Source organism: Curtobacterium sp. MCSS17_006 (assembly GCF_003234215.1).
Classification (GTDB): domain Bacteria; phylum Actinomycetota; class Actinomycetes; order Actinomycetales; family Microbacteriaceae; genus Curtobacterium; species Curtobacterium flaccumfaciens.
Genome location: NZ_QKSO01000016.1, coordinates 1 through 111117, shown reverse-complemented (window position 1 = coordinate 111117; position 111117 = coordinate 1). Strand labels below are relative to the sequence as shown.

General features: G+C 71.2%; 103 protein-coding genes, 2 tRNA genes and 1 pseudogene. 64 read left to right on the top strand and 42 right to left on the bottom strand.

What is annotated here, in order from left to right:
* The 4 genes from DEJ21_RS18365 to DEJ21_RS15070 form a co-directional block, all read left to right on the top strand.
* The coding region (locus DEJ21_RS18365) for a hypothetical protein (protein WP_181435924.1) at positions 1 to 253 on the top strand (253 nt) is incomplete at its 5' end.
* Entirely contained in the window at positions 240 to 941 is a 702-nt protein-coding gene (locus DEJ21_RS15080) for a response regulator transcription factor (RefSeq protein ID WP_035808846.1), read from the top strand. The genes DEJ21_RS18365 and DEJ21_RS15080, both read left to right, overlap by 14 nt.
* Complete coding sequence (locus DEJ21_RS15075) at positions 941 to 1567, top strand: thymidine kinase (RefSeq protein WP_111225138.1); 627 nt, start codon at positions 941 to 943, stop codon at positions 1565 to 1567. The genes DEJ21_RS15080 and DEJ21_RS15075 overlap by 1 nt, the downstream gene beginning before the upstream one ends.
* A 129-nt stretch (positions 1568 to 1696) precedes the next feature.
* A complete protein-coding gene (locus DEJ21_RS15070) occupies positions 1697 to 2740 on the top strand; it encodes an LLM class flavin-dependent oxidoreductase (protein WP_111225137.1) in 1044 nt (347 codons plus the stop codon).
* 75 nt (positions 2741 to 2815) lie between these two features.
* Here DEJ21_RS15070 and DEJ21_RS15065 read toward each other — a convergent pair whose 3' ends face one another.
* From DEJ21_RS15065 to DEJ21_RS15045, 5 genes are all read right to left on the bottom strand, one after another.
* Positions 2816 to 3433, bottom strand: a complete 618-nt coding sequence (locus DEJ21_RS15065) for a response regulator (RefSeq protein ID WP_111225136.1) — start codon at positions 3431 to 3433, stop codon at positions 2816 to 2818.
* On the bottom strand, positions 3430 to 4464 hold the full coding sequence (locus DEJ21_RS15060; protein WP_111225135.1) for a sensor histidine kinase: 1035 nt from the start codon (positions 4462 to 4464) through the stop codon (positions 3430 to 3432). The genes DEJ21_RS15065 and DEJ21_RS15060 overlap by 4 nt, the downstream gene beginning before the upstream one ends.
* A gap of 157 nt (positions 4465 to 4621) precedes the next feature.
* Positions 4622 to 4695 (bottom strand) — tRNA-Pro (locus DEJ21_RS15055).
* A gap of 93 nt (positions 4696 to 4788) precedes the next feature.
* Complete coding sequence (locus DEJ21_RS15050; RefSeq protein ID WP_071405008.1) at positions 4789 to 5745, bottom strand: metallophosphoesterase; 957 nt, start codon at positions 5743 to 5745, stop codon at positions 4789 to 4791.
* The gene (locus DEJ21_RS15045) at positions 5742 to 8309 is read right to left on the bottom strand and encodes a transglycosylase domain-containing protein (protein WP_111225134.1); all 2568 of its coding nucleotides are present in this window, start codon (positions 8307 to 8309) and stop codon (positions 5742 to 5744) included. The genes DEJ21_RS15050 and DEJ21_RS15045 overlap by 4 nt, the downstream gene beginning before the upstream one ends.
* A 50-nt stretch (positions 8310 to 8359) precedes the next feature.
* Between DEJ21_RS15045 and DEJ21_RS15040 the strand changes: the two genes are divergently transcribed.
* Positions 8360 to 8518 (top strand): DUF4177 domain-containing protein, encoded by a 159-nt coding sequence (locus DEJ21_RS15040; RefSeq protein ID WP_017888699.1) that lies wholly within the window; start codon positions 8360 to 8362, stop codon positions 8516 to 8518.
* Positions 8515 to 8976: a RidA family protein gene (locus DEJ21_RS15035; protein ID WP_071405006.1), complete on the top strand. Its 462-nt coding sequence runs from the start codon at positions 8515 to 8517 to the stop codon at positions 8974 to 8976. Before DEJ21_RS15040 ends, DEJ21_RS15035 begins: the two co-directional genes overlap by 4 nt.
* A gap of 79 nt (positions 8977 to 9055) precedes the next feature.
* On the opposite strand, the gene acs is transcribed toward DEJ21_RS15035, so the two are convergent.
* Positions 9056 to 11008, bottom strand: coding sequence for an acetate--CoA ligase (acs, locus tag DEJ21_RS15030; protein ID WP_111225133.1), 1953 nt, complete (start codon positions 11006 to 11008; stop codon positions 9056 to 9058).
* Between the two features lie 829 nt (positions 11009 to 11837).
* On the opposite strand from acs, the gene DEJ21_RS15025 reads away from it, so the two are divergent.
* The 16 genes from DEJ21_RS15025 to DEJ21_RS14950 all read left to right on the top strand — a co-directional run bounded on the left by DEJ21_RS15025 (position 11838) and on the right by DEJ21_RS14950 (position 26521).
* Positions 11838 to 12767 (top strand): CpaF family protein, encoded by a 930-nt coding sequence (locus DEJ21_RS15025; RefSeq protein ID WP_111225132.1) that lies wholly within the window; start codon positions 11838 to 11840, stop codon positions 12765 to 12767.
* Entirely contained in the window at positions 12764 to 13597 is an 834-nt protein-coding gene (locus DEJ21_RS15020) for a type II secretion system F family protein (protein ID WP_181435923.1), read from the top strand. Before DEJ21_RS15025 ends, DEJ21_RS15020 begins: the two co-directional genes overlap by 4 nt.
* A gap of 84 nt (positions 13598 to 13681) precedes the next feature.
* Positions 13682 to 13921, top strand: a complete 240-nt coding sequence (locus DEJ21_RS15015; RefSeq protein ID WP_111225130.1) for a DUF4244 domain-containing protein — start codon at positions 13682 to 13684, stop codon at positions 13919 to 13921.
* Positions 13922 to 13931: 10 nt separating this feature from the next.
* Complete coding sequence (locus tag DEJ21_RS15010; protein ID WP_258375093.1) at positions 13932 to 14237, top strand: TadE family type IV pilus minor pilin; 306 nt, start codon at positions 13932 to 13934, stop codon at positions 14235 to 14237.
* A 1-nt stretch (position 14238) separates the two neighbouring features.
* Positions 14239 to 14718 (top strand): hypothetical protein, encoded by a 480-nt coding sequence (locus tag DEJ21_RS15005; RefSeq protein ID WP_111225128.1) that lies wholly within the window; start codon positions 14239 to 14241, stop codon positions 14716 to 14718.
* Complete coding sequence (topA, locus tag DEJ21_RS15000) at positions 14694 to 17513, top strand: type I DNA topoisomerase (protein WP_111225127.1); 2820 nt, start codon at positions 14694 to 14696, stop codon at positions 17511 to 17513. The genes DEJ21_RS15005 and topA overlap by 25 nt, the downstream gene beginning before the upstream one ends.
* Complete coding sequence (gene tmk / locus DEJ21_RS14995) at positions 17510 to 18145, top strand: dTMP kinase (protein WP_111225126.1); 636 nt, start codon at positions 17510 to 17512, stop codon at positions 18143 to 18145. The genes topA and tmk overlap by 4 nt, the downstream gene beginning before the upstream one ends.
* Positions 18146 to 18170: 25 nt before the next feature.
* Complete coding sequence (locus tag DEJ21_RS14990; RefSeq protein WP_071404998.1) at positions 18171 to 19313, top strand: DNA polymerase III subunit delta'; 1143 nt, start codon at positions 18171 to 18173, stop codon at positions 19311 to 19313.
* A 24-nt stretch (positions 19314 to 19337) separates the two neighbouring features.
* Complete coding sequence (locus DEJ21_RS14985; RefSeq protein ID WP_111038055.1) at positions 19338 to 19973, top strand: TetR/AcrR family transcriptional regulator; 636 nt, start codon at positions 19338 to 19340, stop codon at positions 19971 to 19973.
* Between the two features lie 44 nt (positions 19974 to 20017).
* Positions 20018 to 20090: transfer RNA gene (locus DEJ21_RS14980), tRNA-Thr, on the top strand.
* A 181-nt stretch (positions 20091 to 20271) separates the two neighbouring features.
* Positions 20272 to 21069, top strand: a complete 798-nt coding sequence (locus DEJ21_RS14975) for a glycoside hydrolase family 16 protein (RefSeq protein ID WP_111225125.1) — start codon at positions 20272 to 20274, stop codon at positions 21067 to 21069.
* Between the two features lie 189 nt (positions 21070 to 21258).
* Positions 21259 to 21699: a BLUF domain-containing protein gene (locus DEJ21_RS14970; RefSeq protein WP_111225124.1), complete on the top strand. Its 441-nt coding sequence runs from the start codon at positions 21259 to 21261 to the stop codon at positions 21697 to 21699.
* A gap of 95 nt (positions 21700 to 21794) precedes the next feature.
* Entirely contained in the window at positions 21795 to 22790 is a 996-nt protein-coding gene (locus DEJ21_RS14965; protein ID WP_111225123.1) for a Gfo/Idh/MocA family protein, read from the top strand.
* 73 nt (positions 22791 to 22863) lie between these two features.
* Positions 22864 to 24375: a D-alanyl-D-alanine carboxypeptidase/D-alanyl-D-alanine-endopeptidase gene (locus tag DEJ21_RS14960; protein WP_111225122.1), complete on the top strand. Its 1512-nt coding sequence runs from the start codon at positions 22864 to 22866 to the stop codon at positions 24373 to 24375.
* Positions 24376 to 24398: 23 nt separating this feature from the next.
* Entirely contained in the window at positions 24399 to 25019 is a 621-nt protein-coding gene (locus DEJ21_RS14955; RefSeq protein WP_181435922.1) for an isochorismatase family protein, read from the top strand.
* Positions 25016 to 26521: an NAD-dependent succinate-semialdehyde dehydrogenase gene (locus tag DEJ21_RS14950; RefSeq protein WP_111225120.1), complete on the top strand. Its 1506-nt coding sequence runs from the start codon at positions 25016 to 25018 to the stop codon at positions 26519 to 26521. Before DEJ21_RS14955 ends, DEJ21_RS14950 begins: the two co-directional genes overlap by 4 nt.
* A 70-nt stretch (positions 26522 to 26591) precedes the next feature.
* On the opposite strand, the gene DEJ21_RS14945 is transcribed toward DEJ21_RS14950, so the two are convergent.
* From DEJ21_RS14945 to DEJ21_RS14900, 10 genes and pseudogenes are all read right to left on the bottom strand, one after another.
* Entirely contained in the window at positions 26592 to 28445 is a 1854-nt protein-coding gene (locus DEJ21_RS14945; protein ID WP_111225119.1) for an ABC transporter ATP-binding protein, read from the bottom strand.
* Between the two features lie 7 nt (positions 28446 to 28452).
* The gene (locus tag DEJ21_RS14940; protein WP_111225118.1) at positions 28453 to 28668 is read right to left on the bottom strand and encodes a hypothetical protein; all 216 of its coding nucleotides are present in this window, start codon (positions 28666 to 28668) and stop codon (positions 28453 to 28455) included.
* A 199-nt stretch (positions 28669 to 28867) separates the two neighbouring features.
* Entirely contained in the window at positions 28868 to 30247 is a 1380-nt protein-coding gene (locus tag DEJ21_RS14935; RefSeq protein ID WP_111225117.1) for an MFS transporter, read from the bottom strand.
* Positions 30248 to 30468: 221 nt separating this feature from the next.
* Positions 30469 to 31098 (bottom strand): annotated as a pseudogene (ribA, locus tag DEJ21_RS14930) (GTP cyclohydrolase II); the annotation flags it as partial.
* Positions 31099 to 31127: 29 nt separating this feature from the next.
* A complete protein-coding gene (gene ribD / locus DEJ21_RS14925) occupies positions 31128 to 32216 on the bottom strand; it encodes a bifunctional diaminohydroxyphosphoribosylaminopyrimidine deaminase/5-amino-6-(5-phosphoribosylamino)uracil reductase RibD (RefSeq protein ID WP_250897008.1) in 1089 nt (362 codons plus the stop codon).
* A 91-nt stretch (positions 32217 to 32307) separates the two neighbouring features.
* Positions 32308 to 32862, bottom strand: coding sequence for a GNAT family N-acetyltransferase (locus tag DEJ21_RS14920; RefSeq protein WP_181435921.1), 555 nt, complete (start codon positions 32860 to 32862; stop codon positions 32308 to 32310).
* A gap of 2 nt (positions 32863 to 32864) precedes the next feature.
* A complete protein-coding gene (gene trpS / locus DEJ21_RS14915; RefSeq protein WP_071244338.1) occupies positions 32865 to 33875 on the bottom strand; it encodes a tryptophan--tRNA ligase in 1011 nt (336 codons plus the stop codon).
* A 41-nt stretch (positions 33876 to 33916) separates the two neighbouring features.
* Complete coding sequence (locus DEJ21_RS14910; RefSeq protein WP_110863349.1) at positions 33917 to 34759, bottom strand: exodeoxyribonuclease III; 843 nt, start codon at positions 34757 to 34759, stop codon at positions 33917 to 33919.
* A gap of 127 nt (positions 34760 to 34886) precedes the next feature.
* Positions 34887 to 35159: an HPr family phosphocarrier protein gene (locus DEJ21_RS14905; protein WP_022905912.1), complete on the bottom strand. Its 273-nt coding sequence runs from the start codon at positions 35157 to 35159 to the stop codon at positions 34887 to 34889.
* Positions 35160 to 35228: 69 nt separating this feature from the next.
* Complete coding sequence (locus tag DEJ21_RS14900; RefSeq protein ID WP_111225114.1) at positions 35229 to 35999, bottom strand: DeoR/GlpR family DNA-binding transcription regulator; 771 nt, start codon at positions 35997 to 35999, stop codon at positions 35229 to 35231.
* Between the two features lie 251 nt (positions 36000 to 36250).
* Between DEJ21_RS14900 and ptsP the strand changes: the two genes are divergently transcribed.
* From ptsP to DEJ21_RS14860, 8 genes are all read left to right on the top strand, one after another.
* The gene (ptsP, locus tag DEJ21_RS14895; RefSeq protein WP_071406395.1) at positions 36251 to 37909 is read left to right on the top strand and encodes a phosphoenolpyruvate--protein phosphotransferase; all 1659 of its coding nucleotides are present in this window, start codon (positions 36251 to 36253) and stop codon (positions 37907 to 37909) included.
* Between the two features lie 68 nt (positions 37910 to 37977).
* Positions 37978 to 39537 carry a PTS mannitol transporter subunit IICB gene (locus DEJ21_RS14890; RefSeq protein WP_181435920.1) on the top strand — a complete coding sequence of 520 codons (1560 nt, stop codon included), beginning with the start codon at positions 37978 to 37980 and terminating at the stop codon, positions 39535 to 39537.
* 88 nt (positions 39538 to 39625) lie between these two features.
* The gene (locus tag DEJ21_RS14885) at positions 39626 to 40063 is read left to right on the top strand and encodes a PTS sugar transporter subunit IIA (RefSeq protein ID WP_071244331.1); all 438 of its coding nucleotides are present in this window, start codon (positions 39626 to 39628) and stop codon (positions 40061 to 40063) included.
* The gene (locus DEJ21_RS14880; RefSeq protein WP_111225112.1) at positions 40060 to 41217 is read left to right on the top strand and encodes a mannitol-1-phosphate 5-dehydrogenase; all 1158 of its coding nucleotides are present in this window, start codon (positions 40060 to 40062) and stop codon (positions 41215 to 41217) included. The genes DEJ21_RS14885 and DEJ21_RS14880 overlap by 4 nt, the downstream gene beginning before the upstream one ends.
* Positions 41218 to 41330: 113 nt before the next feature.
* A complete protein-coding gene (locus DEJ21_RS14875; protein ID WP_111225111.1) occupies positions 41331 to 42263 on the top strand; it encodes an NADP-dependent oxidoreductase in 933 nt (310 codons plus the stop codon).
* Between the two features lie 120 nt (positions 42264 to 42383).
* Entirely contained in the window at positions 42384 to 42920 is a 537-nt protein-coding gene (locus DEJ21_RS14870) for a DUF805 domain-containing protein (protein ID WP_111225110.1), read from the top strand.
* An 80-nt stretch (positions 42921 to 43000) separates the two neighbouring features.
* Positions 43001 to 43585: a DUF805 domain-containing protein gene (locus DEJ21_RS14865; protein WP_111225109.1), complete on the top strand. Its 585-nt coding sequence runs from the start codon at positions 43001 to 43003 to the stop codon at positions 43583 to 43585.
* Positions 43582 to 44286, top strand: coding sequence for a DUF805 domain-containing protein (locus tag DEJ21_RS14860; RefSeq protein WP_111225108.1), 705 nt, complete (start codon positions 43582 to 43584; stop codon positions 44284 to 44286). Before DEJ21_RS14865 ends, DEJ21_RS14860 begins: the two co-directional genes overlap by 4 nt.
* A 67-nt stretch (positions 44287 to 44353) precedes the next feature.
* Here DEJ21_RS14860 and DEJ21_RS14855 read toward each other — a convergent pair whose 3' ends face one another.
* The 6 genes from DEJ21_RS14855 to DEJ21_RS14830 all read right to left on the bottom strand — a co-directional run bounded on the left by DEJ21_RS14855 (position 44354) and on the right by DEJ21_RS14830 (position 49886).
* The gene (locus DEJ21_RS14855) at positions 44354 to 44995 is read right to left on the bottom strand and encodes a TNT domain-containing protein (protein ID WP_111225107.1); all 642 of its coding nucleotides are present in this window, start codon (positions 44993 to 44995) and stop codon (positions 44354 to 44356) included.
* 51 nt (positions 44996 to 45046) lie between these two features.
* Positions 45047 to 45820, bottom strand: coding sequence for a succinate dehydrogenase iron-sulfur subunit (locus DEJ21_RS14850; RefSeq protein ID WP_017888736.1), 774 nt, complete (start codon positions 45818 to 45820; stop codon positions 45047 to 45049).
* Between the two features lies 1 nt (position 45821).
* A complete protein-coding gene (gene sdhA, locus DEJ21_RS14845; RefSeq protein ID WP_111225106.1) occupies positions 45822 to 47615 on the bottom strand; it encodes a succinate dehydrogenase flavoprotein subunit in 1794 nt (597 codons plus the stop codon).
* A 49-nt stretch (positions 47616 to 47664) separates the two neighbouring features.
* Entirely contained in the window at positions 47665 to 48111 is a 447-nt protein-coding gene (sdhD, locus tag DEJ21_RS14840; RefSeq protein ID WP_027466446.1) for a succinate dehydrogenase, hydrophobic membrane anchor protein, read from the bottom strand.
* Between the two features lie 11 nt (positions 48112 to 48122).
* Positions 48123 to 48572: a succinate dehydrogenase, cytochrome b556 subunit gene (gene sdhC, locus DEJ21_RS14835; RefSeq protein WP_017888739.1), complete on the bottom strand. Its 450-nt coding sequence runs from the start codon at positions 48570 to 48572 to the stop codon at positions 48123 to 48125.
* Between the two features lie 78 nt (positions 48573 to 48650).
* Positions 48651 to 49886 (bottom strand): glycosyltransferase family 1 protein, encoded by a 1236-nt coding sequence (locus tag DEJ21_RS14830; RefSeq protein ID WP_228513213.1) that lies wholly within the window; start codon positions 49884 to 49886, stop codon positions 48651 to 48653.
* A 187-nt stretch (positions 49887 to 50073) separates the two neighbouring features.
* On the opposite strand from DEJ21_RS14830, the gene DEJ21_RS14825 reads away from it, so the two are divergent.
* The 13 genes from DEJ21_RS14825 to DEJ21_RS14765 all read left to right on the top strand — a co-directional run bounded on the left by DEJ21_RS14825 (position 50074) and on the right by DEJ21_RS14765 (position 64306).
* The gene (locus DEJ21_RS14825; RefSeq protein WP_027466449.1) at positions 50074 to 51189 is read left to right on the top strand and encodes a mannose-1-phosphate guanylyltransferase; all 1116 of its coding nucleotides are present in this window, start codon (positions 50074 to 50076) and stop codon (positions 51187 to 51189) included.
* Positions 51190 to 51387: 198 nt separating this feature from the next.
* Positions 51388 to 52452 (top strand): BMP family protein, encoded by a 1065-nt coding sequence (locus tag DEJ21_RS14820; protein ID WP_111022309.1) that lies wholly within the window; start codon positions 51388 to 51390, stop codon positions 52450 to 52452.
* Between the two features lie 167 nt (positions 52453 to 52619).
* A complete protein-coding gene (locus DEJ21_RS14815) occupies positions 52620 to 54140 on the top strand; it encodes an ABC transporter ATP-binding protein (protein ID WP_071406403.1) in 1521 nt (506 codons plus the stop codon).
* Between the two features lie 55 nt (positions 54141 to 54195).
* Entirely contained in the window at positions 54196 to 55563 is a 1368-nt protein-coding gene (locus DEJ21_RS14810) for an ABC transporter permease (RefSeq protein WP_181435919.1), read from the top strand.
* Positions 55560 to 56852, top strand: a complete 1293-nt coding sequence (locus DEJ21_RS14805) for an ABC transporter permease (protein WP_084741425.1) — start codon at positions 55560 to 55562, stop codon at positions 56850 to 56852. Before DEJ21_RS14810 ends, DEJ21_RS14805 begins: the two co-directional genes overlap by 4 nt.
* Before the next feature lie 19 nt (positions 56853 to 56871).
* Positions 56872 to 57354, top strand: coding sequence for a cytidine deaminase (locus tag DEJ21_RS14800; RefSeq protein WP_071244268.1), 483 nt, complete (start codon positions 56872 to 56874; stop codon positions 57352 to 57354).
* A gap of 5 nt (positions 57355 to 57359) precedes the next feature.
* Positions 57360 to 58658, top strand: a complete 1299-nt coding sequence (locus DEJ21_RS14795; RefSeq protein WP_111225105.1) for a thymidine phosphorylase — start codon at positions 57360 to 57362, stop codon at positions 58656 to 58658.
* A gap of 120 nt (positions 58659 to 58778) precedes the next feature.
* Positions 58779 to 59891: an adenosine deaminase gene (locus DEJ21_RS14790; RefSeq protein ID WP_111225104.1), complete on the top strand. Its 1113-nt coding sequence runs from the start codon at positions 58779 to 58781 to the stop codon at positions 59889 to 59891.
* 3 nt (positions 59892 to 59894) lie between these two features.
* Positions 59895 to 60341 (top strand): PTS sugar transporter subunit IIA, encoded by a 447-nt coding sequence (locus tag DEJ21_RS14785; RefSeq protein WP_111029446.1) that lies wholly within the window; start codon positions 59895 to 59897, stop codon positions 60339 to 60341.
* Positions 60338 to 60616 (top strand): PTS sugar transporter subunit IIB, encoded by a 279-nt coding sequence (locus DEJ21_RS14780; RefSeq protein WP_027466460.1) that lies wholly within the window; start codon positions 60338 to 60340, stop codon positions 60614 to 60616. Before DEJ21_RS14785 ends, DEJ21_RS14780 begins: the two co-directional genes overlap by 4 nt.
* A 76-nt stretch (positions 60617 to 60692) precedes the next feature.
* Positions 60693 to 61535 (top strand): purine-nucleoside phosphorylase, encoded by an 843-nt coding sequence (locus DEJ21_RS14775; protein ID WP_071244261.1) that lies wholly within the window; start codon positions 60693 to 60695, stop codon positions 61533 to 61535.
* Positions 61532 to 63208, top strand: a complete 1677-nt coding sequence (locus DEJ21_RS14770) for a phospho-sugar mutase (protein ID WP_111225103.1) — start codon at positions 61532 to 61534, stop codon at positions 63206 to 63208. Before DEJ21_RS14775 ends, DEJ21_RS14770 begins: the two co-directional genes overlap by 4 nt.
* A gap of 171 nt (positions 63209 to 63379) precedes the next feature.
* A complete protein-coding gene (locus tag DEJ21_RS14765; protein ID WP_111225102.1) occupies positions 63380 to 64306 on the top strand; it encodes a hypothetical protein in 927 nt (308 codons plus the stop codon).
* Between the two features lie 88 nt (positions 64307 to 64394).
* Here the strand turns inward: DEJ21_RS14765 and DEJ21_RS14760 are convergent, their stop codons facing one another.
* The gene (locus tag DEJ21_RS14760; RefSeq protein ID WP_111225101.1) at positions 64395 to 66179 is read right to left on the bottom strand and encodes a biotin carboxylase N-terminal domain-containing protein; all 1785 of its coding nucleotides are present in this window, start codon (positions 66177 to 66179) and stop codon (positions 64395 to 64397) included.
* A 95-nt stretch (positions 66180 to 66274) separates the two neighbouring features.
* Positions 66275 to 67069 (bottom strand): nucleoside triphosphate pyrophosphatase, encoded by a 795-nt coding sequence (locus DEJ21_RS14755; protein ID WP_111225100.1) that lies wholly within the window; start codon positions 67067 to 67069, stop codon positions 66275 to 66277.
* Between the two features lie 14 nt (positions 67070 to 67083).
* Between DEJ21_RS14755 and DEJ21_RS14750 the strand changes: the two genes are divergently transcribed.
* The 4 genes from DEJ21_RS14750 to DEJ21_RS14735 all read left to right on the top strand — a co-directional run bounded on the left by DEJ21_RS14750 (position 67084) and on the right by DEJ21_RS14735 (position 71544).
* Positions 67084 to 68343, top strand: a complete 1260-nt coding sequence (locus tag DEJ21_RS14750; RefSeq protein WP_111038027.1) for a class I SAM-dependent RNA methyltransferase — start codon at positions 67084 to 67086, stop codon at positions 68341 to 68343.
* Between the two features lie 176 nt (positions 68344 to 68519).
* Positions 68520 to 69239: a response regulator transcription factor gene (locus DEJ21_RS14745; RefSeq protein ID WP_017888757.1), complete on the top strand. Its 720-nt coding sequence runs from the start codon at positions 68520 to 68522 to the stop codon at positions 69237 to 69239.
* A gap of 5 nt (positions 69240 to 69244) precedes the next feature.
* Positions 69245 to 70498 (top strand): sensor histidine kinase, encoded by a 1254-nt coding sequence (locus DEJ21_RS14740; RefSeq protein WP_111225099.1) that lies wholly within the window; start codon positions 69245 to 69247, stop codon positions 70496 to 70498.
* On the top strand, positions 70468 to 71544 hold the full coding sequence (locus tag DEJ21_RS14735) for a hypothetical protein (RefSeq protein ID WP_258375088.1): 1077 nt from the start codon (positions 70468 to 70470) through the stop codon (positions 71542 to 71544). Before DEJ21_RS14740 ends, DEJ21_RS14735 begins: the two co-directional genes overlap by 31 nt.
* Before the next feature lie 658 nt (positions 71545 to 72202).
* Here DEJ21_RS14735 and DEJ21_RS14730 read toward each other — a convergent pair.
* On the bottom strand, positions 72203 to 72457 hold the full coding sequence (locus DEJ21_RS14730) for an acyl-CoA carboxylase subunit epsilon (RefSeq protein WP_051596908.1): 255 nt from the start codon (positions 72455 to 72457) through the stop codon (positions 72203 to 72205).
* Entirely contained in the window at positions 72457 to 74052 is a 1596-nt protein-coding gene (locus DEJ21_RS14725) for an acyl-CoA carboxylase subunit beta (RefSeq protein ID WP_071406413.1), read from the bottom strand. Before DEJ21_RS14725 ends, DEJ21_RS14730 begins: the two co-directional genes overlap by 1 nt.
* Before the next feature lie 74 nt (positions 74053 to 74126).
* Between DEJ21_RS14725 and DEJ21_RS14720 the strand changes: the two genes are divergently transcribed.
* From DEJ21_RS14720 to DEJ21_RS14710, 3 genes are all read left to right on the top strand, one after another.
* Positions 74127 to 74927, top strand: coding sequence for a biotin--[acetyl-CoA-carboxylase] ligase (locus tag DEJ21_RS14720; RefSeq protein ID WP_111225098.1), 801 nt, complete (start codon positions 74127 to 74129; stop codon positions 74925 to 74927).
* Positions 74928 to 74931: 4 nt separating this feature from the next.
* The gene (locus DEJ21_RS14715; protein WP_071244247.1) at positions 74932 to 75480 is read left to right on the top strand and encodes a PH domain-containing protein; all 549 of its coding nucleotides are present in this window, start codon (positions 74932 to 74934) and stop codon (positions 75478 to 75480) included.
* A 70-nt stretch (positions 75481 to 75550) separates the two neighbouring features.
* Positions 75551 to 76858: a UDP-glucose/GDP-mannose dehydrogenase family protein gene (locus tag DEJ21_RS14710; protein ID WP_111225097.1), complete on the top strand. Its 1308-nt coding sequence runs from the start codon at positions 75551 to 75553 to the stop codon at positions 76856 to 76858.
* Between the two features lie 70 nt (positions 76859 to 76928).
* On the opposite strand, the gene DEJ21_RS14705 is transcribed toward DEJ21_RS14710, so the two are convergent.
* Entirely contained in the window at positions 76929 to 78131 is a 1203-nt protein-coding gene (locus tag DEJ21_RS14705) for a glycosyltransferase (protein ID WP_146247810.1), read from the bottom strand.
* 48 nt (positions 78132 to 78179) lie between these two features.
* Here DEJ21_RS14705 and DEJ21_RS14700 point away from each other — a divergent pair, with 48 nt between their 5' ends.
* Positions 78180 to 79403: a polysaccharide pyruvyl transferase family protein gene (locus DEJ21_RS14700; RefSeq protein ID WP_181433030.1), complete on the top strand. Its 1224-nt coding sequence runs from the start codon at positions 78180 to 78182 to the stop codon at positions 79401 to 79403.
* Between the two features lie 118 nt (positions 79404 to 79521).
* Positions 79522 to 79749: a hypothetical protein gene (locus DEJ21_RS14695; RefSeq protein ID WP_111225094.1), complete on the top strand. Its 228-nt coding sequence runs from the start codon at positions 79522 to 79524 to the stop codon at positions 79747 to 79749.
* Between the two features lie 6 nt (positions 79750 to 79755).
* Here DEJ21_RS14695 and DEJ21_RS14690 read toward each other — a convergent pair whose 3' ends face one another.
* The gene (locus tag DEJ21_RS14690; RefSeq protein WP_111225093.1) at positions 79756 to 80706 is read right to left on the bottom strand and encodes a GH25 family lysozyme; all 951 of its coding nucleotides are present in this window, start codon (positions 80704 to 80706) and stop codon (positions 79756 to 79758) included.
* Positions 80707 to 80842: 136 nt separating this feature from the next.
* Positions 80843 to 82120 carry an acyltransferase gene (locus DEJ21_RS14685; RefSeq protein ID WP_181435918.1) on the bottom strand — a complete coding sequence of 426 codons (1278 nt, stop codon included), beginning with the start codon at positions 82118 to 82120 and terminating at the stop codon, positions 80843 to 80845.
* A gap of 106 nt (positions 82121 to 82226) precedes the next feature.
* Between DEJ21_RS14685 and DEJ21_RS14680 the strand changes: the two genes are divergently transcribed.
* Positions 82227 to 84098: a glycosyltransferase family 39 protein gene (locus tag DEJ21_RS14680; protein ID WP_111233383.1), complete on the top strand. Its 1872-nt coding sequence runs from the start codon at positions 82227 to 82229 to the stop codon at positions 84096 to 84098.
* Positions 84099 to 84208: 110 nt separating this feature from the next.
* Positions 84209 to 85240: a lysylphosphatidylglycerol synthase domain-containing protein gene (locus DEJ21_RS14675; RefSeq protein WP_111029461.1), complete on the top strand. Its 1032-nt coding sequence runs from the start codon at positions 84209 to 84211 to the stop codon at positions 85238 to 85240.
* Positions 85241 to 85533: 293 nt separating this feature from the next.
* Here the strand turns inward: DEJ21_RS14675 and DEJ21_RS14670 are convergent, their stop codons facing one another.
* A complete protein-coding gene (locus DEJ21_RS14670; protein WP_111225091.1) occupies positions 85534 to 87090 on the bottom strand; it encodes a DUF2142 domain-containing protein in 1557 nt (518 codons plus the stop codon).
* Between the two features lie 15 nt (positions 87091 to 87105).
* Entirely contained in the window at positions 87106 to 87594 is a 489-nt protein-coding gene (locus DEJ21_RS14665) for a GtrA family protein (RefSeq protein ID WP_111225090.1), read from the bottom strand.
* 113 nt (positions 87595 to 87707) lie between these two features.
* Here DEJ21_RS14665 and DEJ21_RS14660 point away from each other — a divergent pair, with 113 nt between their 5' ends.
* The 6 genes from DEJ21_RS14660 (at position 87708) to DEJ21_RS14635 (ending at position 93838) form a co-directional block, all read left to right on the top strand.
* On the top strand, positions 87708 to 88844 hold the full coding sequence (locus DEJ21_RS14660) for a 5-(carboxyamino)imidazole ribonucleotide synthase (RefSeq protein WP_111022330.1): 1137 nt from the start codon (positions 87708 to 87710) through the stop codon (positions 88842 to 88844).
* A gap of 222 nt (positions 88845 to 89066) precedes the next feature.
* Positions 89067 to 90722, top strand: a complete 1656-nt coding sequence (locus DEJ21_RS14655; protein WP_111225089.1) for a glycoside hydrolase family 6 protein — start codon at positions 89067 to 89069, stop codon at positions 90720 to 90722.
* A 178-nt stretch (positions 90723 to 90900) separates the two neighbouring features.
* On the top strand, positions 90901 to 91998 hold the full coding sequence (locus DEJ21_RS14650; protein ID WP_111225088.1) for a glycosyltransferase: 1098 nt from the start codon (positions 90901 to 90903) through the stop codon (positions 91996 to 91998).
* 9 nt (positions 91999 to 92007) lie between these two features.
* The gene (gene purE, locus DEJ21_RS14645; protein WP_206647624.1) at positions 92008 to 92520 is read left to right on the top strand and encodes a 5-(carboxyamino)imidazole ribonucleotide mutase; all 513 of its coding nucleotides are present in this window, start codon (positions 92008 to 92010) and stop codon (positions 92518 to 92520) included.
* Between the two features lie 40 nt (positions 92521 to 92560).
* Positions 92561 to 92833 (top strand): hypothetical protein, encoded by a 273-nt coding sequence (locus DEJ21_RS18360; RefSeq protein ID WP_181435917.1) that lies wholly within the window; start codon positions 92561 to 92563, stop codon positions 92831 to 92833.
* Between the two features lie 237 nt (positions 92834 to 93070).
* Positions 93071 to 93838: a family 16 glycosylhydrolase gene (locus DEJ21_RS14635; RefSeq protein ID WP_111029466.1), complete on the top strand. Its 768-nt coding sequence runs from the start codon at positions 93071 to 93073 to the stop codon at positions 93836 to 93838.
* Between the two features lie 13 nt (positions 93839 to 93851).
* On the opposite strand, the gene DEJ21_RS14630 is transcribed toward DEJ21_RS14635, so the two are convergent.
* The 6 genes from DEJ21_RS14630 to DEJ21_RS14605 all read right to left on the bottom strand — a co-directional run bounded on the left by DEJ21_RS14630 (position 93852) and on the right by DEJ21_RS14605 (position 101110).
* Positions 93852 to 94994, bottom strand: a complete 1143-nt coding sequence (locus tag DEJ21_RS14630; protein ID WP_111225086.1) for a glycosyltransferase family 1 protein — start codon at positions 94992 to 94994, stop codon at positions 93852 to 93854.
* Between the two features lie 190 nt (positions 94995 to 95184).
* Positions 95185 to 96036 (bottom strand): dTDP-4-dehydrorhamnose reductase, encoded by an 852-nt coding sequence (gene rfbD / locus DEJ21_RS14625; protein ID WP_111225085.1) that lies wholly within the window; start codon positions 96034 to 96036, stop codon positions 95185 to 95187.
* Between the two features lie 11 nt (positions 96037 to 96047).
* Positions 96048 to 97034, bottom strand: a complete 987-nt coding sequence (gene rfbB / locus DEJ21_RS14620) for a dTDP-glucose 4,6-dehydratase (protein ID WP_071406432.1) — start codon at positions 97032 to 97034, stop codon at positions 96048 to 96050.
* Positions 97031 to 98623: a glycosyltransferase family 39 protein gene (locus DEJ21_RS14615; protein ID WP_111225084.1), complete on the bottom strand. Its 1593-nt coding sequence runs from the start codon at positions 98621 to 98623 to the stop codon at positions 97031 to 97033. Before DEJ21_RS14615 ends, rfbB begins: the two co-directional genes overlap by 4 nt.
* Positions 98620 to 100179 carry a glycosyltransferase family 39 protein gene (locus DEJ21_RS14610; protein ID WP_111225083.1) on the bottom strand — a complete coding sequence of 520 codons (1560 nt, stop codon included), beginning with the start codon at positions 100177 to 100179 and terminating at the stop codon, positions 98620 to 98622. Before DEJ21_RS14610 ends, DEJ21_RS14615 begins: the two co-directional genes overlap by 4 nt.
* Positions 100169 to 101110, bottom strand: coding sequence for a glycosyltransferase family 2 protein (locus DEJ21_RS14605; RefSeq protein WP_071406435.1), 942 nt, complete (start codon positions 101108 to 101110; stop codon positions 100169 to 100171). Before DEJ21_RS14605 ends, DEJ21_RS14610 begins: the two co-directional genes overlap by 11 nt.
* 85 nt (positions 101111 to 101195) lie before the next feature.
* Here DEJ21_RS14605 and DEJ21_RS14600 point away from each other — a divergent pair, with 85 nt between their 5' ends.
* The 3 genes from DEJ21_RS14600 (at position 101196) to DEJ21_RS14590 (ending at position 104517) form a co-directional block, all read left to right on the top strand.
* On the top strand, positions 101196 to 101804 hold the full coding sequence (locus DEJ21_RS14600; RefSeq protein ID WP_071406436.1) for a dTDP-4-dehydrorhamnose 3,5-epimerase family protein: 609 nt from the start codon (positions 101196 to 101198) through the stop codon (positions 101802 to 101804).
* Positions 101805 to 101818: 14 nt separating this feature from the next.
* The gene (gene rfbA / locus DEJ21_RS14595) at positions 101819 to 102682 is read left to right on the top strand and encodes a glucose-1-phosphate thymidylyltransferase RfbA (protein ID WP_110863310.1); all 864 of its coding nucleotides are present in this window, start codon (positions 101819 to 101821) and stop codon (positions 102680 to 102682) included.
* Positions 102683 to 102804: 122 nt separating this feature from the next.
* On the top strand, positions 102805 to 104517 hold the full coding sequence (locus DEJ21_RS14590; RefSeq protein WP_146247809.1) for a glycosyltransferase: 1713 nt from the start codon (positions 102805 to 102807) through the stop codon (positions 104515 to 104517).
* Between the two features lie 462 nt (positions 104518 to 104979).
* Here DEJ21_RS14590 and DEJ21_RS14585 read toward each other — a convergent pair whose 3' ends face one another.
* The 5 genes from DEJ21_RS14585 to DEJ21_RS14565 all read right to left on the bottom strand — a co-directional run bounded on the left by DEJ21_RS14585 (position 104980) and on the right by DEJ21_RS14565 (position 110304).
* The gene (locus DEJ21_RS14585) at positions 104980 to 105834 is read right to left on the bottom strand and encodes a glycosyltransferase family 2 protein (RefSeq protein ID WP_071406439.1); all 855 of its coding nucleotides are present in this window, start codon (positions 105832 to 105834) and stop codon (positions 104980 to 104982) included.
* Positions 105831 to 107000 (bottom strand): glycosyltransferase family 1 protein, encoded by a 1170-nt coding sequence (locus tag DEJ21_RS14580; protein ID WP_220036582.1) that lies wholly within the window; start codon positions 106998 to 107000, stop codon positions 105831 to 105833. Before DEJ21_RS14580 ends, DEJ21_RS14585 begins: the two co-directional genes overlap by 4 nt.
* A 74-nt stretch (positions 107001 to 107074) precedes the next feature.
* On the bottom strand, positions 107075 to 108250 hold the full coding sequence (locus DEJ21_RS14575) for a glycosyltransferase family 2 protein (protein WP_220036581.1): 1176 nt from the start codon (positions 108248 to 108250) through the stop codon (positions 107075 to 107077).
* A complete protein-coding gene (locus DEJ21_RS14570) occupies positions 108169 to 109398 on the bottom strand; it encodes an ABC transporter ATP-binding protein (protein ID WP_111022340.1) in 1230 nt (409 codons plus the stop codon). The genes DEJ21_RS14575 and DEJ21_RS14570 overlap by 82 nt, the downstream gene beginning before the upstream one ends.
* A 3-nt stretch (positions 109399 to 109401) precedes the next feature.
* Positions 109402 to 110304, bottom strand: a complete 903-nt coding sequence (locus tag DEJ21_RS14565) for an ABC transporter permease (protein WP_111046864.1) — start codon at positions 110302 to 110304, stop codon at positions 109402 to 109404.
* A 189-nt stretch (positions 110305 to 110493) separates the two neighbouring features.
* Here DEJ21_RS14565 and DEJ21_RS14560 point away from each other — a divergent pair, with 189 nt between their 5' ends.
* The gene (locus DEJ21_RS14560) at positions 110494 to 111090 is read left to right on the top strand and encodes a hypothetical protein (protein ID WP_111225080.1); all 597 of its coding nucleotides are present in this window, start codon (positions 110494 to 110496) and stop codon (positions 111088 to 111090) included.
* The last annotated feature ends 27 nt before the right edge of the window (positions 111091 to 111117 follow it).

The window sequence follows — 111117 nt, the reverse complement described above, 5'->3', positions numbered from 1 at the left end:
CCCGGCACCCCAGGCCCGCCCCGCGGCCCCCGCGGCCCCCGCGGCGCGGGCAGCCCTGGCGGCCCGACCCGCGCAGGCACCCGCACCCGGCCGTGTGTCCGTCGAGATGGAGCTCGCCGTGGCGGACTCCGACATCGGCATCCACCGCACTTTCGACCCCTACTTCGCCGTCCTCCGCGTGACGTTCCCCGACCTCGACGTCGCGGTCCGCCCTTCCGCCCTCGCACTAAGGTTCTCCTATGACCAGCACTGACCCGAACAGGCTCTCGGAGGGGTCGCCGTCCCTCCCGAACCCGGGAGCGCGACGTGTGCGGCTGGCCATCCTCGACGACCACGAGGTGCTGCTGGACAGCCTGTCGAGCTGGATCGCGGTGAACGCGTTCGACTTCGACCTGGCCCTGACCGCGCACACCTGGCTCGAGATGGTCCACAGCGACAGCTTCCCGACCGACCTGGTGTTCCTGGACTTCCAGCTCAAGGAACCGGTCTCGATCGAGGCCCGCGTCCGCACCTGCCGTGCCGCCGGGGCGAAGGTCATCGTGCTCTCGAGCGTCGACAGCCGTGAGTCCCGCGACCGCGCCCTGGCAGCCGGCGCCGCGGCGTTCCTGTCGAAGTCGCTCCCGATGCGCGAGGTGATGGACGTCGCCCGCGAGATCATGGGCGTCGCCCGCGAGACCCCGCAGCCCCGCGAGTGGCGTCCGCTGCCGACGGGTGCCGCCGCGCACCAGCGCCCGAAGCTCAGCGCCGGTGAGGAAGAGGCGCTGCGGCTCTACGTGTCCGGCTACTCGACGAACGAGGTCGCCGCGCAGATGAACGTGCAGTACGAGACCGCCAAGACCTACCTGCGTCGCGTGCGTGAGAAGTACAGCAAGGTGGGCCGCCCCGCCTCGAAGAAGTCCGACCTCATCCGTCGGGCCGCCGAGGACGGGTTCCTCGCGTAGTGGCGAAGCTCTACTTCCGCTACGGCGCGATGAACAGCGGCAAGAGCACGGGCTTGCTGCAGGCCGCCTACAACTACGAGGAGCGCGGGCACCGGGTGCTGCTCGCCAAGCCCGCGGTGGACACCAAGGGCGACCGCGAGATCGTCTCCCGCCTCGGCGTCACCCGGACCGTCGACATCGTGTTCTCGCCGGACGCCGACGTGCGCCAGGCCGTCTCCGCCGCCGGCGCCGTCGACCCCGATTCGGACCGCCTGGACGGCATGGTGCGGCCCGTCAGCTGCGTGCTCGTCGATGAGGCGCAGTTCCTCACCCCGCAGCAGGTCGACGACCTGCTGCGCATCGCGGTGCTCGACGAGATCCCGGTCATCACCTACGGCATCCGCACGGACTTCCGCACCGAGGCGTTCCCCGGCAGCGCCCGCCTGCTCGAGGTCGCGCACTCCCTCGAAGAGCTGAAGACCATCTGCCGCTGCGGCCGCAAGGCGGTCTTCAACGCCCGGACGGTCGACGGCCGGTTCGTCTTCGACGGCTCCCAGGTCGCGATCGACGGCGTCGACGTCGCCTACGAGTCGCTCTGCGCCAACTGCTACCTGACGGAATCCGGCGGCCGCCTCGACGGCGCCTGACCGCTCGCGCCGGCGTGCGTCCGGTCCGCACCCAGCAGACGGACTGGAGGCCCGTGGCGGCGCCGCCACGGGCCTCCAGTCCGTCGCGTGCCCAGGAATGCACGTGCGTCGACGCGCGTTGGTGACCACATGACCGACGACACCCTGCACCTGTCCGTCCTCGACCTGGCAACCCGCGAGTACGGCCAGTCCAACACCGAGGCCCTGCAGGGGTCCATCGACATGGCCGTGCACGCCGAGCAGCTCGGGTACGAGCGGTTCTGGGTCGCCGAACACCACGGGATGCCGGGCATCACGTCCTCGGCCCCGGCGGTGCTGCTGAGCGCTGTGGGCGCGGCCACCTCGACCATCCGCATCGGATCCGGTGGCGTCATGCTGCCCAACCACGCGCCCCTCGTCGTCGCCGAGCAGTTCGGCACCCTCCGTGCCCTGTACGGCGACCGGGTCGACCTCGGGCTCGGGCGCGCTCCCGGCACCGACGGCGCGACGGCGATGGCCCTCCGCCGCACGGACCGACTCGACGTGGACGACTTCCCGGACCGCCTGGCCGACCTGATCGGGTTCTTCACCGGAATGGGCGCGGAGAACCCGCTGGCCGGCATCCGCGCCGTGCCGGGCTACGGCGACGTGCCGGAGTTCTGGCTGCTCGGGTCCTCGGGCTACAGCGCCCAGGTCGCCGGTGCGCTCGGTATCTCGTTCGCCTTCGCCCACCACTTCGCGTCCGACAACACCGAGGCGGCACTCGCCCTGTACCGCGATTCGTTCCGTCCGTCGCGCTTCCGGCAGACGCCGAACGCGCTGATCGGTGTGCAGGTCGTCACCGACGAGGACCCCGCCGTCATCGACGAGCAGAGCGCCCCGGGCATGATCTCGTTCATCCGGATGCGCTCGGGCCGGAAGCCGGAGCCGGTGTCGATGGACGAGGCGCGTGCGTACGAGTTCAACGACCTCGAGCGTCGGTTCATCGCGGCCCGCACCGAGCGTCAGGCCTACGGCAACGCCGAGCAGGTCGCGGAGCAGATCAACGCGCTCGTGGCGTCGACCGGAGCGAACGGCGTGATCGTCTCGCCCGGTGCTGCACAGGCGCGGTACCGGCACCAGGCGCTCGACGTCGTGGCCGGGCTGCACGCGGCTGGCAAGCTCGTGCCCGCGGGTGCGTCGGTCTCCGTCTAGTTCGCTTCGTGAGCAGGAATGGTCGGGTGTCCGCTGGGCACCCGACCATTCCTGCTCACGAAGTTCTGTGGCGCTTCAGGCGAGCAGGCCCAGGCGCGTGGCTGCAGCGACGGCCCCGACGCGGGAACCGACGTCGAGCTTGCGGAAGACGTTGTAGACGTGCCGCTTGACGGTGCCGATCGCGAGCTGCAGGTCGGCGGCGATCTCGGCGTTGGTGCGCGCGGCGGCGAGGAGCCGCAGGACCTCGAGCTCGCGGTCGCTCAACGGTGAGCCGGCTCGGGCCTCGGTCACCAGGTCGACGGGGAACGTGACGGGTGCCGCATCGGCGTGGGCTGCGCGGGCGATCCGGTCGACGAGTTCACGGCTCGGGGTGTCCTTCGTGACGAAGTCGACCGCGCCGGCATCGAGCAGGGTCCGGCGGAGGACGGCGTCCCGGTGCATCGTGAGCACCACCACCCGGATGTCCGGGCGGGTCCGGCGGACCGTGGCGATCGTCGTCCGTGCCGGCGGGCCGTCCAGTTCGACGTCGAGCAGCAGGACGTCGATCGCGGCGGCCTCGGGGGAGTCGAGCACCTCTGACGGTCGTTCGCCGTGCGCCACGACGCGGATCGTGGGGACCGCGGCCAGGATCGTGGCGAGTCCTTCGCGGAAGAGCCGGTGGTCGTCGACGATGGCGACGTGGGTGACGGTCACAGGGTCCCCCTCGGGATGGTCAGGCGGACGGTGGTGCCGTGGTCTCGGCTGCCGCGGACGCTGTCGACGTCGAGCCGGGCCCCGATCACCGCCGCACGCTCGCGCATGGTCTGCTGGCCGAGGCGGCCGTCGGCGTCGCTCTCCACGTCGAAGCCCGGTCCGTCATCGGCGACCGTCACCACCAGCGCAGTGGGGGACCACGCGAAGCGCACCGAGGTCGTCGAGCCCGGAGCGTGCTTGCTGCGGTTCGTGAGCGCCTCGAGCAGGATCGTCAGCGCTTCCTCGGCCTGCCAGTTCGGCAGGGGACCGGCGACACCCGTCGACTCGATGGACAGGAGGTCGTCGTCGGGGAACAGATCGCGCACGTGCCGTCGGAGCGCGTCGTCGAGCAGGGCATCCCCGACCCGGGCGTGCAGGCTCACTGCGAGGTCCTGGACGTCGCCGAGTGCGCTCCGGAGCAACCGCGCTGCGTCGTCGAGCTGGTCGGCTCGTTCGTCCGCCGGCGGATCCGTCAGCAGGACGAGGTCGAGGCGCTGCAGCCCGGCGAGGATGCCGTGGGCGACGCGGTCGTGCAGGTCCCGCGCGATCTGCGTCCGGGAGTCCAGGTGCGCCGTGGTGAGGCGTTGGCGCAGTGCCTCCGTGTACGCGACCGCCCCGGCCGGGAACCGGCTCCAGATGCCGGCGTGCAGGGCCCTGGTGGCGCGCAGGACCTCGGCGGTGGACGCCGCGCCGACCTCGTCGACGAAGACCGGCAGGTAGGCATCGAACAGCATCTCCGCCGCGAGCATGGCGCCGGCCGGGTGCTGGGCGTGCTCGGCGTGCAGACTGCCGGTCGCCAGGTGCTCGGGGTCGAGGAACGCGTGGCTCACGACGCTGCCGTCGGTCCCCGCGGCGTAGCGCTCGTGGGCCTCGGCGATCATCGACGAGACGTTCTCGGTCAGGCTCTGCGCCAGGGCCGGGTCGTCCGCGATGTCGGGAAACTCGGCGGCGATCGTGACGAGCACGGCGGCGAGGGGATGGTCGTTCTGCATGGCGTTTGCGAGCGTAGCGGGAGGGGCTGCTCGCGATGGGGCGGGGACCGGCTGACTGGGTCGTGCGACCCATCGGGCGGCCGAGACGCATCCGGGGAAAGCAGAAGGCCCTGGTTCCGGAGAACCAGGGCCTTCTTCGTACTGTCTCAACACAGTGTCGGGGTGACAGGATTTGAACCTGCGACCTCCTCGTCCCGAACGAGGCGCGCTACCAAGCTGCGCCACACCCCGCGGTGTGATCACTCCGTACCGGAGCAACCAGACAATACTATCCGATGATCGGGGATGCTCACGACCATCCGGTGAACTCCCGGGCGCGTCGGCTCAGGAAGCCCGCGCGGTCAGGGTGACCACGACGGCCTCGGGCCGGCAGGCGAACCGGACGGGCGCGTAGATCGAGGTGCCGAGACCGGCCGAGACCTCGAGCCACGACCAGTGGTTGCGGTGCTCCCACTTGTGCAACCCGCTCGCGTACCGGCGGGGGAGGTCGCTGTTCGTGACGAGCGCGCCGACCCCGGGGACCGCCACCTGACCGCCGTGGGTGTGCCCGGCGAAGATGATGTCGGCACCCTGGGTCACGAAGGCATCGAGCACGCGACGGTACGGCGCGTGCGTGACACCGATCGCGACCGGAGCGGGGCCGTCCTCGTCCTCGGACCACGGCACGTCGCTGCGCATCTCGTCGACGTTGGTGGGGAGCAGGTCGAGGCGGTCCCAGTCGCGGTGCGCGTCCGAGGTGCCGAACAGCTCGAACCGGGAGCCGCGGAGTTCGATCGCGTGCGCCTGGTCGTTGAGGTCGAGCCAGCCGAGCGACTCGAAGAACGCCGTCTGCCGATCGATGTCGAGACCGACGGGCTCCGCAGCCTTGTGCATCCGGCTCGGCCCCGAGAAGTACTTGAGCGGGTTGCGCGGGGAGGGCCCGAAGAAGTCGTTCGACCCGTAGGCGAAGACACCGGGCACCCCGCGGAACGGCTCGAGCGCGTACTCCACGGCGGCGTTCGCGGTCGCGTGGCCGAGGTTGTCCCCGGTGTTCACGATGAAGTCCGGTTCGACCAGGCTCAGGTCGCGCAGCCACTGCTGCTTGTCGGCCTGCCACGGGGCCATGTGGATGTCGGAGAGGTGCAGGACGGTGACGTCACGGGATCCCGGCGGGAGCACCGGGACGGTCTCCCACCGGATCCCGAAGCGACGCCGCTCGACGAGCGAGCCCCACGCTGCCGAAGCAGCTCCGACGGCCGCGCCGGCAGCGAGGACGCCGAGTGCGGTGCGACCGCGGGTCACTTGCAGTCCTTGGGCGCCTTGCCGTTCTTGTCGCCGTAGAGCTGGATCGTCACGTTGTCGTTCTTGTTCGCCGTGGCGTTGATCGCCGGCTCGACCGCGGCGACCTTGCAGGTCTTGCCACCGCCGCCCTTGGCGTAGCTGTCGGCGAGGGTGACGCTCGTGAACCCGGCGTCGTTCAGGGCCGAGCGGGCGTCCCCGAGTGAGTCGCCGCCGATCTCAGGCACGGTCGCCTGGGTGCCGTCGGACGTGTAGACGGTGACGCTCGAACCCGAGGACAGGAGCGCACCCGCCGCCGGGGACGTCGAGGTCACGGAACCGGGGTTCCCCGGGCCGGGGCGTGCCCCACCGTCGACGTAGGTGAACCCGGCGCCGGAGATCGCCGCGCGGGCCTCGTCCGCGGTCTTGCCCTGCAGGTTCGGGAGCGCCTTGGCATTGCCGCGGAGCGCCGAGCTGTTCGGGTCGGTGAACGGACCCGCTGGGTAGATCGCGTTGACCGGCGTCTGCGCCTGCCGCCACACGTCCGCACGGCTGGCGGCGTACGTGCCGCTCACCCCGTTGCTGAAGTTGCGGAGGTTGGTGAGCTTGCCGTCGGTGTTGCCCTGCCAGTAGGCGGTGGCGACACGCGAGCTCGAGCCGACCAGCCAGATCTGGTTGCCGTCGTCGGTCGTACCCGTCTTGCCGAACAGCTGCATGCCGTCCGGGGTCTGCGCGCCGCGAGCGGTGCCGCCAGCGATCGTGCCCTTCATGGCGTAGACCGCAGCGTGGGCGACCTCGGGATCGATCGCCTGCTTGCAGTCCTTGGTCTGTCCGCCGAGCTTCTTGCCGGAGGGCGAGGTGATCTGGTCGATGGCGATCGGCTTGCAGTAGATGCCGTTGTTCGCGACGGCGGCGTACGCGGCGGCCATCGTCATGGGCGCGATCTCGTTGATACCGAGGACCGACGACGGGTTGGAGAGGAGCTCCCCGCCGTCCGCACGGTGGACGCCGAGGGATTCGGCGACCTTCTTGATGTCGCAGAGGTCGAGCTTCTGCGCCATGTTGAGGAACGCCAGGTTGATGGACTGCGCCGTCGCCGCGGCGACGGTGTAGTTGCCGCTCTCGCCGGGACTGTCGTTCTTCGGCCGGTATCCGCCTCCGACGTAGTACGGCTGGCCGCACTGGGTCCACCCCGTCGACATGTCGCGCGGCGCGCCACTGACGACCTCGTTCAGCCCGTGCCCGGCCTGCAGCCACGCGAGCAGGGTGAAGAGCTTGTACGTCGAGCCGGTCTGGAAGCCCTTGGCGCTGCCGTACTTCTCGTCGACGCTGTAGTTCAGGGACGTCGATGTCGGCGCGGACTTCAACGACTCGTCGAAGTCCTTGTTCTGTGCCATCGTGACGATGCGGCCGGAGCCTGCCTCGATCGAGTTCAGCGTGGCGCCCAGGGCCAGGTTCGTCTCGGCCTTGTTGTCGTACGTGTTGACGAGACGCTTCTGCTCGGCGTTCAGGTCGATGTTCAGCGTCGTCTGGATCTTGTAGCCGCCGTTGCGCCACGCGGTGTCGCGAGCTTTCTGCGACGAGCCGAGCTGCGACATCTCGAGTACGACCTTCTTGGCGTAGTCGCAGAAGAACTGCGAGCCGTCGCCGACCGAGGCGCGGCAGCCCTGCGAGGGCTGCGTCAGGTGCACGTAGTCCGCCGGCTTCGACTGGCGGGCCGTTCGGTACTCGGCCTCGGTGAGGTTCTTCTGGTCGTACATCGAACGGAGCACGACGTTGCGTCGGGCGACGTTGGCGTCGTACTTCTTCGGGCTCGACAGGTTGCGCGCCTCGGGGTACTGCACGATCGCGATGAGCGACGCGGCCTCGGCCGGGGTCAGGTCGGTCGCGCTCTTGTTGTAGTAGTGCTGCGCCGCGGCCTGCACGCCGTAGGTCTGGTCGCCGAAGTAGGCGATGTTCAGGTAGGCGGTGAGGATCTCCTTCTTGGAGTACTTCTTCGCCAGCCCGATCGCGAGCTTCATCTCCTCCAGCTTGCGGGGGATGGTCTGCTCGACGGCCTCGTTGTAGGCCTTCTCCTGCTCCTTCTTGGTGGGGAGGTTCAGGGCTTCGTTCATCTTGATGTTGCGGACGAGCTGCATGGTCAGCGTCGACCCACCGCCCGAGTCGCCGAGGCCGCCCGCGATGCTGCCCACACCGGCGCGGATGAGCGACGTCATGTCGACGCCGCCGTGGTCGTAGAAGCGCTTGTCCTCGCCGTCGATCGCCGCGTTCTTCAGCTGGTCGCTGATCTGGTCGAACTTCAGCTCTTGGCGGTTCTGGTCGTACAGGGTGGCGAAGTGCACCGACTTGCCGCCCGAGTACGCGTACAGCTCGTTGCGCTGCGGCAGGTCACCGATCTCGATGTACTCCGGCAGGGACTCGAACACACCGATCGTGGACGTCGTCGTGACACCGGCGACGGCGATGGCCGGGGTGACCCCGATCGTGACGAGCAGGCCGGCGAGGGCACTGAACCCGACGAATCCGATGAAGGCGCCGACTGCTGAGACGGGCTTGGTCCGCGATGCAGACGTCTTCTGGGCAGACATAGGATGCAGCCTAAACGACACCCCCGACTGAAAGGCTGGCAAGGAACCGCATGACTCGCTGGGAGTACTTCACCACGCCGCTGATGATCCACAACACCACCGCGATCCTCAACAACTACGGGGACGAGGGCTGGGAGCTGGTCCAGATCGTCACCGGGCCCGAGGGCGGTCTCGTCGCCTACCTGAAGCGCCCCAAGGCCGACGCATGAGCGTCTCCGACCGGCTCGCCGAACTCGGCCTGACGATCCCCGCGGTCGCCGCGCCCGTCGCCGCCTACGTGCCCGCCGTCGTGACGGGCCAGTACGTCTACACGGCGGGCCAGCTGCCCTTCGTCGACGGCGCACTGCCCGTGACCGGCAAGGTCGGTACCGACGTCGACGCGGAGACCGCTGCCGCCCAGGCACGCGTCGCCGCGCTGAACGCCCTGGCCGCCGTGCAGTCGGTCGCCGGTTCGCTCGACCGCGTGGCCCGTGTCGTCAAGGTCACGGTCTTCGTCGCGTCGGACCCGTCGTTCACCGGGCAGCCCGGTGTCGCGAACGGCGCGTCGACCCTGGTCGGCGAGGTCTTCGGCGACGCCGGCGTCCACGCGCGGAGCGCGGTGGGCGTCGCCGTGCTCCCGCTGGACGCGCCGGTCGAGGTCGAGCTGGTGGTGGAGCTCACCGCCTGACGGACCGTCAGCCGAACGCAGTACGCGAGCAGGGCCTCCAGTCCGGATCTGACTGGAGGCCCTGCTTCCGTCCCCGGGACTACATGAGTTCCGCGATGGTCGCCATGATCGTCGGGTCGGCGAGCGTCGTCGTGTCGCCGATGCGGCGGCCCTCGGCCGCGTCGCGGAGCAGGCGCCGCATGATCTTGCCGGAGCGTGTCTTCGGCAGCTCCGGCACGATGACGACCTGGCGCGGCTTCGCGATCGCGCCGATCCGCTTGCCGACCCAGTTGCGGAGCTCCGCGGAGGCGGTCTCGCGGTCGACGTCTGCGGCGGCCTCGGCCGTCAGGATGACGAAGGCGACGACGGCCTGCCCGGTGGTCTCGTCGGCGGCACCGACCACGGCGGCCTCGGCGACGCCCTCGTGGCCGACCAGGGCGGACTCGATCTCAGCCGTCGACAGGCGGTGTCCCGAGACGTTCATGACGTCGTCGACGCGCCCCTGCACCCAGATGTCGCCCTGCCCGTCGAGCCGCGCACCGTCGCCGGCGAAGTAGCGGCCGGGGAACCGCGACCAGTACGTCTCGACGAACCGGTCCGGGTCGTTCCAGATCCCGCGGGCCATCGACGGCCACGGCTCGGTGATCGTGAGGTAGCCGCTCTCGCCAGGTTCGGCACGGTTGCCGTCGTCGTCGACGATCTCGGCGACGATGCCCGGCAGGGGCGTCTGCGCGGCGCCGGGCTTGAGCTTCGTGACGCCGGGCAGCGCGGAGATCATGATGGCGCCGGTCTCGGTCTGCCACCACGTGTCGACGATCGGCGTGCGGTCGTGGCCGATGACCTGGCGGTACCACTGCCACGCCTCGGGGTTGATCGGTTCGCCGACGCTGCCGAGCAGGCGGAGGGTCTCGAGGCTGCGCGCTTCGGGGATCTCGCGGCCGGCCTTCATCGCGGCGCGGACCGCCGTGGGTGCGGTGTAGAGGACGGTGACGCCGTACGCGTCGACGAGGTCCCACCAGCGGCCGGGCTTCGGCTCGTCGGGGGTGCCCTCGTAGAGCACCTGGGTCACGCCGTTGGCGAGCGGGCCGTAGACGACGTAGGAGTGGCCGGTGATCCAGCCGATGTCGGCGGTGCACCAGTAGACGTCCTTCTCCGGGTGCATGTCGAAGACGTTCTTGTGCGTGTAGGCCGCCTGGGTCAGGTAGCCGCCGGAGGTGTGCACGATGCCCTTCGGCTTCCCGGTCGTGCCCGAGGTGTACAGGATGAACAGCGGGGTCTCGGCGGGGAACGCCCGGGCCTCGTGGGTCGGCGCCGCCTTCGCCAGCTCGTCGTGCCACCAGACGTCGCGGTCGTTCCAGGCGATGTCGTTGCCGCCGCGCTTGACGACCAGGACGTGCTCGACCGTGTCGGTGCCCTCGCCGGTCAGCGCCTCGTCGACTGCGGGCTTGAGCGGTGAGACGGCACCGCGCCGCCACCCGCCGTCCGCGGTGACGACGAGCTTCGCGCCGGCGTCCTCGATGCGGGCACGGAGGCTCTCCGCGCTGAACCCGCCGAAGACGACCGAGTGCACGGCGCCGATGCGGGCGACGGCGAGCATCGTCACGACGGCCTCGGGGATGAGTGGCAGGTACACGACCACCCGGTCCCCCTGGCCCACGCCGAGGTCGGTGAGCATGTTCGCGGCGCGCTGGACCTCGGCGGTCAGCTCGGCGTAGGTGATCCGACGCGTGTCGCCGGGAGCGCCCTCGAAGTGGATCGCGACCCGGTCGCCGTTGCCAGCGCGGACGTGTCGGTCGAGGCAGTTCTCGGCGACGTTGAGCGTGCCGTCGGCGAACCACTTCGCGAACGGGGCGCCCGACCAGTCCAGGGTCTGCGTGAACGGGGTGCGCCAGTCGAGCAGGGAGCGGGACTGCTCGGCCCAGAACGCCTCGCGGTCGGCTGCTGCTGCGCGGTGGAGGTCCTCGCCGGCGACCGCGTCGGCCACGAACTCGGGCGGCGGTGCGAAGGTCGCTCCGTCGTCGCCTCGGGGGTCGGTCTGGGTCGGAGTGGACATCGATGTCCTTTCGCGTCGTTGCGGCCTCTGGTGGCATCCGTCGTGGATGCATGCGTGCGTCCGCCGTGGATGCGGGCGTGCATCCGCGGCGGGTGCGTGCGAGCATCCGTCGCCGGTGCCTGCGTGCATCCGGAGACTACCCCTCGGCCGGGTCGGGGCGCGGCACGCCCGGAGGTCGTGTCCGGGGTTGCCCTCGAGGGCCGATCGTGGGGTACAGTAGTTCCCGCTGGACTCGTTTCCGGCGGCATCGAATCGGATTCCCCCCAATCCCTCGATGTCAAGGCGGCACCTGTTCCCCCCAACCGGTGCCGCCTCTTCTGTTTTCCGGAGTCCGACTCGAGCGACGGTTGCTCGTCGGGTGCCGACGTGTGCCCCGATCCGCGCAGGGACGCCGGTCGCGTGGACAGACCGGTCCATGCTCGTGCATGCATTCTGCATGTTCTTGCGTAGCAGGTGCTACGCACAGTCCGGCCGGGGGAAGCGGGGGTGGTGGGTCACCCCGAGCGCGTCGGTGTCGCATCATCGACCGGGGTACGGCTTTCCGTTTCGGGGGACAAACCGGTCCGTTGGTGGGGCATACCGACGTTGTCCACAGAAGTGGGGACGGTCTCGTCGGGGTGGTGGGTCGCTGCCTACCGTCGGCGGCATGCCCCTGCACCGTGCTCCTCTTCTTCCCCGCGTGTCGGCGTCGGAGTCCGTCGCGTCGCCGTCTCACACCTCGGCGCCTGCCGCATCGACACCGCCTGCGTTCTCGGCACCGGCTCGGACCCATGCTCCGTCGGCACCCTTCCTACCCGGGGCCGCGCCGCCGGCTCGTCGCCGGGCCGCCGTGGTCGTCGAGTTCGAGGAACTCGCCGCCCTGGTGACTGATGCCACCGTGACGGACGTCCTGGTGCTCGGTGGCGTGGGGACCTGGGTCGACCGCGGGACCGGCCTCGAGGCCGTCCAGCCGCGACTGACCGAAGCGCGAGCCCGCGAGCTCGCGACCCGGCTCGTCGCGCTCGGCGGTCGCCACGTCGACGAGACCACCCCGTGCGCGGACGTCCGGCACGGCGACGGTGTCCGGGTCCACGTCGTCCTTGCTCCGGTGTCCGTCGGCGGCACCGCCGTGTCGATCCGGCTGCCACAGGTCCAGCGACCCTCCCTCGCCACCCTCGAGCGCGGCGGGACCTTCGCGTTCGTCCCGCGGTCGGTCGTCGAGGACGCCGTCGCCGCGCGCCGGAACGTGCTGGTCACCGGCGCGACCGGCAGCGGCAAGACCACCCTGCTCGCGGCGATGCTCGGCAACGTCCCCGTCGACGAGCGCATCGTGACGGTGGAGGACGTCGCCGAGCTCCGGATCGCCCACCCGCACGTCGTCGCGCTCGAGGCGCGGCAGGCGAACGCCGAGGGGGTCGGCGCGATCGGCCTCGACCGGCTCGTGCGCGAGGCGCTGCGGATGAGACCCGATCGGATCGTCGTGGGGGAGTGCCGCGGCGCCGAGGTCCGCGAACTCCTCTCCGCCCTGAACACCGGGCACGACGGAGGAGCCGGCACCGTGCACGCCAACGGCATCGCCGACGTGGCCGCTCGCCTCGAAGCACTCGGCGCACTCGCCGGCCTCGGCGCCGAGGCGCTCGCCCGGCAGGCCGTCAGTGCCTTCGACCTGGTCCTGCACGTGGAGCGACGAGCAGGACAGCGGCGGCTCGGCGGCGTGGGCACGTTGTGCGTCGGCCGGGACGGGAGGCTCGAGGTGCGCCCGGTGGACGGGCTGCGGTGAGCCGACCCACACCCGACGGCCCGGCGCGGGTGGCCGGGGTGCTCGACCGGGTGGCGACGCTGGTCGCGGCGGGGGTCCCGCCGCCGCGCGCCTGGCGGCTCGTCGGCGGACTGCCCGGGTCCGGGGGACCCGCCCAGCAGGACATCGTCGTCGTCCTCCGCGTGGCGGACCGGACGGGAGCGCCCGTCGCGGAGACCCTCCGCGGGCTCGCCGGCGCGCTCCGACGCGCCGCCGCCTCGGACCGCGCGATCCGGGTCGCCCTGGCCGGTCCGCGGACGAGCGCCCGGGTCGTGCTCGCGCTGCCGCTCTTCGGGCTGGGCCTCGGTGCGGCCTGGGGTGCCGGTGCCGTCGAGGTCCTGGTCGGCTCACCGGCCGGTTGGGCGTGCTCGTGCACGGCGGCGGCCCTCGTCCTGGCCGGTCGGAGGTGGACCGCTCGGCTGGTCCGTTCCGCGACCCCCGACGGCCGCGTCCCCGGGGTGCTCCTCGATGCCTGGGCCGTGGCGGTCGCCGGAGGCGGGTCGTGGACCACCGCCGGGCAGGCCGTCGCCGAGGCGTCCGCGGGGGCCGCCGCGCCCGCCGGCGACCTGGACCGCCTGCGGGAGGTCCTCGACCTCGCCCGGCGCGCCGGGGTCCCCGCCGCAGGGTTGCTCCGCCGCGCTGCCGAGGACGTGCGCGACGAGGCTGCTGCCGACGGGCTCGTGGCGGCGGAACGACTGGCGGTCCGGCTGGTGCTGCCGCTCGGGGTCTGCGTCCTGCCGGCATTCGTGCTCGTGGGGGTGGTGCCCGTGGTGGTGGGGGTCCTCTCCTCCACGGTGGGCGGTACCGCGTGACTTCTCCACAGATGCCACCGGGACCTCCTCGTCGACACCCCAGCCGGGACACGCTGGTCCCACCGAACAGAAAGGACGGACACCATGAGCACCACGTCATCCCCCGACCGCCGCACCAGTCGGGCCATCCGCCGGAGTCACCCGCGTCCCCCCGTCGCCCGGTGGCGGTCCCGACTGCGGGACGACCGGGGATCGGCCACCGCCGAGTACGCGGTCGTCATCCTCGCCGCCGTGGCCTTCGCCGGTGTGCTCGTCGCCGTCATGCGCTCCGGCGAGGTCCAGACCATCCTCACCGACCTCGTCCGTGGCGCGCTCTCGCTGTGAGCGCGGCTCCGTGACCGTCGAGTTCGCGGTGGCGCTCCCCGTGGTGGCGCTCGTGCTGACCGCCCTCGTCGCGGCGGTCCTCGTCGTCGACGCGCAGGGCCGCCTGCAATTCGCCGCAGCCACCGCCGCCCGGGCGATCGGGCGCGACGACGAGAGCCAGGGCCGGTCCGCGGCCGACCGGATCGCTCCGGGGGTCTCGGTCGTCGTCCGGTCGGAGGGTGACCTGGTCTGCGTCGACGCCACGCGCGGCGGGATAGGCCCCTTCGCGGCACTCCAACTGACCGCGACGGGGTGCGCCGTGGCCCGAGGGGGCTGACGTGACGAGTCCCGACGGCCAGCGCGGCTCGGCGACCGTGCTGCTCGTGGCGGTCCTCGGCGTGGGTGTCCTCGTCGGGTCGTCGGCGCTCGCCGCAGCTGGTCACCGGACACAGGCGATCCGCGCCCAGGGCGCCGCCGACGCCGCCGCCGTGGGCACCGCGGCTGCCGCCACCGGGCTGGTACCGGGGGAGCCCTGCGCGGTCGCCACCCGGATCGCCACGGCGAACGGGGCCGCCCTCGACGCCTGCGAACTCGTCGCCACCACGGCGCGGGTCCGCGTGGTCGTGGGCACCGGTCCGTTCGTCGTCGGCGCAGTCGCGGTGGCCGGTCCGGCAGGCGACCCGCCCGAACACTATGTGTATGGTGTGCCTGTCGGCCCGCGGTCACCGATGTCCCGGTCGACCCGGACACGCTCGTGGACAGGGCCGATCAGCACCATCGATCAAGGAGACACGTGCCAGGCACGAAGAAGCTCGTGATCGTCGAGAGCCCTGCGAAGGCGAAGACGATCGCGCAATACCTCGGTGACGGATACGAAGTCCAGGCCTCGGTCGGACACATCCGCGACCTCGTCGAGCCGAAGAACCTGCCGGCCGAGCTCAAGAAGGGCTCCCTCGGCAAGTTCTCGGTGGACGTCGACAACGGCTTCGAGCCGTACTACGTCGTGTCCGACGCCAAGAAGAAGACCGTCTCCGAGCTGAAGCGCGCCCTCAAGGACGCCGACGAGCTCTACCTCGCAACAGATGAAGACCGCGAGGGTGAAGCGATCGCGTGGCACCTGCTGCAGGTCCTGAAGCCGAAGGTCCCCGTCAAGCGGATGGTCTTCCACGAGATCACGAAGGAGGCGATCCAGCGCGCGCAGGAAGCCACGCGTGAGCTCGACACCGCCCTCGTCGACGCGCAGGAGACCCGCCGGATCCTCGACCGTCTCTACGGGTACGAGGTCTCCCCGGTCCTGTGGCGCAAGGTCGCCCCCGGTCTGTCCGCCGGCCGCGTGCAGTCCGCCGCCACCCGTCTCGTCGTCGACCGTGAGCGCGAGCGCCTGGCCTTCGTCTCCGCCAACTACTGGGACCTCTCCGCCCGGTTCGAGAAGACCGGCGAGTCCTCCTTCTCCGCGCGACTCGCCCGGATCCACGGCACCCGCGTCGCCTCCGGTCGTGACTTCGACGACCGCGGCACGCTCAGCGGTGACGTCGTGCGGCTCGACCAGGCCGCTGCCGCGTCGCTGACGACGGTCCTCGAGCGCGCCGGTGACGCCACCGTCCGCAGCGTCGACTCGAAGCCGTACACGCGACGCCCGGCCGCCCCGTTCACCACGTCGACGCTCCAGCAGGAAGCCGCGCGCAAGCTCCGTCTGTCCCCGCGACAGACCGCTCGTGCTGCGCAGACCCTGTACGAGAACGGCTACATCACTTACATCCGTACCGACTCGGTCTCGCTCTCGAAGCAGGCCATCGACGCCGCTCGCAAGCAGGCAGCCGACCTGTACGGTTCGGCCACCGTGCCCGACAAGCCGCGTCTGTACGCGAGCAAGAGCAAGAACGCGCAAGAGGCGCACGAGGCGATCCGTCCCGCCGGGGACTCCTTCCGCACCCCGCAGGACCTGCAGGGCACCCTGACCGGTGTGGAGTGGCGCCTCTACGACCTCATCTGGAAGCGCACCATCGCGTCCCAGATGGCGGACGCCAAGGGTTCGACCGCGTCGATCGTGCTCGGCATCTCCTCCACCGAGTCGGTCGAGGGCATCGCCTCGACCGCGAACGGCACCGACGCCGAGTTCACCGCCTCCGGCACCGTCATCACGTTCCGCGGCTTCCTCAGCGCCTACGAAGAAGGCCGTGACGAGGACCGCCACGAGTCCTCAGAGCGTGCCGGTCAGGACGTCGCCCTGCCGAACGTGGCCCAGGGCGAACACCTCGCGGTCACCGACGTCGAGGCGAAGGGGCACGACACCACCCCGCCGCCGCGCTTCACCGAGGCGAGCCTCATCAAGACGCTGGAAGAGCTGGGGATCGGGCGTCCGTCGACCTACCCCACGATCAGCCCGACGATCATCGACCGCGGCTACGTCTCGCTCCGCGGCACGCAGCTGGTGCCGAACTGGATCGCGTTCAGCGTGGTGCGCCTGCTCGAGGAGTACTTCGGCGAGCTCGTGGAGTACGACTTCACCGCCGAGATGGAAGAAGACCTCGACCGCATCGCCCGCGGCGACGCCGACCGGGTGGACTGGCTCAAGGGCTTCTACTTCGGTGGCGGCGACGACGACCAGCGCGGCCTGCGGACCGTCATCGACAACCTCGGTGAGATCGATGCCCGCGAGATCAACTCGGTCGAGCTCGCTCCGGGCCTCACACTCCGGATCGGTCGGTACGGCCCCTACATCGAGGTGCCGAGCGACGACCCCGAGAAGCCGCGGCGTGTCAACGTCCCCGAGGACCTCGCTCCCGACGAACTGACCGTCGAGAAGGCGAAGGAACTCGTCGACGCTCCGGTGATCGGAGACCGCGTCGTCGGGATCAACCCGGAGACCGGCAAGGAAGTCCTGGCGAAGGACGGCCGCTTCGGCCCCTACGTCACGGAGCGCACCCCCGAGCCCGAACCCACCGTGGACCCGAAGACCGGCGAGGTCGTCGAGGTGCCCGCAGCGGCAGAGGCCCCGGCGGCCGAGGCAGCTGCTGCGACCGCGACGAGCGAGACGGCGACGGCGAAGAAGGCCCCCGCCAAGAAGGCGCCCGCGAAGAAGACGACGAAGAAGGCCGCGGCGCCGAAGGAACGCACCGCCTCGCTCTTTAAGTCGATGGACCCGCAGACCGTCGACCTCGAGACCGCGCTGAAGCTCCTCGACCTTCCCCGCGTCGTGGGCCAGGACCCGGAGACGGGCAACGACATCACGGCGCAGAACGGCCGGTACGGGCCGTACCTGAAGAAGGGGACCGACACCCGCACCCTGCCCGGCGAGGACGCGATCTTCGACATCGATCTGCCCGGTGCACTCGAGCTGTTCGCGCAGCCGAAGTACGGCGGCAACCGCACCGCGAGCGCCGCGCTCAAGGAGTTCGACGCCGACCCGGTGTCCGGCAAGCCGATCAAGATGAAGGACGGCCGGTTCGGCCCGTACGTCACCGACGGCGAGACGAACGCGACCATCCCGAAGGGCGAGGACGTCGAGGCCGTCGACCACGCCCGCGCGGTCCAGCTCATCGCCGACAAGCGTGCCAAGGGGCCGGTCAAGAAGAAGACCCCGGCTCGTCGGACGGCGGCCAAGAAGAAGTGACCGGTCGCTTCATCACGCTCGAGGGCGGCGACGGCGCGGGCAAGACGACCCAGGCGGAGCTGCTCTCGGCGTGGCTCGGTGCGCACGGTCGGACCGTGGTCCGCACCCGCGAGCCCGGCGGCACCGACCTCGGCGTCCAGATCCGGCAGATGGTCCTGCACGAGCGGGGCCACGTCGCGCCCCGGGCCGAGGCGCTGCTGTACGCGGCCGACCGAGCCCAGCACGTCGAGACGGTCGTCCGCCCGGCGATCGCACGCGGCGAGGTCGTCCTGCAGGACCGCTACATCGACTCGTCCGTCGCCTACCAGGGCGTCGCGCGCGGGCTCGGCGCCGAGCAGGTCCGGTCCGTCTCGGAGTGGGCAGCGGACGGTCTGGCACCGGACCTCACGATCCTGCTCGACCTCGACGTCACCGTCGGACGCGCCCGGGTGGCCGCGGCGCGGGGCGACACCTTCGACCGTCTCGAGTCCGAGGCTGCGGCGTTCCACGAGTCCGTCCGTCGTGCCTTCCTGGCGATGGCCGAGGCCGAGCCGGCGCGCTTCCTGGTGGTCGACGCCTCGGCCCCGACCGACACCGTGCAGGACGCGGTCCGTCGAGCGGTCGCCCCGCTCGTCGGGATCGACCCGGCATGACGGTGGTCACTGACAGGATGGTCCCGTGAGCGTGTGGGACGGCCTGACCGGGCAGGAAGAAGCGGTCGCGTCGCTGCGCAACGCGGCCGAGTCCACCGACGGCACCGGCGGCATGACGCACTCGTGGCTCATCACCGGCCCGCCCGGGTCGGGTCGGTCGAACGTGGCGACCGCCTTCGCCGCGGCGCTCGTGGGCAACGGCCCCGACGACGACCACACCCTGCGGCAGATCACCGCGAAGACCCACCCCGACGTCTCGGTGCTCACGACCCAGCGCGTGATCATCACCATCGACGAGATCCGGCAGCTCGTCACCTCGTCGTACTACTCGCCGTCGGTCGGCCGCTACCGGGTCGTCATCATCGAGGATGCCGACCGCATGACCGAGCGCACCTCGAACCTGCTGCTCAAGGCGCTCGAGGAACCCCCGGAGCGCACGGTGTGGATCCTCTGCGCCCCCAGTGAGGCCGACCTGTTGCCGACGATCCGGTCACGCGTCCGCTCGGTCCGCCTGCGCGTGCCCGGCATCGAGTCCGTCGCCGACCTGCTCGTCGCCCGGACCGGTGTCGACCGTGCCCTCGCGATGGATGCTGCTCGTCAGGCGCAGAGCCACATCGGCATGGCACAGCGCCTGGCCACGAGCGAGCCGGCCCGAGACCGTCGCCGCCGCACCCTGACGACCGTGCTCGGTGTGCGGAGCGTGGGCGATGCCGTCATGGCGGCCGCCGAACTCCTCGCCGTCGCCGACGAGGACGCCAAGTCCATCACCGAGCAGCGCGACTCCGAAGAGCGCGACGCAGCCCTGCGCTCGCTCGGGGTCGAACCCGGCGGGACGATCCCGCCGGCGCTCCGGTCGCAGCTCCGTGCTCTCGAGGACGACCAGAAACGCCGGGCGACCCGCAGCCTGCGTGACGGCCTCGACCGGATCCTGGTCGACGTCTCGTCCCTGTACCGCGACCTGCTCCTGCTGGGGCTCGGAGCCCCCGCGGAACCGGTCAACCTGGCCATGCAGGACCAGCTCGAACACGCGCTGCCGACGACACCGCCCGCTGCCGCGCTCGAGGTCCTCGACGCCGTCGCCCTGGCGCGCCAGCGCATCGCGGCCAACGTGGCGGCACTCCTGGCGCTCGAAGCACTGCTCGTCACGATCGCCCGCGCCCGCCGCTGAGGCCCGGCGTGCGACAATCACGGCATGCCCGACGCTGAACCCGGCCTGCGCGAACGGAAGCGCCGCGCCACTCGGCGCGCCATCCAGCAGGCTGCGCTCCGGATCGCCATCGAGGACGGCCTCGGCGCGGTGACGGTGGACGAGATCTCCCGGCGGGCCGACGTCTCGCCCCGGACGTTCTTCAACTACTTCCCGAGCAAGGAGCAGGCGATCCTCGGGGACGACCCGCAGCTGCCCGACGACGCGGCGTTGCAGGCGTTCGTCGACGGTGGTCCGAGCGGTGACCTGCTCGCCGACATCGGCACGCTGCTCGTGCACTCCACGCGCGAACTGATCGAGGAGCGCGGGCTCATCGAGGAGCGGCAGCAGGTCCTCCGCGCGAACCCGGAGCTGTTCAGCCGTCGCATGGCGTCCATGAAGGAGTTCCAGGCGGAGCTGCAGGCGGCCGTCGCGCGCCGGCTCGAACACGCCGACCCGGAGCTCGCCGCCGACGCCGAGGCACTCCGCCGCCGCGCGGGTCTCGCGGCCATCGTCGCCCTCGCCGCCCTGCGCCACGCGTGGTGGGAGTGGTCGGGTTCCGAGGCCGGAACACACCTGGTCGACGAGCTCGAACGGTCCTTCTCCGAGCTCGGCGTGCTGGTTTCGCGTTCACTCGTCTGAACCTGTATAGTCATTGCTCGTGCCACTCCGGACATGGAGTGTGCGCCGCCTTAGCTCAGTCGGTAGAGCGATTCACTCGTAATGAATAGGTCGTCGGTTCGATTCCGACAGGCGGCTCCGTGAACACCCCGGTCAGGCCCACTCGAAGTGGCTCTGACCGGGGTTTTCGTATTCCGGACGAAACCCGTGTCCCTCGCCCGAGGGACAGACGTCGGGCGCGTTCGCGGGCTACCCTTGTCCGCGAAACGGGGGACACGATGACCGACCACCAGCCCAGCGCTCCACCGGCGGTGACGCCGTGCTGAAGCGTGTCCTGGTCATCGTCGTGGTCGCTGCCACCGCCGGAGCCCTCGCGGTCACCGCGGCAGCCGTGCCCGAGTCCCGTGCCACGTCCGCATCGACCTCGTCGCCGAGCACCGGTCCGTCCGCGACCCCGACGGCGTCCGCGACCGGTCCCGCGTACCTCGCGGACCGCGAGCCGACCTTCTCCGAGGACTTCGACACCCCCGCCGCAGCGGGCGGCCCCTTCGCCGAGACGTACCGGAACTCGTGGCAGCCGTACCCCGACGGTACGGGCGGCAAGTACTACTCGGACAAGCTCATCAGCGCCCACGACGGCTACCTGGACGTCGCGATGGACGGGGAGCACGGCGCTGCCGGAACGTTCGGCACGCCCACCGGCGCCTGGTCACACGTCGGCGGCACCTTCAGCATCCGTGCGCGGGCGACCGGTGGCGACGGCAACGGGATCGCGGTCATGCTCTGGCCGACGTCGAACGCCTGGGCGGACGGCGAGCTGAACTACCCGGAGGGGCAGTTCAACGGCTCACCGCGCGTCTTCCACCACTCGATGCTCCCGGGGCTCGAGAAGCGGACCGAGCACTACAACACCCGGGTGTCCTGGAACGACTGGCACACCTACACGACCGAGTGGGTGCCGGGGAAGATCATCCGGTACTACCTCGACGGCAAGCTCGTGTTCACGGTGCCGCGCAACGTGCCCACCACGCCGCACCGCTACATGTTCCAGATCGGCAACTGGGGCGACCCGGGGCACGTGCAGATCGACTGGGTCCGCACCTACGACACGGAGTGACCAAACCCCCCGGACGGGGGCTCCGAATCAGTCCGGTCGTACGACCCGACACCCGTGTGCTCGCGTCGATGACCCGAACCTCGACGCGGGTGCGCGGGCGGGAACGATCCCCGTTCTGGGGATTCCCCTGCCGGGCCACTCGGACAACGATGGGACACGAACCCGTTCCGTCGTCACCGAGAGGTCGTCATGCTGCTGTCCCTGGTCTACATGAGCGCAGCGAACGAGGTGTTCGACCAGGAGCGGCTCGACGCACTGCTCGAGCACGCACGGGTCCGCAACACCGCGTCCGGCCTGTCCGGTCTGCTCGTCTACAAGGACGGCCGGTTCATGCAGCTGCTCGAGGGCCCCGAGGCGGCCGTGCTCGAGACGTACCAGCGCATCATCGACGACCCGCGGCACACCGACGTCGGCCTGCTCGTCGAGGAGCGTATCTACACCCGGCGTTTCGGCGAGTGGAAGATGGCGTTCCACCGCGAACCGGACGCCGACCTGCCCGACGGCTTCGACTCGTTCCTCGCCGAGGGCGATGCGAGCGCCGACACGAGCCGTGCCCGTGAGCTCCTGCGCTGGTTCCGGAACCACCCGATGGCCGCCCCGGACGCCGCGCTCGGCAAGCACCGCCGCTGACGACCCGAGGCGGGCGCCGCCGCTGACCGCCTGACGCGGACCCCGCTGACGACCGCCGCGGGCCGCGCCACACCCCGCGCTGGTAGACAGGACCCATGACGGTTCGCTGGGGAGTCATCGGCACAGGCGGCATCGCACGGTCCTTCGTGGGTGACTGCACCGCGGCCGGCATCGTGTTCGCGGCCGTGGGCAGCCGCACCCGCGAACACGCCGAGGCCTTCGCCGCCGAGTTCGGCATCGAGCGGGCCCACGGTTCCTACGAGGACCTGGTGGCGGACGACGACGTCGACGCGGTCTACGTCGCGACCCCGCACGTCCGGCACGCCGAGGACGCCCTGCTCGCGATCCGGGCGGGCAAGCACGTCTTGGTCGAGAAGGCCTTCACGATGACCGCGGCCGAGGCCAGGACGGTCGTCGACGCGGCTCGGCAGGCGGGCGTCGCGGTGATGGAGGCGATGTGGACCCGGTTCCTGCCCCAGATGGCGATGATCCGCGAGATCGTCGCCGAGGGACGGATCGGCCGCCCGATGGTGGTCGAGGCGACTCACCACCAGGCCCTCCCGACGGACCCCGGCCACCGGTTGCGCGACCCGGCACTCGGCGGGGGAGCGATGCTCGACCTCGGGATCTACCCGGTGTCCTTCGCGGTGGACGTGCTCGGGGTGCCGACCGCGCTGGTCGCAGCCGGGACGCTGAGCGAGCAGGGCGTCGACGAGCAGATGGGCCTGGTGATGACGCACGAGGGCGGTGCGCAGTCGATGATCCACTTCGGGATGGACCTGCGGAGCCCGAACACGGCGTCGATCATCGGCGAAACCGGCCGCATCGACCTCGACTCCACCTGGTACACGCCGACCACCTGGCGGATCCGTGATCGCGACGGAGCCGTCGTCGAGGAGTTCGACGGCCGCGAGGAGCTCGCCGGCTACGAGCACGAGGCCCGCGCCTTCGAGACGATGATCACGTCGGGCCGCCACGACGGCGGCCCGATGGACCCGGACGAGACCGTCGCGATCATGGCGGTGCTGGACGAGGCACGACGCCTGGTCGGGGTCCGGTACCCGGCCGACGGTCCCGTCACGGCTCCCTGATCCGGCCCCCGTCCGCCACGGATCCCGGATCCGGCCTGGAGGCTCCTGCCGCAGTTCCGTAGGATCGGTCGCGATGTCCGAGCAGCAGCCCACCCCGCGTTCCGTCCCGGAGCGGTTCCACGCCGCCGTCACCGCGGTGCGCGCCTCCGCCGCGCGACGCCCGGTCCCGTGGATCGCCGGTGGTCTCGCGGCGCTGCTCGTGGTCGGTTCCGGTGGGGCCGTCGCCGTCGCGGCGGCCACGACCCCGGACTCCCGGACCGCTGCGGCGCCGAGCCCGACCCGGACCGCGTCCTCGGCTCCGGACCGGACGACCACCACGAAGCGCCCGACCACGAAGCCGTCCCCCACCCCGACCGCCGATGCCCGCGCGGTGCCGGATGACCTCGCGGGTCCGTCTGCGCTCCGGACCTGCTCGATCGCGACGGCTGCGTCGGCGAGCGGCCTCGGCGACTTCGAGGGGTACGTGATGGACGCGAAGACGGGCAAGGTCCTGTTCTCCAAGCACGGCGAGCGGGCCGCCCAGACCGGCAGCGTCATGAAGACCCTGACCTCGGCGACCGCGCTCTCGGTGCTCGGGGGCGACCACCGCATCCCGACGACCGTCGCACGGGAATCGGCGAACACCGTCGCCCTGGTCGGCCACGGCGACGCGACGCTGTCCGCCGGCGGCGGCACGGTGTACCCGGGCGCCCCGACCCTCGCCCAGCTCGCGCAGCAGGTGAAGGCGAAGGTCGGCGACACCCCGGTCACCACGATCGTCACGGACGACTCGTACTGGAGCGACGCCGACGCCTGGGACCCCACGTGGCCGGTGTCCGAGCGCACCATCGGGTACCAGCCGAAGGTCACGGCGCTCATGGTCGACGGTGACCGGGCGAACCCCGCAGCGGCGACCTCGCCCCGGTCGGAGGACCCGGTCGGACGCGCCGGCATCGCCTTCCGGACGGCACTGGCGAACGCTGGCGTCGCTGGCGCCTCGTCCGCGCAGATCGTCAAGCGGGCGACAACGGGCACCGAGACGATCGCCACGGTGTCGTCGCAGCCGGTGTCGACACTCATCGGGCAGATGATCCCGAACTCGGACAACACCCTGGCCGAGATGCTCGCCCGGGTGTCCTCGAAGGATTCCGGCTCGAACGGCTCGGCGGCGTCGCTGTCGTCCGTGTACCAGTCGGCACTGCGCTCCTACAGCCTCGACCCGGCCGGCATCGTGATCAAGGACGGCTCGGGCGAGAGTGCCTCGAACGCCGTGTCGCCGGAGTTCGTCGCACACCTCATGGTGCAGGTCGCCTCCGGCGCGAAGGGCCTCGGCACGCTCGCGAACGCCCTGCCGGTGTCCGGCCAGTCCGGCACCCTGGCCAGCCGGTTCACCGGCGCGAACGCGGTCGCCCGCGGCAAGGTGCACGCCAAGACGGGCTGGATCGACAGCGCGAACACCCTCGGCGGCTACATCGACGCCGCCGACGGGTCGCGGCTGACCTTCGCCTTCTACGCCATCGGTTCGCCGCGTGCAGCGGCACTGCCGGCACTCGATGCGGTGACCGCCGCGACCTACTCGTGCGGGAGCAAGCTCACCGGCTCCTGAGCCGACGGGTGTTGGATGGACCCATGGCAAGAGCACTGCTCGTCGTGGACGTCCAGAACGACTTCACCGAGGGCGGTGCGCTCGCGGTCACCGGGGGAGCGGCGCTCGCGAAGCGCATCACCGCGTTCCTCGGTCGGCACGGGGACGAGTACGACCTGATCGTGGCGTCCCGCGACTGGCACCACGGCGACGACGACAACGGCGGACACTTCGCCGGACCCGACGGACCCGACTTCGTCGACACGTGGCCGGTGCACTGCGTCGCCGGCACACCCGGTGCCGACTACCACCCCGATCTCGACACCGCACTGATCGACGTCGACGTCTTCAAGGGGCAGGGGACGCCGGACTACTCGGCGTTCCAGGCCCGGACCGAGGCGGGCGTCCCGCTGGCCGAGGTGCTCGCCGAGCGCCGCGTGCACACGATCGACGTCGTCGGCATCGCGACCGACCACTGCGTCCGTGCCTCGGCGCTCGACGCCCGTGCCGCGGGCCTCGACGTCGCCGTGTACGAGGACCTGGTGGCCGGCGTCGACGTCGAGTGCAGCGCCCGGGCGCTCGACGAGATCCGGGCGGCCGGCGGACACATCGACCGCAGCGACATGGACGAGGGCCTCGCGAACCCAGGAGGAGCACGACTGTGACCGACACCACCACGAACGAAACCACCACCACCGTCGCCGACGAGCACGTCCGCGTCGAGGGCGTCCCCACCGGACTCTTCATCGGCGGCACCTGGCGCGCCTCGTCGAGCGGGTCCACCTTCGCCGTGCACGACCCGTCGACCGGTGCCGTCCTGGCCGAGGTCGCCGACGCCACTCCCGAGGACGGCCTCGCCGCCCTCGACGCAGCTGCCGCGGCGCAGGAGTCGTGGGCGGCGACGGCCCCACGCACGCGCTCGGACATCCTGCGCCGGGCCTTCGACCTGGTGCACGAGCACGCCGACGACCTCGCGGCCCTGATGTCGCTCGAGATGGGCAAGCCCCTGGCCGAGGCCCGCGGTGAGGTCGTCTACGGCGGCGAGTTCCTGCGGTGGTTCTCGGAGGAAGCGGTCCGCATCACCGGCGACTACCGCACGAACCCCGAGGGCACCGGCCGCGCGATCGTGCTGAAGCGTCCGGTCGGCCCCGTGTACGCGATCACCCCGTGGAACTTCCCGCTCGCGATGGCGACGCGGAAGATCGGCCCGGCCCTGGCCGCCGGCTGCACGGTGGTCGCGAAGCCGGCCGACCTCACCCCGCTGACGACCCTGTTCCTGGTCGAGCTCTTCCGCCGTGCCGGTTTGCCGGACGGTGTGCTCAACGTGATCCCGTCGAGTGACGCCAAGGGGCTGTCCGAGCCGATCATCGCCGACCCGCGCCTGCGCAAGCTGACCTTCACCGGTTCGACCCCGGTCGGTTCGGCGTTGCTCAAGCAGGCGGCGGACAACGTGCTCAAGACGAGCATGGAGCTCGGCGGCAACGCTCCGCTGCTCGTGTTCGACGACGCCGACCTCGACGAGGCGGTGGACGCGGCAATGCTCGCGAAGTTCCGCAACACGGGCGAGGCCTGCACCGCCGCGAACCGGTTCTTCGTGCAGGACGGCATCGCCGACGCGTTCGTCGCGGCACTCACCGCGAAGGTGGACGCCCTGCGCGTCGGCCGGGGCACCGAGGACGGCACGACGCTCGGACCCCTCATCGACGACCGCGCCGTGGACAAGGCCGCCTCGCTCGTCGACGACGCCCTCGGCCGCGGTGCCCGGCTCGTCACCGGCGGCCACCGGATCGACCGTCCGGGCACGTTCTACGAGGCGACGGTGATCGACGACGTGCAACCCGGCTCGGAGATCATGACGACGGAGATCTTCGGACCGGTCGCCTCGGTCACGCGCTTCAGCACCGAGGACGAGGGGATCCGGCTCGCGAACGACACCGAGTACGGGCTCATCGCGTACGCCTTCACGACCGACTTCCGGCGCGGCCAGCGGCTCGCCGAGCGCCTGGAGACGGGGATGCTCGGGCTGAACACGGGCGTCGTGTCGAACGCAGCGTTCCCGTTCGGCGGCGTGAAGTCCTCCGGCCTCGGCCGCGAGGGGTCGCACGAGGGCATCGAGGAGTACCTCGAGACCGTCTACGTGCTGACTCCGGACCCGTTCGCCGCCTGAGCCAGAGCCAGAGCCAGAGCCCGAGCCCGGATCGACGGTACGGCCGCGGTACTCGCGGCCGTACCCGAACTCACACGAGCAGCTGGTGCTTCGCCAGGTCGCGGTAGAGCGCCGTCGACTCGACGAGCTCGGAGTGCGTGCCGCTGCCGACGACGCGGCCGTGCTCGAGCACGACGATCACGTCGGAGTCGACCACCGTCGACAACCGGTGGGCGATCACGAGCAGGGTGCGGTCCTCGGCGACGGCGTCGATCGCGAGCCGCATCTTCTGCTCGTTGACCCCGTCGAGTGACGACGTCGACTCGTCGAGCAGCAGGATCGGGGGAGCGGCGAGCAGCGCGCGGGCGATGGCCAGGCGCTGCCGTTCCCCACCGGAGAGCATCACGCCGTCCTCACCGACCTGCGCGTCGAGACCGCGGGGATCGCGGTGTAGGACCTCGCCGAGGTTGACCGCCTCGAGCACCCGGACGCAGTCGTCCTCGGTGGCGTTCGGCGACCCGAGCAGCAGGTTGGCGCGGATCGTGCCCGCGAGCACGGGGGCGTCCTGCTCGACGTAGCCGATCTGGGCGCGGAGCTCGTCGCGGTCCATGCCGCGCACGTCGATGCCACCCAGGCGGATGACGCCGTCAGTGGGGTCGTAGAACCGCTCGATGAGCGCCAGGGTCGTCGACTTGCCGGCACCGGACGGGCCCACGAGTGCGACGCGTGAGCCGCGGGGCACCCGGAACGACACGTCGTGGAGCACCACGTCGTCGGCCGGGCGCTCGTCGTCGACGTGATCCGGGCCTCCTGGACGGTCCGCGGGGTCGGACGCGACCGCACCGTCGGCGCCCGAGGCGTCCGCCTGGGCGCGGTACCGGAACGAGACGTGCTCGAACGCGATGGCGTCGTCGGTGGCGACCGCTGCGGCGGGCCGGACCGACTCGTCGTCCTGGGACTCCGTCGGCAGGTGCAGGATCTCCTCGATCCGGCCGAGCGCGCCGAGCGCCTGGGCGACGGCGACGGCCGCGCCCATCGCCTGGCCGAGCGGCATGATCATCATGAAGAGCAGCAGGATGAACGTGATGAGCGTTGCGATGGTGATGGTGCCGGCTGCGACCTGTGCCCCGCCGACGCCCAGGACGGCGATGAACGCGACCTGCATGACGATGCTCGCGACGGGGACGACGAAGGCGGACATCTTGGCGATGTCGAGGCCGCGCTTGTAGGCCTCGGTCGCGTGGCCGTCGACCTCGCGCACCTCGCGTGCGGTGGCGCCGGCCGCACGGATCGTGCGGACCGCGCCGATCCCGCGTTCGACGGCGGCCGTGAGGTCGCCGACCTTCTCCTGCGCACGCTTCGAGGCGACCCGGATGCGACGGCTCAGCCCACCGACGACGACGATCGCGATCAGGACGATCACGATCACGATGCCGAGCAGCAGCGGGTCGATGATGGCCATCGCCACGATGGCGCCGATGAACGTGAGCGCGCCGCCGATCGACTCGATCAGCCCCTGGGTCAGGACGGCGCGCAGGAGCGTGGTGTCGCTGCCGACGCGGGACACCAGGTCACCGGTGCGCCGCGTGTCGAACTCCGAGATCGGCAGGTTGAGGATGCGAGCGATGAGCTTGCGGCGGGTGGAGAGTACGACGCCCTCGCCCGCACGCTGCAGCAGGAAGTGCTGCACGCCGTTCAGCACCCCCGCGACGATGACGAGCCCGACCAGCAGCCACACGAGCGTGCTGAGGGTGTTGCCCTGCTGCACCGCGGTGATGACCTGGTTGACCAGGAGCGGCTGCGCGAGCGAAGCCCCCGCGCCGAGGACACTCAGCACGATGATCACGACCATCGCGGGCTTGTTCTCGAACAGGTAGGACAGCAGGCGACCGAACGTGGCGCGGGGGCCGTCGGAGGTCTTCGGGCGTGCGAAGGGGAAGCTCATCGTGTTCCTAGTTTCTGCCGTACTTCTTGTGCACTGCCTGTCGGCTGACACCGAGCAGCGTCGCGATCTCCTGCCACGAGGCGCCGGCGGTGCGGGCACGTCGCGCGGCGAGCTCTTCGGTCCGGTCGAGCTCACGGCGCAGGTCCCGCACGTTGGCGAGGGCGGAGAACGGGTCGTCCCCTGATGCTCCGGCCGCGAGGCTCGTGATGGTCGGTCGGTCCATACCTGTCAACCTACATTGACGCACCGACATCGTCAACCTGCGTTGACGACGCGAGCCGCGCAGTGGGGTCGCGCGCACGACGGACGGGAGGCCCGGTGCCAGCTGGCACCCCTCCCGCGCACGACGGACGGGCGCACCCCGCGCAACGCTTCGCGTCGCTGCTGAGCGGGGTGCGCCCGTCCGTCGGATGCGTCGCCGATCAGGCGTCGGCGATGTCCTTCGACTTCGTCTCGCGCACGAAGAACAGCGCGACCAGCGTCACGACCGCGGCGATCGTCAGGTACAGGCCGACCAGGAAGATGTCGCCGTCCGGCTGCCAGAGGGCCAGCGCGATCGTCGGGGCGAGTGACGCACCGAGGATCGACGCGACGTTGTACGCGATGGCCGAGCCGGTGTACCGGACGTTCGTCGGGAACAGCTCGGGCAGCAGCGCACCCATCGGACCGAACGTCAGTCCCATCAGCGAGAGCCCGACGATGAGGAACGTCACCACCGTGATCGGGCCGCTCGACGCCGCGAACCAGAACTGGAACGTCAGGCCGAACAGCGCGATGCCGATCGTGGTCGGGATGAGGGTCTTGCGGCGGCCGAACTTGTCGGCGAGCAACCCCGCGATCGGCGTGAAGATGCCGAAGAACACGACGCCGATCATGAGCAGGGTCAGGAACTCGCCACGGGTGTACCCGAGGCCGACCTTCGGGACGAGCACGCTCGCCTCGGAGCCGGTCGTGCCGTACGACAGGGTGAACGTCGTCATGAAGTAGAAGAGCACGTACGTGGCGACCATGCCGAACGTGCCGACGATGACTGCCCGCCACGAGGTGCGGAACACGCGGCCGAGCGGGACCTTCGCGACCGTGCCCGACTCCTGCACGCCGCGGAACACCGGCGACTCGACGAGCTTGAAGCGCACGTACAGACCGATGATGACGAGCACGGCGGAGAGCAGGAACGGGATGCGCCAGCCCCAGGCCTGGAAGTCGGCGTTCGGGGTGCCGTCGGCACCGGCGGGCATCGCCGCGTTGATCGCGATGAACAGGCCGTTCGCGAGCAGGAAGCCGATCGGGGCACCGAGCTGCGGCATCGAGCCGAACACGCCGCGCTTGCCCTTCGGCGCGTTCTCGGTCGCGAGCAGGGCCGCGCCGGACCACTCGCCGCCGAGCCCGACGCCCTGGGCGAAGCGCATCACGGCGAGCAGGACCGGGGCCCAGACCCCGATGGTGTCGAACGTCGGCAGGCAGCCGATCAGGAACGTGGCGGTGCCCATCACGAGCAGCGACGCGACGAGGGTGGTCTTGCGGCCGATCCGGTCACCGAAGTGCCCGAAGATGATCGACCCGACCGGCCGGGCGAAGAACGCCAGGGCGAAGGTGACGAAGGACGACAGCTGCGAGGCCGTCGGGTCCTCGTTCGGGAAGAACAGCGTCGGGAAGACGAGCACCGCGGCGGTCGCGTAGACGTAGAAGTCGTAGAACTCGATCGACGTGCCGACGAGGCTCGCGATGACGACGCGGGAGCGCGGGTTGCCGGCGGGTGCCGGAGCGGAGGTGGGCGTTGCGGGTGCCGGGGCGGCGGTCATGACAGTGCGGGGTCTTCCGTGCTGCGTGCTCCCGACGGGGAGCACGAGGATCCGAAACGGCGGACACCGATCGGTTCGCGCGGGGTGGCGCGGGCACCGATCGGGTGCGTTCGGCTGAAGGGGGGACCGCTTGTGACGGAAGCCCGATCATACGACAGATGTCGTCTGCCTGCGAATCAGCCCAGAGTCAGCTGGCCGCAGCGTCCGTCGCCCGTTCGTGCTCAGGCGCCCGCGCCGGCACCCGCTTCGAGGTGCTCGGGCAGCTGGTGGCCCATCCGGTCGCGCTTGGTGTCGAGGTACCCGGCGTTCTGCGCTGAGATGCCGACGACGAGCGGCACGAGGGAGTCGACGGTGATGCCGTGCTCCTCGAGCTGGCGGCGCTTCTCCGGGTTGTTCGACAGCAGCCGGACCCGGGTGATGCCGAGGTCGGCGAGGATGCCCGCGGCGCCGCCGTAGGCTCGTGAGTCGGCGGGCAGGCCGAGCGCGAGGTTGGCGTCGAGGGTGTCGAGACCGTCCTCCTGCAGGCGGTAGGCCTTGAGCTTGTTGATGAGGCCGATGCCGCGGCCCTCCTGCCCGCGCAGGTAGATGACCACGCCGCCCTCGGCCGCGATCGTGTCGAGCGCGGCGTCGAGCTGGGGGCCGCACTCGCACTTCAGCGAGCCGAAGGCCTCACCGGTCAGGCACTCGGAGTGCACCCGGACGAGTGCGCCGTCGGTGGGCATCGAGCCGTCCGGCAGGGTGCCGATGATCGCGACGTGCTCCGCGCTCGTCACGAGGTCGCGGTAGGCGCGCATCTGGAAGGTGCCGTGGGTGGTCGGCACGTTCGTCGACACCTCGAACTTGACCGGGCTCCCCGGCGTGGGGGAGGTCAGCGCATCGGTCATGGGGTGCTCCGGTCGTTCGTGGGCCCGTCGTTCCCGAGCCCGGGTGTCGCGTCGTGCTGCTGCTGGCGGTCGTGCTGGTGCTGGTTCTGGTGCTGCGGATGCTGCGGTCGGGCTCGGACCAGCAGGTCGGGGCCGAGGCTGGTGGTCGATAGTACGTCCAACCGCCGACGGTCGGAGATGCTTCCCACCCCCAGGTCGTCGAGGGCGACCCGGGGGCCGCCGAGCAGCACCGGGGCGATGTACACCAGGTACTCGTCGACGAGTCCGGCGGCGATGAGCGCCGAGGCGACCGTGGGGCCACCCTCGACGAACACCGAGTGCACCCCGTGCCCGCGCAGTGCGCCGAGCGAGGTGGCCAGGTCGTGTCCGGGCAGGGTGACGAGCCCCCGCGGGTGCCGACGGACCGCGGCGTCGGCCGGCACCGGGCGGTCGCCGAGCACCACGGCGAGGGGCTGGTCGGCGAGCAGTTCGCCGGCGTCCCCGCGTGCGGTCAGGCTCGGGTCGTCGGCCAGGACGGTGCCGGTGCCGACGAGGATCGCGTCGTGGGCGGCGCGCTGTTCGTGCACGTGCTGCCGTGCGGCGGCGCCGGTGATCCACTTGCTCGTGCCGTCGGCAGCGGCGGCGCGCCCGTCCAGGCTGGACGCCCACTTGACGGTGACCCACGGTCGGCCGAGACGGACCGAGAGCAGCCAGCGTTCGAGGAACGCCTCGGCCTGGTCGGCCAGGACGCCGGAGACGACCTGGACCCCGGCGGCACGGAGACGGTCGGCGCCGCCGTGCACGTCGGCTCCGGGGTCGTCGATCGCGTACACGACCCGGGCGATCCCGGCGTCGAGCAGGGCCACGGCGCACGGCCCGGTGCGGCCGACGTGGTTGCAGGGTTCGAGGGTGACGACCGCCGTCGCGCCGCGCAGCAGTGCCGGGTCGACCTTGGCCATCGCGTCGACCTCGGCGTGCGGGGTACCGGCGCCCTTGTGCCATCCCTCGGCGAGGACCTCGCCGGTGGGGGAGAGGATCACGGCGCCGACGCGGGCGTGGTCGCCGACGACGGGCCCGAGGGCCGCGAGTTCGAGCCCGCGGCGCATCGCCCGGACCTCGGTGGGTCGTGCCGTGTCGCTCACGGGCCGAGCCTACCGACGGTGGTTGGGTGACACGTCACCACGGATGTGAGCGCGTTCAGGCGACGGGCCAGGGGAGTTCGGAGGCTGGGGTGCCGTCAGCGCGTCGCAGTGCAGTCCACGCCGTGGTCGGGCCGCCGTCCCGGTCCGGCACCCGTGCTGCGCCGAGGCCCGTGAACGAGAACCCGGCCGCACGGGCGACCGCTGCCGACGCTGCGTTGCCCTCGTAGCACTCCCAGTAGACGTCCGGCGCGCCCTGCTCGAACGCCCAGTCGACCACGAGCCGGACGGCGTCGTGCATGAGTCCGGCACCGCGCGCGGACGGTGCGAGCCAGAACCCGAGGTCACGACCGGCGGTGCGGTAGCTGATGATGCCCGCGAGCCACGTCGAACCGGCCGGTCGGATCGCCCACGTGTACTCGCGGTCCGATGCCCACCCCGGTCCGACCAGGGCGTCGACGAAGGTTCGGGCGTCCTGCTCGCGGTACGGCCTCGGCACCGTCGTCCACCGGACGATCTCCGGGTCCTGGCAGGCCTCGGTGATCGCCGCGGTGTCGGTGCGGGTGGGCAGGTCGAGCCGGACCCGTGCGGACTCGAGCGTGACGGGCTGCACGGTCAGCCGCGCGACCGCGGGACGAAGCCGATGCGGTCGTAGACGCGGGCCAGGGTCTCCTGCGCGATCGACTCGGCGCGGTCGGCGCCGACGGCGAGCAGCCGGTCGAGCTCCGCCGGGTCGTCGAGCAGTTCGAGGGTGCGGGCGCGGACCGGTTCGAGCTCGGCCACGACGGCGTCGGCGACCTCGCCCTTCAGGTCGCCGTAGCCCTTGCCGGCGAACGACTCCTCGAGCGCGGCGATCGAGGTGCCGGTGAACGCCGACAGGATCGACAGCAGGTTCGTCACACCAGGCTTCGCCTGGCGGTCGGCCCGGATCTCACGCTCGGCGTCGGTGACGGCCGACTTGATCTTCTTCGCGGTGCGCTTCGGGTCGTCGAGCAGGCGGATGAGGCCGTTGTCCGACGCTGCGGACTTGCTCATCTTGCTGGTCGGGTCCTGCAGGTCGTAGATGCGCGCGGTCTCGGTCAGGATGCGTGCCTCGGGCGTGACGAAGGTGTCGCCGAACCGCGAGTTGAAGCGTCCGGCCAGGTCGCGCGTGAGTTCCACGTGCTGTCGCTGGTCGTCACCGACCGGCACGACCCTGGTGTCGTAGAGCAGGATGTCCGCGGCCATCAGGATCGGGTAGGTGAAGAGCCCGACCGACGCGGCCTCGGCGCCCTGGCGTGCCGACTTGTCCTTGAACTGGGTCATCCGGCTCGCCTCGCCGAAGCCGGTCAGGGTGTTCAGCACCCAGGCGAGTTCAGCGTGCGCGGGCACGTGCGACTGCACGAACAGCGTCGCCTTGGACGGGTCGATGCCCGACGCGATGTACTGCGCAGCGGTGGCCCGGGTGTTCGCGCGGAGCTCGGCCGGGTCCTGGGGTGAGGTGATGGCGTGCATGTCGACGACGCAGTAGATGGCGTCGTAGTCGTCGAGCAGGGTCCTCCACTGCATGAGCGCCCCGACGTAGTTGCCGAGGTGCAGCGATCCGGCGGACGGCTGGATGCCCGAGAAGATGCGGGTCTTGGTCATGGTGGTGCTCCGGTGCGTCAGGTGAAGCGAGAGAAGAGGGGTCAGAGTTCGTAGTCGACGACCACGGGGGCGTGGTCGGACCATCGCTGGTCGTACGCCGCGGCGCGGTCGACCGTGTACTCCGTGACCTTGGCAGCCAGGTCGGGCGTCGCCATCTGGTAGTCGATGCGCCAGCCGGTGTCGTTGTCGAAGGCCTGACCGCGCCACGACCACCATGTGAACGGGCCGTCGACGTCGCCGGCCTGGGCGCGACCCACGTCGACCCAACCGAGCCCGGGGCCCGTGGATCCGTCGGCACCCTCGACCGGTTCGCCGTCGGCGCCGAAGAACCGCGAGAAGTAGGCACGCTCGCGCGGCAGGAAGCCGGCTCGCTTGACGTTGCCCTTCCAGTTCTTGATGTCGCGCTCGTCGTGCCCGACGTTCAGGTCACCGACGACGACCGCGAGCGGGTTGTGCGCCCGGAGTGCCGGCAGCCGCTCGGTCATGGCGTCGAGGAACTTCCACTTCTCGTCCTGCTTCGGGGTGTCGACCTCGCCCGAGTGTACGTAGGTGGAGACGACGGTGACGGTCGTGCCGCCGATCTCGTAGTCGGCCTCGAGCCAGCGGCCGGCCGAGTCGAAGTCGTCCGGGCCGAGCGCGACGCGGTGGATCTGGGCGGAGTGTCGGGATGCGATCGCGACGCCGGCCCGGCCCTTCGCGGTCGCCGGGTCGTGCACGATGTCCCACTCGTCGCCGAGCAGCGCCGCCAGGTCGTCGCTCGACGCGCGCACCTCCTGCAGGGCCAGCACGTCGACGTCACGGGTGGCGAGCCAGTCGCCCATGCCCTTGCGGAAGGCGGCGCGGACGCCGTTCACGTTGACGGATGCGAGGCGCAGGCGTGTCATGCAGAACACCTTATCGGCGGGTGCCGACAGCCCTGGACGCCCCCACGGACGGACGGGAGGCCCGTGGCTGCGCAGCCACGGGCCTCCCGTCCGTCTGGTGGTCGCGTGCAGGACGCGACCTGCGCGATCAGGCCGCGTCGTGGTCCGTCTTGAGGAACTCGACCAGGCTGTCCGCGGTGGTTTCGGCGTCGTCGCCCGAGACGGTGAGGGTGACCTCGTCGCCGTTCTCGATGCCGAGCCCGAGCAGGGCGAGGATGCTGCCGGCGTTCCCGGACTTGTCGCCCTTGGCGATCGTGACCTGGTGCCCCGACGCCGTCACGGTCTGGACGAAGAGGGATGCGGGGCGAGCGTGCAGGCCGGATGCGCTGGCGACGGTCACGGTGCGGGTGGCTTCGGACATCGATGTACTCCTGTCGATGGGTGGTTGGCTCATGCTAGCGAGCACTGGGTGGGCGGGAACGGGGCGCGGTCAGGGTCGGCCGGGCCAGAAGACCTCGGTGCCGGCGGCCTCGACCTCGCGGACCAGGTCGAGGTTGACGGCAGGGTCGGTGATGATCGTGTCGATCGCGGCGAGCGGGGCGACGCGACCGAACTCCTCGCGGCCGAACTTGGTGTGGTCGGCGAGCAGGATGCTCCGTCGGGCGGACTTGATCATCGCGCTCTTCACGGCGGCCTCGGCCATGTTGTGGGTCGTCAGGCCGCGCTCCGGCGTGATGCCGTTGATGCTGATGAAGGCGACGTCGACGCTGACCATGCCGATGAGCTGGTGCGTCCAGGTGCCGACCCCGGCCAGGGAGTCGCTGCGGATGTTGCCGCCGAGCAGGTGCAGGTCGATGCCCGGGCGGTTCGCGACGGCGGTGGCGACGGGGAGCGAGTGCGTGACGACGGTCAGCCCGCGGTCGGTCGGCAGCAGCTCGGCCAGGCAGATGGTCGAGGTGCCGGCGTCGATCATGATCGAGCCGTTCTCGGGCAGTTCGGCCAGGGCGGCCTCGGCGATGACCATCTTCTCGGTCTGGTTGATGCCGCCACGGTCGCCGACGCCGGGGTGCAGGGTGATCCGCTCGACGGGGATCGCACCGCCGTGCGCACGACGGACGAGGCCGCGGCGTTCCAAGCTCGTCAGGTCGCGGCGGATGGTCTCGGGCGTGACGGCGAGCGACTCGGCCAGCTCCTTGACGTCCACCCGGCCCTGCGCGCGCGCCTGCTCGACGATGCGCTGGTGGCGTTCTGGTGCGTACATCGGACCTCGTCGTCTCGGGTCGGAACGGAACGGACATGCTCGGGCACGACATCCGCGATGTCGACCCCTGCGTTCGATCCGCCAGACGCAAACGGGCATCTGTTTCTGCATTTTTATCCCCGGATGTGTTTGTTTGTCAACGCGAAGCGGGGTAGTGTGCTGATCAGCCGCACGGGCGTGGTCTGTTCCCGTGTCGTGTGCACCGAACGATCCACCCCACCGCAAGCGCGTGTGAGATGAAGGAGTCTCGAATGTCCGAACTGCTCGGCACCGGCGTCGGCCGTGGCGTTGCCCACGGCCCCGTGCTCCGGATGGCTGACCCGCTCGGCGAACCGTCGAAGGACGCCCTGGTGGGCTCGGCGGACGACGCGAAGCAGGCCGTGCACGACGCACTGGCCGCCGTGGCGGACGACCTCAACAAGCGCGGACAGCTCGCCGGTGGCGACGCCCAGGCCGTGCTCGAGGCCCAGGCGCTCATGGCGCAGGACCCGACGCTCCTCGACGACGTGCACACCCGCATCGACGGTGGCACCAACGCCGAGCGTGCCGTGTACGAGGCGTTCGCCCAGTTCCGCGACCTGCTCGTCGGCATGGGCGGCTACATGGGGGAGCGTGCGGCCGACCTCGACGACGTTGCCCAGCGCATCATCGCCAAGCTCCGCGGCGTGCACGCCCCCGGCGTCCCCGAGTCGGACACCCCCTTCGTCCTCGTCGCCCGTGACCTCGCCCCGGCGGACACCGCGCTGCTCGACCTCGAGAAGGTCCTGGCGCTCGTCACCCGTGACGGCGGCCCGACCTCGCACACCGCGATCCTCGCCCGTGCCAAGGGCATCACCGCCATCGTCGGCGTGACCGGTGCCGACGACCTGGCCGACGGTCAGTCCGTCGTCGTGGACGCCATCGCCGGCACGGTCGTCACCGACCCCGACGCCGCACTGGTCGCGGACGTCGAGCGCCGCATCGCCGACCGTCTCGCCGCCGCAGCGGCACCGCTCACCGCCGGTGCCCTCGCCGACGGCCACGTCGTGCCCCTGCTCGCGAACCTCGGCAGCCCCGCCGACGCCGCCGGTGCCGTTGCTCTCGGTGCGGAGGGCGTGGGGCTCTTCCGCACCGAGTTCCTCTTCCTCGACTCGCCGAAGGCCCCCACGGTCGACGAGCAGACCGAGTCGTACCGCCAGCTCCTCGCGGCGTTCCCCGGCAAGAAGGTCGTCGTGCGCGCGCTCGACGCCGGTGCCGACAAGCCCCTGCCGTTCCTCACCGACAAGGACGAGGAGAACCCGGCCCTCGGGCGCCGCGGTCTCCGTGCCCTGCGGAACCACCCCGAGGTCCTGCGCGACCAGCTCACCGCGCTCGCCCAGGCCGACGCCGCGACCGAGGCCGACCTGTGGGTCATGGCCCCGATGGTCGCAGACGCCGAGGAGACCGAGTACTTCGTCACCCTGGCCCGTGAGCTCGGCATCCGCACCGCGGGTGTCATGGCCGAGGTGCCGTCGCTCGCGCTGATGGCCGAGCAGGTGTTCCAGAACGCCGACTTCGTGTCGATCGGCACGAACGACCTGACCCAGTACACGATGGCCGCCGACCGCATGCTCGGCACCGTCGCGTCGTACCAGGACCCGTGGCACCCCGCCGTCCTGCGCCTCGTCGCGCAGCTCGGTTCCGCGGGCGCCACCGCCGGCAAGGCCGTCGGGATCTGCGGTGAGGCAGCAGCCGACCCGCTGCTCGCCGTCGTCCTGGTCGGTCTCGGCGCCACCACCCTCTCCATGACCCCCGCGGCCCTGGCCGACGTACGCGCCGAACTCGGTCGCTACACGCTCGAACAGGCCCGCGAGATGGCGACGGCGGCACTCGCCGCGAGCACGGCGGCGGCCGCGAAGTCCGCTGCCGCGTCCGCGGTGCACGCCGCCTGACCCACCACCCCTAGCACCACCCCTCCCAGCACCACGCAGCAGCTCCACCACACAGAAAGTCACCGCACATGACAACGTCGTCCGTTGCAGCGCCCGACGCACCCGCGAAGTCGCGGGGCGGCGCACGCGTCGCCGTTCAGAAGTTCGGCACGTTCCTCTCCGGCATGGTCATGCCCAACATCGCGATCTTCATCGCGTGGGGCCTGATCACCGCCTTCTTCATCGAGACCGGCTGGACCCCCGTCGGGATCCTCGGCGGATTCGGTGAGACCGACGGCGTCGCCAACATCGGCCTCGTCAGCCCGATCCTGACCTACCTGATCCCGCTCGCGATCGCCTTCCAGGGCGGCCGGATGGTCTACGAGACCCGCGGTGCCGTCGTTGGCTCGATCATGGCGATGGGCGTCATCCTCGGCGCCAACGGCACCGTCATGATCCTCGGCGCGATGATCTGCGGCCCGCTCGGCGCATGGCTCATCAAGCAGGTCGACAAGATCTGGGACGGCAAGATCAAGCCGGGCTTCGAGATGCTCGTCAACAACTACGCGGCCGGCATCCTCGGCTTCGGTCTCGCGATGCTCGGCTTCTTCTGGCTCGCGCCGGTCTTCAAGGCCATCGCCGAGGGCCTGGGTGTCGCCGTCGAGTTCCTCGTGAACAACTCGCTGCTCCCGATCGCCAGCGTCATCATCGAGCCGGCGAAGGTCTTCTTCCTCAACAACGCCATCAACCACGGCGTGCTGTCCCAGCTCGGTGCGCAGCAGGTTGAAGAGTCGGGTAAGTCGATCCTCTTCCTGCTCGAGGCGAACCCCGGCCCGGGCCTCGGCCTGCTGCTCGCCTTCACCTTCTTCGGTGTCGGCATCGCCCGCTCGACCGCGCCCGGCGCGATCCTCATCCAGTTCTTCGGTGGCATCCACGAGATCTACTTCCCGTACGTGCTGCAGAAGCCGATCCTGTTCATCGCGGTCATCCTCGGTGGTGCGACCGGCGTCGGCACGAACGTTCTCTTCAACTCGGGCCTCGTCGCCCCGGCCTCGCCCGGTTCGATCTTCGCGGTGCTCACCGCGACGTCGAAGGACAGCTACGTCGGCGTCATCCTGTCGGTCATCCTCTCCGCCGCGGTCACCTTCGCGGTCGCGTCCTTCTTCCTGCTCGCCAGCCGCAAGCGCGACCTGGCGAACGGTGGCGGCGACATGACCGCCGCGATGGCGAAGCTCCAGGCCAACAAGGGCCGCGAGGCGAACGCCGCCACGGCCGGCCTGCTCGGCAACAACTCCCCGGCCAACGAGGAAGAGGCCGAGGCCTCCCTCGGTGGCGTCGGCTCGGCGACCACGACGGCGACCACGACGAAGGTCCAGAACCTGGTCTTCGCCTGCGACGCCGGCATGGGCTCGAGCGCCATGGGCGCCAGCGTCCTGCGCAACAAGATCAAGAAGGCGGGCATCGAAGGGGTCACGGTCTCCAACAAGGCGATCGCGAACCTGTCCGGTGACGAGGACCTGATCATCACGCAGGAAGAACTGACGGACCGTGCGAAGCAGAAGAACCCGAACGCGCAGCACGTGTCGGTCGGCAACTTCATGAACGCTCCGCAGTACGACCAGGTCGTCGAGCAGCTGAAGAATCAGTAACGCCACAACCAGTAACGAAGTGCAGTATCGGAGGGGACGGGGCTGACCCGTCCCCTCCATCTCGTCCTCAACACAAGGAGAACCCCCGATGCCCGTCCTGCAGGAGAGCCAGATCCGCATCCACACCGAGGACACCGCGCCGACCAAGTCGGAAGCGATGAAGGAGGCGGCCGAGATCCTCGAGGCTGCGGGCGCGGTCACGGCCGACTACTACCCGGCCATGCTCGAGCGTGAGAAGAGCGTGTCCACCTACATGGGCAACTTCCTCGCCATCCCGCACGGCACCAACGACGCGAAGGACGCCATCAAGTCGTCCGCCCTGTCGTTCATCCGCTACGCCAGCCCGATCGACTGGGACGGCAACCCCGTGCGCTTCGTCGTCGGCATCGCCGGCGTGAACAACGAGCACCTCGACATCCTGTCGAAGATCGCGATCGTGTTCTCCGACGAGGACGAGGTCCAGAAGCTCACCGACGCCGCCGACACCGCTGCGATCCTCTCGATCCTCGGCGAGGTCAACGAGTGAGCACCAGCACCGCCGTCCACTTCGGCGCCGGCAACATCGGCCGCGGCTTCGTCGGGCTCCTGCTCCACGAGGCCGGGTACGAGGTCGTCTTCGCCGACGTCGCCGCCCCGCTCATCGACGCCCTGGCCGCAGCCGACTCGTACACCGTGCACGAGGTCGGGGCCGGGGCCCAGGACCACGAGGTCACGAACTTCCGCGCACTGAACAGCGCGAAGGACGAGGACGGCGTGGTCGCCGAGATCGCGAAGGCCGCGATCGTCACGTGCGCCGTCGGCCCGAACGTCCTGAAGTTCATCGCCCCGGTCATCGCCCGTGCGCTCGTCGCCCGCGACGCGGACGCCGCACCGATCGCCGTCATGGCGTGCGAGAACGCCCTCAACGCCACGGACCGCCTGCGCGAGTTCATCGTCGCCGCCCTGCCCGAGGACGGCCGCGACGCCGCCCTGGCCAAGGCCGTCTTCGCGAACACCGCCGTCGACCGCATCGTGCCCGCGCAGCCCGAGGGTGGCGGACTCGACGTCACCGTGGAGACCTACTACGAGTGGGCGATCGACCGCACACCGTTCGGCGGGAACGAGCCGGAGATCCCCGGCGCGCACTACGTCGATGGCCTCGCCGCGTCGATCGAGCGCAAGCTCTTCACGGTGAACACCGGGCACGCCACCGTCGCGTACCACGGCTTCGTCGCCGGTGCCGACAAGATCTCGGACGCCATCGCCATCCCCGCCGTGCGCTCCGAGCTCGAGTCCGTGCTCGCCGAGACGAGCGACCTGCTCGTCCGCCGCCACGAACTCGACCCCGAGGTGCACCGCGCGTACGTGCAGGCCATCATCGGCCGGTTCGAGAACCCGCACCTGCCCGACACGGTGACCCGCGTCGGCCGCCAGCCGCTCCGCAAGCTGTCGCGCGACGAGCGCTTCGTCTCACCGGCCGCCGCACTGGCCGAGGACGGCACCGAGCCGACCGCGCTCCTCGACGCGATGGCCGCGGCGCTCCGGTTCGACGTCGCGGACGACGAGCAGAGCGTCGAGCTGCAGGCGCTGTTGGCATCGGACGCGTCCGACGCGGACGTGGCCACGCAGATCACCGGTCTCGCCGCGGAGCACCCGCTCCACGCCGCGTTCACCGAGCGGATCCGGTCCGCGCGCGCCTGACGACGTCCGCGAGGGCGGCTTGACGACGTCCGCACGGACGGACGGGAGGCCCGTCACCAGCTGGTGACGGGCCTCCCGTCCGTTCCGGGGTCGCGACGCGTACCGTCGCCCGCATGACGAAGCACTGGGTAGCTCCACGGTTCGGCGGCAGCGAAGTCCTGGAGTACGTCGAGGCGGAGGTGCCGGCACCCGGCCCCGGCGAGGTCACGATCGACGTCCGCGCCGCCGGCATGAACCCGGCCGACACCAAGCACACCCGCCAGGGCGACCCCGCGGACCTGCCCATCGCCGTCGGCTACGAGGTCGCCGGCGTCCTGTCCGCCGTCGGCCCCGACACCGAGATCGCGTCGGGTGGGGGAACGGTCGGCGACGAGGTCCTCGCCTTCCGCGTCAGCGGCGGCTGGGCCGAGTCGGTCACGGTGCCCGCGGCCGACGTCTTCGCGAAGCCCGCTTCGCTCGGCTTCCCGGAGGCCGCCAACCTGCTCCTCGCCGGCTCGACCGCCGCCGACATGCTCCGCGTCACCCGCGCCGAGGGGCGCGACACCGTCCTGGTGCACGGCGCCTCGGGCGCGGTCGGCGTCAGCCTGCTCCAGCAGCTGCGGCTGCTCGGCACCCGCGTCATCGGCACCGCGTCGGAGCGTGGTGCGGACGTCGTCCGACGCTTCGGTGGCGAGTGGGTCGCGTACGGTGACGGCCTGGAGGCGCGTGTCCGTGATCTCGCACCCTCCGGCATCGACGTGGCACTGGACTGCGTCGGCACCGACGAGGCCGTCGACGTCTCGCTCGCGTTGGTCGCGGACCGGTCACGGATCGTGACGATCGCCGCGCAGTCGCGGGCCGCATCGGACGGGATCGCCGCGGTGGGCGGCGCGCAGCCGGCGAGCAAGGCCTTCCGTGACTCGGTGCGGCAGCGGCTCATCGACCTCGCGGGTGCCGGACAGCTCGAGGTCCCGGTGGCGCGGACCTTCCCGCTGGCGGAGGCGAAGACGGCGGCGGAGCTGCTGGAGTCCGGGCACCCCGGGGGCAAGCTCGCGCTCCTGCCCTGACAGCATCGTCGGGGCAGGTCCTCTGTCGGGTCAGGTGTCGTCCGTGCGGATGACGCTCGCCGGCTCGGGGGAGTGCCACACTCTGTGTGGACCGACAGCCGCGCCGGAAGGAACCGACCGATGAGCGACCAGTACCCGCCCCGTGACCCGTACGGCCAGCAGCAGGGCCCGTACGGACAGCAGCCGTGGGCGCAGCAGCCTCCGGGGCAGTACGGGCAGCCCGGTCCGGGTCGGCCGAGTGGTGGGAGGTCCGAGCCGCCGCTCTGGGCGCCCTGGTACGGCATCCCCTTCCCCCAGGCGTTCTTGCGCTTCTGGAAGAAGTACGTGCGCTTCGACGGTCGGGCCAGTCAGTCGGAGTACTGGTTCTGGGCGCTCTGGTACCTGATCGGTTCGGCTGCCGCCGGCATCATCGGGAGCGGGTTCGACGTGCTGCCGTTCGTCGACGATGGATCGGACGGCCTCGGCAGTCTCTGGAGCCTGGCCTGCGCACTCGGGTTCATCGCGTTGACCGTGCGACGGCTGCACGACGTCAACCTCAGCGGCCTGCTCGCCCTGTTGTTCATCATCCCGCCGATCGGCATCCTGTTCTCGTTGATCATCGGCCTGATGTCGTCGAACCCGCAGGGGCAGCAGTACGACCGTCCGCTGCAGGGGTGACGCGGTACCGGTTCTGACCGCCGCTCAGGAGTTCTGGTTGACTCGACCGTGAACATCAGCCAACACTCGAGGGGGACCACGTGAGCGACCAGTACCCGCAGGATCCGAACAACCAGCCGAACGCCCAGTTCGGCGGCGCACCGCAGTACGGCGGCGCACCGCAGTACGGCCAGCAGCCGCCGACCGGACCGAACGGTGAGCCGCCGCTCTGGGCACCGTGGTACGGGATCTCGTTCGGCAAGGCCGTCGGTCGCTTCTTCAAGAAGTACGCGACGTTCAGCGGTCGTGCCAGCCGGAGCGAGTTCTGGTGGTGGTACCTCGCCAACGCGATCGTGGTCATCGTCCTCAGCATCCTGTACGGCATCGGTATCGGCACCTCGGAGCGCTCGACCGTGTCGATGTCGACCGCGACGTCCACCAGCGTCCAGTCGACCGTCACCGAGCCGTCGGCGTTGTTCGTCATCTCGGGCATCCTGTTCCTGCTCTGGGGCCTCGCGATCATCGTTCCGACGCTCGCGCTCGGCTGGCGCCGGCTGCACGATGCGAACCTCCCCGGTGCGCTGTGGATCATCGCGCTCTTCGTCGGCATCGTCGGCATCGTGTTCGGCCTGCTGCCCTCGAACCCGCAGGGCGCGCGGTACGACCGCCCCGTCTCGAGCCGATGAGCAACGACGGGACGCCCCAGTGGGGCCAGCCCGGCGGCGATCAGCAGCAGGGACAGCCGGGGTTCGGCGCGCAGCCCGGGTACGGGCAGCAGCCCGGGTACGGGCAGCAGCCTGGCTACGGGCAGCAGCCTGGCTACGGGCAGCAGCCCGGTTACGGGCACCAGCCGTACCAGCAGTACGCCCAGCCGTACGTCGGTGGGTACCCGCAGCTGGCGGAGCCGATACCGGTCGGCCCGGATGGCGTTCCGCCGCTGTGGGCCCCCTGGTACGGCATCGGGTTCCTCGACGCCTTCCTCCGGTTCTTCAAGAAGTACGCCCGCTTCGACGGCCGTGCCGGTCGCAGTGAGTACTGGTACTGGTTCCTGGCCAACGCCATCGTCACGATCGTGCTCTACGGGGGCTTCATCGCCCTGCTGATCGCCACCAGCCCGTCGACCACGGTCGTGGACGACTACGGGTACTCGCGCGACGTGTCGGGGGCGCCCTCACCGTTCGCCTTCGTGCTGCTCGGGCTCTTCGGGCTCTGGTGGCTCGCCACCCTCGTGCCGAACCTGGCACTCGCGTGGCGCCGGCTCCACGACGCGAACCTGCCGGGCCCGCTCTGGCTCGTGTCGCTCATCGCGAGCCCCGCGGCCATCGTGTTCGGCTGCCTGCCGTCGAACCCGGCCGGTGCGCGCTACGACCGCCCCGACCTGCGGTAGCTCCACGAACGAGAACAGCCCGCCCCACGCGTCGAGCGTGGGGCGGGCTGTTCGTGTGTCGGAGGGCTCAGACCACCCGGAGACGGACGATCGCACCGTCGACGACCAGGTCACGCACGGTGGCCGACGGGTCGGCGATCTGGAAGCGCAGGGCCCCGCCCGGCTGCTCGAACCACGGCTGGACGAAGCGGACGTTCACCAGGAACGGCCGGTCGACGACGTACCGGTGGGTCTCCGGCGACGAGGTCACGTGCGGGGGCAGCGACCGGCTGGGCAGCGGGGTGTCGAGCGGGTGCAGCAGGTAGCCGTCCGGGCCACCGATGCGGTCGACGGGGACACCGGCCGGGATCTGGATGGTCAGCCCCTGCTCGCCGGCCTGCGCGACCTGCTGAGCGAGCTGCGGGTAGGTCGACGCCGCGCGGTCGCGGAGCCCCTCGAGCTCGTGGCGGGGGATGTCGCGCGGCTCCGGGAACGGACGGTTCAGGAACCGGCGCAGCATCTCGACCGCGTCGTCCTCGCCCGTGGCCTGCGCGAGACGACGAGCCGTGCCGTAGTCGACGACCTCGAGCGCGTAGCCGGAGGCGTCGGTCTGGACGATGCGGAGCGCCCCCTCGACCGGCGGTTCGTGCAGGGTCTCGCCGGGGAGCTGCACGTACCGGGTCGTGTAGCCGAGCTGGTCGAGGATGGGGCGGGTGTCCGCGAACGTCATGGTCGGGAGCCTATCGGTCGGCGTGGTGCTGGGCCTTGGACGGAGCCGGGACTACGCCCGACCGCGCATGATCGCTTGCTTGACCTCGGAGATCGCCTTCGTCACCTGGATGCCACGGGGGCACGCGTCGGTGCAGTTGAAGGTCGTGCGGCAGCGCCAGACGCCTTCCTTGTCGTTGAGGATGTCGAGACGGACGTTCGCGGCGTCGTCGCGGGAGTCGAAGATGAACCGGTGTGCGTTCACGATCGCGGCGGGGCCGAAGTACTGCCCGTCGGTCCAGAACACCGGGCAGGACGACGTGCACGCGGCGCAGAGGATGCACTTGGTGGTGTCGTCGAAGCGGGCGCGGTCGGCGACGGACTGCACACGCTCCTTGCCGGGCGTCGGGGCTGACGAGGACTGCAGGAACGGCTGCACCTCGCGGTAGCTCTGGAAGAAGGGCTCCATGTCGACGACGAGGTCCTTCTCGAGTGGCAGACCCTTGATCGCCTCGACGTAGATCGGCTTCGAGACGTCGAGGTCCTTGATCAGGGTCTTGCACGCCAGGCGGTTGCGACCGTTGATGCGCATCGCGTCGGAACCACACACGCCGTGCGCGCACGAGCGGCGGAAGGTCAGGGACCCGTCCTGCTCCCACTTGATCTTGTGCAGGGCGTCGAGGATGCGGTCGGTCGGCAGCATCATGACGTCGAAGTCCTGCCAGCGCGGCTCGTCGTCGACGTCGGGGTCGAAGCGACGGACGATGACCGTGACGGAGAAGGATCCGGGAGGGGCGTCCTGCACGGTGTCGGTGCGGGGTGCCTCGGAGACCAGGGTGTCGGTCATCTCAGTACTTCCTCTCCATCGGCTGGTACCGCGTGATGACGACGGGCTTCCAGTCGAGCGTGATGTGGTCGTCGGCGAGTGACGAGTGCGGGTCGCCCGTCAGGTACGCCATGGTGTGCTGCATGTAGTTCTCGTCGTCGCGCTTCGGGTAGTCGTCGCGCATGTGGCCGCCGCGGCTCTCCTTGCGGTTGCGCGCCGAGTAGACGACGACCTCGGCCAGGTCGAGCAGGAATCCGAGCTCGACGGCCTCGAGCAGGTCGGTGTTGAACCGCTTGCCCTTGTCCTGCACGGAGACCTGCATGAAGCGGTTGCGGAGCGTGTGCAGGGTCTCGGTGACACGGGCGAGCGACTCGTCCGTGCGGAACACCTGCGCGTTCCTGTCCATCTCCTCCTGCAGTTCCTTGCGGAGGGCGGAGACGCGCTCGGTGCCGGTCGAGGCACGGAGCTGGTCGAGCATGCCACGGACGCCGGCCGCCGGGTCTTCCGGCAGGGGGAGGAACTCGGCGGTCTGGACCCACTCGGCGGCATTGTTGCCCGAGCGCTTGCCGAAGACGTTGATGTCGAGCAGCGAGTTGGTGCCGAGGCGGTTGGAGCCGTGCACGGAGACGCAGGCGCACTCGCCGGCGGCGTACAGGCCGGGGACGACGGTCGTGTTGTCGTACAGGACCTCGGCCTTGACGTTCGTCGGGATCCCGCCCATCGCGTAGTGCGCGGTCGGCATGACGGGCACCGGCTCGACGACCGGGTCGACGCCGAGGTACGTGCGGGCGAACTCGGTGATGTCCGGCAGCTTCGTCTCGAGGACCTCGGCCCCCAGGTGCGTGCAGTCGAGCAGCACGTAGTCCTTGTTCGGTCCGGCACCCCGGCCCTCGGCCACTTCCTGCACCATGCAGCGCGCGACGATGTCCCGCGGTGCGAGGTCCTTGATGGTGGGGGCGTACCGCTCCATGAAGCGCTCACCCGAGGCGTTCCGGAGGATCGCGCCCTCGCCGCGGGCACCCTCGGTCAGCAGGATGCCGAGCCCGGCGAGCCCGGTCGGGTGGAACTGGAAGAACTCCATGTCCTCGAGCGGCAGACCCTTGCGCCAGACGATGCCGACGCCGTCGCCGGTCAGGGTGTGCGCGTTCGAGGTTGTTTTGTACATCTTGCCGAAGCCGCCGGTCGCGAAGATCATCGCCTTGGCGTGGAAGACGTGCAGCTCGCCGGTCGCGAGCTCGAACGCGACGACACCGGCCGGCTGCTGGCGGGTGACTCCGTCGTCACCGACGACGTCGACCATGATGAGGTCGAGCGCGTAGAACTCGTTGTAGAACTCGACGCCGAGCTTCACGCAGTTCTGGAACAGCGTCTGCAGGATCATGTGCCCGGTGCGGTCGGCTGCGTAGCAGGCCCGGCGGACCGGGGACTTGCCGTGGTCGCGGGTGTGGCCACCGAAACGGCGCTGGTCGATCTTGCCCTCGGGCGTGCGGTTGAACGGCAGGCCCATGTTCTCGAGGTCGATGACGGCGTCGATCGCCTCTTTCGCGAGGATCTCGGCGGCGTCCTGGTCGACCAGGTAGTCGCCGCCCTTGATCGTGTCGAAGGTGTGCCACTCCCACGAGTCCTCTTCGACGTTCGCGAGGGCCGCGGCCATCCCGCCCTGCGCCGCACCGGTGTGCGACCGGGTGGGGTAGAGCTTCGAGATGACGGCCGTCTTCGCCTTCGGGCCGGCTTCGATCGCGGCTCGCATGCCCGCGCCTCCGGCGCCGATGATGACGATGTCGAACTGGTGGTGGTGGACGGTGGTCTCGGTCACAGGGGTCTTTCCGTAGACGGTGGGAACGCGGGCAGCAACAGTGGTGGTGCTACTGCGCCGGGCAGAAGGACGGCAGGTCGGCGGCAGCGGCGCCGGCGGGGCACGGGTCGAAGGTCCAGCAGACGAGGAGCCCGAGGACGATCAGCACGACGCAGGCGGCCAGGATCGCGACGAGGAGGGTCTTGCGGATACCGGGCTTCGACACGTAGTCGTTGACGATCGTGCGCATGCCGTTCGAGCCGTGGATGAGGGCGAGGACCAGCATGAGCGAGTCCCAGACCTGCCAGAAGGGGTTGGCCCACTTGCCGGCGACGAAGGCGAAGTCGATCTGCTTGACGCCCTCGCCCGCCACCATGTTGACGAAGAGGTGCCCGAAGATCAGCACGACGAGCAGCACGCCCGAGGCGCGCATGTAGATCCAGCCCCACTTCTCCCAGTTGGTGGTGCTGCGGGCGGCTGCGGCCGAGCGGGGAGGTTCGACGATCTGCGTGGTCATGTTCGTGCCCCTCAGTTGAAGTCCGCGACGAGGTTCATGAGCTGGCGGGGCAGGAAGCCCGCGATCGCCACCGCCCACAGGACCATGACGATCCAGAACATGGCCCGCTGGTACTTCGGGCCCTTCGACCAGAAGTCGATCAGGATGATCCGCAGGCCGTTGAAGGCGTGGAACACGATGGCCATGACGAGCGCGATCTCGCCGAGGTTCATGATCGGGGTCTTGTACGTGCCGATGACCGCGTTGTACGCCTCTGGTGAGAGCCGCACAAGCGCCGTGTCGAGGATGTGCACGAGCAGGAAGAAGTAGATCGCGACGCCGGTGATGCGGTGGAGGACCCACGACCACATCCCGATCGAACCGCGGTAGAGCGTGCCCTGTGGCGTCCGAGAAGCCCGCGGGGCTTCAATCGAGACGTCGGGCACCGCGGTCGCCGTACCCCCGCCGGTGTGCTCAGCCATGAGCTCGTCCTTCCATAGGACGGGCTCGCCCGATCGGCGAGCCCTTGCCGTTCGTGTTCGTGTGGAACACGACCCATCCTATGCGCGGGCGCTGACCTTCTCGTCCCGACCGGCCCGGAGGCCCCGTCCGACGGGCGGCGCGCCGATGGTGCGGGCCGTGTCGTGGTGGTCGAGGAGCTGGTCGCCGACGGCCTCCCAGGTGGTTCCCTCGACCCGGAGGCGACCGGCGGAACCCATCCGCTCCGCCAGCGCGCGGTCGTGGTGCAGCCGCAGGACCGCGTGCCGCAGGGCCTGCGGGGCATCGGCGTCGTAGAGCTCGCCGTCGAGCCCCGGAGCGACCAGGTCGAGCGGGCCGCCGGACGCCGGTGCGATCACCGGCAGGCCGGAGGCGTGGGCCTCCTGCAGGGTCTGTCCGAAGGTCTCGGCCGGACCGGTGTGCACGAACAGGTCGAGCGACGCGTACGCGTCGGCGAGTGCGTCGCCGCGCAGGGGGCCGGTGAAGGTGACGTCGAGGTGCCGGAGCCGACGTTCGAGCATCGCCCGCGACGGACCCCCTCCGGCCACGACGACCCGGATGCCGGGGACGCCGCCGAGTTCGGCGAGCCGCTCGACCTCCTTCTCCGGGGCCAGGCGTCCGACGTACCCGACGATGGTCTCGCCGTTCGGTGCCAGGCGGCGTCGGAGTGCCCGCACGTGCCCGGTCGACCGGCGCGCGGGGTGGAACAGCTCGGTGTCGACGCCGCGACCCCAGCGGGCGACGCGGGGCACGCCCTCCTCGGCGAGCATCGCGGCCGTCGCGCTCGACGGGGCGAGCGTCAGCGAGGCGCCGGCGTGGATGCGTCCGAGGATCTTCCGGACCAACGGGACGGTCGCGGTCAGGCCGTTGCGGCGGGCGAACCCGGCCACGTCGGTCTGGAAGACGGCGACGGAGGGGATGCCGAGCCTCCCGGCTGCCGTGATCGCGCGCCCACCCAACAGGAACGGACTGGCGGCGTGGAGCACGTCGGCGCCGGAGGCGGCGAGGATCGTGTCGAGCACCGGGTGGGGGAGTGCCACCGGGAACTGGCGGTAGGCGACGGCGGGGATGCGGTGGACGTCGAAGGAGCGGTAGCGCTCGACGGCGCTGCGCGACCGGAACTGCGCCAGGCCGGGGGTGTCCGGGGCGATCACGACCGCGCGGTGACCCCGTCGTTCCAGGTGGTCGAGGACCGCCAGGACACTGGTGGTCACGCCGTTGAGGGTGGGCAGGAAGCTCTCGGTCACGACGGCGACGGTCCGGGGGGACGTGCCGCGCTCCACGCTGCGTGCGCTCATGGTGTTGCCCATGCTCCGGGCGTGACGTGACCCGACGGGGCCGACGACGTGAACGGGACGCACGCGCCGGGTGAACAACGCGACGCCCTCCGGTGCGGACGCCGGACGGAGCGCTGCGGGAGCCCGCATGCGGGAATCGTGCGGAGACCACCCAGGATCCACCCGGTGGGACCGGTACGGTGAGCGCGTGGCTGACGCTCTCGAAGACTTCTACGCGATCATCCCCGCAGGGGGCATCGGATCGCGCCTGTGGCCGTTGTCGCGCGCGGACGCACCCAAGTTCCTGCACGACCTGACGGGATCCGGCACCTCGCTGCTGCGGCAGACCTGGGACCGCCTGGCGCCGCTCGCCGGCGACCAGCGGATCATGGTCGTCACCGGTCGTGCGCACCGGGTCGCGGTGGAGTCGCAGTTGCCAGGCGTCGAGGACCACAACGTGGTGCTCGAAAGTGAACCGAAGGACTCCACGGCGGCCATCGGCCTGGCCGCGGCGATCCTGGTGCGCCGCGAGCCGGACGTCGTCATCGGCTCGTTCGCCGCCGACCACGTCATCGGTGACGCACGTGGTTTCCGCCGCTCGGTGCGCGAGGCCGTCGCCGTCGCCCGCGCCGGCTACGTCACGACCATCGGCATCACGCCGACGGAACCCGCGATCGGCTTCGGCTACATCAACGCCGACACCGCTGGGCTCGACATCGAGGGCGCCCCGACCGCACACGCGGTGAAGTCGTTCGTCGAGAAGCCGGACCTCGACACCGCCCGCTCGTACGTCGAGCAGGGCAACTACCTCTGGAACGCCGGCATGTTCATCGCGCGCGCCGACGTGCTGCTCGCCGAGATCGGCCGGACGAAGCCCGAGCTGCTCGCGGGCATCAACGAACTCGCCGACGCCTGGGACACCTCGGCGCGCGGTGCCGTCGTCGACGCCGTCTGGCCGATGCTCGAGAAGATCGCGATCGACTACACGGTCGCCGAGCCCGCCGCCGCCGCCGGACGCATGGCGGTCGTCCCCGGTGACTTCGACTGGGACGACGTGGGCGACTTCGCCTCGCTCGCCAAGCTGCAGTCCGGCGGCCGGCCGAACAACCTCGCGGTGCTCGGGGACGGCGCCCGCATCCTGGCGGACTCGTCGAGCGGCATCGTGATCTCGCACAGCCAGCGGCTCATCTCACTCATCGGCGTCGAGGACATCGTCGTCGTGGACACCCCGGACGCGCTGCTCGTCACCACCAGTGCGAACGCACAGCGGGTCAAGGGCGTCGTGGATGCCCTGAAGATCAGCGGCCGCGGCGACGTCCTGTAGCGCTCCATCGACAAACCCCTCGAACTGGGGGTGCGCGGGTGGCCCCGCGTTACGGGCGCGTTTCGGCGGGGTCGCGATCCCGTAACCGATCCGCAGGACCCCCGCAACGGGTCCTGTACCGGCCCGACGGTCGTGTACTGTCGCCACGATCGCCCGGAACGCACGTGGTCCGGGCACGCTCCCCGGAGGAACCAACCCGTGACATCTCGTACCCGACAGGTCGTCCTCAGCGGCCTCGCGCTCGCCGGCACCGTCGCCGTCCTGGCCGGCTGCGCCTCGGCGCCGTCCACCACCGACACGGCGAAGAAGACCGACTTCCGCCCCTGCATGGTCTCCGACGCCGGTGGGTTCGACGACAAGTCGTTCAACCAGCTCGGCTACGAGGGCATGAAGGACGCCGCCAAGGAACTCGGTGCCACCTACAAGGAGGCCGAGTCGAAGGACGCCACCGTCTACGACTCGAACATCGAGCAGCTCATCGGCCAGAACTGCAACCTCGTCGTGACCGTCGGCTTCAACCTGGCCGACGCCACGAAGAAGCAGGCCGCTGCGAACCCCGACACCGACTTCGCGATCATCGACGACAACTCGATCGACGCGAAGAACGTCAAGCCGATCACGTTCGACACCTCGCAGGCGGCGTTCCTCGCCGGCTACGCCGCGGCGTCCTACTCGAAGACCGGCGTCGTCGGCACCTTCGGCGGCATGCAGATCCCGACCGTCACCATCTTCATGGACGGCTTCGCGGACGGCGTGAAGTACTACAACGAGCAGAAGGACAAGGACGTCAAGGTCGTCGGCTGGAACGTCGACACCGGCAAGGGCTCCTTCACCGGTGGCTTCGAGGCCGGCACGCAGGCCAAGTCGGTCGCGCAGACGCTCCTCGACCAGGACGCCGACGTGATCCTCCCCGTCGGTGGCCCGATCTACCAGTCCGCTGCCGAGGCCATCAAGGACGCCGACAACGGCTCCGTCCTGATCGGTGCGGACAGCGACCTCTACGAGGCCGACCCCCGCTACAAGGACATCGCCTTCACCTCGGTCGAGAAGGGCATGCGCCCGGCCGTGAAGGACGTCGTCGAGCAGGCGGCTGACGACAAGTTCTCGAAGGACCCGTACGTGGGCACCCTCGAGAACGACGGCGTCGGCATCGCGCCGTTCCACGACTTCGAGTCCAAGGTCGACAAGGGCCTGCAGGGCGAGCTCGACGACGTGAAGGCCGGCATCATCGACGGCTCGATCAAGGTCAAGACCCAGTCCTGACCCGATGAACGCGGGCGGGGGAGCATCCCTCGCCCGCGTTCTCGTGCGCCCGGGTGGCGCACACCACATCGTGCGCCCGGCGGCGCACACCACATCGTGCATCCGCGGGCTGCACGCGACACCGTGCGCCCGCGTGGCGCGCGCGAGACAGAAATAGACTCCCGAACATGAAGCTCGAACTCCGCGGCATCACCAAGCGGTTCGGCGCCCTGGTCGCCAACGACCACATCTCGCTCACCGTCGAGCCGGGTGAGGTCCACTGCCTCCTGGGTGAGAACGGCGCCGGCAAGTCCACCCTGATGAACGTCCTGTACGGCCTGTACGACGCCGACGAGGGCGAGATCCTGCTCGACGACGTGGTGCAGGACTTCGATGGCCCCGGTGACGCCATGCGCGCCGGCATCGGCATGGTGCACCAGCACTTCATGCTCGTGCCCGTGTTCACCGTCGCCGAGAACGTCATGCTGGGGCAGGAGCAGACCACCTTCGGCGGGCGGCTCGACCTGGCCGGTGCCCGCAAGCGCGTGCAGGAGATCTCCGACCGCTTCGGGTTCGACGTCGACCCCGACGCCAAGGTCGAGGACCTGCCCGTCGGCGTGCAGCAGCGCGTCGAGATCATCAAGGCGCTGTCCCGCGACGCCTCCGTGCTGGTGTTCGACGAGCCGACGGCCGTCCTCACCCCGCAGGAGACCGACGAGCTGATGGGCATCATGCGCCAGCTCCGCGAAGCCGGCACCGCGATCGTCTTCATCACCCACAAGCTCCGCGAGGTGCGCGAGGTCGCCGACCGCATCACGGTCATCCGCCTCGGCAAGGTCGTCGGCGAAGCGTCGCCGACCGCCACGAACAACGAGCTGGCCGCGCTGATGGTCGGCCGTGCCGTCTCGCTCGTCGTCGACAAGGCTCCTGCGACCGGTGGCGCCGACGCCCTGGTCGTCGAGAACCTGACCGTGACCGACCCGTCCGGCATCGTGCTCGTCGACGACGTCTCCTTCACGGTGCGCCGCGGCGAGGTCCTGGCGATCGCCGGGGTGCAGGGCAACGGGCAGACCGAGCTCACCGAGGCGATCATCGGCCTCGAGCCCGCCCACGCCGGCCGCATCACCCTCGACGGCAAGGAACTCACCGGGCGGAGCGTCAAGCAGGTGCTCGACGCCGGCGTCGGCTTCGTCCCCGAGGACCGCAAGGAGGACGGCCTGGTCGGCGAGTTCACCATCGCCGAGAACCTGATGCTCGACCGGGCCGACCACGCCGAGTTCGTCCGCGCCGGCACGATCCGCTCGGCCGAGCGCGACGCCTTCGCCGACGAGAAGATCGCCGAGTTCGACATCCGGACGCCGGGTCGCACCACCGCGGCCGGGCGGCTGTCCGGCGGCAACCAGCAGAAGATCGTCCTGGCGCGCGAACTGAGCCGCGAGCTGCGGCTGTTCGTCGCCGCGCAGCCCACCCGCGGCATCGACGTCGGCTCGATCGAGTTCGTCCACAAGCGCATCGTCGCCACCCGCGACACCGGTGTGCCGGTCATCGTCGTCTCCACCGAGCTCGACGAGGTCGTGGCCCTGGCCGACCGGATCGCCGTGATGTACCGCGGCGGCATCGTCGGCATCGTCCCCGCGACCACCCCCCGTGACGTCCTCGGCCTCATGATGGCCGGGGAGATCCCCGAAGGAACGGAGCTGGCCGCATGACCGGTTCGGCCGGCGAGATCCAAGCAACATCCACGACCGGAACGGAGCTGGCCGCGTGACCGCGCAGGAACCAGACAACACGCAGCAGCCGACCCCGGCTGCGCACGGCACCGCGGACGCCCCGCTCACCGACGACCGTCTGCAGGAGGTCGAGTCGACCCCGCACCTGATGACGGACTCGGCAGAGGACACCGAGCGCCGCAACGGCGCCGGTGGTGACCGCTGGCAGGCCGCCCTGCAGGGGATCCTGAACGGCTCCGTGCTCGTCACGGTGCTCGCCGTCGTCCTCGCGCTGGTGGCGTGCGGCATCCTCATCGCGGTGACCGACGAGAACGTCCGTGCGACCGCCGGCTACTTCTTCGCCCGCCCCACCGACATGCTCCAGGCGATCGGCACCGCGGTCGGCGGCGCCTACGCCTCGCTGTTCCAGGGCTCGGTGTTCAACTTCGGCGCGGACTCCTTCCAGCAGGCGATCGGGCCGCTCACGCGCTCCGTCGACTACTCGGTGCCGCTCATCGCCGCCGGACTCGGGATCGCGCTGTCGTTCCGCGCCGGGCTGTTCAACATCGGCGGCCAGGGCCAGATCCTGATGGGGGCCGCGGCCGCCGGGTGGGTCGGGTTCTCGTTCGACGGCCCCGCCGCGATCCACATCCCGCTCACGATCCTCGCCGGCATCGTCGGCGGCGCGGTCTGGGGCGGCATCGTCGGGGTGCTCAAGGCCCGGACGGGTGCGAACGAGGTGGTCGTCACGATCATGCTCAACTACGTCGCGCTCTACCTGGTCAGCTACCTGCTCCGCACCCCGGGCCTGCTGCAGGCCCCGGGCAGCAGCAACCCGATCTCGCCCGCCACGAAGGACAGCGCGCTCCTGCCGCAGCTCTTCGGTGTGCGGTACGGCGTGGACCTCGGGTTCATCGTCGCGATCATCGCGGTCGTCGTCGTCTGGTGGCTCGTCAACAAGTCCTCGCTCGGCTTCCGCTTCCGCACCATCGGTGAGAACCCCCGTGCCGCCCGCGTGGCCGGCATGAGCGTCCCGTCGCTGACCATCTGGGTCATGGTCATCTCCGGTGCCCTGGTCGGCATCGCCGGCGCCTACCAGGTGCAGGGTGCCGTCACCACGGGCTTCACCTCGGGCATCGACGCCGGCATCGGCTTCGACGCCATCACCGTGGCCCTGCTCGGCCGTTCGAAGCCGTGGGGCGTGTTCTGGGCGGCGATCCTGTTCGGCGTCCTGAAGAACGGTGGCTACGCCATGCAGGCCGCCAACGGCATCCCGATCGACATCGTCGGCGTCATCCAGGCACTCATCGTCCTCTTCATCGCGGCGCCGCCGCTCGTCCGCGCGATCTTCCGGATCCCGCAGCCGGGTGCACGCAAGCGCACGAAGACGAGCAAGAACAGCAAGAAGGCGGTCGCCGCATGAGCACCCTCAGCCCCACCGCGGCCGCGCCGCGCATGCCCCTGGACGACCGCCCGGTCGAGACGACCCGCAGCTGGAAGCTCCCGATCGGGTACGGCGTGTTCACGCTGCTCGCGCTCGTGCTGTTCGGCTTCGGACACCGCCCCGGAACCGCGACGCTCCGCCTGGCCTCGAAGGGCGACTTCTTCGCGCTGCCGAACCTCCCGCTGCCGGCGACGGCCACCGGGATCGTCGTCACCGTGCTGCTCGCGCTCGCCACGGTGTACGCGATCGTCGAGACCCGTGCCTCCCGTCGTGTGCCGCTCTGGGTGACCTCCGTGTTCGCGATCGTCTTCGTGGTCGGTTTCCTCGCATGGGCGGTCGCCGGCGACTCGATCACCATCCCCGGCATGCTCTTCGGTGCGCTCGGCCTCGCGGTCCCGCTCGTCTTCGGTGCACTCGGCGGCGTCATCTCCGAGCGGGTCGGCGTGGTGAACATCGCGATCGAGGGTCAGTTCCTCGCCGGTGCGTTCACCTCGGCGCTCATCGCCTCGCTCACCGGGTCGCCCTGGGTCGGCCTCGTCGGTGCCCTCGTCGCGGGTGTGCTCGTGTCGTTCGTCCTCGCGGCGTTCAGCATTAAGTACCTGGTCGACCAGGTCATCGTCGGTGTCGTCATCAACGCCTTCATCTCGGGCCTGACCGGCTTCCTGTACTCGCAGGTGCTGTCCCCGAACCAGCAGACGCTCAACATCGGCATCCGGTTCCCGAAGTTCGAGGTCCCGGTGCTCCACCAGATCCCGATCATCGGACCGATCTTCTTCGAGCAGTCGGTCGTCGTCTACCTGGCCTACGTCGCCGTCGCGGTCGTCACCTTCGGCCTGTTCAAGACCCGTTGGGGTCTGCGACTCCGCGCCGTCGGCGAGCACCCGCAGGCCGCCGACACGGTGGGCATCAACGTCACGAGCACCCGGTTCTGGAACGTCTCGCTCGCCGGTGCGATCGCGGGCCTCGGCGGTGCGTACTTCACGCTCGACGCCACCGGCGGGTTCACGAAGGACATGACCGCGGGCGCGGGCTACATCGCCCTGGCCGCCGTGATCTTCGGCCGCTGGGATCCGATCAAGGCCACGCTCGCCGCCCTGCTGTTCGGCTTCGCGTCGAACCTGCAGAACACGCTCAGCGCGGTCGGCTCGCCCGTGCCGAGCGAGTTCCTGCTGATGCTGCCGTACGTGGTGACGATCTTCGCCGTGGCAGGCCTGGTCGGGCAGTCGCGCGGCCCCGCCGCGTCCGGCAAGCCCTACATCAAGAGCTGACGGCCTGGAGGCACGACACATGACCGACACGCAGCAACCAGGTGACCAGGCGGTCACCGCCACCGACCCGACGGACGCCGCCACGGGCCTCCCGGTCGACGACGTGGACTGGGGCGTCCTGCGGGACGCTGCCACGGCCGCGATGCGGCGCGCCTACGCGCCGTACTCGTCGTTCCCGGTGGGCGCCGCGGCGCTCACCGACGACGGCCGGATCGTCTCCGGCTGCAACATCGAGAACGCGAGCTACGGGGTGACGCTCTGCGCGGAGTGCTCCCTCGTGTCGCAGCTGCACATGACCGGTGGCGGCAAGCTCGTCGCGTTCACGTGCGTCGACGGCGACGGGGCGACCCTGATGCCGTGCGGCCGTTGCCGGCAGCTGCTGTTCGAGCACTCGACCGAGGGCATGCTCCTCGAGACGCTCTCCGGCATCCGCACCATCGACGAGGTCCTGCCCGACGCCTTCGGGCCGCGGACCCTCGCCACCTACCAGCAGGAGCACTGATCCACATGGCCGTCGAGCCGTTCGACACCGTCGACCTCATCCGTACGAAGCGCTCCGGCGGGGCCCTCGGCACCGCCGAGGTGGACTGGCTCGTCGACGCGTACACCCGCGGCTACGTCGAGGACCCGCAGATGGCCGCGATGGCGATGGCGATCTTCCTGAACGGGATGGAGCGGCGCGAGATCAAGGACCTCACGCTCGCGATGATCGCGTCGGGGGAGCGGATGTCGTTCTCGTCGCTCGGCAAGACGACCGTGGACAAGCACTCCACCGGTGGCGTCGGCGACAAGATCACGCTGCCGCTCGCACCCCTGGTGGCGTCGTTCGGCGTCGCCGTGCCGCAGCTGTCCGGCCGCGGACTCGGGCACACCGGCGGCACGCTCGACAAGCTCGAGTCGATCCCCGGGTGGCAGGCGTCCATCTCGAACGACCGCATGATGCAGGTGCTGCAGGACGTCGGCGCGGTCATCTGCGCCGCCGGGTCCGGCCTGGCACCCGCGGACAAGAAGCTCTACGCGCTCCGCGACATCACCGGCACGGTCGAGTGCATCCCGCTCATCGCGTCGAGCATCATGTCGAAGAAGATCGCCGAGGGCACCGGGGCGCTCGTGCTCGACGTCAAGTTCGGGTCCGGCGCGTTCATGCCGACGTACGAGGCGTCCCGGGAGCTCGCGCAGACCATGGTCGACCTCGGCAACGACGCCGGGGTCGCGACCTCGGCGCTGCTGACCGACATGGAGGTCCCGCTCGGGCTGACGATCGGCAACGCGCTCGAGGTGCGGGAGTCGGTCGAGGTGCTCGCCGGCGGCGGCCCCGCTGACGTCGTCGAGTTGACGGTTGCGCTCGCGACCGAGATGCTCACGCTGGCCGGACTGCCCGACGCCGACCCGGCCGCGGCGCTCGCGGACGGCCGCGCCATGGACACCTGGCGTCGGATGATCGAGGCGCAGGGCGGGGACCCGTCCGCCGCGCTGCCCGTCGCCCGCGAACAGCACGTCGTCACCGCGCCGACGTCGGGGGTCCTCACGCAGCAGGACGCGCTGCCGTTCGGCGTCTCGGCCTGGCGGCTCGGGGCCGGTCGTGCCCGCGCGCAGGACCCGGTGCAGGCCGGTGCGGGCATCGAGCTCCACGTCAAGCCGGGGGACACCGTGACCGAGGGCCAGCCGCTCTGGACGCTGCACTCGGACGACGCGTCGCGGATCCCGCGCGCGCTGGAGTCGCTCGAGGGTGCGTGGACCATCGGCCCGGCGGGTTCCGCTGCCGCGGCACGCGGGCCGATCGTGCGCGAGCGCATCGGGTCCTGAACCCGGCCACCCGACCGAGCGGAGGCTTCCTGCACACCTGTGGGGAGCCTCCAGTGTCTTCCGTCGTGGGTTGTGCACAGGTGCCTGCGCGGCGGCGGTGACCACCGATAGCCTGGGGACATGAGCGCCGACGCCCCGACCTACCGCCTGCCCGACGCCGGGGCGGTCATCAACGACCTGCCGAAGGTCTCGCTGCACGATCACCTCGACGGCGGCCTGCGTCCCGCGACCATCATCGAGCTCGCGGCCTCGGCGCGTGTGTCGCTCCCCACCACCGACCCGGCCGAGCTCGGGCAGTGGTTCGCCGACCAGTCGAACTCCGGCTCCCTGGTCGAGTACCTGAAGACGTTCGACGTCACCACGTCGGTGATGCAGACCGCACCGCAGCTCACCCGGATCGCCCGCGAGTTCGTCGAGGACCTGGTCGCCGACGGCGTCGTCTACGGCGAGGTCCGCTGGGCGCCGGAGCAGCACCTGCAGGGCGGACTGACCCTCGACCAGACGGTGGAGGCCGTGCAGGCCGGCATAGAGGAAGCCGTCGACGCCGCCGGTGGGCGCATCCGCGTCGGCCAGCTCGTCACCGCGATGCGGCACGCCGACCGGTCGCTCGAGATCGCCGAACTCGCCGTCCGCCACCGTGACGCCGGGGTCGTCGGCTTCGACATCGCCGGTGCCGAAGCCGGGTTCCCCGCCTCGAACCACCGCGCCGCCTTCGACTACCTGGCCTCCGAGCTGTTCCCCGTCACCGTGCACGCGGGCGAGGCCGACGGGCTCGCCTCCATCCGGTCCGCCCTCGTCGACGGCCGGGCGCTCCGCCTCGGACACGGCGTCCGCATCTTCGAGGACGTCGCCCTGTCCGACGCCGGGGACGGCTCGACGCTGGCCTCCCTGGGCGAGGTGGCCTCGTGGGTCCGTGACCGCGAGATCCCGCTCGAGGTCTCGCCGTCGTCCAACCTGCAGACCGGGGCGATCGCCGCGTGGGGCGACGACCTCGCCGACCACCCGTTCGACGTGCTCTACCAGCTCGGCTTCCGCGTCACGGTGAACACCGACAACCGCCTGATGAGCGGGACCTCGCTGTCGAAGGAGCTCGCGCTGCTCGCCGGCACGTTCGGGTACGACCTCGACGACCTGGCGGCGTTCCAGATCAACGCCGCGCTCGGGTCGTTCCTGCCGCTCGAGGACCGCGAGGAGATCATCGCCACCATCACGGCCGGGTACCAGGAGGCCTGACGCATGGGACTGCCACCGCTGCCGGACACCGCCGTCCTCCTCGGTGCGGACGCGCCCGCGTGGCGTGACGCGATGCGCCTGGTCGGCGGTGCGCTCGTCGCTTCGGGCGCCACCACCGACGAGTACACCGACGCCATGATCGGCATGGTCGAGGAGCACGGGCCGTACATCGTCATCTCGCCGGGGCTCGCGTTCGCGCACGCCCGGCCGGGTGGTGCCGTCGTGCGGGACGGACTCGCGATCGTGACGCTCGCGACGCCGGTGGCGTTCGGCCACCCGCACAACGACCCCGTCCGCGTGGTGCTCGGGCTCGCGGTGGCCGAGGTCGGCACCCACCTGGAGTCGATCGGCGAGATCGCGAACCTGTTCAACGACGCCACCGTGACCGGACGGATCGCGGCGGCGACCACCGCGGACGAGGTCCGCGCGATCATGGGGGTCTCCGCGTGAAGATCGTGACCATCTGCGGCGCCGGCATCGGGTCGAGCGGCATCCTCAAGGTGAACGCCGAGAAGGCGCTCGACGCCCTCGGGCTGTCGGCGTCCGTCGTCGCGGCGGACGTCGCGTCCGTGCGGGACGTCTCCGACGACGCCAACGTGATCCTGACGAGTCAGGAGTTCGTCGAGGCGATCGGCGACACCTACGCCGAGGTCATCGTCATCGCGAACCACTTCGACCAGGGCGAGATCACGGCGGCGGTGGACCGGGCGCTCGGCGAGCACTGAGGCGGGTGCGGTGGCGGCCGCTGCGGCGGCGCTGCGGCGGGCGCTGCGGCGGGCGTCCGCCCTTTAGAGTTGGGGCATGAGCACCGAGAACCCGCTGAACGACCCCGCTGCCGACCCGTTCGAGGTCGCGCGGGCCGCCGCCGCCGCCATCGCCGAACAGTCCGGCATCGAGCGGCACGACATCGCCCTGACCCTCGGGTCGGGCTGGGGCAAGGCCGCCGACATCATCGGTGAGACCGTCTCCGAGATCCCGGCCGAACAGGTCCCCGGGTTCAGCGCCTCTGCCGTCCCCGGACACTCCGGCACGATCCGGTCGATCCGCCTCGCCGACGGCCGCCACGCGCTCGTCATCGGTGCCCGCACCCACTACTACGAGGGCCACGGGGTCCGTCGGGTCGTGCACAGCGTCCGCACCGCGGCGGCGACCGGTGCCTCGATCATGGTGCTGACCAACGGTGCCGGCGGCATCAAGGAGCACTGGACCCCGGGCACCCCGGTGCTCATCAGCGACCACATCAACCTGACCGCGGACAGCCCGCTCGAGGGCGCGACGTTCATCGACCTGACCGACCTGTACTCGGCGCGGCTGCGTGAGCTGGCCCGGACGGTCGACCCGTCGCTCGACGAGGGCGTGTACACGCAGTTCCGCGGCCCGCACTACGAGACCCCGGCCGAGGTCCAGATGGCGAAGACCATCGGCGGACACATCGTCGGCATGTCGACCGCGCTCGAGGCCATCGCGGCCCGTCAGGCCGGCATGGAGGTCCTCGGGTTCTCGCTCATCACGAACCTCGCCGCGGGCATCCAGAAGACCCCGCTGTCGCACACCGAGGTGCTCGAGGCCGGCAAGCAGGCCGAGCCGGTGATCGCCGACCTGCTCGCACGCGTGGTCGCCGCACTCGGGCAGCCGGCATCGTGAAGCTCGACCTCGACCAGGTGCTCGGCACCGCGCGGGCGTGGCTGGCGCAGGACCCCGACCCGGAGACCCGCGACGAGCTGGCCGCGGCGATCGACGCGGCGGCCGACGGTGACGGTCCCGCTGCCCGGGCGCTCGCCGAGCGCTTCGACGGCCGGCTGCAGTTCGGCACCGCCGGACTCCGCGCGGAGCTCGGCTGGGGCCCGCTGCGGATGAACCGGGTCGTCGTGACCCAGGCCGCTGCGGGGCTCGCACGGTTCCTCATCGACACCGGGCGCTCGCGCAGCGTCGTGATCGGTTACGACGGCCGGGTGAACTCGGACGTCTTCGCACGTGACTCGGCCGAGGTCATGCGCGGCCTCGGGCTCGAGGTCACCCTGCTGCCCTCGGCCCTGCCGACGCCGGTGCTCGCGTTCGCCGTCCGGCACCTGGACGTCGGTGCCGGCGTCATGGTCACCGCGAGCCACAACCCGCCGCGGGACAACGGGTACAAGGTCTACCTCGGTCAGGACGACGACGGCTCGCAGATCGTGCCGCCCGTCGACGGTGAGATCGCGGACGCCATCGACGCCGTCGCCGCAGGTTCCGTCACGGACCTGCCGCGCGGCACGGACTACACCGTCGCGACGTCGGCCCTCGTCGACGCCTACGTGGCCGCCACGGCCGCGATCGTGCCCGCTCCGGCACTCGGGGTCGAGGAGCAGCCGAAGGTCGTCTACACGGCCATGCACGGCGTCGGGTGGGAGACCGCTCGCGCGGTGTTCGTCGCCGCCGGGTTCGCGTCACCGACCGTGGTGCCGGAGCAGATCGAGCCAGACGGTGCATTCCCGACGGTCTCCTTCCCGAACCCGGAAGAGCCCGGCGCGATGGACCTGGCGATCGCCCGTGGTCTCGCCGTCGGCGCCGACCTGGTGATCGCGAACGACCCCGACGCCGACCGGCTCGCACTCGCGATCCCGACGGCCTCGGACGCCGGTGCGCCGTCCTACCGCCGGCTCTCGGGCAACGAGGTCGGCTGGCTGCTCGGGTGGCGGGCCGCAGCACGGGCGTCGGAGTCCGGCGCGACCGGCACCCTCGCCGCGTCGATCGTCTCGTCGCCGGCGTTGGCCCGGGTGGCCGCGCGCCACGGGCTGGAGTACCGCGACACCCTGACCGGCTTCAAGTGGGTCTCGCGGGTGCCCGAGCTGCTGTTCGGCTACGAAGAGGCCCTGGGTTACCTGGTCGACCCGTCGGTCGTGCGCGACAAGGACGGCATCTCGGCTGCGCTCGAACTGCTGTCCCTCGCCGACGAGCTCGCGGCGTCCGGCTCGACCATCGCCGACCACCTCGAGGTCTTCGCCGCCGAGTTCGGCGCGTTCGCCTCGGGGCAGGTCGCGACCCGCGTCGACGACCTGTCGCGCATCGGCGAGATCATGGCGTCGCTCCGGTCCACGCCACCGACGACGCTCGGCGGGCTCGACGTGCACACGGTGACGGACTACGCCGACGGGGTGGCGGGTTTCCCGCCCTCGGACATCCTGCGCTACGACCTGTCCGGCGACGCCCGGGTGATCGTCCGCCCGAGCGGGACCGAGCCCAAGGTGAAGGTCTACATCGACACCGTCGCGGACACCCCCGCCGAGGCCCAGCGCCTGGTCGACGCCCTCGCCGAGTCGGTGCGCCCCTTGGTGTCGTAGGGCGCGGTCGGCAAAACACCGGTGTTCGCGCTCTGAACACCCGCACAACGCGGTGCAGAGCGTGAACACCGGTGTTTTGCTGTTCCTCCACAGGGGGTAGGGGAGCGAGGGCTCCTCACAAGGAGCGTGTTGCCGTGGTGTGGGCCGCGCGGGAGCCGTGACCGTTGGGCCATGGCTCACATCACGGTGTTCGGCGCGGCTCCGGGCGATCCCGATCCGAGAGCGCACCGACGGCTCGCGGATGCCGCTCGCCGCGGGACCCTCATCCGCCTGACGGCGGGTCGGTACGTCGAACGTGGCGCGTTCGAAGCAGCGAGCGCAGCGGAGCGCCATCGAGCACGGGTCGAAGCAGTCGCGCCGAACATCCACACCGCCCTCGTGATCTCCCACGAGTCGGCTGTGGCGATGCTCGGACTCCCGTGGCTCGGGGAGTTCCCCGAGCACGTCGTCGCCACCGATCCGCGTCGAGCCACCGGGCAACGTCGCGCACACCTGCAGAAGGTCGGAGGGGCGGGTCGCACCATCGCCTGTGCGAGCGTCGGCGGCCTGCCCGTCACGACCCTCGTGGTCACCGGGGTCGACGTCGCGCTCCGAGCATCGTTCCGCACGGCGGTGGTCGTGTTGGACGCGGTGCTGGCCCGAGGAGTGTCGCAGGACGCGCTGCTCGCCGAACTGCGCAGCCGGGAGCCGCGTCCGCGCGCGTCCACCCGCGCGCGACGGGCGATCGAGTTCGCGGACGCGGCTGCTGACTCGCCGGGTGAGTCAGTGGCGCGGCTGTGCTGGGCAGAAGCGGGGTTCCCGGCGCCGGTGCTGCAGCAGGAGTTCCGTGATGCGGCAGGCCTGATCGGCCGGGTGGACTTCTGGTTCGAGGACGCCGGCGTCGTGGTGGAGTTCGACGGGCTGGTCAAGTACCGCGACCGGACGACGCGCGCTGGTCGCTCGCCCGAGCGCGTCGTCATCGACGAGAAGCTCCGGGAGGACCGGCTCCGTGCCCACCGCCACGTCCGGAGGGTCGTCCGCGTCACGTGGCCGGACGTGCAGCCGGGCGGCAACGGCCCCGTAGCACTCGAGGGTGCCGGAGTGCGCCGTGTTCGATGAAGCAAAACACCGGTGTTCACGAGTCGAACCGCGACGTGCGCGTGTTCAACCGGCGAACACCGGTGTCTTGCGAGACGGAACCTCCGCGCTACGCGAGCTCGAGCAGCACGTGACCGGACGAGACGGTCTGGCCGACCGGGGCGTTCAGCCCGGTGACGACGCCGTCCTTGTGGGCCTGCACGGGCTGCTCCATCTTCATGGCCTCGAGCACGACGAGCAGGTCGCCCTTCACCACGGTGTCGCCCTCGGCGACCGCGAGCTTCACCACGGTGGCCTGCATCGGCGACGCGACGGACGACCCGGACTTCGCCAGACCCCCGCGGACGGCCGACGAGCGGCGCTTCGGGGGAGCGGTGGGGCCGGCCGGACGACGACCGGCGACACCCCCGGCAGCACCGCCACCGACGATCGACGGCATGGTGACCTCGATGCGCTTGCCCTGCACCTCGACCACGACGCTGTCGCGCGCAGCCGGGGCCGGCAGTTCCTCGGGGGAGCCGCTCCACGCCGGGATGTCGTTCACGAAGTCGGTCTCGATCCACTGCGTGTAGATGCTGAACGGCGAGGAGTCGTCCGTCGCGAACGCCGGGTCGGACACCACGGCACGGTGGAAGGGGAGCACGGTCGGCAGGCCGGTGACCTCGAACTCGGCGAGTGCACGACGCGAACGCTCCAGCGCCTCGGCACGGGTGGCACCGGTGACGATCAGCTTCGCGAGCATCGAGTCGAACGAGCCGGACACGACGTCGCCGGAGACGACACCCGAGTCGACACGGACGCCGGGGCCGGACGGCGCGTTGAACGCGTGCACGGGGCCGGGCGCGGGGAAGAAGTTGCGACCCGGGTCCTCGCCGTTGATGCGGAACTCGAACGAGTGTCCCCGCGGCGTGGGGTCCGAGTAGTCGAGCACGCCACCCTCGGCGATGCGGAACTGCTCGCGCACCAGGTCGATGCCGGTGACCTCTTCGGACACGCAGTGCTCGACCTGCAGGCGTGTGTTCACCTCGAGGAACGACACGGTGCCGTCGGCGCCGATGAGGAACTCGCAGGTGCCGGCGCCGACGTAGCCGACCTCACGCAGGATCGCCTTGGACGACTCGTACAGTGCGGTCTGCTGCTCGGGCGTCAGGTAGGGCGCCGGGGCTTCCTCGACGAGCTTCTGGTGGCGACGCTGCAGCGAGCAGTCGCGGGTGGAGACCACGACGACGTTGCCGTGCTCGTCCGCCAGGCACTGGGTCTCGACGTGGCGCGGCTTGTCCAGGTACTTCTCGACGAAGCACTCGCCCCGACCGAACGCGGCGATCGCCTCACGGGTGGCGGACTCGAAGAGCTCCTCGACCGAGGCACGGTCGCGGACGACCTTCAGACCACGACCGCCACCGCCGAACGCAGCCTTGATCGCGACGGGCAGGCCGACCTGGTCGACGAAGTCGAAGACCTCAGAGACGTCCTGGACGGGTTCGATGGTGCCGGGGGCGAGCGGTGCGCCGACCTTCTCGGCGACGTGGCGCGCGGAGACCTTGTCGCCGAGGCGCTCGATCGACTCCGGCGACGGGCCGATCCAGACGAGCCCGGCATCGATGACAGCGCGGGCGAAGTCGGCGTTCTCGGCGAGGAACCCGTAGCCGGGGTGCACGGCGTCTGCGCCGGAGCGGCGGGCGACCGAGATGATCTTGTCGATGACGAGGTACGTGTCGGCGCTCGTGGTGCCGTTCAGCGCGTAGGCCTCGTCGGCGAGGCGGGCGTGCAGGGCATCGCGGTCCTGGTCGGCGTAGACCGCGACCGATGCCTTGCCCGCGTCGCGGGCCGCGCGGATGATGCGGACGGCGATCTCGCCGCGGTTCGCGATGAGGACCTTGCTGATACGGGGCATGACACAGCAGCGTATTCGTGCGGCGGGAGTGCGTTTTGACTGGCACCCACAAAGAACCACCCGGAACAGGTGTGGATGTCTACAGTGCGCCGCGTCTAATGAGCCCACAGATCGTGCCAGGCGATGCCGAAGCCCCGGAGGAGCATCGACCGCAGCATCGGCAGCGACATCCCGATCACGGCGGACGGAGCTCCGTCGATCCGCGTGATGTACGCCGCTGCCCGACCGTCGATGGTGAAGGCACCCGCTACCTCGAGCGGCTCGCCCGTCGCGACGTACGCGTCGATCTCGTCGACGGACACGTCGTCGGCGAAGGTCAGCACCGCGCTGTCGACCGCGACCACGCGGTCGCCGTCGGCGGCCAGCGCCGACCCGCCGGGCGCGACGGCACCCAGCTGCGGGACGCCGGCGGTGGACGTGACCAGGGACCGGACGGGAGGCACGGTGCGGGCCGGCGCCGCGCCTCCAGGCCGTCCCGTGGCCGGTTCCAGGTCCCGGCGCCGGTCGTCGCGGCGTCGATCGATCACACAGTGTCCGCTCCACAGTGTCCCGCCGCCGGCGGCGAGCATCTGCCGCCAGCGCTCCCGGGTGACCGCCGGGTCGTGCGGCTTGCCGTACAGCTGCCCGTCGACCTCGAACGCGGAGTCGCCGCCGAACACCACCCCGTCGACCGGCGACCCGGCGACCGCGGAGTCGGCGACTGCGGACGCCTTCGCGACGGCGAGGAGCGAGACGAGCTCCGACCCGGTCAGGGCACGGCCGAGCGATGCCGCGGCGGCGGTACCGACGGCGTCCTCGTCGACCCCGGGGGACACGAGCACGGGTTCGATCCCGGACTGGGCGAGGAGTGCTCGGCGGGCGGGGGATGTACTCGCGAGGTACAGACGCATGGGACCATCTCACCATGGGTGAATCCGTCGGCACGCTGCTCGAACTCGACGTCACCGGGATCGCCCACGGCGGCATCTCGGTGGCACGGCACGAAGGACGGGTGGTCTTCGTCTCGGACGCGATCCCCGGGGAGCGCGTCGTCGCCCGGGTGACCGAGGACCGCAAGAAGTCGTTCTGGCGCGCCGACACGGTCAGCGTCATCACGCCGAGCGAGCACCGCGTCGACCACGTCTGGCCCGAGGCCGCGCTCGAGCGTGACCCCGAGACGCGCCCGGGTGGTGCCGAGTTCGGGCACATCGCCCTCGCACACCAGCGCACGCTCAAGCACGACGTCCTCGTCGACTCGTTCGCGCGGTTCGCACGGATGGACCTCGCCGAGGTGCTCGGCCACGACGTCGTCGTCGAGGCCGCGCCCGGCGACGACGCGGCGAACGGCCTCGGCTGGCGCACGCGCGTCCGGCTGCACGTCGACGAGCAGGGCACCGCCGGCCCGTTCGCGGCCCGCTCCCACTCCGTCATCCCGGTGACCGGCCTGCCGCTCGCGACCGCCGTCGTGCAGCAGAGCGCCCCGCTCGGCCGTGGTGCGCTGCCGGGGTCCTCGGTCATCGACGTCCTCGCACCGAGCGGCTCCGAGGGCGCGCGGCTCGTCATCGACGACCAGAAGCCCACCGTGGTGACCGAGGTCGTGGGGGAGCGCACGTTCCAGGTCGACGACAACGGGTTCTGGCAGGTGCACCGTGCCGCGGCGACCGTGCTCACCGAGGCCGTGCAGGACCTGGTCGACCGCGACCGACTCGACCCCGAGGGCACCCACCTGGACCTGTACGGCGGTGTCGGCCTGCTCGCCGCCGCCCTCGGTGACCTGGTCGGCCCGAAGGCACGCATCACGAGCGTCGAGAGCGCCGCCCGTGCCACCGAGCACGCGCAGGAGAACCTGTCGGAGTGGCTCGGCGCCCGCGCCGAGACCGGCCGCGTCGACCGCTGGCTGACGAACACCGTGGCGAACGCCTCGCGCGCCGAGAAGGACCGCTTCCGCGCCGGCACGATCGTGCTCGACCCGCCCCGCGCCGGTGCCGGTCGTGACGTGGTCGTGCAGATCGCCGCGCTCCAGCCGGAGCAGGTCGTCTACGTGGCGTGCGACCCGGTGGCGCTGGCCCGCGACGTCGCGACGTTCGCCGACCTCGGCTACCGACTCGAAGCACTGCGGGCCTTCGACCTGTTCCCGCACACCCACCACCTGGAAGCCGTCGCACGCCTGGTCCCCACGCGCTGAGGTCCGGCGGTCGCTCGACCGCGGGTCCTTGCGTGTCGGGGTGTCCACCAATCGGCGGACCGGCCAGCGTGGCGCAGCGGAGAAGCCCCGCACCTGAGTCCGGGCTGGGTATCCTGGGTCGTTGATGGCACTCCGGTTTCAGGGGCCGGCGTCGCGCATCGGAACGAGAGGCCACTGTGGCAGCAGGAACGACAACCACCAGCACCGAGACGTCAGGGGCGGCCACCAGGCCGGTCCGGGTCGCGATCGTCGACGACCACGAGTCCGTCCGACTCGGGATCCAGGCGGCGTGCCAGAACGAGGGGTTCGAGGTGGTGCTCACCGCCGCCAGCGTCCCCGAGTACGTCCAGAACCTCGACGGGCGAGAGGTCGACGTCGTCGTCCTCGACCTGTCCCTCGGTGACGGTTCGACCGTGACCGAGAACGTCAAGGGCGTGCAGGGGACGGGATCGGCGGTGCTCGTGCACTCGATCGCGGACCGTGTCGCCAACGTGCGTGAGGCGCTCGCAGCAGGGGCTGCCGGCGTCATCCCGAAGTCCTCGGCCACCAAGACGGTGATGGCCGCGGTCGCCACCGTCGCACGCGGTGACGTGCTCAACAACCTCGAGTGGGCGAGCGCCATCGACGCCGACCGCGACTTCGCGAAGGCGCAGCTCGGCCGCCGCGAGCGCGAGATCCTGCACCTCTACGCCTCGGGACTCCCGCTCAAGCTCGCCGCCCAGCAGCTCGGCATCGGGTACTCGACGGCCCGTGAGTACCTCGACCGGATCCGTGTGAAGTACGTCGAGGTCGGTCGCCCGGCCCCGACGAAGGTCGACCTGCTGCGTCGAGCCGTCGAGGACGGGATCCTCCCCGGGCTCGACTCGGGCATCGACCCCGACGGCGACGGTCGCTGACACGGATGGCGACCGCGGCTGAGTCGGCGCGGACGGTCGTCGAACCGGCGCCCTTCGGCGCCGATCCGGCGCGCAGCGTCCGCGCCTCGATCACGCAGGCGTCGGTGGAGCGCGCGTTCGCGATCCTCCTCGCGATGGCGGCGATCGGCCTCGGCATCGTCGACGCGCCCGCGGTCCTGCAGCAGCTGCCGTACCTCGACCCGTTCTGGGGCCCGACGCTGATGCTCGCCCTCGCGGCGTCGTTCGTGTTCATCGGGGTCTCGGCCTTCGTGCAGCGGGTCGCGCAGCTGGCGCAGATCGTCTGTGCGCTGCTGTTCCTCGTCGTGCTCGTGACGTGGACGGCGACCGTGCAGGAGCCCATCCCGTCGGCGCAGCAGCCGTGGCCGTGGTGGTTCTGCACGGTCGGCTGCACGGCGGCGGCGATGGGCTTCGCCACGTGGCGTGCGACGGTCTACACCGCGCTCGTGCCGGCGGTGTACGTCGTCATCCGGCTCAGCCCGCTCGGCGGCGACGTCGGGGTCCTCGCCGTCCTGCTCGACGGCGTGTACACGGCGCTGCTCAGCGGTGCGGTGCTCGTCATCGCCGTGGTGCTGCGGCGGGCGGCCACGTCGGTCGACACGGCGCAGTCCACGGCCGTGCGGCGGTACTCGCTCGCCATCCGGGAACACGCGACCGAGGTCGAGCGGGTGCAGGTGGACGCCATCGTGCACGACAGCGTGCTCACGACGCTGCTCTCCGCCGCCCGTGCCGACACGCTCGAGGCCAAGACCCTCGCCGCGCGGATGGCCCGGAACGCGATCGACCACCTCGAGGCCGCCGCCACCGACGGTCCCGGTGACGTCGCGCCGGTCGCCCTCGGGGAACTCCGGGCGCGCATCCGCGAGGGGGTCGGTGCGTTGCCCGCCCCGGTCCGCCTGGTCCCGACGCCGACCGGGTCGGTCCGCCTGCCCGCGTCGGTCGCCGACGCGCTGGCCTCGGCGGCGCTGCAGGCAGCGGTGAACAGCGTGCAGCACGCCGGCGACGCTGACGTCTCCCGCTGGGTCCGCGTCGAGCAGCAGGGCCAGGGGGTGCTCGTCGAGGTCGGTGACGAGGGCCGCGGGTTCGACGTCGCGGCCATCCCCGCCGAACGGCTCGGTGTCCGCCGCTCCATCGTCGAGCGCGTCGCGACCGTCGATGGTCGGGCCGAGGTGCACACCGCCCCCGGCGAGGGCACCCGCATCGTGCTGACGTGGTCGCCGACCGCGAGGACGACCGCATGAAGGTCTCCCTGCCGGCGAGCATCGCCCTCGGCCTGGCGTCGCTGTTCTCCCTCTACCACCTGGTCCTCGCCGCGGCCACGCTGCCGCGCGTCGACCAGGTCGCCCCGATCGTCGCCTGCATGGTCCTGTACGCCGCGGCCACCGGCCTCGCACTGTTCGTCCCCGGCAGGGTCCTGCCGGTCTGGACGGCCTGCTTCTCCCTCGCGACAGCCATCGTGATGCCGGTGATCGCCGCCCCCGTCCTCGTCGATGGTCGTGGTCCCGGCTCCGCCACCTGGTGGATCGCGGCCATCGGCACGCTCATGGTGGTGCTCGTCGTGCGCGGTCGGGGCCCCTTCGCGTGGGCCGGCGTGCTGTTCCTGACCGTGTACACCGTCGCCTGGGCCGGCCTCGGCTCGCTCGGTGGGCTCGGCGTGGTCGGCAGCGTCGCCTGGGTCGCGATCGCCACCGTCTTCGCCGCCGCGATGAGCCGTGCCATCCGGAACACCCGTGAGCTCGTCCTCGCCGAGCAGGAGACCGCCGACTGGCAGGCCGCGCAGGACGCCCACGTGTTCGAGCGGCAGTTCCGGCTGAGTCAGACCACCCGGATGGCCCTGCCGATGCTGCAGCGCATCATCGACTCCTGCGGCGATCTCGACGACGCCGACCGCGCCGAGTGCCTGCACCTCGAGCAGGCCATCCGCGACGAGATCCGGGGCCGGTCCCTGTTGTCCGACGACGTCCGCGACGAGGTCATGCGCCTGCGTCGCCGCGGAGCGACCGTCCAGCTGCACGACGACGGCGGGCTCGACGACCTGGACGCCCCGGACATCCGGCGCATCCACGCCCGTGTCGCCGAGGCGCTCCGGCAGGCCCGCGATGCCGACAACGTGATCGTACGGACGGTCGGCGAAGGCTCCGACTCCGCGGTGACCGTCGTCGGACTCCGCCTCGACGGCGCCGCCAGCGAGTCCGCGGCGCTCGGAGCGGGGATGGACGACGACGACGGGGACGAGGACGACTCCGTCGCACTCTGGCTGGAGATCCCGCGGCACGAGCCCGCGTAGCGCGCGGCGCGTCGGTACCGCGCGCGGCAGCGCGTGCGCGCGTGTTGCGACAGTGCGCCACGTGATCGACGCGTGGATCGTCGCGGACGTGGTGCGGACGGCGCAGCGGACGCGCGTGGAGCGCCGGGCGTGCGGGCGGCGGTGGACGCGATGGGGGACAGCCGGGAGGCCCGTGGCGGCCCCGCCACGGGCCTCCCGGCCGTCACGTGGGTGCGCCGGGCTGGCGCGCGCACGGAAGTGACCATGTCGCTGTCGTACGACGTCGACGGTGTCGTTCCGCATCGGCCTCGGTACCGCCCCGCGAGCTGCACCGACGCCCGCCCGCACGCGCTGAACGCCCCGGAAACGGGGAACGGGCCGGTCGGATACCGACCGGCCCGTTCACGACCCGAGGCTGAGCGACAACCCGAATGTCGCCCTGCCTCGCAGCGGGCGGTGGCTTCGTACCCTAGTCGGCCACCGTCCTGCGATGTCTTTCGTTGAAGGACACCGAACACCACCTACTATGCCCACGCACGAGCTGCATGTCAGTCGTCATTATGGGGGACAATTCCGGCATTTCCGGTCCGTTTCCGCTGATCGTGTCCCCCGAGTGAGGGGATACCGACCGGGAAGTGCGCCCTGCAACCGTTCCGGTCGCCAGCGCACCAGGGGTACATCAGCGGAGCGATCGGCCCCAGGCGCCCGGTCCGTGGTCGAGCGGGCGTCGGAGTCCGCGGGCCGCGGCGTCCCACCCGGTGCGGGGCTCGACGACCACGGCGGCACGTCCGGCGGCAGCGGCCTCGTCGGCCTGGCGCTGTAGGACGGCCACGACGGCTGCGAGTTCCTCGGGTGTGGGGTCGCCCGAGACCACCCGGACGTCCGCCACCGAGGCGGGTTCGTCCGAGGGCACGGCTGCTGCGTGGCGACCCATCAGAGGGGGATGTTCCCGTGCTTCTTCGGGGGCAGCGTGGCGCGCTTGCCCCGCAGCGACCGGAGGGCCTTGATCACCGACACGCGCGTGGCGTGCGGCTGGATGATGCCGTCGAGCTCACCGCGCTCGGCCGCCAGGTACGGCGACGCGACGTTGTACGTGTACTCGTTCGCGAGCTTCGTGCGGACCGCGGCGACGTCCTCGCCGGACTCCTCGGCGCGCTTGATCTCGGCGCGGTACAGGATGTTGACGGCACCCTGGCCGCCCATGACGGCGATCTCGGCGGTCGGCCACGCCAGGTTGATGTCGGCGCCGAGCTGCTTCGAGCCCATCACGATGTACGCGCCGCCGTAGGCCTTGCGGGTGATGACGGTGACGAGCGGGACGGTGGCCTCGGCGTAGGCGTACAGCAGCTTCGCGCCGCGGCGGATGACGCCGGTCCACTCCTGGTCGGTGCCGGGCAGGTAGCCGGGCACGTCCACCAGGGTCAGGATCGGGATGCCGAACGCGTCGCAGAACCGCACGAAGCGGGCGGCCTTCTCGCCGGCGTCGATGTTCAGCGTGCCGGCCATCGCCTGCGGCTGGTTCGCGATGATGCCGACCGTGCGGCCCTCGACCCGGCCGAAGCCGATCAGGATGTTCGGCGCGAAGAGCGGCTGGACCTCGAGGAACTCACCGTCGTCGACGATGTGCTCGATGATCGTGGTGACGTCGTACGGCTGGTTCGTCGAGTCCGGGATCACGAGGTCGAGCTCGTGGTCGGCGTCGGTGGTCTCGAGCTCCGGGGCGACGTCGTAGGCCGGCGGGTCGGACAGGTTGTTGTCCGGCAGGAACCCGATGAGCGAGCGCGCGTAGTCGAGCGCGTCGGTCTCGTCCTCGGCCAGGTAGTGGGCCACGCCGGAGACCGCGTTGTGCGTCTGGGCGCCGCCGAGCTCCTCGAAGCCGACGTCCTCGCCCGTGACGGTCTTGATGACGTCGGGGCCGGTGACGAACATGTGGCTGGTCTTGTCGACCATGATGACGAAGTCGGTGAGGGCGGGGGAGTACACCGCACCGCCGGCCGCCGGACCCATCACGATCGACAGCTGCGGGATGACGCCGGAGGCCTGGGTGTTCAGGCGGAAGATCTCGCCGTACTTGCCGAGCGCGACGACGCCTTCCTGGATGCGGGCGCCGCCGGAGTCGAGGATGCCGATGATCGGCACGCCCGTCTTGAGCGCGTGCTGCATGACCTTGATGATCTTCTCGCCGGCGACCTCGCCGAGCGACCCGCCGAAGACCGTGAAGTCCTGCGCGTAGACGGCGACGTTGCGGCCGTGGATCGTGCCGACGCCGGTGACGACCGCGTCGCCGTAGGGGCGCTTGGCGTCCATGCCGAACGACGTGGTGCGGTGCCGCACGAACTCGTCGAACTCCACGAAGGAGTTCTCGTCGAGCAGCTGCTCGATGCGTTCGCGCGCGGTGCCCTTGCCCTTCGCGTGCTGCTTGGCGATGGCGGATTCGCCCGCGGCGGTCACGGCCTCGTGGTACCGGTCGCGGAGGTCGGCCAGTCGGCCGGCCGTCGTCGACAGATCGGGGGTGTCTCCTGAAGTCACCCGCTCACCCTACCGGCGGGTGCCACGCTGCCGGTTGGAGGACCCCCACGGTTCCTGCCCGTACATTTGCGTGCATGTCCACATCCCCGTCGCCGTCGTTCCCCGCCACCAGCGCGGCTGTCCGGGCGGCGGGCGCGACGATCACCGTCCCCGCCGAGACCGGGTCCACCAACGCGGACCTGCTCGCCGCCGCCCCCGAGCGGCAGCACGGCAGCGTCGTCGCGACCCTGCACCAGACCGCGGGTCGGGGCCGGCTCGACCGCACCTGGACCGCTCCGGCCGGTGAGACGCTCGCCGCCAGTTTGCTCGTCCGTGCGGACCTGGACGACCACGACCGCGGCTGGTTGCCGCTGGTCGCCGGGGCGGCGATGCGCGACGCGATCGCGTCGGTGCTCCCCGCCGGCGCGGACGTCGTCGTGAAGTGGCCGAACGACGTGCAGGTCGCCGGGGACAAGGTGTGCGGGATCCTCTGCCAGGTCGCCGCCGACGGCAGCGTCGTGGTCGGCGCTGGCGTGAACCTGACGATCCCGGCGGACCGGCTGCCCACCCCGACGTCCACCTCGCTCCTGCTCGCCGGCGCGGTCGACGACGCACCCGCCCTGGCCGACGCGGTCCTGTCCGCCTTCCTGCGGTCCGTCCTGGAGGCGGTGGCCGGCCTGGTCACGGGTGGTCCCGCCGCCGAGACGGTCCGGTCCCACGTCCGCGCCGCGTGCGGCACGATCGGTCGCCGCATCCGCCTCGAACTGCCGGACGGCACCGTCGAGGAGGCCGACGCGACCGGCATCGACGACGCCGGTCGCATCACGATCCGGGACCAGGCGGGCGGCACCAGGGGCGTCGCGGTGGGGGACGTCACCCACCTGCGGTATGCATGACGGCATGACCGCCGAGCCCCCGCCCGAACGTGTCGTCGCACGCCTGCGACCACACGCCCGTCGGCTGGTGCGCCCGGCGGTGTTCGTCGTGCTCGTCACCGCGGCCGGCGGGTTCGGCTTCGGCGTGTTCCAGGCGCAGCTGGCGTGGCTGAACGCCGTCGTCGCGCTCGTCGTCGTGGTGCTCGTCGTGTTCGGCGGCGCCGTCCCGCTGTTCCGCTGGATGTCGGAGCGGTACGTCGTCACCACGCGTCGCCTGGTCGTGGTCAACGGACTCGGCACGCGGACCCGACGGGAACTCCTGCACTCCCGCGGCTACGACGTGACCGTACGGCGCCGCGGGCTGCAGGGGCTGTTCCGCTCCGGCGACGTGCTCGTGTTCCCCGGGGACGACCCCGCCGTGGTCCTCGCCGACGTGCCGCACGCCGACCTCGTCGTCGCCGTCCTGCACGACCTGGTGGAGGCGTACGAGGCCAGGCGCCGGCACCGTGAGCCGGACTGGGACGAGATCGTCGGCGGTCCGGACCGTCCGCCGTGGGGCGACGTGCGGGCCTGACCCGGCCGCTGTGAGCGTCGCCGCGGGCGCCGTGATGAGACTTCGGCGAGAAACCGGTACCTTCTTCGACGTGCGTATCTCTGTGATCGGCTGCGGCTACCTCGGTGCCGTGCACGCCGCCTCCATGGCCAAACTCGGACACGAGGTCGTCGCCGTGGACGTCGACCCCACCAAGATCGAGCGGCTCGCCGCGGGCGAGGCCCCCTTCTTCGAGCCCGGCTTGCCCGAGATCCTGACCGAGGCCCTCGAGTCCGGTCGGATCCGCTTCACCACCGACATGGCCGAGGTCGCCGGTGCCCGCGTGCACTTCCTCGCCGTCGGCACCCCGCAGGGTCCCACCGGTGCCGCGGACCTGACCTACGTCAACGCCGCCGTCGCCGCGCTCACCCCGCACCTGTCCGCCGGCGAGTTCGTCGTCGGCAAGTCGACCGTGCCCGTCGGCACGGCCGCACGTCTGGCCGCCGAGGTCAGCGAGGCCGTCCCCGGTGCCACGCTCGTCTGGAACCCCGAGTTCCTGCGTGAGGGCTTCGCCGTGCAGGACACCATCGCGCCGGACCGCTTCGTCTACGGCGTGCCGGACGGCGAGGCCGGCGAACAGGCCGTCGTCGCCCTCGACGAGGTCTACGCCGAGGCGCTGTCCACCGGCACGCCCCGACTCGTCGTCAACCTGCCCACCGCCGAGCTCGTCAAGATCAGCGCGAACGCGTTCCTCGCCACGAAGATCTCGTTCATCAACTCGATGGCCGAGATCGCCGAGGTCGCCGGTGCCGACGTCACGGCGCTCGCCGACGCGATCGGCCACGACGCCCGCATCGGCCGCAAGTTCCTGAATGCCGGTCTCGGCTTCGGTGGCGGGTGCCTGCCGAAGGACATCCGTGCGTTCCAGGCGCGGGCGAACGAGCTGGGCGTCGGGGAGTCCCTGGCGTTCCTGGCCGACGTCGACGCCACGAACCTGCGCCGTCGCGCCCACGTCGTCGAGCTGGCGCAGGAGCTGCTCGGCGGGGTCGTCAGCGGCAAGCGCGTCGCGGTGCTCGGCCTGGCCTTCAAGCCGAACTCCGACGACGTGCGCGACTCGCCGGCCCTGGACATCGCAGCCCGCCTGCAGGAACTCGGCGCCGTGGTCTCGGCGTACGACCCCGAGGCCGTCGTCACCGCGCGCCGCGTCCACCCCGAGCTCGACTACGTCGAGAGCGCGGCCGAGGCGCTGGGCGGGGCGGAACTCGTGCTCGTGCTGACCGAGTGGACCGAGTTCCGGGAGCTCGACGCCACCGCCGCCGCCGCACTCGTGGCGTCGCCGGTCGTCATCGACGGTCGCAACTGTCTCGATCGTGACGCGTGGACCGCAGCCGGCTTCACGTACCGCGGCATGGGGCGCTAGCGCGACCGACAGGAGGCCCGGTGCCGGTCCGTGGGACCGGCACCGGGCCTCCGGTGTGTTCGCCGCGTCGTCAGCCGATGGCTGCGCGCAGCACCGCCCGGTAGCGCTCGCCGATCCGTTCGGTGGAGAACTCCGCCGCCGAGACGACGGCCTGCTCCTGGTATCGCGAGCGTGCTGCGTCGTCGGTGAGGACGCGCTGCAGTGCTGCGCGGAGCGCCGGGACGTCGCCCGGGGGCACGAGCACGCCGGACACGTCGTCCTGCACGACGTCCCGGATGCCCGGCAGGTCGCTCGCCACGATCGCGGCCCCGACCGCCGCGGCCTCGAGCAGGGTGACCGGCAGGCCCTCCTGGTCGCCGTTCGCCGCGGGGATCGACGGCACCGCGACGACGGTGGCCGACGCGAGGGTCTCGAGCACCTCGGTGCGGCCCCGCTGGCCCAGGAACGTCACCGGCAGCCCCGCCGCCTGCTGCTCGAGCTGGGCGCGGTAGGGCCCGTCGCCGACGACGGTGAGCCGCCAGGGCACGTCGTCGACCAGGCCGCGGAGTGCCTCGATCAGGTTGCCGAAGCCCTTCTTCTCGACCAGACGACCGACGGCGACCACGTGGTGCTCCTGCGGCGCGACGCGGGCACGGGTGTCGCGGGCCGGGCCGAGATCGACACCCATCGGGATCACGGTCGAGCGCGACTCGGGGACGCCCCACTCGGTCAGGCGCTCGCGCATCTCGGAGTTCACGGTGGTGACGTGCGCCGACCGTCCGAAGATCCAGCGCTTGAGCCGGACCAGGGGAGCCGCGCGGAGCGCGTAGATGTCCCCGCCGTGCGTCGTGACGACGACGGGCACGCCCGGGGCGGCCAGCGTCGCGACGAGGGCCTGCGGGATCGCCCAGTGCGCGTGGATGACGTCGGGCCTCGCGGAGCGCACCACGCGCCGCACGGCCAGGTACTGCGCGAGCACCAGCGCGGGCACCTGCACGATGCGGGAGCGCCGCTCCTTGAGGTTGTCGAGGATCGCGCCGTCGGCCAGGTCCTCGAAGCGACGCGGGAAGTACGGGTAGCGGCGCACCGCGACCTCGCCGATGCGCTCCTTCGCGGCACCGCCCGGCACGCGGGGGGTGAGCACGAGGGTGTCGAACTCGGTGGCCTCCTGGTGGGCGAGGTCGAGCACGAACGCCGGAACGCCGTCGTCCGGACGGGCCGGGAACGTCGAGCCCAGGACGAGCAGGCGGGGGCGGTCCTGGCGGGAGCGGGCGGAGCGAGTGGTGCGGGACATCGTGCCTTTCCGGGGCTGGCGGGGGACGGTCCGGTAGGCTCTCACCCCGTGCGCGTACTGATCCACAATAGCGATTCGCCCCACAACCGCGGGGACCGGGCGATCCTCGCCGGCAACGTCGAGCTCGTCCGTCGTCGGTGGCCGGACGCCGAGATCGTGTCCCTGTCCCAGTACCCCGAGCGGGACGCCGCGTGGTTCGGGATCCGGTTCCTGCCGGTCTCCCCGTACAGCACCGGCATCGGCGACCTGTTCGCGCTGCTCCGTGCCGCTCGCGGCGCCGACGTGGTGCTCTGGGGTGGCGGCGAGATCCTGAAGGACTACACGAACAAGCTCGGCCTCGTGTACTGGTTCGGCAAGATGCTGCTCGTCCGCGCGGTCAACAAGAACCTCGTCGGGGCGTTCCAGGGCATCGGCCCGACCACCGCCGGGGTCAGCAAGCGCCTGATCCGCGCCACCGTCGACCTCTGCAGCGCCTTCGCCGTGCGCGACGACGAGTCCCGCGAGAAGCTCCTGTCCTGGGGCGTGAAGACGCCGATCGTGTCGTCCTTCGACCCCGCGGTCGTCGGGACGGTCACGCCGCCCGACGCGGACGTGCTCGAGCGGCTCGAGCGCACCACCGGCCTGACCGCCGAACAGCTCGATGGCTCGATCGGCTTCGGCGTCCGTCGCTGGTTCCACTACAAGCGCAGCGGCTGGATCCCGTTCCGGTTCCTGCCGAAGCGCTTCCGCCAGACCGGTGTCGACAGCGACAAGCTCGTGACCTACCGGCAGGCCGTCGCCGACCTCGCCGACCGTGTGATCGACCGCTGGGACGCCGACGTCGTGTTCTACCCGATGCACATGGAGGCGTCCGAGGGCGACGCCGCCTTCGCCCGCGAGGTCATCGCGCTGATGCGGCACGCCGACCGCACCCACGTGGTCGAGGCCGACGAGTTCTCGCCGTCCGAGTACGCCGGGCTGATGTCGCGCAGCCGCCTGTTCCTGGCGAGCCGTCTGCACTCGGCGATCGTCGCGACCATCGCCGGGGTCCCCGCCGCGGTGCTCTACTACGTCGACAAGGGCCGGCTGTTCTTCGAGCAGATGGGCCAGCAGGCCTACTCGAAGCCGATCGAGGCCGCACTCGAGCCCACGTTCGTCGACGACGTCACGGCGCAGCTCGAGGCGCTCGACGCGGACCGCGACGCGGTCCGCGCGCAGCTCGCGCAGGGCGTTGCCCGCATGGCGACCGCCCTCGACGCCGACTTCGCCGAGGCGACGCGCGACGTCCGCTGACACGGCGGGTGCGAACGCGCGCCCGTGACGGACAGGAGGCCCGTGGCGACACCGCCACGGGCCTCCTGTCCGTTCGTGGTGGCCGAGCGCCGGGGGCGCGCGCCCCTAGGCTGACGACATGACCGAGCGTCGATCCCTCACCGTCGCCGGCGGCGTCACCGCCGCCATCGGCGGAGCCGTCTCCGGAACCGGGGCGCTGATCCTCACCGTGTACGCCGCGACCGGCGGGAGCTTCCCGTTCGGTGCGGCGTTCCTCGTCTTAGCGGGTGGGCCGTTCCTGCTCGTCGGCGCGGTGCTGTTCGCCGTCGGCTGGTGGCAGGGCCGTCGGTCGCTGCGACGTCCTTGACTGGCGTCAGCTCGTCCGGGACGCGAAGCGCTTCAGGTACGTGATGTCGTTGCGGTAGACGTCCTGGTCGCCGGGGAGCGTGCCGCTGGCCGCCCACTGCCAGAAGGTCCACTTCGACCAGCTGCGTCCGAGGGTGCCGGGGGTGGTGAAGTTCTTCACCGGGTAGATCGCGACGAACAGCGGGTTCTTCGAGAACTGGTTGCTGTTGTTCGTGCAGCGCTTCCACCAGTCGGTCGTGGTGTAGATCGCGGGGTACCGACCCGTCTTGGCGACGACGGTCCTGTTGAAGTCCTTGATCCAGCTGCGCATCGACGACCACGACTTGCCGTAGCAGGTGCCCTGGGCGGCGCTGCCGTACTCGATGTCGAGCAGCGGCGGCAGCGTCTTGCCGTCCTTGCTCCACTGGCCGCCGTGGGCGAAGAAGTAGTTCGCGGTCGCGGCGCCGCTCGCCTGGCTCGGCTGGGCGTAGACGTAGCCGCCGCGGTACAGGTTGCGCTGCTTGGCGGTGGCGTACTGCTGCTTGTAGGTGGAGCTGACGTACGACGTGCCCTCGGTCGCCTTCACGTACACGAACCGGGCGCCGTTGCGGTAGGCCTGCAGGAAGTTGACGCTCGGCTGCCACGCGCTGATGTCGAAGCCCTGCACCCGGCCGGGGGGTGGCCCGCCGGCGGTGGCGGCAGCGGCCGACGAGCTGAGGGACTGTGCGCTCACGCCGCCGCCCGAGGTCGCGTCGGGGGAGGTCGTCACGTGGGTCTCACCGGCGTGGGCGGCGATGCCGGCACCCATGGTGTGGTTGCCGGTGCGGTCCATCTCGGCGATGGAGAGCTGCTGACCGGTGTCGGTGCCTGCGGCGGCGGTGGCGGTCGCGCCGACCGCCGGGCCACTGCCGAAGGTGATGACCCCGGCGACGGCGGCAGCGGTGCCGAGCCCGAGGATCCTGCTGATGGGTGCGCGCATGTGGTCTCGTCTTCCCTGTCGAGATGCCGTGGGCCTGATCTCCCACGCCGCGGTCCGAGCGATGCTACCCGGACTCGGCGACACCTGTCCGTGAGGCGCACAGGGGCAGCGTCGGATGCAGTGTCGGCTGTCGGGGCTAGCGGGCGGTGCGGGTGCCCTCGTCGTCCGTCTCGACCTCGGGCAGGCGCCCGCGCGAGGAGACCTCGCGGGTGGCGTGCTTCTGCCGGCGGTTCAGGAAGTTGCGCTCCACGAGCCACCACATCCCGACGCAGATCGCCAGGGTGATCGGGATCACCACGAAGACCATCATCAGGAACTGCCACTTCGGGTACAGGCCCATCGGCAGGAGCAGCAGGTTGCCGAGTCCGAGCAACGGGCTGTGGAAGAGGTAGACCGTGTACGACACGAGGCCGGCGAGCACGAAGGGCTTCCACGCGAAGAACCGTGCGAGCCAGGTGTGCTGCCCGGTGACCGCCTTGCGGCCCATCCAGGTCAGCAGGATGCCGGCGAAGATGCCGAGGACAACCTCGGACGGCCAGGTCTGGTGCTGCCAGTAGTCGCGATTGCGGAAGAAGACGAGGAGCATGCCCACGAACATCGCGGCCACGAACGTGCCGCTCTGCCACCGCGGCCCGCCGAGCTTCGAGGTGTTCAGCTTGCCGGTCAGGTGCTCGTCACGGGCCTTGACGGTGAGCTCGGCGGCGAGCATGCCGACCGCGAAGAGGCCGACGAACCACGGGTGCATCCACGAGTAGCGGCTCTCGGAGCCCATCCACATGCCGATGAGGACCAGCGAGGACGCGGTCGCCCACCCGCCGAAGACCTTCCAGAGCGGCAGGATCAGCAGCGGCATGAGGAAGTAGATCTGCCACTCGACGGCGACCGTCCACATCGGGCCGTTGATCTTGCCGATGTACTGCGGGAAGAAGTCGTGCACCAGGAAGAAGTGCGTGAGGAACGTGCCCCAGCCCATCGGCAGCTTCGTGTCCCACTGGGTGCCGCCGGGCTGCCCCATCACCGGGACGAACAGGATGATGAGCGCGAAGACGACGAGCGACGCCCAGTACGGCGGGATGATCCGTCGGGCACGGCGCCAGATGAACTTCCAGAAGCCACCGGGCAACCGGTAGCGGTCGAACCGCGTCACCACGGGCAGCATCAGGACGTAGCCGGACAGGACGATGAACAGCGGGACGCCGAGGTAGCCCCACCCGATGAACGGTCGGAGCCACGGCAGTTCGGTCGGCCCGGTGCCGGTCGTCCCGGTGAAGAGGTACGCGTGGTAGAACACCACGGCCAGGGCGGCGAGACCACGGAGCCCGTCCAGGTACGGGAACTCGAGCCGGCCCCCTGCGCGGGGAGCGGCCGCCGTCGGTTCGGCTGCGGATTCGGCTGCGCGGGTTTCGGTGGCCAACGAACGTCCTCGAGGTGGTCGGAGCGGGGTCCCCGGCAGTCTCCCACACGCCGAGCGGGGCTCGCGATCCGCCTCGGTGCGGTCCGACAAGCGAACGGATGTCATGATGAAGCACGTGACCGTGACGACGACCGCAGCACCGCAGAGCACCCACGAGCCCGCACGACGGCGTTCGGGGGCGGGTGCGCGACGGTACCGGCACGTCGTCGCACCCCTGATCCTGGGCGTCCTCGTGGTGATCGGGGTCGCCCTGAGCGCCGCCGTGGCGTACCACAACCGCCTCGGCGTGACGAACGTCGACGGCATCTCCTACATGGGCATCGCGCGCGAGTACGCGAACGGCTGGCTGCCCGACGCGATCAACGCGTACTGGTCGCCGCTGGTCTCGTGGATGATGGCGCCGTTCATCGCCCTCGGGCTCGGCATGCAGACGGCCTTCGCGATCGTGAACTGCTTCGCCGTGGCCGTCGTGCTCGGCATCGGCGGGTGGCTGGTCTGGTCGCAGAACCACCGCATCGTCCCCGCCGTGCTCTTCATGGTCACCGCGATCCCCGCCCTGATGAGCGCCGTGTCGGTGCAGACCCCGGACCTGCTCGTCGTCGCGTGGATCGTCGGGTTCCTCTGGGCGCTCCGCTGGGCCGACCAGGCGCTGCACGGTTCGACGCGTGCGCGGGTCGCCTCCGGCGCGGTGCTCGGCGTCGTGGCCGCGCTCGGGTACTTCACCAAGCTCTTCCTGCTGCCCGTGGCCGTCGGTGCGGTGATCCTCTGGCTGCTGCTGCGCGTCTGGTCCGCCCGTCGCCGCCGCGAGCCCGTCCGGCACTGGTGGACGGCCCCGGTCGCCACGATCGTCGTGTTCGCCGTCGTCATCGCCCCGTGGGTCGGCGCACTGACCCTCAAGTACGGCACGGTGACGCTCGGGTCGTCGCTGTCGGTCAACATCGGTTCGAAGTTCGACGACGGCGGCCGCGCGACGGACTGGCCGTTCCTGCCGGTCCCGCCCAACGACCACGCCTTCTCGCCCAACGAGGACTTCACCCCGTCGGTCTACAAGCAGGGTCCGATGGACAACCCGGACCCCGCCGTGGTGCCGCCGCCCACGCAGTCGACCACCGAGGACACCGCGCCGAAGGTCACGAAGGAGTCGGGCATCGCGGCCCGCGCCGGGTACTACCTGCACGAGCGCATGCTCGCCCTGCCGTACTACCTGCAGAAGATCAGCACCTTCGCCCCGTTCGCGGCACCCATCGCCCTGCTCTTCGCGGCCGCCCTCGTCATCGGTGTCGTGCGGTTCCGCCGCTACGCGTTCACCTGCATCGTCGCGGCGACGACCCTGGTGTACTTCGTCGGCTACGGCATGATCACGTCGTCGTCGAGCGGCGGCGGCAACGCCCGGTACTACTGGCCGCTGTTCTACCTGACGGCGATGATCGGGGCGCTCATGCTGCCGGCCGTCTGGCGGCTGGTGCGCCGTCGGGGTGTGGTCCGGACGATCGTGGCGTGCGTCGCGATCGCGGTCGTGCCGATCGCCTCGTACACGCAGAACTGGTTCGGGTCCCCGGCGCCGTTCTACCCGTCGGTCAACCGCACCGAGGCGCTGCGGGTGTTCGGGCCGACGGACGTGCCGGAGATCGTCCGGCTCGCCGACCAGATCCGGGCGAGCGGCGCGCTGCCCGAGGACGCCACCGTCATCGGCTCGAACTACCGCTCGCTCTCCTCGCTCGCGTTCCTGACCGACACGCGTGTGTACGGTCGCTCAGGTCAGGGCTACACGTACCACTCGGACGCGATGCGCAACCTGTTCATCGACGAGGGCGTGCAGTACTTCGTGCAGTTCGACCCGGCGACCGCCCCGGCCCGTGACTACTCGGTGGCCGGCAAGCTGGTCGGCACGTACAACGCGACGATCTCGTGCAGCGCCGACCGCTCCACCGACCCGGAGATCCCCTGCCGCGTGCAGATCGTCAAGCTCGCCCGGTGACGCTCGACCGGTGACGTCCCCGGCACCCGCTTCCTGCGGCAGCACCGCAGGGAGCGGCCCGCCCCAGCGTCTACCATGACCTGAGCCCGTGACCTGAGCAGGAGACCCGTTTGTCCGCAAGCACCAGCGACACCCCCGCGCCCGAGGGGAAGCGTCCGTCGAAGCGACGACGGTTCCTCGGCAAGGCGATCCCCATCGCCTTCTACGTCCTGCTCGCGGTGTTCCTCGTGCTGTACGTCCGGAGCGTCGACTGGGGACAGCTCGCCGGGCTCGACTGGCAGTGGTCGTGGGTGATCCTCGCGACGGTGATCAGCCTCGGCTTCCGGTACTGGGGCGTCGGCATCTGGTTCTACCTGCTGCGACGGCTCGGCGCGACCGGGCTCAAGGGCAGCGGTGTCACCCTGACGTACGTGTACGCGAAGTCCTGGATGGGCCGCTACATCCCCGGTGCCGCGACCTGGATCATCGGCAAGGTCTACTTCGCCTCGAAGCACGGCGTCTCGAAGGCCCGGCTCGGTGTGAGCGGGTTGCTCGAGGGCGCCCTGCAGATCGCCGCGACCCTGGCCCTGGCGCTCGTGCTGCTGCTCATCGACCCGCGGACGCACAACCTCGACCCGTGGCTCATCGTCCTGATGATCGCGGCGTTCGTCGGCTGCGTCGTCTGCCTGATCCCGCGCGTGTTCGTGTTCCTGATCGGGATCGCGCTGAAGATCCTGCGGCGCAAGCCGCTCGAGGCCGACGTCCGTCCGAACCTCGGCACGGTCCTCGGTGGAGCCGGGCTCTACGTCGCGGGTGCGGTGCTGTCCGGCACGGCGTACTACTTCATCACCCTCGGCGTGTACCCGTCGCTGAAGCTCACCGACGCGGCCTTCGTGATCGGTGCCGCGAGCATGGCCTCGGCGATCAGCATGCTGGCCGTCTTCGCCCCCGGCGGGCTCGGCGTCCGCGAGGGCGTGCAGGCCCTCCTGCTGGCGCTCGTCATGCCGGCGCCCATCGCACTGGTCGTGGTCGTCGTCACCCGTGTCTGGAGCCTGGCGGTCGACGGACTCTTCCTGCTCTGCGCTGCGGCCCCCACGTGGTTCCGGCGCAACCGCCCGACCGACGACCCCTCCGCGGTCGAGGGCGGCGTCCCCGCCGCCTGACGCGCGTCGCGCGCGGCGTTTCGTGAGCAGCAATGGTCGGGTCCGGATGACGGACCCGACCATTCCTGCTCACGGAGTGGGGCACCGGTCGCGCGTGATGACGGACGGGAGGCCCGGTGCCAGCTGGCACCGGGCCTCCCGTCCGTCTCGTGGGTGCGCCCACCGCACGCCGCGCGCCGTCCGCCGAGGGGTCACGAAGTGTCGGCTGCGGCCGCGCCTGCCGACCGTTCGCGACCCCTCGGGGCCGCGCCTGCGGCACGTCGTGCCACCGCGGCACTCCGCGGCCGGGCGTGTCAGCGGACGGGAACCGTCGTCGACAGGGCGCGACGGTCGGCGCGCGCGACCTGCAGGACCGACGCGACGAGCCCCACCGCGACCAGGGCCACGACGACGACGAGCACCGCGGGTGGCACCGGCCCGATCTCGGAGTACCGCAGCAGCCCGCGGCCCGTCACCGGGAACAGCGCCGCGTTCCAGAACCAGGCCGACGCCACCGCGAAGCCGTACACGCCCACCGCGGGCAGCACGACGGCCAGCGCCACCGCGGCCCAGGTGCGTGCCCGGCCGGCTGGCACCAGTCGTCGCCACGCGAGCGCGCTCAGCACGATCAGGCAGACGATCGCGGGGAAGTAGTACCGGCCCTGGGTGGCGGCGACCTCGGTGGTGGTGAGGTACGAGTGCGCGCTCGTGCGGTTCTGGATGCCGATCAGGAGCGCCGGGAACACCGCGAGGCACAGGGCCACCCGCAGGTCCGGGCCCCGGCGGAACGCCCAGCCGACCAGCACCACGAGGGCGACGAGGGTCAGGACGGCGGTGAGCAGGTCGCCGATGGTCACCTGGGCGCGACCGCCGAAACTGCCCCAGAACGTGCGCGACAGGGTGCCCCAGCTGACGTCGAGGAAGTGTCCGAGCGTGGGGCTCTCGCCCGGCGGGAAGTCCTTCGGGGGCCGCATCGCCGTGTAGCCGTTCGGCTGGATCCGGCCGTACGACACGAGGTTGTGCAGCCACCACCAGGCACCGATGCCGCCGGAGACCGCCATCGTGACGACCGTGCGGACGATCCGTTGCCGCAGGGACAGCACCCCTGCACCGGCGAACAGCACCACCACCGCGACGAACGGCACCGCCGGCAACCCGGTGCCCTTGATCCAGACCAGGGCCCCGAGGACCACCGCCAGTGCGATCGTGGTGCGCCATCGGGTGTCGCCGGTGAGCAGACGGGTGGCGAGCCAGACGACGATCCCGGCGACGAGCAGCACCGGGGCGTCGTTCGAGAACGACGAGCCGATGGACGCGAGCTCGGGCGTCGCGAACACGGCGAGGGCCCCGATCAACGCGGCGCGGGGGCTGCGGGTCACCCGGCGCACCGACGCCCAGGCGAGCAGGGGGAGTGCGGTGACGGCCAGCACGTCGGCCAGGCGGAGGGCGATGAACGCGTGGTCCCAGCGGAGCTCGCCGAAGTCGACGGCCCGGAGCACGGCGGCTCCGGCCAGGTAGGCGGTCGGAGGGTGCTGGGTCATCTGGTTGACCGTCGCCGAGGGCCCTGGTGCGTTCTGCAGCAGCTCGCTCACCGTCGACCACTCGTCGGACGGCTTCGTCGCCTGCTCGACCTTCGCGGCCTGCACGGCGTTGGTGACGTGCAGCTCGCCGGGGGCCGCCCAGGCGTCCCCGAGGGCGACGTGCACGGCGGCGTCGATGTGCGCGGTCTCGTCGGGGGCCTCGAACACCGGGACAAGCAACGCCCACGCCACCAGCCAGAGTCCGAAGGTCGCCGTGATCACCGCGATCGCGACACGTTCCCAGCGCGCGGTGCGGGGTGGGGCGGGGGTGGTGGTCGTCTCGGCCGTCACCCCACCGATCCTAGGTCAGGCGTCGTGGGGGACCCGCGGGCCGTCGGACACCGACTCGTCCGCGGCGGCCGGCTGCGTGGCCGTGCGCTCGGGGTGGTAGACCCAGACCTTGTAGAGCCAGAACCGGAAGACCGTGCCGAGCACGAGCCCGATGATGTTCGCGACGTTGTCGGCCAGCACCGAGGTGAGCCCCATCGCGTAGTGCGACACCCCGAGGCAGGCGAGCGCGATGACCATGCCGCCGAGCGACACGACGACGAACTCGATGCCCTCGCGGGTGGCCACGGCGCGACGCTGCTCGCGGAACGTCCAGTACCGGTTGCCCATCCAGTTCACGAAGATCGCCACGACGGTGGAGATGACCTTCGCCCAGAACGGCCCCGAGTGGACGTCCTCGGGGTTCAGGACGGTGATGCGCAGCACGTTGAACACCGTGGTGTCCACGACGAAGCCGACGGCACCGACGACGCCGAAGCGTGCCAGCTGGGCGATGAGGCGCCGCACGAGCCCTCCAGGATCCGTAGAGTTGTGACCGGTCGTGCAGAGCGCGACCCGAACAGCGATTGTAGACAACGCGTTCCCACCGCACGGTGGGAGCGCCGGAAGGATCACACAGCATGGCGTTGCGCGTCGGGGTCATCGGTGGGGGACAGCTGGCACGGATGATGGTGCCGGCCGCGGTCGAACTGGGGATCGACATCCGGGTGCTCGCCGAGGGGCCGGGCATGTCCGCCGCGATCGCTGCCACCGCCGAGGGCGATTACCACGACGCCGCCACGGTGCTCGAGTTCGCCCGACAGGTCGACGTCGTGACCTTCGACCACGAGCACGTGCCGCAGGACGTCCTGCGCAGCCTGGTCGACGCGGGCGTGTCGGTCCACCCCGGACCGGACGCGCTGGCCGTCGCCCAGGACAAGATCACCATGCGTCGCCGGCTGAGCGAACTCGGGCTGCCGGTGCCCGACTGGGCCGCCGTGCAGGGGCCCGACGACCTCCGAGCGTTCCTGGCGGACCACGGTGGCCGTGCCGTCGTCAAGACGCCGCGGGGCGGGTACGACGGCAAGGGCGTCCGGGTCGTCTCCGACGCGTCCGACGTCGACGACTGGTTCATCGCCGTGGCCGAGGCCGGCGGTGACCAGGCCCTCCTGGTCGAGGAGCTCGTCCCCTTCACCCGTGAGCTCGCGCAGTCCGTGGCACGCCGTCCCTCCGGGCAGGTCGTCGCCTGGCCGCTCGTCGAGACCGTGCAGCGCGACGGGGTCTGCGCCGAGGTCATCGCACCGGCCCCGGACAGCGCCGGCCGGATCGCCGACCTGACCGAGTCGATCGCCGTGCGCATCGCTGAGGAACTCGGTGTGACCGGTGTGCTGGCGGTCGAGCTCTTCCAGACCGACGACGAGCGCATCCTCATCAACGAGCTCGCGATGCGTCCGCACAACACCGGGCACTGGACCATCGACGGCGCCACCACGAGCCAGTTCGAACAGCACCTGCGCGCCGTCCTCGACCTGCCGCTCGGGGCCACCGGCTCGTTCGCCCCCGCGTCCGTCATGGTCAACGTGCTCGGCGGACCCGCGGACGGCGACCTCGCCGCCCGGTACCCCGCAGCGCTCGAGGCCTTCCCCGAGGCGAAGTACCACTTCTACGGCAAGGCCCCCCGGCCCGGCCGCAAGATCGGGCACGTCACGGTGCTCGGGGACGACGTCGACGACGTCGTCTACCGCGCCCGCGCGGCCGCGGCGCACTTCGACGACTGAGACGGTGTCCGCGACACCGGGTGGCGTCCTCGACGTGACCGGATGACGGACGGGAGGCCCGTGGCGACGCCGCCACGGGCCTCCCGTCCGTCACGGGTGTGGGACACACTTGTCGGCCGCTCTGCGGACACCCCCTCGGGTGGCACCCGCTCGGGAGGCTGGCGGGAGCCGGGAGCGCATGTTCCCCTGGTACAGTCCGCGCCCACCGTCCAGGGAGTCCCCATGCGCCGCCGTCCGCGTCGTGCCGCCGTCTGCGGCGCAGCCATCGCCCTCGTCGCAGCCGTCGCCGGCCTGCTGCCGACCGCGACCGCGTCCGCAGCGACCTCGGCCTCGACCATCCGCTCGGCCACGTCCGCGTCGCTCTACGGCGCCGGGCCGTACCGGTCGCCGACGAGCGAGGCCGCGAAGGCGCAGGCCGCCCTGGCCGCCACCGACCCGGCCGGGGCCGCTGCGGCGAAGACCATCGCCGGGTACCCCGTCGCGACCTGGCTCGGCGACTGGAGCCAGGGGACGCAGCTGACCAAGACCATCAGCACCGCCCTCAGCGGTGCCGAACAGTCCGGCACCACCCCCGTGTTCGTGCTCTACGCGATCCCCGACCGTGACTGCGGCGGGTACTCCGCCGGCGGCTTCGACGAGGGGTCCTACGACACCTGGGTCGACCAGGTCACCGCGGCGCTGGCGGGACACCGCGCAGCCGTCATCGTCGAACCGGACTCGCTCGCGATGCTCAGCAACGCCAAGTGCAGCGCCGCGCTCGACGAGCAGCGCTACCGGATCCTCTCCCGCACCGTCGCCGGGCTGACCGCCGCCGGGGTCCCCGCCTACCTGGACGCCGGCAACTCGAACTGGGTGCAGCCCGCGCTGATGGCGTCGCGGCTGAACAGCGCGGGCGTGCAGCAGGCCCGTGGGTTCTTCACCAACGTGGCGAACTACTACCCGACCGCCCAGGAGCAGGCGTACGCGCAGAAGGTGTCCGCCGCCACCGGGGGCTCGCACTACGTGATCGACACCTCGCGCAACGGGCAGGGCTGGCGCGGGACCTGGTGCAACGGACCGGGGGCCGGGCTCGGCACCTCGCCCCGGGTGGTGTCCGACGGTACGGCGCTCGACGCCCTGCTGTGGGTGAAGACCCCCGGCGCGAGCGACGGCACCTGCAACGGGGCCCCGGCCGCCGGCAAGTGGTTCTCGACCTACGCACAGGCCCTCGTCGCGAACGCACGCCTGGGTGTGCCCGCCGCCGACCTGACCCCCCGTGGCACGCTCGAGGCCGTCGCCGGCACCGGCGGCGGCGTCCGCGTGTCCGGGTGGGCCTACGACGAGGACGACCCCACGCAGCCCGTGCGGGTCCGTGCCACCGTCGACGGCGTCTCGGCCGGCGTCACCACCGCCGGGCTCGACCGGCCGGACGTCGACGCGCGCTTCGGGGTCGGCGCGACCCACGGCTTCGACGTCGTGGTGCCCACCGCGGCCGGCGCTCGCCGCGTCTGCGTCACCGCGGTGAACATCGGCGCGGGATCGGACACCCCGCTCGGCTGCTCGACCGTCCGCGCCTACCGGCACGACCCGTACGCCGAACTGGAGTCCGCCAAGGCCGTGACCCGGGGCATCGCGGTGCGCGGCTGGGCGTTCGACGGCGACGCGGTGGCCTCGGCGAGCCGGGTGGCGATCACCGTCGACGGCAAGCGGGTGACGTCGCTGGACGCCGGTCGGAAGCGCGCCGACGTGGACGCGACCTGGGGCTCCGGTGGGTCGCACGGCTTCGCGGGCACCGTCCGGGCTGCGGTCGGCAAGCACACCGTCTGCGCGATCGTCCACAACACCGGGAGCGGAGCGGACCGCAGGGCGTCGCCGTGCCGGACGGTGACGGTGCGCTGAGAGGGTCTTCTCCGTGCGGCGTTCGCCGTGCGGTGTCCGTCGTGCGGTGTTCGCCGTGCGGTGCGAGGTTCCGTCGTCGGTGGGAGGCTCTGCGGCTCGCACCGCGCACGGAACCCCGCACCGTTCGTGACCTCGCACGGTGCGAGGTGCCAGGTGCCAAGTGCGAGAGGATGGGCGCATGCCGCGTGATCTCGTCCGCCGGGCCGTCGGACGCCTGCGCCGCGCCGTCGCAGGTGCCCCACCACAGCCGGCGCCCCTGCCCGTCCTCGGGTACGTCGTCGCGGGCGGTGGCGGCGCCCACCCGGCCTCGGCACACGTCCGTGTCGTCCGCCGCACCGAGCACCTGGCCGCGAGCGGCACCGCCGAGGTACGCCAGGTGGACCCGGCGGCGTTCGTCGACGGCTCCGACCAGGCGCCCTACGCCGCACTCCTGGTGCAGCGGGACATCCTTTCCCGTGCCGACGTGCAGCCCTTCCTGGCAGCGGCCGCCTCCCGGGGCATCCGCGTCGTGGCCGAGGTCGACGACGACTTCTTCACCGAGTCCGGACGCGCCCGCTTGGCCCGCGCCGAGTACGACCCCGACCGGCTCGCCTCGATCGACGCCCTGGTGCGCGGTGCCGACACCGTCGTCGTGAGCACGCCCGAACTCGCCGACGTGGTGCGTCCGGTGGCGCGGGACGTCGTCGTCGTGCCGAACGCCCTCGACCCGACGATCTGGACTGCCGGCCCCACCGCGGACGACGACGAGCGGCCCGCGGGGGAGCACCGCGTGCTGTACATGGGCACGCTCACCCACGCCGCCGACCTCGAGCTCCTGCGTGACGTCTTCGCCGACCTCGTCACCGCCGACGGCACCCCGATCCGGCTCGAGGTCATCGGGGTGACCGACGAGGGCGGTGCCGACTGGTTCCGCCGGGTCGAGGTCCCCGACGGGCACTACCCGGCGTTCTCCCGATGGCTCGTGGCGCACCGGGAGCGCTGGCGGGCGGGCGTCGCACCGCTCCGTGACGAGGAGTTCAACCGCGCGAAGAGCGACCTGAAGTTCCTCGAGTACACCGCGCTCGGGCTGCCCGCCGTGGTGTCCGACCGTCCGTCCTACGCCGTCGCACGGGCCCACGGGGCCGTGGCCGTGCCGGACGACGTGTCGGCGTGGCGGGACGCCGTCCGGACCGCCGTCGACCGTGGCCGGGCGGACGAGGGGGCGGCCCGCTGGGTCGCCGAGGACCGCACGATCGGCCGTGACGGCGACACCTGGCGACGCGTGCTGCTCAGCTAGGCTCGTCGCGTGACCGACACCGCCGCACCCGCACAGCCGCTCGTCTCGATCATCATGGGGTCGGACTCCGACTGGCCGACCATGCGGGCAGCGGCGGACATCCTCACCGAACTCGGCATCCCCTTCGAGGCGGACGTCGTGTCGGCGCACCGCACCCCGGACAAGATGACCCGCTTCGCCCGCGGCGCCGCAGCTCGTGGCATCCGGGTCGTCATCGCCGGGGCCGGTGGCGCGGCACACCTGCCGGGCATGGTGGCCTCGATGACGACGCTCCCGGTGATCGGTGTCCCGGTGCAGCTCGCGCGTCTCGACGGCCTCGACTCGCTGCTCTCCATCGTGCAGATGCCGGCGGGGATCCCGGTCGCGACGATGGCGATCAACGGTGCCGCCAACGCCGGTCTGCTGGCCGCGCGCATCATCGGTTCCTCGGAGCCGGCCGTCGCCGCTCGCCTGACCGAGTACGCCGACGGGCTCGAGCGCCTGGTCGAGGAGAAGGCGGCGCGCCTCCGCGACTCGCTCTGAGGCCGCCGCTGCGGGGTCCGAGCCGCGCTACGGTAGCGGGATGCGCCGCGCCGTCCCCGTCCTCGTCCTCTCCGTTGTCGCCGTGCTCGCCGCGGTGGTCTGCGTGGTCGCTGCGGGCGCGGCCGGACCGGTGAACCCCGTGGCGGGGTGGTTCCGTGGCGCGGGCCAGGACGTCGTGGCGACGAAGTCGCAGTTCGACTCGTGGTTCGCGGCGCTCCACGTCGCCGAGGCCGCAGGGGTCGTGGCCGTCGTCGCCGTGGTGGCCGCCGTCGTGGTCGCCGTGGTCGCTCGACGCCGTCGCGCACGGCCCTGACCCCACCACCCGACGTCGGCGCGCGGCTGATCCGACCGATGCCGACGCCACGCCACGCGCACTGACCAGGACTTCTTGCCCGACGGCTGATCCTCGCGCAAGCCCCGTGTACTGGGGGTGCGCTGCAGTGTCAACCCCCAGGCGCAGATTGTGGACAGCAACTACCGTGAACGCCGGGTAGCCGAGATCCGGCCGCCCGGCACCCACGGGAACGGGTGCGAACAGTCACGTCAGGGAGTGACCGACCTCATGCAGAAGCGCACCACCAGGAGGGCCGCACTCGCCGTCGTGCTCCTCGGAGCAGCACTCGTCGCCGGACCGCTCGGTCAGGGGACCGCAGCGACGGCCAGCTCGGCACCGCTCGGCGACGTCGGGAACTTCAAGCAGACCTTCCGCGAGCAGTTCAGCACCGCGGCCAGCGCGAAGGGCGCCTTCGCCAAGAAGTACGCCAACTCGTGGCAGCCGTACCCGGACGGGACCGGCGGCATGTACTACTCGGGCTCGCAGATCAGCTCGCACAACGGGTACATGGACGTCAAGCTCGACGGCAAGCACGGCGCCGCCGGCACCTTCGGCACGCCGACGGGAGCCTGGGGCCACAAGGGCGGCAAGTTCATCGTCCGCGCCAAGGCCACGGGCGGTGCCGGCAACGGCGCGGCCTTCATGCTCTGGCCGTCGTCCGACCGTTGGGCCGACGGGGAGATCGACTACCCGGAGGCCAACTTCGACCAGCAGCCGATGCTGCACCACCACTCGATGATCGCGGGCCAGGAGGCCAACGCGACGAGCCTGAGCACCGGCGTCTCGTGGCGCTCGTGGCACACGTACTCGATCGAGTGGATCCCCGGGAAGTCCGTGCGCTACCGCCTCGACGGCAAGGTGATCAAGACGATCACCTACGACGTGCCGAAGACCGCGCACCGCTACATGTTCCAGGTGGGCGACTGGGGCGACGCGGGGCACCTGTACATCGACTGGGTCAGCACCTACACGTACAAGGGCTGACGTGCTCCGGCCGTCAGAGGTCGGCGTGCAGCTGCCAGGTCTCCGCGGCGGAGTCGGACCAGTCGTACATGCGTGCACGGTCCGGCCCCGCCACGGCCAGCCGGCTGGACAGTTGCGGGTCGTTCACGACCTGGTAGACGGCCTGTGCGAGTCGTGTGGGGTAGGACTCCCGCGGTGACCGGGCGACGGTGACGCCGGCGTCCGACGCGACCTCGGCCACGGCGGGGTCGTCGGAGTGGATCACCGGGGTACCGAAGCTCATCGCCTCGATCACGGGCAGGCCGAAGCCCTCGGCGAGGCTGGGGAACACGAACACCGTCGCACGGTCGTAGACCACCGCGAGGTCCGCGTCGTCGATGCGGCCGAGGACCTTCACCCGGTCGCGCGACAGTCCCGCGCGCTCCGCAGTGCCGTACACGTCGACGTCGCCCCAGCCGTCCGGACCGGAGATGACGAGGGGCACGTCGGCGGGGGCGTCCGGGTGGGCCATCGCCTCGATCAGGGACGCGAGGGCCTTGCGCGGCTCGAGCGTGCCGACCGCGAGCACGTAGCGGTCGGGCAGGCCGAGGCGCTCGGCGCGCAGGTCGGCGTCGACGGGCAGGCGGAGGCGACCGCTCGGGGCACCGCCGATCACGCGGAGTCGGTCGTCGAACCGGTGGATCTCGTTCAGCGCCCCCGCCACGGCGTGGGTCGGCACCACGACGGCGTCGGCGTGCTTCCACGCCCGCTTCACCATCGCCTTGTGGAAGTGGACGCCGCGCGGTGTGAGGGTCTCGGGGTTGGTCCACGGCACCACGTCGTGCACGGTCACCACGGTCTGCCGGCCCGGGTCCTGGAAACGGTCGTGCTTGACCAGTGGTGCGAGGACGCTGGGCGCGTGCACCATGCCCTTCGCGATGCCGCCCACGAACCCGCCCTGCCAGGCGAGCGACAGCTCACGACGCGGCAGCGGCAGCCGCTGCAGGTCGGACAGCCCGGGCAGGAGCGTCCGCAGGTGCGCCATCTCGTCGGATCCGACGGCGGAGACCACACCCGCGACCTCGCAGCCGCTCGGCGCGTGCTCGACGAGGTGTCGCGCGAGCTCCTCGGCGTAGCGCCCGATGCCGCCCGGCACGGGCGCGACGATCTGGTCGACGATGACGTGGAGGGTGGTCATGGTGCTGTGCTCCTCGTCGTGGTTCGTGGACCCGTGGTCAGGGGGCCGAGGGCCGGCCCCGCGCTCGGCTGCCCGACACTACCAGGATGGTCCCGGCGCCCCCTGGGCGCGGTCGGTGGTCGGACAGGAGGCGCGGGTCGGGTCCGCGGTGTGCGGAACCCGACCCGCGCCTCCCGGTCGAGAGCCGTGCCTACGCCGTCAGCGCACCCGCCGCGACCGCAGCGTGCAACGCGTCGCGCCAGTCGCGCATCGGCGCGAGTCCGGCACGCGACCAGCCGTCGTGGCCGAGCACGCTGTACGCCGGGCGCGGCGCCGGCCGGACGAAGGCGGCGCTGTCGGTGGGCAGCACGCGCTCCGGGTCGAGCCCGAGTTCGCGGTAGATGGCCTGCGTGAAGTCGAACCAGGAACCCTGGCCGGCGTTCGTCCCGTGGTAGATGCCTGCGGGGGCGTCCCCGTCGACGAGCTCGACGATCCGCGCGGCGAGGTCGCCCGTCCACGTCGGCTGGCCGACCTGGTCGGTGACGACGCTGACGGTGTCGTGCGACCCCGCGAGCCGGAGCATCGTCGCGGCGAAGTTCGGCCCGTGCGCGCCGTAGATCCACGCGGTGCGGACGACGTACGAGGTGTCCGGGGCGATCGCGCGCACGACCGCCTCGCCGGCGGCCTTCGTGCGGCCGTAGGCGTTGATCGGGTCGGTCGGGGCATCCTCGGCGTACGGCGCGGTGCCGTTGCCGTCGAAGACGTAGTCGGTCGACACGGTGACGAGCTTCGCGCCGTGGCGGACCGCGGCCTCGGCCAGGAGCTTCGGCCCCGTCGCGTTGACCGCGTGGGCGTCGTCCTCGTGGTCTTCCGCGTCGTCGACCTTCGTGTAGGCGGCCGAGTTGATCACGACGTCGTGCCCGGCGACGGCGGCGTCCACCGCGGCCGGGTCGGTGATGTCGAGGTCCGCCCGCGACAGCGCGGTGACGTCGCGGCCGGCGAGTGCGGCCTGGAGGTCCTGGCCGAGCATGCCGGCGGCGCCGGTGATGAGGTACCTGGTCACGGTGTGCCGGTTCAGCTCAGGGCCGCACGCTGCTTGAGCGGCTCCCACCAGGCGCGGTTGTCGCGGTACCACTGCACGACGTCGGCCAGGCCCTGCTCGAACGGCACGAGCGGCTCGTAGCCGAGCTCGGCCTGGATCTTCGAGATGTCGACCGAGTAGCGCAGGTCGTGGCCGAGACGGTCGGCGACGCGGTCGACGTACGACCAGTCCTTGCCGGTCGCGTCGAGCAGCAGCTGCGTGAGCTCCTTGTTGGTCAGCTCGGTGCCGCCGCCGATGTTGTAGATCTCGCCGGCGCGGCCACGGGTCAGGACCATCGCGATGCCACGGGTGTGGTCGTCGACGTGCAGCCAGTCGCGGATGTTGTTGCCCTCGCCGTACAGCGGCACGTGCACGTCGTCGATGAGGTTGGTGACGAAGAGCGGGATGACCTTCTCGGGGAAGTGGTACGGCCCGTAGTTGTTCGAGCAGCGCGTGATCGAGAGGTTCAGCCCGTGCGTGCGGTGGTAGCTGCGGGCGAGCAGGTCGCTGCCTGCCTTCGACGCCGAGTACGGCGAGTTCGGCTCGAGCGGGCGCTCCTCGTCCCACGAGCCCTCGCTGATGGAGCCGTAGACCTCGTCGGTGGAGACGTGCACGAACCGCTCGGTGCCGTGGCGGAGGGCTGCGTCGAGCAGACGCTGGGTGCCCACGACGTTGGTCTCGACGAAGATGCCGGAGTCGCGGACCGAGCGGTCGACGTGGGACTCGGCGGCGAAGTGCACGATGGCGTCGACGGTCGGGACGACCTCGTCGAGCTTCGCGGCGTCGCGGATGTCGCCGTGCACGAAGGTGTAGCGGGGGGAGTCGGCGACCGGGGCGAGGTTCGCTTCGTTGCCGGAGTAGGTCAGTGCGTCGTAGACGACGACCTCGGCGCCCTCGAGGCCGGGGTACGCGTCCTCCAGCGTGCGGCGGACGAAGTTCGAGCCGATGAAGCCGGCTCCTCCGGTGACGAGGATCTTCACGAGTTCTCTTTCCTGACGGTCGGTTCGTGGGTCGGCGGCGATTCTAGCGGGCCGCTGGTGGGGGCGGCGGGCTCGGCGGCGGTGGCGGGTGCTCCCGGCTCGGCGACGGTGCGCCACACCAGGACGACGGTCGCGACTGCGGCGGCCGCGAACACGATGGCGACCAGCAGGATCGCGAACGGCCCGGCGACCGCGCCGCCGGCCATCGCGGAGATCCCGCCGGGTGTGATGCGGAACTGCGTGTTCTCCCACCCGCCGCGGTAGGTCAGGCCGATGCCGTACGTGCCGATCGCGAGCGAACCGATCACCGCCAGCCGGGCCAGGCGTCGGCGGAGCTCCGGACGGACGACGAGGGCGTGCCACGCGACCGCCTGGGCGAGCACGAGCGCGACGACCGCGACGAACAGGAACCGGCCCTGCAGCCCGTTGCCCTGGTGCGTGCCGAGGTAGTTCCGCCAGTTGTAGGCGAGGGTGGCGACGAGGACGACCGTCGGCCAGACGAGCAGGATCGTGGTCACCCTGCGGCTCGGAGCCCGGCGGGCGTACGACCACCCGATGACGGCCAGTCCGACGACCGCGAGCGTGTCGATGACCATCGCCGGCAACGGCCACTGGTTCGCACCGAGTGCGCCGAAGAACGAGGCGGTCAGGCCGTCCCACTGGCGCCCGGCGAACGCCCCGGGGTTCGCACCGCCCGCCGGGTACGGCTGCACGGTCGTGACGGCGCGCAGGGCGTCGGGCAGGAGCGTCCCGCTCACGAGCAGCGTCCGCACCCACCACCAGCCGGACACGGCGACGGCAGCGAGGACGACCACGCCGGCGTGCAGGCCCCGGCGGCCCCACGTCCGGCCCGGTGCCAGGGCGGACACGAGGACGACGAACGGGATCGCCAGGAGCCCCAGCGCGCTCAGGGCCGCCAGTCCGGTGACGGCGACGGCGAGCCCGGCGGTGGTCCACCACGAACGGTCGCCGGTCAGCACGCGTGCGCTCAGCCAGACGAGCACGGCGCCGAGCAGGACGACCGGTGCCCACACCGTGACGCCGGAGGTGACCTGCGCCAGCTGCGGGACGGCGAAGAGCAGGACCGGGGCGACGAGTGCGGTGCGGGGCGAGCGGGTCACCCGACGGACCGTCGCCCAGACCAGGACCGGCAGCGCGGTGACGAGCAGCACGTCGAACACGCGGAGCACGAGCACCGAGGTCGCCCAGTCGTGCGAGCCGAACCGGATGACGCGCAGGATCCCGGCGGCCACCAACCAGTACGTCGGCGGGTTCTGGGACATCGGGTCGATCGCCGGGGAGTCCCCGGGCACCGCCGCCAGCAGCGCGTCGACCGTGGGGCGGTCGACGGCTGGGACCGGGTGCTCGACGATCTGGCGCACGGCGGCGAGGTAGTGCATCTCGCCGCCGTGCGGCCAGCCGAGTCCGAGCGCGAGGCGGAACGCGGCGTCGACGTGTGCGGGCTCGTCGGGTGCCCCGAAGGCCGGGGTGACCAGGGCGAAGGCCAGCAGGAAGGCGAGCCAGGCCAGCGTCACGGTGCCGAGCAGGACCCACTCGTGCCGGCCGACGGGCGGTCGGCGGGCGCTCACGCGAGCACCTCCGGACGACGCATGAACCGGACGAGCAGCACGGCGGTGACGGTCAGTGCGACCGCGGCGACGGCGACGAGGGTGAAGTTCGTGCCGGCGGGGACCATGCCGTAGCGGTCGAACCGGCCGACCGCGAACTCGTCGACCCAGAAGGCGGCGTCGCGCCCGAAGGCCCGCAGCGCGTAGACGACGCCGTACAGCGCGATGGCCATCGCCGCGATCGACATCCCGACGGCGAGTCGGGTGGTGCCGGCTGCCGTCACGGTGACCCGGCGCCAGGCGAGGGCGCTCAGGGCGATGAGGGCGATGAGCGTGGGGTAGTAGTAGCGCCCCTGGGTACCCGCGACGATGGTGCTCCGGACGTACCCGCCCCACCCGCTCTGCAGGTGCAGGGCGATGAGGATGACGGGGAACGACGCCAGCACGATCGCCGGGCGGAGCGACGGGCCGCGGCGGAAGCCCCAGACGACGATGCCGACGATCGACGCGATGGTCAGCCCGTCGATCAGGACCTGGGCGAGCTGGAACTGGGTGAGACCGCCGACGCTGCCCCAGAAGGTGCGCGTGACGCCGTTCCAGTAGTCGCGGAGGAACACCTCGGGGCTGGCAGCGGTGCCGGCCGGGAACGGCATCGGCGGACGTGCACCGGCCATGCCGTCCGGCTGGATGTCGCGGTACACGAGGACGTTGCGCAGCCACCACCAGCCACCGACGACGGCGGCGAGCCCCAGGGTCCACAGCGTCCGCAGCGCGTTCCGCCAGACGGTCGCCCGGGTGCAGCCCGCGGCCATCACGGCGATGCCCACGAACGGTATCGCGGGGAGTGCGGTGCCCTTGACGAGCAGCATCGCGCCGAGCAGCAGCCCGATCCAGATGGTCGTGCGCACCCGCAGGTCGCCGGTGAGCAGTCGCACCACGAAGTACACGAGCGCCCCGGCCAAGGGCAGCATGAGCGCGTCGTTCGTGACCGAGGTGCCGATCGAGGCGACCTCGGGCAGGGCGAACACCGCGGCACCGCCGACCAGGGCGGCCCGTGGTGACCGCGTCAGCCGACGCACGGTCGCCCATGCCAGGAACGGCAGCGGCAGGACGAGCAGGGCGTCGAACAGTCGCAGCACCATGACGGCGAGGTCCCAGCGGAGGTCCTCGAAGTGCACCAGCTGCAGGACCCCGGCGGCCAGGGCGTAGTACGTGGCTGGGTGCTGCGACATCTGGTCGATGCTCGTCGGGTGCACGCCCGGGAACTCGCGGAGCAGCTCGCCCCACGTCTGGTTCACGTCGGTCGACTGCCGCATGTTGCTGATCTGGGTGTCGTGCACCGCGTTGAGGTAGTGCATCGCGCCGGGCGCCGGCCAGCCGTCACCGATCGCCAGGTGCAGCACCGCATCGACGTGGGTCGGCTCGTCCGGGGCCTTGTACGTCGTGGTGACGACGGCCCAGACCGCGAGGACGGCGGCGAACGCCACCGTCAACGCGATCACGAGGATGCGCTCGCGCCGCCCGACCGCGGGTCGGACGTCGGAGCGCGACACGGCCGGGGCCGTGTCAGTCGCCATACCGCTGCAGTTTCTGCAGGTCGAGCTGCTCCTCGGCCAGCGTGCGGTTGAGGCGGGTGAGGTCGGCCACGACGCCGATGACTATGGAGAGGAGCGCCGTGATGAGCAGGACGACACCGAGGATGATCGACTGCAGGTGGTTGCCGCCGGTCTGCATCGCCAGGAGCACCAGGTAGCGGATGAGCGGCCAGAGCCCGAGCGCACCGAGCACCGCGGCGACCCAGAGGAACAGGGCCATCGGCCGGTACATCAGGTAGACGCGGGCGATCGCCGAGCCGGACTCGAACATGTGCTGGAAGATGTTGTTGAAGAGCCGCGACTCGCGGGTCTTCGGGTTCGTCGTGATCGGCACCGACGCGATCGCCAGGCGCTTGTAGCCGGCCTGCACGATGGTCTCCATGCAGTAGCTGAAGCGCGTCACGATGTTCAGGCGGATGAGCGAGTACTTCGAGTACGCGCGGAACCCGCTGGCCGCGTCGGGCAGGTCGAGCCCGGCAGCGCGGCTGGCGACCCACGAGCCGAAGCGCTGCATGACCTTCTTGAAGCCGGAGAAGTGCTCGATGGTGCGCGTCTGCCGGTCGCCGATGACGATCTCGGCTTCCTTCCGGAGGATCGGCTGCACGAGCTCGGCGATCTGTGCCTGCGGGTACTGGTTGTCCCCGTCGGTGTTCACGACGATGTCCGCACCGTGCAGCAGCGCGTAGTCGACGCCGTCACGGAACGAGCGGGCGAGGCCCATGTTCGTCGTGTGGTGCACGAAGTGCTTGACGCCGTGCTCCTTGGCGACCTCGACGGTGCGGTCGGTGCTGCCGTCGTTGATCACGAGGATCTCGATCTCGTCGATGCCGTCGATCTCCCGCGGGATGGAGTCGATGACGCTGGCGAGGGTGTTCTCCTCGTTGAGGCAGGGGATCTGGACGAATAGCTTCACGGGCTCGCTTGGTCTCGTTTCGGGAGTCGGCAATGCGCAGAACCATGACAGCCTATGCGAACTCACGGCTTGCTAGGCTTCCCCGGTGCAGATCCGCGAACTGAAGATCCCTGGCGCGTGGGAGTTCACGCCCGTCCAGCACGGCGACGCACGAGGAGCATTCCTCGAGGCGTACCGTGCCGACGTGCTCGAGGAGACCGTCGGTCACCCGCTCGACCTCCGCCAGGTGAACATGTCGATCTCCGCGGCCGGTGTCGCCCGCGGCATCCACTACGCCCTCGTCGCACCGAGCCAGGCGAAGTACGTCACCGCCGTGCGCGGGGCGTTCATCGACTACATCGTCGACATCCGCGTCGGGTCCCCGACGTTCGGCCAGTGGGACTCCGTCCGGATCGACGACGTCGACCGCAAGGCCGTCTACCTGTCCGAGGGGCTCGGCCACGCGATCGTCGCGCTCGAGGACCAGTCGACCGTGAACTACCTGGTCAGCGCGCACTACAACCCCGAGCGTGAGAAGGGGATCACGATCCTCGACCCGACGGTCGGGCTCGACCTGCCCGAGGGCCTCGGCGAGCTGGTGCTGTCCGAGAAGGACACCAGCGCCCCCACCCTCGAGGAAGCCGCGGCACAGGGCCTGCTGCCGACGTACGAGGAGTGCGTCGCGTACACCGAGTCGCTCCGGACGAAGAAGTAAGGGACGGGACACCGATGAAGGGCATCATCCTCGCCGGCGGTTCCGGCACGCGCCTCTGGCCGATCACCAAGGGCATCAGCAAGCAGCTCATGCCGATCTACGACAAGCCGATGGTCTACTACCCCCTGTCGACCCTGATGATGGCGGGCATCCGACAGGTGTTGGTCATCACGACGCCGGAGTACAACGACCAGTTCCGGGCCCTGCTCGGTGACGGCTCGGCGTTCGGCATGGAGATCGAGTACGCCGTGCAGCCGTCCCCGGACGGTCTGGCGCAGGCCTTCGTCATCGGCGAGGAGTTCATCGGCGACGACAGCGTCGCCCTCGTCCTCGGCGACAACATCTTCCACGGCACCGGCCTCGGCACGAACCTCCGGAAGAACACCGACGTCCAGGGCGCGACGATCTTCGCGTACCACGTGGCCGACCCGAAGGCGTACGGCGTCGTGGAGTTCGACGACGACTTCACCGCCGTCTCCATCGAGGAGAAGCCGGCCGAGCCGAAGTCGAACTACGCCGTCCCCGGCCTGTACTTCTACGACAACAAGGTCATCGAGATCGCCAAGACGATCGAGCCGAGCGCCCGCGGCGAGCTCGAGATCTCCACGGTCAACGAGCGCTACCTCGAGGCCGGCGAGCTCGGCGTCCAGGTCCTCGACCGCGGCACCGCGTGGCTCGACACCGGCACGTTCGAGTCGATGATGCAGGCGTCGGAGTACGTGAAGGTCATCGAGGACCGTCAGGGCTTCAAGATCGGCTGCATCGAGGAGATCGCCTGGCGGAACGGCTGGATCGACGACGCGCAGCTCGCCGAGCTCGCCGCGCCGCTGGTCAAGGGCGGCTACGGCGTCTACCTGCAGCGACTCCTCGGCGTCTAGCTCCGCACGTGACCCCCGCCCCTGGTTGGTTCGGTCGACGCCGCCGTCCGGATGCGACGGCCTCCGGCCACCCCGGCCAGGAGGCCCGTCCCGCGTCCGTGACGGCGGCGTCCGTCGTTCCCGTGACCGGGTTCCCGGACCCGCTGCCGCGGCTGGACCAGGACGTCACGGTGCTCGTCACGACCCGTTCGGACCGGCACGCCGAGGTCGCCCGGCTCGTGTCGGTCGCCCGTGATGCCTTCGGCCGCGGGGTCGACGTCCGCGCCGTGAGCTACGTCGCGGATGCCTCGCCGGTCGACCCGTTCGGCCGTCGCCTGCCGTGGGTCCGACCGGAACCCGTCGACGGCCTCGGCTCGGCGATCAACGCCGGTGTCGCAGCCGGTGTGGGCCGGACGCTCGTGGTGGTCGACACCTCGGTGTCGGTCGACGTGCCGGCACTGCACGCGCTGGCGGCGGCGGGTTCGGTCGCGCAGGCCCGGGTCCGGATGCCGGACGGCACGCTCCGCTCCGGTGCCCGGCTGCTGCGCCCCGGCGCCCTGCCGTGGTCGGACGACCGCGTCGACACCGAGACCGGCGTCGACACCGTCTTCGCGGCGGACCAGCCGGTGCTCTCGGTGCCGGGGGCTGCGCTGGTGCCGGCACCGTGCCTCCCGGACGAACGCATGACCCTGACGGCCTGGAGCCGCGCAGTCGCCGATGCCCACGGCGGACCGGTGCGCGTCGTCGGCGAGGCGACCCGCTCGGTCGAGGCCGGCCGCACGGTCGACGCCGCGACCGTCGACGCGTTCACCGCCTGGCGCGACCGCGCGTCCGAGGGCGACGGTGTCGTCGCCGGACCGCCCCTGCCGCCCTGGGGCGCCCGGCCTGTGGCCCCGGCCGCGCGCGTGACCGGCGGTGACGCCGAACACCTCACCTGGTCGCTCAAGATCGCTGCGCCCGCCGGGCCGGAGGATGACGGCTGGGGCGACGTGCACTTCGCCGCCGAGCTCGCCGGGGCACTCGAGCGGCTGGGGCAGCGCGTCCGGATCGACCGACGCGACGCCCACGTGCGGGCCGACGATGCCTCGGACGACGTGACGCTGGTGATCCGGGGCCTCGACCGGGTGCCGCCGAACCCGGCGTCGGTGAACCTGCTCTGGGTGATCAGCCATCCCGACGACGTCGCCGACACGGAACTGCGGTCGTTCGACGCGGCCTTCGCGGCCGGGCCGGTGTGGGCAGCCGCAGCCGCTGCGCGTGCGGGCGTGCCGGTCCGGACCCTGTTGCAGGCGACCGAGCCGGCCGTGTTCCACCCGGGCGCGCGCACGGCGACGAGCCCCGATGCCGACCACGTGGTGTTCGTCGGGTCGACCCGCGGCGCCGCGCGACCCATCGTGTCCGACGCGGTCGCGCTCGGTGCCGATCTGCGCGTGCACGGTCCGGGCTGGGGAGAGGTCGTCCCCGCGGAGTCGCTCGGCGAACCGTCGCTGACCCGGCCCGAGGTCGCGGCGGCCTACGCCTCGGCGCGTGTGGTGCTCAACGACCACTGGCCCGACATGGCCGCCGGGGGCTTCGTGTCGAACCGGGTGTTCGACGTGCTGGCGTCCGGGGGAGTCGTCGTGACCGACCCGGTGGCCGGGCTGTCCGACGTGCTGGACGTCCCGACCCTCGAGGTTGCGGGCTCCCGTGACGAGCTGGCCGACCTGCTCGACCCGGCGCGCGCGTGGCCCTCGGCTGCCGAGCGGGCCGCCGTGGCCGAGCGCATCGCCGCCGAGCACTCCTTCGAGGCCCGTGCCGCCGTGCTGCTGGCGGCGGCCCGCGCCGAGCGCGCCCGCCTGCACCCGCGCCGCACCTGACGCCGTCCGGCCCGCCGCGCGACGCTCCGCACAACCAAAGTGTGTTCGAGCCGCGCAATCCCGCGGTTCGCGTGGACTTCGGTTGTGCGGAACGCGATCGAACCGGGGCCTCCGAAGCCGCGACCAATGTGCGCACCCCGCTGCGGGCGTTGCGCCCCGGGGAGTCGGGGCGCGATGCCCGCGCGGGGGCGCACCGCGGAGGAACCGCCGCGGTGGACGCGTGCGCGTGCCGGCGCACAACCAAAGTGTGTTCGAGCCGCGCAATCCCGCGGTTCGCGTGGACTCCGGTTGTGCGGAACGCGATCGAACCGGGGCCTCCGAAGCCGCGACCGATGTGCGCACCCCGCTGCGGGCGTTGCGCCCCGGGGAGTCGGGGCGCGATGCCCGTGCGGGGGCGCGACGGCAGACCCCGCGCGCAGACCCCGCGCGCAGACCCCGCGCGCAGCGTCCCGCGAGCGGGAGCTACTTGCGCGTGACCCAGCGGGCGCGGAGCGAGAGGCCCGCGTGCAGCACGACACGCAGGGGCCAGAGCCACCACGCCCGGTACTTCCGCGACAGGAACCGGTACGCGCTCCGGTGGTGTTCGATCTCCATGCGGCGCCGGTTGGACGACGTCGAGTGGGCTCCGGTGTGGGTGACGACCGCCGAGGGGACGTACACGTTCGCTCGTCCCGACCGACCGACGCGCTGCCCGAGGTCGACGTCCTCGAAGTACATGAAGTACGACTCGTCGAACCCGTCGAGTTCGCGGAAGAGCGACGTCCGGATGAGGAAGCACGCGCCGGAGAGCCAGCCGGCCTCGCGCTCGACGACCTTCGTGGTGGACCAGTACCGCTGGCTCCACGGGTTCGCCGGCCAGAACCGCGAGAACGCCGCGTGGCCGAGGCCGGTCCGGAGCGAGGGGAGCTGCCGGGCGGACGGGTAGGTCTCGCCCTGGTCGTCGAGGATCCGGGGCCCGAACGACCCACCCGACGGCAACCGGTCGGCGGCGGCCACGAGTTCGTCGATCGAGCCCTCGCCGAGCACGACGTCGGGGTTCGTCACGAGCAGGAACTCCGGGCGGACGTCCGGCAGCACGTCGTCGAGGGCGCTCAGTGCCGCGTCGATCCCCCCGCCGTAGCCGCGGTTGCCGCCGGAGGACACCACGACGGCGCCGTAGGACTCACCGATCGCCCGGAGTGCGTCGATGTCGGCCGAACCGTTGTCCGCGATGACGACGGCGACCGGGTCCTTCGAGGCACCGGCGACGCTCGCCAGGAACGGCCGGATGGTCTCGCCTGTGTTGTAGGTGACCGTCAGCACCGCGACCCGGATCACCGCGCACCCCCGGCGACGGACTCGTAGGCCTCGACGTGCACGGCTGCCGTGGCCTCCCAGGTGAACGAGGAGGCCCGCGTCAGCGCCGCCGCACGGTGCGACGCCACGAGCGCGGGATCGTCCAGCAGCGCGGTCATCGCGGACGCCAGCGCGGTCGCGTCGGGCTCGCTGTAGACGGCCGCGTCACCGCCGACCTCGGGCAGGGACAGCCGCCGGGTGGTCAGGACGCACGCGCCGGAGGCCATCGCCTCGACCACGGGCAGCCCGAAGCCCTCGCCGAGGGACGGGTAGACGACGAACTCCGCTCCGCCGAGGAACCCGGCGAGGTCCTCGAGCGGCAGGTAGCCGGCCTCGATGACGTGGTCGGTGGGCTGCAGGGCGTCGAGCCGCGCGATGGCCGACTCGTCCCAGCCGCGGGCACCGGACAGCACGAGCCACGGGGTCTCCGAACCCGGGCCACCGTCCGACCCGGCTGCCGCACGTGCGGCGCGCACCGAGGCGTACGCGTCGAGCAGCGCCGTGACGTTCTTCCGCGGTTCGATGGTGCCGAGGAACGCGATCCACGGGGCACCCTCGGGCAGGGTGGCGGCGATCCGGGCGTCCTCGACCGCGGCGACGTCGGGCTCGTGGAACACCGTGCGGTCGACGCCGAGCGGTGCGACCCGGACGTCGGCGCGGATGCCGGTCACGACCCGGGCGGCCTCGGTCGCGGTCGCGGCGCTCGGCACGATGACGACGGGTCGGGTGCGCAGGGACCGGCGGCTCCACCAGGTGAAGAAGGTGCGCTTCAGGCGCGAGTGCCACTCGGGGTTCGAGAAGAACGTGGCGTCGTGCAGCGTGACGACGGACCCGCCGCGCCAGCCGAACGGGAACGTGTAGTGCGGGGAGTGCAGCACCTGCGCCCCGATCCGACGGCCGAGCGCCGGCAGCCCGGTCTGCTCCCACAGGAACCGCAGGGGCACCGAGTCGGTCCAGCCCGGCGCCGTGTGCACGGTCGCGTGCGGCGCGACGGCGGCGAAGTGCGGAGCGTGCACGGGGCGGACGACCAGGTGGACGTCGAGCGACGAATCGGTCAGGTGCGAGACGACCCCCTCGACGTAGCGTCCGACGCCGCCGAGCGCCTGCGGTACCGCGGTCCCGTCGACGAGGACGGTGAGCTGCGGCACGCGTGGTTCCTTCCGGGCGGGGACGTCGTGGCCGGGGCCGTCGACGGGGGAGTGTCCAGGATAGCCCGCTGCACTCATGCGCCCGGGTCCACGCTGCGGCGCGGGACGGACGCGCGCCGGGTCTCGCGCAGCCGGCGCGCGAGGTGGACCGGCAGGGTCCCCGCGACGTCCGCGAACGCCGTCAGGACGAGCCGCGCCTCCCGGCGGGTGCGACCGGAGGCCAGCCCGCGCAGGCCGCGCACCAGGGTGCGGACGCTCGCCCGCGCGACGGTCGGCCACGGGGCGTGCCAGAGTGCGACGACGATGCGGTTGCGCGCGTTCCGGAAGACGAACAGGTCGCTCTGCACGCCGGACGACGCCGAGTGGTCGTGCTCGACGACCGCGTCGGCCGCGTGCTCGACGCGCCAGCCGCGGCGGCGCAGCCGCCAGGCGAGCTCGGTGTCCTCGTAGTACATGAACAGGGACTCGTCGAGCAGGCCGACGTCGTCCAGCGCCGTTCGGCGCAGCGCGGACGCGCCGCCGGAGAACCCGAAGACGTCGACGTCGGCGACCCGGTCGACGGGCGCGAACCAGTCGCGGTCCATCCCGTTGCCGTCGCGGTCGACGCGGACGCCGGTCGAGTTGAGCCGGACCTCGCCGTCCGCCGACGGCGTCCAGCGACGGCCGTCGTGGTCGCGCAGCACGCGCTGGCCGGGTGCGGGCTCCACCCCGGCCGGGAGGCCCGTCCAGCGTCCGGCGAGCACGATGCGGCCCGTCACGGCGGCGACCTCGGGCCCGGCGTGCGCCAGGTGGTCGCGGAGCGCCGCGACGAAGCCCGGTGCGGGCACGGCGTCGTTGTTCAGGAGCACGACGACGTCGGCGTCCGTGTGCCGGATGCCGGTGTTGGCACCGGCCGCGAAGCCGCCGTTGTCGTCTCGTGTGATGACGGTGGCGTCCGGCAGGGCGCGGCGGAGCACCGCGACGGAGTCGTCGGACGACCCGTTGTCGACGACGATGACGTCGTCGGCCGTGCCCTCGTCGAGCACGGCGCGGACGGCCGCGGTGGTCAGGTCGGCGCGGTTCCAGTTGACGACGACGACCGCGGTGCGGAGCGTGCCGTCGGTCCGGGGCGCGGAGCCGGCACGGGTCGTGCCGTCGGCGCGGGACCCGGTGTCACCGTCGTCCGGGGTCAGTCGAGCTCCTCGATCGAGGGTTCGGCGTAGACCGTGCCCACGGCGTGCTCGAACCCGGGGACCTCGAACGAGTCGCACTCCGGCATGTCGTGCAGGTGGCGCCCGGCGGAGTCCATCATCGACACGTTGATGAAGTACTTGCCGGTGCCGAACGCGGTGTCGGCGATCCGCAGGCGGAGCTTCCGGCGACCGTGCAGCGGCTGCAGTTCGAGGCCCATGATGCCGGTGGTGGTGCCGTAGACGACCTGGCCACCGGCGTTGTTGATCTGGACCGCGGCCTCCCAGTCGGCGATGCCGTCCAGGTGCTCGAACTCCATGTCCACGACGAGGTCGTCGCCCGGCATGACCTCGGCGCGGGGCTCCTTGCCGTCGACGCGCACACTCGCGCCGATGACCTTGCCCCGGCCGACGGCGACGTCGGTGCTGAGCTCGCCCTGACGGCGTTCCTCGAGCACCTCGCGGAACATGCTGACGGCCTGGACGGGGTCACCGTCGTGCAGCACCTTGCCCTTGTTGAGCAGGACGACGCGGTCGCACATCTCCTGCACCTGGCTGAGGGAGTGCGTGACGATGATGATCGTCTTGCCGGCCTCCTGGAAGGTGCGGATGCGGTCCAGGCACTTGCGCTGGAAGGCCTCGTCACCGACGGCCAGGACCTCGTCGACGAGCAGGACGTCGGGGTCGGTGTGCACGGCGACGGCGAACGCGAGCCGCACGTACATGCCCGATGAGTAGAACTTCACCTGGGTGTCGATGAAGTCACCGATGCCCGAGAACGCCAGGATGTCGTCGAACTTCTCGTCGGTCTGCTTGCGGCTCAGGCCGAGCAGGCTCGCGTTCAGGTAGACGTTCTCGCGGCCGGACAGGTCGGGGTGGAACCCGGCGCCGAGCTCCAGCAGGGCGGCGAGGCGACCGCGGCGGGACACGGTGCCGGAGGTCGGCTGGATGATGCCGCCGATCGCCTTGAGCAGGGTCGACTTGCCGGAGCCGTTCTGGCCGATGAGCCCGACGGTCGAGCCGGCCTGGATCGACACCGTGACGTCGTCGAGTGCCCAGAAGTCCTGGCGGTGCTTCCGCCCGGCGCGGCCGAGCGTGACGATGCGCTCGCGCAGGGTGTTGTCCTTGCGGACCGTGAAGCGCTTGCGGACGTGGTCGATGACGATGACGTCGGGACGCTCGGCGGTCTCGCCGGCGGTCGTCGGGGCGACGGGAGTGCTGATGGCCATGGTCTAGAGCTCCTGCGCGAAGTTGCCCTGCAGGCGGGAGAAGATCCGCTGCGCACCGATGAGGCAGAGGACGCCGATCACGAACGCGATCCCCAGCCGCAGCATCAGGTGGTCCGGGTACGTGACGTCGGCCGGGTCGTGCAGCCAGATGGCGTTCTGCAGGCCCAGCACCGACAGGGTCAGCGGGTTGTTCGTGTAGAGGGTGAGGAGCCAGTCGGCGTTCACGGTGGCGACCACCCGCGAGTACGAGTAGACGATCGGCGAGGCCCAGAGCAGGACCATCAGGCCGACGTCGATGACGAACTGCACGTCGCGCAGGTACACGTTGAGCGCGGACAGCACCAGGCCGATGGCCGCGCCGTAGACCAGGATCACCGCGAGCGAGGGGATCAGGTAGACCAGGCCCTCGTGCCACGGGAAGACGCCGATGACGACCGTCGCTGCCAGCAGGATCGCGAACTGGATGGTGAAGTTCACCAGGGCCGCGCCCACGCTGGCGAGCGGGAAGACCTCGCGCGGGACGTAGACCTTCTTGATCAGCCCGGAGTTGCCGACGATCGACCCGGTCGACCCGGCGACGATCTCGCTGAAGAGCGTGTAGGCGGTCAGGCCGGTGAAGACGTAGATCGCGAAGTTGTCGATGCCGTTGGCGGCGCCGAGGACCTTGCCGATGACGAAGTAGTAGATGAGCAGCTGGGTCAGCGGGCGCACGAGCGTCCACACGAACCCGAGTGCCGAGTCCTTGTACCGGGCCTTCAGGTCACGTCGGACGAGCATGCCGAGCATCTCGCGCTGCCGGAAGACGTCGCGCAGCTCACGGAAGGTCCCGCGGAAGGCGCTCGTCGGAGCGCCGATCACGACGAGGGGTTCCTTCGCGAGCGCGGTCATGCGGGCTTGGTCGACCATACGTCTCTTCGTTCGTGGGGGCAGGACCGGAACAGCATACTCACCGGGCCCGCGGGACGGGGTTGGGCGACGGTCGTCGTGCACCCCGAGTGGGGGTGATTCCGGCCGATCCAACCCTCAACCTTCACTTTCGAGTTACCGTTGTTGCAACCCGGACCCTTGTCAACATCCACAGGACGGCCCGTCAGCATGCTCCTCGCATCCAGGCCGATCGCTGCGTTCGCGGTGGTCGGTGCACTCAGTCTCCTCTTGGCCGGTTGTTCCGGTGGTGGCGACGACGCCACCCCGTCGCCGTCCGCGTCCGTCTCGCGCACCCCGAGTGCGACCCCGACGGACGACGACTCGGCGACCTCGGCGCCCACCGACGCGGCCTCGACGCCGACCGACGGTGGGTCCGGCGACGACGCCGGCGCCTCCGACGACGACACCCCCGGTGCGTTCCCGGGCAGCGGCGCGACGAACCAGCCGGACACCGACCCGTCGGAGTACCCGGCCACGTCCGTCGTCACGTTCGCCGGCTGGGACACCGGCTCGAAGACCCTCCAGGCCGGTGGCCTGGTCTCCGGTACGACCGACACGAGCGGGAAGTGCACCTTCACCGCGACGAAGGACGGCGTCACGCGCACCGCCACGAGCACCGCCCAGGCGAGTGCCTCGTCGGTGAACTGCGCGCAGGTGTCGTTCCCCGCGGCGAAGGTGTCGAGCGGCACCTGGTCCGTCACCCTGACCTACGCCGTCGGCTCCGCGTCGACGACGTCCGACCCCCTGACCGCCGAGGTCCCGTGATGCGCACCCCCCGCACCCCCCGCACCC

Coding starts and splice junctions, on each gene's coding strand:
- DEJ21_RS15080 (WP_035808846.1), top strand. CDS start 240: ATGACCAGCACTGACCCGAACAGGCTCTCGGAGGGGTCGCCGTCCCTC.
- DEJ21_RS15070 (WP_111225137.1), top strand. CDS start 1,697: ATGACCGACGACACCCTGCACCTGTCCGTCCTCGACCTGGCAACCCGC.
- DEJ21_RS15060 (WP_111225135.1), bottom strand. CDS start 4,464: ATGCAGAACGACCATCCCCTCGCCGCCGTGCTCGTCACGATCGCCGCC.
- DEJ21_RS15045 (WP_111225134.1), bottom strand. CDS start 8,309: ATGTCTGCCCAGAAGACGTCTGCATCGCGGACCAAGCCCGTCTCAGCA.
- DEJ21_RS15040 (WP_017888699.1), top strand. CDS start 8,360: ATGACTCGCTGGGAGTACTTCACCACGCCGCTGATGATCCACAACACC.
- DEJ21_RS15035 (WP_071405006.1), top strand. CDS start 8,515: ATGAGCGTCTCCGACCGGCTCGCCGAACTCGGCCTGACGATCCCCGCG.
- acs (WP_111225133.1), bottom strand. CDS start 11,008: ATGTCCACTCCGACCCAGACCGACCCCCGAGGCGACGACGGAGCGACC.
- DEJ21_RS15015 (WP_111225130.1), top strand. CDS start 13,682: ATGAGCACCACGTCATCCCCCGACCGCCGCACCAGTCGGGCCATCCGC.
- DEJ21_RS14985 (WP_111038055.1), top strand. CDS start 19,338: ATGCCCGACGCTGAACCCGGCCTGCGCGAACGGAAGCGCCGCGCCACT.
- DEJ21_RS14970 (WP_111225124.1), top strand. CDS start 21,259: ATGCTGCTGTCCCTGGTCTACATGAGCGCAGCGAACGAGGTGTTCGAC.
- DEJ21_RS14965 (WP_111225123.1), top strand. CDS start 21,795: ATGACGGTTCGCTGGGGAGTCATCGGCACAGGCGGCATCGCACGGTCC.
- DEJ21_RS14960 (WP_111225122.1), top strand. CDS start 22,864: ATGTCCGAGCAGCAGCCCACCCCGCGTTCCGTCCCGGAGCGGTTCCAC.
- DEJ21_RS14955 (WP_181435922.1), top strand. CDS start 24,399: ATGGCAAGAGCACTGCTCGTCGTGGACGTCCAGAACGACTTCACCGAG.
- DEJ21_RS14945 (WP_111225119.1), bottom strand. CDS start 28,445: ATGAGCTTCCCCTTCGCACGCCCGAAGACCTCCGACGGCCCCCGCGCC.
- DEJ21_RS14940 (WP_111225118.1), bottom strand. CDS start 28,668: ATGGACCGACCGACCATCACGAGCCTCGCGGCCGGAGCATCAGGGGAC.
- DEJ21_RS14935 (WP_111225117.1), bottom strand. CDS start 30,247: ATGACCGCCGCCCCGGCACCCGCAACGCCCACCTCCGCTCCGGCACCC.
- ribD (WP_250897008.1), bottom strand. CDS start 32,216: ATGCGCCGCGGGCTCGAACTCGCGGCCCTCGGGCCCGTCGTCGGCGAC.
- trpS (WP_071244338.1), bottom strand. CDS start 33,875: ATGACCAAGACCCGCATCTTCTCGGGCATCCAGCCGTCCGCCGGATCG.
- DEJ21_RS14910 (WP_110863349.1), bottom strand. CDS start 34,759: ATGACACGCCTGCGCCTCGCATCCGTCAACGTGAACGGCGTCCGCGCC.
- DEJ21_RS14905 (WP_022905912.1), bottom strand. CDS start 35,159: ATGTCCGAAGCCACCCGCACCGTGACCGTCGCCAGCGCATCCGGCCTG.
- DEJ21_RS14900 (WP_111225114.1), bottom strand. CDS start 35,999: ATGTACGCACCAGAACGCCACCAGCGCATCGTCGAGCAGGCGCGCGCG.
- ptsP (WP_071406395.1), top strand. CDS start 36,251: ATGTCCGAACTGCTCGGCACCGGCGTCGGCCGTGGCGTTGCCCACGGC.
- DEJ21_RS14890 (WP_181435920.1), top strand. CDS start 37,978: ATGACAACGTCGTCCGTTGCAGCGCCCGACGCACCCGCGAAGTCGCGG.
- DEJ21_RS14885 (WP_071244331.1), top strand. CDS start 39,626: ATGCCCGTCCTGCAGGAGAGCCAGATCCGCATCCACACCGAGGACACC.
- DEJ21_RS14875 (WP_111225111.1), top strand. CDS start 41,331: ATGACGAAGCACTGGGTAGCTCCACGGTTCGGCGGCAGCGAAGTCCTG.
- DEJ21_RS14870 (WP_111225110.1), top strand. CDS start 42,384: ATGAGCGACCAGTACCCGCCCCGTGACCCGTACGGCCAGCAGCAGGGC.
- DEJ21_RS14860 (WP_111225108.1), top strand. CDS start 43,582: ATGAGCAACGACGGGACGCCCCAGTGGGGCCAGCCCGGCGGCGATCAG.
- DEJ21_RS14855 (WP_111225107.1), bottom strand. CDS start 44,995: ATGACGTTCGCGGACACCCGCCCCATCCTCGACCAGCTCGGCTACACG.
- DEJ21_RS14850 (WP_017888736.1), bottom strand. CDS start 45,820: ATGACCGACACCCTGGTCTCCGAGGCACCCCGCACCGACACCGTGCAG.
- sdhD (WP_027466446.1), bottom strand. CDS start 48,111: ATGACCACGCAGATCGTCGAACCTCCCCGCTCGGCCGCAGCCGCCCGC.
- sdhC (WP_017888739.1), bottom strand. CDS start 48,572: ATGGCTGAGCACACCGGCGGGGGTACGGCGACCGCGGTGCCCGACGTC.
- DEJ21_RS14830 (WP_228513213.1), bottom strand. CDS start 49,886: ATGAGCGCACGCAGCGTGGAGCGCGGCACGTCCCCCCGGACCGTCGCC.
- DEJ21_RS14815 (WP_071406403.1), top strand. CDS start 52,620: ATGAAGCTCGAACTCCGCGGCATCACCAAGCGGTTCGGCGCCCTGGTC.
- DEJ21_RS14805 (WP_084741425.1), top strand. CDS start 55,560: ATGAGCACCCTCAGCCCCACCGCGGCCGCGCCGCGCATGCCCCTGGAC.
- DEJ21_RS14800 (WP_071244268.1), top strand. CDS start 56,872: ATGACCGACACGCAGCAACCAGGTGACCAGGCGGTCACCGCCACCGAC.
- DEJ21_RS14795 (WP_111225105.1), top strand. CDS start 57,360: ATGGCCGTCGAGCCGTTCGACACCGTCGACCTCATCCGTACGAAGCGC.
- DEJ21_RS14790 (WP_111225104.1), top strand. CDS start 58,779: ATGAGCGCCGACGCCCCGACCTACCGCCTGCCCGACGCCGGGGCGGTC.
- DEJ21_RS14785 (WP_111029446.1), top strand. CDS start 59,895: ATGGGACTGCCACCGCTGCCGGACACCGCCGTCCTCCTCGGTGCGGAC.
- DEJ21_RS14775 (WP_071244261.1), top strand. CDS start 60,693: ATGAGCACCGAGAACCCGCTGAACGACCCCGCTGCCGACCCGTTCGAG.
- DEJ21_RS14765 (WP_111225102.1), top strand. CDS start 63,380: ATGGCTCACATCACGGTGTTCGGCGCGGCTCCGGGCGATCCCGATCCG.
- DEJ21_RS14760 (WP_111225101.1), bottom strand. CDS start 66,179: ATGCCCCGTATCAGCAAGGTCCTCATCGCGAACCGCGGCGAGATCGCC.
- DEJ21_RS14755 (WP_111225100.1), bottom strand. CDS start 67,069: ATGCGTCTGTACCTCGCGAGTACATCCCCCGCCCGCCGAGCACTCCTC.
- DEJ21_RS14750 (WP_111038027.1), top strand. CDS start 67,084: ATGGGTGAATCCGTCGGCACGCTGCTCGAACTCGACGTCACCGGGATC.
- DEJ21_RS14740 (WP_111225099.1), top strand. CDS start 69,245: ATGGCGACCGCGGCTGAGTCGGCGCGGACGGTCGTCGAACCGGCGCCC.
- DEJ21_RS14730 (WP_051596908.1), bottom strand. CDS start 72,457: ATGGGTCGCCACGCAGCAGCCGTGCCCTCGGACGAACCCGCCTCGGTG.
- DEJ21_RS14720 (WP_111225098.1), top strand. CDS start 74,127: ATGTCCACATCCCCGTCGCCGTCGTTCCCCGCCACCAGCGCGGCTGTC.
- DEJ21_RS14715 (WP_071244247.1), top strand. CDS start 74,932: ATGACCGCCGAGCCCCCGCCCGAACGTGTCGTCGCACGCCTGCGACCA.
- DEJ21_RS14705 (WP_146247810.1), bottom strand. CDS start 78,131: ATGTCCCGCACCACTCGCTCCGCCCGCTCCCGCCAGGACCGCCCCCGC.
- DEJ21_RS14695 (WP_111225094.1), top strand. CDS start 79,522: ATGACCGAGCGTCGATCCCTCACCGTCGCCGGCGGCGTCACCGCCGCC.
- DEJ21_RS14690 (WP_111225093.1), bottom strand. CDS start 80,706: ATGCGCGCACCCATCAGCAGGATCCTCGGGCTCGGCACCGCTGCCGCC.
- DEJ21_RS14680 (WP_111233383.1), top strand. CDS start 82,227: ATGAAGCACGTGACCGTGACGACGACCGCAGCACCGCAGAGCACCCAC.
- DEJ21_RS14660 (WP_111022330.1), top strand. CDS start 87,708: ATGGCGTTGCGCGTCGGGGTCATCGGTGGGGGACAGCTGGCACGGATG.
- DEJ21_RS14655 (WP_111225089.1), top strand. CDS start 89,067: ATGCGCCGCCGTCCGCGTCGTGCCGCCGTCTGCGGCGCAGCCATCGCC.
- DEJ21_RS14650 (WP_111225088.1), top strand. CDS start 90,901: ATGCCGCGTGATCTCGTCCGCCGGGCCGTCGGACGCCTGCGCCGCGCC.
- DEJ21_RS18360 (WP_181435917.1), top strand. CDS start 92,561: ATGCGCCGCGCCGTCCCCGTCCTCGTCCTCTCCGTTGTCGCCGTGCTC.
- DEJ21_RS14630 (WP_111225086.1), bottom strand. CDS start 94,994: ATGACCACCCTCCACGTCATCGTCGACCAGATCGTCGCGCCCGTGCCG.
- DEJ21_RS14610 (WP_111225083.1), bottom strand. CDS start 100,179: ATGGCGACTGACACGGCCCCGGCCGTGTCGCGCTCCGACGTCCGACCC.
- rfbA (WP_110863310.1), top strand. CDS start 101,819: ATGAAGGGCATCATCCTCGCCGGCGGTTCCGGCACGCGCCTCTGGCCG.
- DEJ21_RS14570 (WP_111022340.1), bottom strand. CDS start 109,398: ATGGCCATCAGCACTCCCGTCGCCCCGACGACCGCCGGCGAGACCGCC.
- DEJ21_RS14565 (WP_111046864.1), bottom strand. CDS start 110,304: ATGGTCGACCAAGCCCGCATGACCGCGCTCGCGAAGGAACCCCTCGTC.
- DEJ21_RS14560 (WP_111225080.1), top strand. CDS start 110,494: ATGCTCCTCGCATCCAGGCCGATCGCTGCGTTCGCGGTGGTCGGTGCA.